Genomic DNA, 113,467 nt, shown 5'->3' on the forward strand with positions numbered 1-113,467 from the left:
CTGGTTGTTGAGCTGTTTGTGCCCAGCTGGGGGATACTTGGCATTCTAGGCAGCGCCTCGCTAATTGCCGGGGTGTTGACTGCCGCATCCAGTCCGCTTACGGCATTTATCTCGCTTGTTATCGCTTTGGCGGTTGCAACGATTATCCTGTACTTCGTGGTGAAGAAATACAAGGACAGAGGCGTCTGGAATAAATTTATTTTGCGGGAAAAGCTGACAACCGATAAAGGCTACCTGTCCGCGGAAACAAAGGATGAGCTTCTGGGCCAGGAAGGGGTAGCGATTACGCCGCTTCGCCCGGCAGGAACAATCCAGATTGGCGACAATCGGATAGACGTTGTCACATCGGGGGAATTCATTGCCTCCGGAAAAACCGTAAAAGTAATAAAAACCGAAGGAACATGGGTTGTCGTAAGAGAAGTCCTGTAAGATAATGAGAAAAAATGACATGGAGGGTTATACCAAATGGATCCGATTGTATCCGTATTAATTATTGTAGTGGTAGCGATCATTGTACTATCCGTATTCTTAAGCTTCTTCCCGATTATGCTATGGATCTCCGCTCTGGCATCGGGCGTAAGAATCGGCATTATTACACTGGTTGCGATGCGTCTCCGCCGCGTAACGCCTAGCCGGATCGTTAACCCGTTGATTAAAGCAACGAAGGCTGGACTAGGACTTACGATTAATCAGCTGGAGAGTCACTTCCTCGCCGGCGGTAACGTTGACCGCGTTGTTAACGCCTTGATTGCCGCGCAACGCGCAAACATTCCGCTCGTCTTCGAGCGCGCGGCAGCGATTGACCTTGCCGGCCGTGATGTACTGCAAGCGGTGCAAATGAGCGTTAACCCGCGTGTCATCGAGACGCCTATCGTAGCTGCGGTTGCGAAGGACGGCATTGAGGTAAAAGTTAAAGCCCGCGTAACCGTACGCGCCAACATTGAACGCCTGGTCGGCGGCGCAGGCGAAGAAACCATTATCGCCCGCGTAGGCGAAGGCATTGTTACAACGGTTGGTTCCTCGAATTCGCATAAAGACGTGCTCGAGAATCCGGATATGATCTCCCGTACCGTGCTTGGCAAAGGTCTTGATGCCGGTACTGCCTTCGAAATCCTGTCCATTGATATTGCGGACGTTGACGTAGGCAAAAACATCGGTGCTCACTTGCAAACCGAGCAAGCCGAGGCCGACAAACGGATCGCGCAGGCGAAAGCCGAAGAGCGGCGTGCCATGGCGGTAGCGCAGGAGCAAGAGATGAAAGCCCGCGTCGTAGAGATGCGCGCGAAAGTCGTGGAATCCGAGTCCCAGGTTCCGCTTGCAATGGCGGATGCCTTGAAATCCGGTAAAATCGGCGTAATGGATTATATGAACCTGAAGAATATCGAGGCCGATACTCAAATGCGCAATACGATTGGCAAGCCGGACACACCTGCCGATAAAGACAACTAAGGCGCCCCGCTGCGTCGCGTGAGGGAGGTGCAGGCGTGAAATTAATAAGTTTTCTGCTCGAAAATATATACTGGGTCATCGTAATTGGCGGTGTTCTCTTCTCGATGTTTGGCCGCTCCGGTTCCAAGCGCCGTTCGAACCGAATGCCGAGCTTTGGCGGCGGGAACGATCCGCATAAGCCCGGAAACCGTCAAGATCCGGCATGGGAAGAGGAGGATGAAGAAGAATATCAGCCTCAGAAGCCCGTAATGACCAGCTCCTCCTCTCAAGGGGAGGGAATGGGCTCTGACGAGGGTACCGGGTCGCAGGCTTTGGAACGGGCCGTTCAGGCCGCTACCGGCCGTCCTTCGGAGCCGCCTCGTGCACGTTTGGGTGCAGCCAAACCCAAACCTCAGGCAGCCGTTCCTTCCGTTGAGAGCAGAACCGAGATAACGACTCCAAAAGCCGACGAGCTGCGTAAAGCGATCGTATGGGCCGAAATATTGGGGCCTCCGCGTTCCAAGCGCCCTTTTGGCAAATAATTTAAAGAACAGCCGTGTAACGATGCGTCTACGCATCGTTGCCCGGCTGTTCTTTTTTATCACCAAAGAGCATCCATATATCTCATAAATCGTTCCGTCGCCGCATATTTTGGTACAGTACAATAATGTGCACTCGCGCGGCGGAGGGGGACAATGGATCAGCTATGGGCCGTTTAAATCGTAAATTACGCAAATTGACTGCCGATATATTGGATTTGCCGCAGGATGTAGTCTATGATCTGCCCCGCATGACGATGATCGGAGACCGTCAGCTTTATATCGAGAACCATCGCGGCGTACTTCATTTCTCCAGCGAGAAGCTGAGACTGGCATTAAGCAGGGGCGAGCTGGAAGTGACAGGTACCTCGCTTGTCATAAGAACGATCTGGACGGAAGAGGTTTTCATAGAGGGTCAAATCAAAAGTATCGAAGTAAGGGATCAGGAGGGATAAGCATGGCTGGTCAATGGCTGCAGTGGATTCGCGGTGTTGTTACGGTGCATATCAGGGGCGGACAACCTGAACGGCTCGTGAACCGGGCTCTCGAAGGGGGGCTCGAACTGTCTTCCATCCGGTGGACAAGCGATAAGCTGCTGGAATTCGAGCTGTCAGTAGGGGATTTTTTCCGTCTTCGTCCGTTCTTGAAGGAGACAGGCTGCAGGGCGCATGTCACCAAGAGAGAAGGCATGCCTTTTTGGCTTGTCCGGATTGAGAAAAGAAAGTTTTTCGCGATTGGAATCGGTTTGTTTTTTATCGGCATTTATCTGTTATCCTCGCTTGTATGGTCCGTTGAAGTGAAAGGGAACGTCAAGCTGACGGAGGAGCAGGTTCTTAAGGCGGCTAAGAGCGAAGGGATCTTCCCGATGCAATGGTCATTCCGATTAAAGGACAAGGATCAGCTGGCCAAGGAGCTGGTGACGGATCTTCCGGGCGCTACCTGGGTTGGCGTGGAGAAAAAAGGGACAAGGATCGTCATTGAGATTGTTGAAGCAACAGAGCCCGAGAAGGTGGATCTGCAAAACCCCCGTCATCTGATTGCCTCCAATGATGCGGTTATTACGGAGATCTACACAGAGAAGGGCCGACCGGTCGTCAAGAAAAATATGAAGGTAAAGAAAGGCCAGACCCTGATCTCGGGAACCATTGGAGGCGGCGCTTATACGAAGTCCGTTGTGGCGAAGGGCAGTGTTCGGGGCCTCGTATGGTACGAATTTAATGTGGTGTCCCCTCTTGCGCAGGAGGTCAAGGTATATACGGGAGAGAAAAAGACAAAATGGTATGCCGTCTTTGGCAGCCGAGCTCTTCAGGTTAGCGGGTACGGCAAAAATCCGTTTGATTCTTCCGAGGATGTCGTCGTTGAGGAAAAGGCGGTGTGGCGCAGCTGGAAGCTGCCGTTCGGGCGGCTGAAAAAGACCATAATGGAGGTCCGGACCGACGTAAGGGAGCTTACGGACGAAGAAGCGAAAAATAACGGAATGCTCCAGGCGAAATCCGACGTCATGCTGAAAGCAGGCAATGACGCTGTTATATTAAAGGAAATTGTTTTGCATGAAAAGACGGACAATGGTAAAGTTTATATGAAAGTTCTTTTTGAAGTGGAGCAATCAATCGTAGAAGAGATGCCACTAGTCCAGATGCAAGGAGAATGAGGTTGTTGCAGAGTGAAGCAAAAGTAGTCAAAATTCCGCTCCAGAATGCCGTAGAGGGACTGGCCGTGTTTGGCCCCCAAGATAAGTATCTAAAGATTGTGCAGCAGCAGATGGAGGCAACTCTATCTTCCCGGGAAGCGGAGATTGTCATTTCCGGCCCTGCACAAGAAGTGGAATCGCTAGAGCAGTTCTATAATGTCCTGCTGCAGCTTGTCCGCGGCGGTTACACACCATCGGAGAGAGACATCACTTATGCGCTTGATCTTGCGCGCAGCATGCAAGCGGAAGAACTGCTCGATTTGCTTAAAGCTGAAATTACGACGACATACAGAGGCAAGCCGATTCGCGTGAAGACAATCGGTCAGCGTCACTATGTGAAGACAATCAAGAAGCAGGATATTGTGTTCGGGATTGGACCTGCCGGTACAGGCAAAACGTATCTTGCGGTTGTTCTAGCAGTTGCGGCGCTAAAAGAAGGCTCTGTTAAAAAAATAATGCTGACTCGTCCTGCCGTAGAAGCGGGTGAGAACCTGGGCTTCCTGCCCGGCGATCTGCAAGAGAAGGTAGACCCTTATTTGAGGCCGCTCTATGACGCGCTTCACGATGTGCTTGGTCCGGATCAAACGGCGAAGGCGTTCGAGCGCGGAACGATCGAGATCGCTCCGCTTGCTTATATGCGCGGACGTACGCTGGATGATTCGTTTATTATTTTGGACGAAGCGCAAAACACGACTCCGGAACAAATGAAGATGTTTCTGACAAGGCTTGGCTTTGGTTCGAAAATGGTGATTACAGGCGACGTGACGCAGATTGATTTGCCGCGGGGCAAAAACTCCGGGCTCATCGAGGCGCAGCGCATTTTACGAGATATTGACGAAATTGGTTTTATTCATTTCTCCGAGCAAGACGTCGTTCGCCATTCCTTGGTTCAAAAAATAATCGTGGCATACAACTGGGACGCTGAAAACAAAGCATAGAGAGGAATGTCCGCTCGATGAATCAGACTCAGGCCGGAAAACAAACAAATCTGCAGCAGGCCAAACCGGCTGGCTGGAAACAGAGCTCGGCAGTGCGCTACTTGCTCTTATTTATGTTTGTGCTGCTGTTCTATTTCAGCCTGGCGCCTCATCTGGTGCCGGAAACCTATGACATCCAGGTGGATGCCCCGAGCGATAAGGATATTGCGGCACCGCATCAAATCTTTGACAGCAAGGCAACGCTGGAAGCGCAGGAAGAAGCGGCAAACAAAATCGATTCCATTTACACCAATGTCGCTTTTCGCAATGAACAGCTGATCGATCAGATCTTTATCCGGATCGAGCAGTTGAACCTGGATGACCAGGTGACCGTTCAGAACAAGGTGGAAATCTACCGGAACGAGATTCCCGGCAAATACAATGCTTTTGTCGATAATTTCGTCAAGATGAACATGGGCTCCGACAAGTACAGCGATACCTTGCTGGACGAGATGTCTAAGGTTATCAAGGAGCAAGTCTATACGATACCGGAAGAGACGTTCTACAAGCTGCCCAATCTGACGCTGGACCAGCTGGAAGAGATGCGCACGGTCGGGCAGGAAGTCGTTCGCAAGCTGATGAGCGAACAGCTCCGAGATGCGGAGACGGCGCGCACGAAGGTAGCGGAGCTGGTGAATGCCAGCTCGCTGACCAACCGCACAAGCCGCGAGATCGTGCAGGAGCTGGCACGCTTTACGATAATGCCGAACCGGTTCCTCGATCAACAGGCTACTGACGAAGCCAAGATTCTGGCAAAGCAGAATACTCCGCAGGTTGTCATTAAAGAGGGCGATCTTATCGTGAAGCGCGGCGAGATCATTACCCCGGAAATGTACGAACTCCTGAAAGAGTCCGAGCTGCTGCAGGACAAACGCAATTATTGGCCTCAACTGGGACTGCTGCTCATGTCCGTCATAATGGTGGTCGGCTTGTACACGTATCTTCACCAATACGGCAGCATGGACAGTACCAAGCCGAGCTACAGCAATACTCATCTGCTGATGCTTTGGCTCATTTATCTGATCAATATTATTACGATGCAGGTTATTTCCCTAACGCAGACGGATTCCGCGCCATATGCCGGTTATTTGGCGCCGGCCGCGCTCGGAACGATGTTGATTACGCTGCTGCTCGACGTGCATCTGGCGCTGATCAGCTCCGTTTTGTTTGCGATTAGCGGAAGTATTATACTAAATACACAGACCGGGCAAATTTTCGATTTCCAGTACGGTTTTGTTATCATCGTTGTATCCCTGGCGGCGATTTTCTCGATTCACAGGGCAAGCCAGCGGTCTACGATTCTGAAAGCGGGCATTATGGTCAGCTTGTTTGGTTCGCTGGCCGTATTGTCGCTTATGTTCCTGACCGAACAGCTCGAGCAGGGTCCGCTAGTGTACTCTCTCGCTTTCGCATTCGCCAGCGGACTATTGACGGCGATTCTGGTTATCGGGCTTATGCCATTCTTCGAAATCACATTTGGTATACTATCAGCCTTGAAGCTGGTAGAGCTCTCTAACCCGAATCATCCGCTTCTTCGCAAGCTGCTCACCGAGACGCCGGGTACCTATCATCACAGCGTTATGGTTGGCAATCTCGCGGAAGCGGCAGCCGAGTCCATTGGTGCGGACGGGCTTCTCTGCCGCGTAGGTTCGTATTACCACGATATTGGGAAGACGAAGCGGCCGAGCTATTTTATCGAGAACCAGACCAATATGGAAAATCCGCATGATACGATTGAGCCTAAATTGAGTAAATCAATCATTGTGGCCCATGCCCGCGACGGGGTAGACATGCTGAAGGCACAAAACATTCCGAAGCCGATCCGGGATATCGCGGAGCAGCATCACGGTACAACGTCCTTGAAGTTCTTCTACTTCAAAGCTCTTAAACAAGCCGAGGAGCAGGGCATTCAAGTGAATTTCACCGAAGATGACTACCGTTATCCGGGGCCAAAAGCGCAATCGAAGGAAGCGGCCATCGTTGGTCTTGCCGATTGCGTAGAAGCGGCGGTCCGCAGTCTGCGGGGGCCAACCGTCGAGCAGGTCGAGGCGATGATTCAGAAGATTATTAAAAGCCGCGTAGATGACAATCAATATAATGAGTGCGATCTGACGATGAAGGAGCTCGACAAGATTGCTCACTCGCTCAAGGAAAGCGTGATTGGCATATTCCACTCGCGGATTGAATATCCGGAAGATGTAAAACCAAAGGAGCGTTAACTTAGCATGAGCTTGCAATTAGACTGGAGCAATGAACAAGAGAAAATCGAAATTCCGGAGCAATGGATCGAGAGGCTGGAGCAGCTTCTGCAGATTGCCGGCGAGATGGAAGGGCTGGCCGACGGCGAAGTCACCCTGACGTTTACCGACAACGAGCAGATTCACCAGCTTAACCGCGAATACCGCGATATCGACCGTCCTACGGACGTATTATCGTTCGCGATGCAGGATGATGGAACGGAAGAGCTCGACATTATCTTCGAGGTGGAGAGCGAGGATGAAGTTGACCCGATCTCCGGCATGCTGGGCGATATCGTCATCTCGGTTGAGAAGGCGCAGGAGCAAAGCGAGGATTACGGCCACTCCCTGGAACGGGAGATTGGGTTCTTGTTCGTACACGGTTTCCTTCATTTGCTGGGTTATGACCATATGGACGATGCAGGTGAAGCGGAGATGACTTCCAAACAGGAAGCCGTATTGCAAAAGGCAGGTTTGTCGCGTTAATGCCGAAGTTTATCCGCAGCCTTTCCTTTGCTTGTTCAGGAATTGTCTTGGCTGTTAGGTCCCAGCGGCATATGAAGATCCATGCTATAGCTGCTGTTATCGTATGCATAATCGGGGCTATGCTGCCCCTGACCCGTCTGGAATGGGCGGTGCTGCTGTTAACGATGGCGCTTGTTATTTCACTAGAAATGGTTAACACGGCAATTGAGAAAACCGTTGACTTGGCCAGCCCGGATATCCACCCGCTTGCGAAAGCGGCCAAGGACGTGGCTGCCGGCGCTGTGCTGGTCTCGGCATGTATGGCTGTCATCATTGGGCTGCTCATTCTTGGGCCGCCCTTATGGCATTTTATCGTGAATGAATAGGAATAATAGGAGTTGAGGATCATGGCATCATTCGAGGGATTATCGGAAGAATATTCGAAATTGCTAAATGCAGCGAAAGAGGCCATGTTGCGGGCTTATGTGCCATACTCCAATTTTCGCGTTGGTGCAGCGCTTCTGGACGACAGCGGCCATATCCATTATGGCTGCAATGTCGAGAACGCCGCATACAGCCCGTGCAATTGCGCCGAGAGAACCGCTTTATTCCGCGCAATTGCAGATGGCAAGCGGCCTGGACAATTCCAGGTCATCGCCGTCATGGGGGATACGGATGATCCGATTACGCCATGCGGAGTTTGCCGCCAGGTATTGGTTGAGCTTTGCAAACCGGACATGCCGGTTGTTATGGGCAATCTGGAAGGCAAATGGAACGTCATGACGGTTGCCGAGCTGCTTCCTGGCGCGTTTACACCGTCTTCATTAGAGAAAGGAAGTTAACCATTCAAATGAGTCAAACGAAATTCAGATCCGGCTTTGTGGCTATAATCGGCCGTCCTAATGTCGGCAAATCCACGCTTATGAACCATTTAATCGGGCAAAAAATCGCCATTATGTCGGATAAGCCCCAAACGACGCGCAATAAAATTCATGGCGTGTATACGACGGATACTACCCAGATCGTATTCCTGGATACACCGGGTATTCATAAACCGCAGTCCAAGCTTGGCGATTATATGATGAAGACGGCAGAAGGCGCCTTGAAAGAGGTCGAGGCTGTACTCTTCTTAATCGACGTTGCAGACGGATTGGGCGGCGGCGACCGTTTTATTATCGAGCAGCTTAAGAAAGTGGATACGCCCGTATTCCTTGTCATGAACAAGATCGACAAGGTTCAGCCTGAACAGCTTCTGTCGACCATTACGCAGTACAAGGATCTGTATCCTTTCGCGGAGATCGTACCTATCTCGGCACTTCAGGGCAATAACGTCGAAACGCTGCTAACGCAGATTCAGAAGTATTTGCCGGAAGGACCTCAATACTACCCGGCTGACCAGGTTACGGACCATCCGGAGCAATTTGTCTGCGCCGAGCTTATCCGCGAGAAAATCCTGCATATGACCCGCGAGGAGATTCCCCATTCCATTGCCGTCGGTATTGAAGATATGCGCGTTCAGGAGAATGGCGTAGTCTATATTGGCGCCGTTATTTTCGTCGAGCGGGATTCGCAGAAGGGGATTATTATCGGCAAGAAGGGCGCCTTGCTGAAGGAAGTGGGCAAGCAAGCCCGCCGCGATATTGAAGCGCTGCTTGGATCACGCACATTCCTGGAGCTTTGGGTCAAGGTGAAGAAGGATTGGCGCAACCAGGAGCGCGTTTTGAAAGATTTCGGCTTCCGGAACGATTAAGCCGGATTGACGAAATTTGTTAAGGATAGCATTCGTGGTTTTACCGCATCCTAATTACCGTCTAGGGCTTCATTTCCAAGGCGGAAAGGGATGAATACGAATGCGGAATTTTTCGTGGAAGTATTTTACATTGACCGGTGACGTAGAGTCTTACATGCTCTACAAGGAAATGGATCAGCTTGGTCCAGAGAATCATCCTCAACATTTGCCGGGAGACAATGAGGAGCTTGCTGCTGAGTTCGAGGATTCGTCTGCCCTTTAATTAGTTATCCTGCAGGCTGCCTTGAAGTAAGCATGGGGGAGAAGGGTGTATGCTGTATCGTGTGGAAGGCATTGTCATCCGCAGCATGGATTATGGGGAAGGCAATAAAATTATTACGCTTCTGACGAAAACAAACGGCAAGCTAGGCGTTATGGTGCGCGGCGCGAAGAAGGTGAAGAGCAGACATGCTTCTCTCGCGCAGCCATTTACATACGGCGAGTTCGTTTTTTTCCGGAATAAAGGATTAGGCACACTTAATGCTGGTGAGATTCTTGAATCTCACCATCTTTTGCGTGAACAGCTGGATCTGGCTGCTTACGCCTCTTATATGGCGGAGCTGACGGACAGAACGCTTCAAGAGGACGAGTCAGGCGCCTTATTGTTTGAACAGCTTAAGGCCGGCCTGATGGCGATGCAGGAGGGAAAGGATCCCCAAATTATTTCGCATCTCTATGAGATGCGGATACTGGATGCTGCAGGCTATTCGCCTGAGCTTGAAAACTGCGTAAACTGCGGAAGCGAGGAAGGACCCTTCCGGTTAAGTCCTCACGCGGGAGGCGTGTTATGTCCGCGCTGCGCAAGGAATGACGCGCAGGCCGTTCCGATGGGCGAGGGTGCTTATAAATTGCTCAGATTGTTCAGCCGCATGGATCTTAGGCGTCTCGGAGCCATCCAAGTGAAGCCGGAGACCAAAAAAGAGCTGAAGAAGATTATGAGAGAACTTATGGATGTTCATATCGGCATTCCGCTGAAGTCCAGAACGTTTCTGGATCAGATGGATAAGTATTCTTTTGATTAAGCCCACGCCGGCGGGAAATGAACGAATAAAATGTCTACGGGAACAACTTCAAGAAGCGGTCCGGCTGAAACGAAGAGTGTGGGCATTAGTGCCTAATAACTGGTTTGACAACGGCATTAAAAATGTTTAATATATTGGAATACGAATATGGACAGTGATGGAGAAAGTAGCAGTTGATGCCTTGTGATAGCGATTCGGGGACAGTGGAAGCCCGGGCAGGCCAAACTTGCGAAAGGGCACTCCGGAGTCAGTTAACCAAAAGAGGATTTTCGCGCGTTGCTTGGCATATGCAGCCGCAAGCGGAAATCAAGTAGGGTGGAACCGCGGGAGTCAGCTCTCGTCCCTACGTCTGGCAGCAGGCGTAGAGACGGGAGCTTTTTGTGTCCCCGGATCCGCCTTACTAAATGATAAAGGAGCGAAATGGTCATGAATTTTCAAGGCATGATATTGACACTGCAGCAGTTCTGGGCAGAGCAAAACTGTATTCTCGTACAGCCGTACGATGTAGAGAAGGGCGCGGGCACGATGAACCCGATGACCTTCCTCCGCACGATTGGCCCGGAGCCATGGAACGTGGCTTATGTGGAGCCGTCGCGCCGTCCTGCTGACGGCCGTTACGGCGAGAACCCGAACCGGTTATACCAGCATCATCAATTCCAGGTTATTTTGAAGCCGTCCCCGGATAACATCCAGGAGCTTTACTTGGAAAGCTTGAAGCGCCTTGGCATCGATCCGAAGCATCATGATATCCGCTTTGTTGAAGATAACTGGGAATCGCCTACGCTTGGTGCTTGGGGACTTGGATGGGAAGTATGGCTGAACGGCATGGAGATTACGCAGTTCACTTACTTCCAGCAGGTCGGCGGTATCGACGCTAACCCGGTTGCGGTGGAAATTACGTATGGTATGGAGCGTCTGGCTTCGTACATTCAGGAAAAAGAGAACGTGTTTGATCTGGAATGGGTAGACGGCGTAACTTACGGCGACGTTTTCCTGCAGCCGGAATTCGAGCACTCGAAATATACGTTTGAGACATCGGATTCCGCGATGTTGTTCCAATTGTTCAACATGTACGAGGAAGAAGCGAAGAAAACGATGGAGCATAAGCTGGTGTTCCCGGCTTACGACTACGTTCTGAAATGCTCCCATACGTTTAACTTGCTGGACGCACGGGGGGCGATCAGCGTAACGGAGCGTACGGGCTACATTATGCGCGTCCGCAACCTCGCGCGTGCCTGCGCAGCGACTTATCTGGAGGAGCGGGAACGTCTCGGCTTCCCTCTGTTGAAGAAAGGAGTGGAGAACAATGGCTAAGGATTTATTGCTGGAGCTTGGACTTGAGGAAGTACCGGCGCGATTCGTGCGCGGTGCCATGAACCAATTGAAGGAGAAGGCGGTCAAATGGTTTGACGACTCGCGTATTCCTTACGAAGCGGTAGAAGTATTCGCTACGCCGCGCCGTCTTGCGTTGTACGTTAAAGGCGTGGTCGAGAAGCAAGAGGACGTAAACGAGCAGGTTAAAGGTCCTTCCCGCAAAATCGCCTTGGATGACCAAGGCAACTGGAGCAAAGCGGCGCTTGGCTTCGCTCGCAGCCAAGGCGTTGAGCCGGATCAATTCTTTTTCCAAGAGCTTGCCGGAGTTGAGTATGTCTATGCAAACAAAAGCAGCGTAGGCACGGATACGGCATCCGTATTGCCCGAAGGACTGACGAACCTCATTACGTCGATGTCCTTCCCGAAAAACATGCGTTGGGGCAGCTATGAGCTGAAGTTCGTCCGCCCAATTAAATGGATCATTGCATTGTTCGGTCAAGATATTATTCCTATCGAGATTACGAATGTGAAGAGCGGCAACGTATCCCGCGGTCATCGCTTCCTTGGCGAAGAGACGGTTGTAGCTTCTCCCGCGGAATACAAAGAGCGTCTGCGCGAGCAGCACGTGATCGTTGACGTTGAAGAACGCGAGCAGATTATCGTGGCTCAAATCCAAGAGCTCGCCAAGGAAAAAAGCTGGGAGATCGCCATTAAAGAAGATTTGCTCGAAGAGGTCTTATTCCTGGTCGAGTATCCGAACGTATTATATGGGACGTTTGATCCTGCATTCCTCCGTATCCCGCAGGAGGTTCTCATTACGTCGATGCGCGAGCATCAGCGCTACTTCCCGGTATTAAATGCGGAAGGCCAGCTCCAGCCGTACTTCGTAACCGTGCGCAACGGTGACCGGACTTCGATCGACAATGTGGCGAAAGGCAACGAGAAAGTGCTTCGCGCGCGTCTGTCCGACGCGAAATTCTTCTACGAGGAAGATCAGAAGCTTGCTATTAACGATGCGCTTGCGAAGCTGGAGAATATCGTTTACCACGAAGAGCTGGGTTCGGTGGCGGACAAAGTAAGAAGAATTCGCGCAACGGCGGATCTGCTTGCAGCGAAGCTTGGTGTGGAAGCCGATACGGCTGCGGCAGCAAGCCGTGCAGCGGATATTTGCAAATTCGACCTTGTTACCCAGATGGTATACGAATTCCCTGAGCTGCAAGGCATTATGGGTGAGGATTACGCCCGCAAAGCCGGTGAAAGCGCAGCGGTAGCAAAAGCAATCAACGAGCATTACCAGCCTCGCTTTGCAGGCGACCGTGCTCCGGCATCCGTTGTAGGCGCGATTGTCAGCCTTGCTGACAAAATGGATACCATCGCGGGGTGCTTCTCCATCGGCATTATCCCGACAGGCTCTCAGGATCCTTATGCCCTGCGCCGTCAGGCATCGGGTATCGTTCAGATCATTCTGGCTCAAGGACTTGACCTGAAGCTGACGGATCTGTTTGACGCCGCTCTGGAAGTGCATGCAGCACGCGGGATGAAACGCTCAAGCGACGAGATTCGTAAAGACCTGAACGACTTCTTTGCGCTTCGCGTGAAGAATGTTTTGTCGGAGCAAGCTAACCGGTATGACGTCGTTGATGCCGTAATGGCAACCGGATTCAATGATCTGCGTATTACCGTTGAACGCGCCGCGCTTATTAACGAACTGTCTTCCGGCAGCGAACGCAGTGAATTCAAGCTGACTATTGATGCCTTTAACCGGGTATGCAATTTGGCTTCCAAAGCGGAATCGCGTTCGGTAGATCCGGCTCTGTTTGAAGAAGCGGCGGAAGGTGCTCTGTACGAGCAATGGCAAAAAGCCCACCCGGCAGTCGCAAGCGCAATTGCCGAGGGAGATATTGCTTCCGCACTCGCTAATTTGTCATCGCTTAAACAAGCTATTAACGCTTATTTCGATTCGGTTATGGTTATGGCTAAAGATGACGCTGTACGCAGCAACCGTCTTGCCTCGCTTGCGCTGATTGCGGATGACATTACAGCAATAGCCGACTTCTCGAAGCTGGTCTGGTAATTACTCTTCATTCGTCATTGCATCATTGTCGTCAATCCATAGAAGGAAGGGATGATGATTATGGCAGGCTCAGCCGAAGTAATTATCTATGTTGTATCTGATGCTGCAGGGGATACGGGAGAGCTTGTGGTCCGTGCCGCGGTCGCGCAATTTCATCCCGTTCAGACGGACATCCGCCGCGCACCGTTTGTGATGGATGTCCCGACCCTGGAAAGGTTTGTTCTGCAAGCCAAGCTGTCCGGCGCTATCGTGCTGTATACGCTTGTTATTCCGCATCTGCGGGAGGCGATGAAGAACCTGGCCAAGGAGCATGAAGTCGAAGCGATTGATCTTCTTGGCTCGCTGATTGAAAGTCTGGAGCGGCAGACGGGCCGTCATTCCCGTCAAGAGCCTGGTCTTAACCATGTGCTTGACGCGGATTATTTCCGCAAGGTGGATGCTGTCGAGTTTGCCGTGCGCTATGATGATGCCAAAGACCCTTCAGGGGTACTAAAAGCCGATATCGTCCTGATCGGCGTATCGCGGACGTCGAAGACTCCGCTGTCCATGTATCTGGCGCATCAGAAATACAAGGTAGCCAACATCCCGCTCGTCCCGGAAATCAAGGCACCGAAGGAGCTGTTCAATGTCCCGGTTGAACGGATCATCGGCCTTACGATTGGCGTTCCGTATTTGAACATCATCCGCAAGGAACGGCTGAAGGCGCTGGGGCTGCCAGACAATGCGTCGTACGCGGCGGAGGACCGGATCTTTAAGGAGCTTGAATACGCGGAAGGCATAATGAAACAAATCGGCTGCGTCGTGATCGATGTGTCGCATCGAGCGGTAGAAGAAACGGCAAGTCTGATTATGGAGCATTTTCGCGGCGTGTAAGCCAAAATGCAGGATTTTTTTGAAGACTTGCCGTATATAATAGTACGGTAATTGAAATATACAAAAAAATGAGCGGTGATGCGTGATTGGAGCATAAACAACCGACGATCGTCGTTGACGGCGACGCTTGTCCCGTTAAGACCGAAATTGCTTTGGCCGCGCGCAGCTTCCGTGTTCCGGTAGTCATGGTATCCTCCTATGACCATCGGCTTGAGCCTCAAGAAGGTGTTTCGGTTGTGCAAGTCGACCGGAGCAGCCAATCGGTCGATTTGTATATCGTAAATCATATATCCAAAGGCGATATCGTGATTACGCAGGATTTTGGTCTAGCATGCATTGCGATCGGGAAGGGAGCGGTCGTCTTGTCTACACGCGGCGAAGAGTATTCGGACGAGAACATCGATTATTTGATGGAACGGCGTCACGAAGCGGCGAAACGAAGGCGTGCGGGCGGCAAGACGAAGGGCCCAAAAGCAATGAACAGCGACGATCGGGAGCGTTTTCAACAAAAGTTGACAAAAGTTTTATCAAACTTGCAGGAGAAACATGACATATAGCGAATATTATTTACGTGTCATTAGGATGAAGGTGATGGACCATGACCTACGGTAAAATACCGGATGACGTTATTGAGGCGGTACGCCGTCATCATGACATCGTAGATACGGTGAGCAAATACGTTCATCTCTCGAAGAACGGCAAGTACATGAAAGGGCTTTGTCCCTTCCATTCCGAGAAGACGCCATCCTTTACCGTCACACCGGAACTGCAGATTTTTCATTGTTACGGCTGCGGCAAGACAGGCAATGTCATAAGGTTCGTGGAAGAGATTGAAAGCTATACCTTTCCGGAAGCGGTCCGAGTGCTTGCCGAACAAGCAGGCATCCCTGTAACCTGGGCGAACCCGGACGGCGCTAAGCCAACAGCCGCCGATACGGATCGGAGCTCGATTCTGGAAGCGCATGAGCTGACTGCGAAGCTGTACAACTATTTACTGAACAACACGCAGCATGGCCGGGCAGCCAAGGATTATTTACGGGACCGCGGGCTTGGCGACAAGCTGATCAATCATTTTATGATCGGCTACGCACCGGAACAGTGGGATACGCTAAGCCGGTTTTTATCGGCAAGAAATTTCGATCCCTCCTTAATGGAGAAAGGCGGGCTGCTATCTGCGAAGTCAGACGGAAGTGGATATGTAGACCGGTTTCGGGGACGAATTATGTTTCCGATATGGGATCGGGACGGCAAGGTAACCGCGTTTGCGGGGCGAATAATCGGCGAAGGCCAGCCGAAATATTTGAACTCTCCGGAAACCATGATTTTTACCAAAAGCCGTATGTTATACAATCTGCATCATGCGCGACCTGCCATCCGCAAGAGCAAGCAAGTCGTCTTATTCGAAGGGTATATGGATGTTATTAAATCTTGGAGCGCGGGCGTGAAGAATGGGATCGCCACGATGGGAACGGCTTTGACGGAGGAGCATTGCACGATACTTGCCCGCCAGGCCGAAGAAATTGTGGTCTGTTACGATGGTGACGACGCTGGACAAGCAGCCGCCATGAAATCCATTCCTATGCTAGAAGGAGCAGGGCTTAGAGTGATGGTATCCATGCTTCCGAAAGGAAAAGATCCGGATGAATATATAACCGAGTACGGTCCGGATACTTATCTGCGAGAAGTGATTGATCAGCCTGTCACAACTACAAAATTTAAGCTTATATATTCAAGAAAAAACCATATACTGCTAAAAGAAGAAGGTCGGAAAAATTACTTGCTTGAAGCCGCTGGAATTGTGGCAGAGCTTGATTCCGCTATCGAACGCGAGGTTTATCTGCAGGAGCTTTCACGCGAATTTAATTTCCCATTAGAGGTATTGAAGCAGGATTGTCATATTAAGCATCAAGAATTGCAAAAAAAGAAACCCGGAAGGGATAATAACGACAATTCGTGGAATAATGGTAGGAATGAAAATCGCCGAAGATCGGGGCCTCCTGCGCTGCTGCCTGCTTATACCTATGTAGAGCGGCGGCTGCTTCATGTGATGATGCGCGACAGAGATGTAGCGCTGACCGTACATGAGAAGCTGGGGGACGCGTTCAATATTGAGGATCACGCAGCGCTTGCTGCTTATTTATACGCATTTTATGCGCAGGGCTATGATCCGGATGCCGGGCGGTTTATTGCCTCACTCCAAGACGAACGTCTGGAGAGAACGGCTGCAGCCATTCTGATGATGGACGGAGATTTTCCTTTTGACGATGCAATTTTGGAAGCCGATATTCAGGACATTATCAAGGTTCCTAGGTTCCGGGAAGTCGACCGAAAAAAAGAGGAAATGATGCAGGCGGAACGCGCCGGAGATCATCTGCTCGCTGCGCAAATGTTAAGTGAGATTATAACCCTAGAGAGACAGCTAAAAGGAACGACTTGACTATCGGTTCTAGGGAGGAGGGAGTCGGAATATGGCGAATGATCAGCATACTGAACTAGATGCCGAACAAAAATTGGATTTAGTGAAGGAACAATTGATTGAACAGGGGAAGAAAAGAGCCTCCTTAACTTATAAAGAGATTATGGAGAAATTATCGCCGTTTGATCAAGATCCGGAGCAAATCGACGAGTTTTTCGAACAGCTTGATGATTTAGGAATTGAGGTATTAAACGAAAGAGATGAGGATCGCGATCCGCTTAACCGCGGCGAGGATTCTGATCGTGAGCAGGATGATTTCAACTTCGACGATGACCTGGCCTTACCTCCAGGGATCAAGATTAATGACCCTGTACGGATGTACTTAAAGGAAATTGGTCGTGTTCCGCTCCTGTCGGCGGATGATGAAATCGAACTCGCAAGACGGATTGAGAACGGGGATGAGGAAGCAAAGCGGAGACTTGCTGAAGCGAACCTTCGTCTCGTTGTCAGTATCGCAAAACGCTACGTCGGCCGTGGCATGCTGTTCCTTGATTTGATTCAAGAAGGCAACATGGGCTTGATTAAAGCGGTTGAGAAGTTTGATCATCAAAAAGGCTTTAAATTCAGTACGTATGCAACATGGTGGATTCGCCAAGCGATTACCCGCGCAATTGCGGACCAAGCGCGTACCATTCGGATTCCGGTTCATATGGTCGAAACGATCAACAAGCTGATTCGGGTATCGAGACAGCTCCTTCAAGAGCTTGGACGCGAACCGACCCCGGAAGAAATTGCGGCTGAGATGGAACTTAGCACGGATAAAGTCAGAGAAATCATGAAGATTGCACAAGAGCCTGTATCGCTCGAAACACCGATTGGTGAAGAAGACGATTCGCATCTGGGCGACTTCATTGAAGATCAGGAAGCATTGGCACCAGCTGATGCAGCGGCTTACGAGCTGCTCAAGGAACAGCTTGAGGATGTTCTTGATACGCTGACCGAACGTGAAGAGAATGTTCTCCGCCTGCGCTTTGGACTCGACGATGGCCGTACTCGCACCCTCGAAGAGGTTGGTAAAGTATTCGGCGTAACCCGTGAACGGATTCGTCAGATCGAAGCAAAAGCATTGCGGAAGCTTCGTCACCCTAGCCGCAGCAAACGGCTTAAAGATTTCCTAGAATAAGATAGCCTTAACCGATAACGACCTTTCTGCTCTTGCAGCAAGGTCTTTTTTTCCGATTGACCTAATCGTCATTCTACCCGAGAGGACAACATAAGGCATATGAATGAAGAGCGACGTCAGATAATCGTCAGGGAGATTGAGCACTGGAGCAGAAGCAAGCTGCTGCCGGATCAATATTGTGATTTTCTGCTTAACTTGTACATGGATCATAGTAAGGAAACCAAACGTGAATCCAGTCATTCGATAGCCAAAGCCGTAATGGCCGTTCAGCATGCTTCCGGCAAGCATTGGCTCCTTACATTTGGATTTTTTACCTTTATTTCCTTTGTTGTGCTTTATTTTAACGTTTTTCACCCGCTATTGCAAATTGGGGTTTCGGTTGTTGGCGTCATTGGTCTGCTATGGTTTGGCGCCCGTTTGAGGCGTCGACACGAGGCAGCGGGACTAGCTGTTACCGGGGCAGGCATGCTGCTTATGCTTGGCTCCGGCTTATACATATTAGACCAGCACGATATGACGGATTGGGGCTGGAAGGCAGGCATGCTTGGATTATGTGCGTTATTCTGGGTCATATACGGAATTGCGGCTCGGATCCAGCTGCTGCATCTATGCGGGTGGCTTGCGGGAATAATGGTATACGCGTGGATGCTGGCCAAATTTACGAGCGTGCCGGAGTGGTATGAATCGCAGCTTTATTGGATGCCGCTCTCTATATTGTTCGGCTGGGGAAGCTGGTTTGTTCATCGTTGGTCCAAGCCTGCGGCAATGGTCTTATTCGCAGCTTGTGCGATATTGTGGTTTATGCCGGAGTTATATGAAATGATTGTATGGAAAGAACCGGTCATGCTGCAGCTGCAGCTTCAATTGCTGCTCAAAATTGCTGCCGGCGGCGGACTGTTGTTCTTTATGCGAAAACAATGGATGGTGTGGGTTGCTTAATGTTGAAACTTTCGAATCGCCTGCAGACAATTGCAGACTTTGTATCACCGGGCTCGCGCGTAGCGGATATTGGCTCCGATCACGCGCTGCTTCCGGTTTATTTGATTCAATCGGGACGCATACCGTCCGCTATTGCAGGGGAGTTAAATCCCGGTCCGTTCGAGGCGGCGCGCAAACAGACAGCGGATGCGGGTCTCACCAGCAAGCTTCAGGTCCGCCGGGGTGACGGCTTGTCTGTCCTGCAGCCTGGGGAAGCCGATACGGTAACGATTGCCGGAATGGGCGGAAGTCTGATGAGCAGTATCCTGGAAGAGGGCTTTACGGCAGGGAAGCTGGATGGGGTGAAGGAGCTTGTTCTTCAGCCCAATGTCGGCGAAGAGTTTGTGCGCAGCTGGCTGCTGAAGCATGGATGGTTCCTCGCGGAAGAAGCCATTCTGGAAGAGGACGATAAAATATATGAAGTGCTGCATGCCTTCAAATATGATGAGGCAGAAGCGAAGAAACGCAATGCCGAAGTATACGACTCGTCCTTCCTGTCACTGCCTGCCTATCAGGATAAGGGGCCGGCCATTCTGGAGAAAATGGGGCCTCATTTGCTTCGTTCTCCGCAAGAAGTCTTTTTCAAGAAGTGGCGGTTAGAGCTTGAGAAGCTTGGCAGGATTGTTACTCAGATGTCGCAATCTGACCTCGAGCAGGCTGAGCATAAGAAACAGCAATTCCGCAAGGAAATGAATGTGATTGAGGAGGTGCTTCAATGTTTGCAAACGGGCAGACCGTCATCCAAATAATGGAGCAGCTAGCGCCAAAGCATTATGCAGTCGAGAACGATAAGATCGGACTGCAGCTTGGCACTTTAAATAAGGAAATCCGGAAAATCATCGTAGCGTTGGATGTGACGGATGAAGTTGTGGATGAAGCGATTGCGGCTGGCGCCGAGCTCATTATTGCGCATCATGCCATCATCTATCGTCCTCTGTCCAAGCTGGATACTTCAACACCTGCTGGAAAATTGTATGAGAAATTGATCAAGAACGATATTGCGGTCTATATATCGCATACGAATCTGGATGTTGCTGACGGCGGCATTAATGATTGGATGGCCGATCTGGTTGGAATCAAGACTGACGGAAGGCAATGCCTGGAGGAAGTTCATACCGATAAACTGTACAAGCTTGTTGTCTTTGTACCGGAGGAACATCACGAGAAGGTGCTTCAGGCGATGTTTCAGGCAGGCGCCGGCCATATCGGCGATTACAGCCATTGCAGCTTTAACATTGAGGGAACGGGTACTTTCTTGCCAGGGGAAGGAACGAATCCTTTTATCGGCAAGCCCGGGCAATTGGAAAAAGCGAAAGAGGTCCGTATCGAAACGATTGTTCCGCATAGCGTTCACCGTAAAGTAGTGCAGGCTATGCTTAAGGCGCATCCCTATGAAGAGGTTGCGTATGACCTGTATTCGGTTGACCTGAAAGGACGTTCCTTTGGACTTGGCCGGAGCGGGAAGCTGGAGACACCGATTACGCTTGGCGAGTTGGCGGAGAAGGTAAAGGTAGTGTTCGAGGTGCCTTATGTACGTCTCGTTGGTGATCCGAACCGGGTGATTAAGAAAGCTGCCGTATTAGGCGGATCCGGCGGACGTTACGCAAGACATGCCCAATTTGCCGGCGCTGATGTTCTGATCACAGGGGATGTAGACTATCATACGGCTCATGATGCGCTTGCCGATGGTTTGTCGATCATTGATCCCGGCCATAATGTGGAGAAGATCATGAAGCAGCGCGTGGCGGATTGGCTGAATCAGCAGCTGTCGGAACGGAAGTATGAGACAAAAGCTGTTCATTCCTCCATTAATACGGAGCCTTTCCTGTTCGTGTAGCATTTGGATCGATAAAACAGGTTGAGGTTTTGTAAAATACCCTGTATACTTATTCGTGCATCGGAAAGTTTGACAGACAATCGCTGGCGGCCTTGTTGCCGCGAGAGGAAAGTCCGGGCTCCACAGGGCAGGGTGCTGGATAACGTCCAGTCAGCGCGAGCTGAAGGATAGTGCCACAGAAATGGACCGCCGATGGCCGGCTAACGCCGTGCACAGGCAAGGGTGGAACCGTGGTGTAAGAGACCACGAGGAGTATGGGTGACTATATTCCTGGTAAACCCCACTTGGAGCAAGACCGAGAGAACGTAGCAGCCTAGAGCTGCAGCCTTAGCCCGAGGCTCGTTCGGGTTGGTTGCTTGAGCTGTTCAGCAATGAATGGCCTAGATAGATGATTGTCGCTTCGTCGTGGGAGGGTCGTTCCCGCTATTACCACTTGGAAGTACAGAACCCGGCTTACGGCAAACTTTCCGCAACGGACAACAAATTACGCCTCCTGGCATTCGCCGGGAGGCTTTTTTGTTGGTTGTTGCGGGTTGGTTGGCTATTGGGTCGTCATGGACGGAGGATCACATTCCAGCCGCTGTTGTCGTGCCGACAAAGGCGTCTGGAATGTGATCCTCCTTTCCTCTCCTCCTAACTCGCCAACTTCTTTCCTGCACAACAACAAATAAGCATCCTTGGCTTCTGCCAAGGATGCTTATTTGATGTTCCTCTAAACGAGAGGAACCTCGCGCGTGCTATGACGCTCGGTACAACATCTAAGTACAAGATATTGAAGCATCTCATTCCAGCCGCTGCTATCATGCCGACAAAGGCGATTGGAACGAGTCTTCTTTATGGTAAGTTAGAAATTCAAAAGAAAAAGCATCCTCCGGCCATTGCCAGAGGATGCTTGCATATTGTTTAACCTGCGTTGTACTTCCGGCTGATAGCTTCCAGACGGCGCTCGGTTTGGCCTGGGAAGTTCTGAAGGGCGCTAGTGTAGTTGGATGCTGCCTTCAAAGCTTTGTCGACATCGATAAGGCCATAGCCGAAATAATTGTCTTTGCCTTTGTTGCCAAGATCAATGGCGGACTTCCGCATGATCTCCATAACTTCCTCATTGTTGAGGTCGGGATTAATCGAGCGGATCAAGCCGGCCAACGCCGCGACATGAGGACTGGCCATTGAAGTGCCTGACAAGGCCGCATATTGGCCGCCAGGGTAAGTGCTCGCGATACTGTCGCCAGGCGCCGCCACGTCAATATAATCCCCATAGTTCGAGAATGAAGCTTTGTTATTGCTTGAATCTGTTGCCGCAACAGCGAATACTTCCGGATAAGCGGCAGGGTAGCCCGGGCGGTCCGTATTATCATTCCCGCTCGCTGCAACCAACACCACATCATGTTCGTATGCATACTTAATAGCATCGTGAAGGAATTCCGCCTGCGCGTAGTTGCCAAGGCTCATATTAATCACTTTGGCGCCATGATCTGTCGCCCAGATGATCCCTTGGGCAACCGAATAGGTGGAACCTGCACCGCTGCTATCGAGCACTTTCACCGGCAATAGCTTGTTGTACCAGGAGATGCCTGCTACACCTTCGCCATTATTTACGGAAGCTCCGATAATGCCGGCGACATGGGTACCATGACCAACATCATCGTTAGGAGCGGCATTGGAATCCACGATATTCGTGCCATCCATCAGCTTGCCCTTAAGATCCGGATGATCCGCTTGCACGCCCGTATCCAGAATAGCTACGATCACTTTGTCGTTGCCTTTCGATAAGCCCCAGCCTTTCTCGGTTTCAATCGAAGGCAGGTTCCATTGGTACTGGGAATAAAGGGCATCGTTAGGCTTGATGATGTCAGCATCATCATCTGCCTTATCGTTCGTCAGATACAGATAATGCGGTTCAACGTATTCGGTTTTCCAGGACTTCTGGAAATAATGGACCATTTTATCGGCATCCATGTCCTTGGAACGGAAGACGTAAGTGTCGCCGATTCGTTGAATGTTCTGGGCATTGATTTTTTGCTTGATTTGTTCTAATTGGTTGGCTGTCAGTTTATCCTGAAAATGTACAACCACATCTTTGACGTGATAATGGCTGGCATTACCGTTGTCTTCACCATCATGCACGGTTGTTTCGCGATTGGAATTCGGTTCAACCGATTCAATCCGGTAATTGCCTTCCGCCGGGTAAGGTACAAGCCGCAGATTCCGCTTCTGATGCCGCTCGACCTGCATGACAATATCCTGATTGATGACGCCAACAACACCAATTCCGTTCTTTTTGCCGCTCGGAACGCCAAGCACCACGTACCGGCTGCCGGTTTCGCTCATGAACGGCCTGGATTGATAAGACTGGCCGGCCTTCACCTTTGCTTTGGCATCGGCAACGTAGCGTGCGGCTGTCTTATCCGGTAGAGCGCCGCGATCCACGCTCCGGTTCCCATTAATCCAGCTGATGTAGGCCATATGTTTATGCATACCCATCATATGGGCAACCTTATCGCTTTGAGCCTTAAAGGTACCGGCTTTCGCTCCATTGTTCATGAGCTTATGGAATTCTTTGCTGCATTCGGTTGTACAGAGAAGGGAAGTGGCATCCATATCTTTATTTAAGGTTTTCACTTTAAGTGTTTTTTCCTGTTCAGCCGAGAAGTTCCTGACATTGGAATCAGGCGCCTTTCGGTCATTGAAGATATAACGTGTGCCCGGTACGACAATGGCTACCAGTGCTATAATGGCACAAAGACCAATCCATTTTTTTGCATTCATTGTTCCTCAAGTCCCTCCATTGCTATGCGAGCGTAATTGTCAGACTAATGGATAGGTTGCACATCGTTAGGCTGAAAATATGCGCAGAACAATGTCGGAAACGCCAGTACCAATGCTATGTAATTTGTGGTATCATATTGTCGGTGCCTTAGTTTTTTTTGTTGTAGTAGAAGAAAGGGGAACTACCTTATGCCATCGACCAATGCGAAGTCGCTTAGTGAAACATCGCGTACAAAGTTAAAAGATGCAATTAATCAATTGGAATCGTTTCTTAACCAGTATTCGCTGAACCAATTAATCGGCGAAGAAACTGGAGATGAAGCACAAACGTTTTACAGAGGCCTTTTGTCTGATTTGAGACATTTGTTGGTCTTCTCTGAAGTCTCGGTTGAGAAATTGGGAGTACTTCTCAGACGGCCAAATTTCGATAACGATTTTGCTGAACGCGCCTTGTACGATGTATATCATCAGTGCGTGAACGCCTTCTTCTATCCGAAGAATGAATGTTATTCGGAAGACGGCCGTTATGCTTACACCGGACAAGACGCTATCCGCTTCCGCTTTAAGCCTGTCCGCGAAGCACGTGACATCGTCCTCAGCGTATCCAAGATCTATGAAGAGCTGCGCGATGAGCTGGCTTATTATGAGAATGACTACATGACCCAGCGCCGCATGCAGGGGCAAAAATAGGACGGAATGAATCACTTTCGATCAGGGAAACTTGATATCGGAGGTGATTTTTTTATGCCGAAAGGCGTAACCTGCAGCGTATCAAACTGTACCTTCTGGAAAGAGGGCAACAACTGCAATGCTGATGCCATTACTGTTGATATTGATCAGCATGGGAACTTTAGCGAAGAGTTTGCCAATGACGAACTTGGACTTTACCATGAAGATCAAGCGACGGAATCGTCCGCTACCTGCTGCCACACTTTTAAACCGAAGGAGTGACGGGGAATGGATCAAAGAGGCTTAAATGTCACGGATCGTCATAAAAACGATTACCCAGAATACGAAGTATCGGCTCCAAACGCCATGCCGGATCTGAATGGCGGTAAAGTGGAGGAATGGGCGAATGAGAATAAAGTTGGCAACGTCCACGAAGAAATGGCGGCGGATTTCGCTGTAGGCAGTCCTGTCTCTTATGTGCCTAGGGAACAGAAGATTGAAGAAGCCGCAGATGCGGTTGAAGCCGGAGGTACCGCACTAGGCTGGGTAGCGCTTGTGTTCGCCGCTGCATCCTGGTTCTTATGGCCGGTTGTTCTGGGCATCACCTCAGCCGTACTAGGCTTTATTGCTTATCGTCAGGGAGCAAGAGCGCTTGGCGGATGGGCAATGGCAGTTGGTCTTATCGCGGTATTGCTTTCATTAGTTATCGTACCTTTTTATTATGCGGTCACCTGAAGTCAAAGCCTTGGCGGCAATCTGCTGCCTAGGCTTTTTTTGTTACATATGGAGACTTACAAAAGGAATGTCAATAACTTTGGATTGCCGCTCTGCCCGATTTTACCTATAATTTATAGATGTATGGGAGGGGAACAACCGATGATTATTGATATTCTGCAGGCGAGCTGGGAACGTGGGGACAAGCAGGTCCTTCACGAGATCAATTGGCAGGTTCAGCCTAATGAGCACTGGTGCTTGCTTGGCTTGAACGGATCCGGGAAAACGACGCTTCTTAATATGATTAATGGCTATATCTGGCCAACTAGCGGACAAATTTCGGTTCTGGGGAAAAAATTCGGCGAATACGATCTGCGGGAGCTTCGCAAAAGCATCGGCTGGGTCAGCACTTCGCTTCAACAGAAGCTGTATGGAAGCGAGACGGCGATTAATATCGTGTTAAGCGGCAAGTTTGCGACCATTGGTCTTTATGACCATACCGATGAAGAGGACCGTGAGCAAGCACTGGAATTGCTTGTCAGTCTGGGCTGTGCTTATCTGGCCAACCGTACTTACGATACGATGTCCCAAGGCGAGCGGCAGCGCGTTTTGATCGCCAGAGCGCTCATGGCTAAGCCAAAGCTGCTCATACTGGACGAGCCTTGTACAGGACTTGACATTTTCGCAAGGGAACAATTGCTATCGATGATTCATAAGGTTGCAGCGGATGGACCTACTATCATATATGTCACGCATCACGTGGAAGAAATTTTGCCATGCTTCAGCCACACTCTTCTTATCAAACAAGGCGAGGTGTTTGCTGCAGGAGAAACCAATGAAGTATTAACCTCGGACCGTATGAGCCGATTCTTCGATGTTCCGGTTGAGATTGAGCGCCGCGAGGGACGGAATTGGCTGTTCGTCAAGGATTCGGAGTCGCTATGGATCTCGAACTAATCCAGCCGCAGCTTCAGCCGGAACCGGAATCGCGAGGTAAAAGGCTTCTTGGATGGATTCGTTACCGATTGGCAAGCCGGCTTGAGTACGATGGACCGCTCTCGCGTGCCGGTGCTGCCGGCTTGCTGCTGTTTGGTTCAGCCGCAATTACGACTGCGGCTTTAGGGATGCCAACCGGATTCGGAACGGCTGTCGACATTGGCGCATTTGTGCTGGCTAACGCGCTGGCGCTCTTGCTCGCATCTCAGCTTGTTGCGGTTCTATTGTCGCTGATGCTTGTTCCTGTTCCGCGTTTATTTGCCGGCTTTCTGCTTTATGTCGGGTTTGAGTGCTATTATATTCTGTACTATTCCGATTTCGAAATCTTGAATTCCGTAATTTGCGCTACGATATTTACAGTCATAGGGGCGATAGCCGGCGTTCTGACGGGCTGGTTCAGCCGAAGCCGCATACGCATTCTGTCAGGCATTATTCTTGCCGCAATGGCGGTATCCGGTACTTCCGTTTGGCTCATGGAGCCGTTTGGCGGAGGAGAAGCGGCAGCCGCTTTCGCGGATGCGGAGGATGCAGGAGCCGCAGCTATAATCGATGCAGATAATCCAGGTAAGCCTGGCGAGTACAGCTACAATTTCTTCACCTATGGCAGCGGTACAGATAAACAGCGCAGCGGTTATGGGGAGGATGCTGAGCTTATCTCCAAAACGGTGGATGCATCCGACTATATAAAGCACTGGTATTGGATGAAAGAGAAGTTCTGGGGGTTTGATGAAGTCAGCCTTCCGGTAAACGGGCGGGTATGGATGCCCGAAGGCGACGGACCTTTCCCGTTGGTATTAATGGTGCATGGCAATCACTTGATGGAGGACTTTTCGGATGCCGGTTATGATTATTTGGGCAAGCTGCTGGCAAGCCGCGGATATATTGCGATCTCCGTGGATGAGAATTTCTTGAACTACTCCACATGGTCCGGCATTCCGGATAATGATTTCAAGGTTCGAGCATGGCTGCTGCTCAAGCATATTCAGCAGATTCAAGCTTTCAGCCAAACGCCGGACACGGCCTTCTATAACCGGGTGGATTTCTCTAATGTCGCGTTAATTGGGCATTCCAGAGGCGGACAGGCGGTTGCGATGGCAGCGGACCGTGATGCTTGGTTTGCCGGCGACCGTATGCTTGACAGCTTGAACAATGATCAGGTTAAGATTCAAACGGTCATCGCCCTTGCTCCTACAGACAAGTCCATCGATAACAAGACAGCAAAGCTGAAGGATGTCAATTATTTGGTTTTGCAGGGAGCTCGGGATGGAGATGTGAATGATTTTTACGGGGACCGGCAGTATATCCGGACGAGCCTCACGCCCGATTCCGGTTATAGGAAGGCATCCGTCTACTTGTCCGAGGCGAACCACAGCCGGTTTAACACCGAATGGGGAACGATGGATGAACGCCCTCCGGGAGGACTGTTCCTAAGTCAACGCGGGATGATGTCAGCTGCGGATCAGCGGCAAGCTGCTGAAGTATACGTCTCGGCCTTCCTTGAAACGACGCTGCATCGCCAAACGGACTATATTCCGCTGCTGCAGGATTACCGCGCCGGACTTGACTGGCTGCCTGGTTCTACGGCTTATGTAACGCGGTATGAGGATTCGTCCTTTGATACGATTGCCCGCTATGACGAGGACCGTAACAAGACGACGCTGCCGCAAGGCGGGAAGCTTGAAGCGGACAATCTGAAGTCGTGGGAAGAGATGGATGTGAAAGACCGCGACAATAATAACAAAGGAACCGTTGGCGTGCAGATTGAATGGAAGGATGAAAGCTCGTATTCGTTGAATTTGGGACAACCGTTCTCCCTGGCAGCAGAGGCAGATGCGAATCGGATGTTAGCCTTTTCTCTTGCGAATTTATCGTCGAAGCTTGATCCCGGCCATCAAGAGACATCGCCGCAAATCCAAATCGAATTAACGACAACAGACGGAGACCATCTGGTGCTTCCCCTGGATCAATATATGTCGGTTCAGAAGCCTTACCGGACGACATATACCATTATCCCGTGGCTTGAAAAAACGATAAAAAGCGGGAAATACAAGCATGACACGGAGCCGGTATTCCAGACCTTCCGGGTGCCGCTTCATGATTTTGCCCAGGCGGTCAGCAAGAAGGAGTTAGCCATCAGCCAGATTACTTTCCGCTTTATTGGCGGACCGGGGAAAATTATGCTGGATGATATCGGATTATCCAATTGAATGCAACAAAAAGGGCACCCTTGCCGGGACAATGTCATTAAGTTAAGGCGCACGAACAAAAATCATGAACAAGAGCTGGTTATCGAAAAGATAGCCTGCTCTTTTTTTGTGTGCAAATAAGAAAATAGAACTTGACGAGCAGTTGAATTTGTGACGCGAAGCCCCTTGGAAAAACGAGGAGGTTTTCACCCATGAATGCGTACGCGAATTCACTAAAACAAAAGCTGCCATCTCTCATACGAGAAATGGCAGCGGAACCAGCACCTTATGTCAAAAACCATGAAAAAGATTTTACCCGAAAGAAAAAGCTCCCCTTTGAAGCGGTTATGCAGCTCCTGATCTCTATGGGTGGCAACAGCTTATACAAGGAACTCCTTGAGTCGCAGGGCTATGACGCAAACACCGCAACCACATCTGCTTTTGTCCAACAAAGGAATAAGATTCTGCCGTCTGCTGTGGAAGTTCTTGTTTCATAAATTTACGCAATCGCATACGGACATCAAGCTCTACCGAGGGTATCGGTTACTTGCCATTGACGGTTCGGATTTGCATTTCGCCACTGACCCTGCCGATACAGACACTTATTTTCAAAGTCAACCGGATGCAAGAGGCTACAAGCTTCTGCATTTGAACGCAGTCTACGACCCTTGCAACAGACTTTACGTGGATGCCATTGTTCAGCCACGGAGGGAAGTTCATCTGGTACTCACTAAAAAACAAAAATAACTGCTCCTTCAAATCCAAAAAATCAAAGGTAGATGTGGAAGGAACGAACTTGTGAATTTCCGGATGAGCCTTGATCGATTTAGTTGCGAATCTTTCCAGCGACGATTTTCCGCCTGATGAACTCGCACGTCGTCATTTCCCAAAAAGCTGAACAGCACCAATACCAAGTCAACTTCACGGTTGCCGTTCACGTTTGTGGACATTTCCTGCGCTCCAGAGATGATGAACCCCCGCCTGATGTTGAAGCACTGATTCGAAGAAACGTTTTGCCGATTCGACCCCTTCGACCAGGTCAGCAGAATACGCGCAAAACTCGTTATAAATCAGCCGTTAGCTTCGTCTACAGAGTAGCATAATTCGGTTCTGAAGAACATTTTTTAAGCGGATCGTCTATCCGCGTGTTTGCTGTACCCATTTTTCTTGCTTGTGTAAAAACACAAACGGCATAGGATTTTTTCCCATGCCGTTTCGGATTCATTTTCTATTCACGATCTTGTCTCTGAGTTTACTTAATGACATTGCCCTTGCCGGGAGCCCTTTTGTTGTATCTATTAGGCTTCTTCTTTAAACGTAAACCGTCTTGCGGCGTACAGGAACGGTGTGGAGCAGATGGAGACGATAAACTTGATGACATACGTCGAGAGGAACACGGAAAGCCATACGCTACCTTCCAGTGTGCCGGCGAAAGCAATGGTGCAGAATATAAGCGTATCAACAAACTGGCTTACAACCGTACTGCCGTTATTGCGGATCCACAGCTGTCCCGGTGCAGGGAATATCCGTTTGAGAATCGAGTAAATCCGCACGTCCAGGAACTGGCTGACGAAGTAGGCGCACAAGCTGCCAAGCGCGATTTGAGGCATTAATCCGAAGATCATATGCAAGGCATCATTCGTATCATGAGCAAGCTCCGAGCCGTCCGGACGGAAGACAAGCGCCATCTGCATGATAACGGTTGAAGCGATGAGGGTAAAGAAACCGAACCAGACCGCTTTTCTGGCTGCGCGTTCCCCGTACTTCTCATTCAGCAGATCGGATGCGAGATAGATGGTGCCATACATCGTATTGCCTAGCGTAATGACGATGTCAAAGGGCATTTCGACGGTTTTGACAACTTGTACATTGGCCAGAACGGTTGCCATGCCGATCCAGGCGTAAACCCCTACCCGGCCAAACAGCCGGTAGGAGATCAAAAATAACGTAAAATGGACGAGCATAAATAGCGCGCCAAACCACAAATTAAACATATTGCCTCCTGTTAGTCTCCTGCCGGAGCATGCGATTCGCGAACTTGCGGCGCGCGAGCGCAAGGTGTATGATAGATTTTCTGCCTTTGACATTATAATCGCTCGCAATCCGGCGATCAATACGATTTTATGTTCTTTTCTTTTCATTTGACAGGCAGATTTTGCTACAATGGGAAAACGACCTTCTTAAAGGAGAGGATAAATCATGCAGGACGAACAGCACATAGAGGAGCAGAAGCGGGTAGACCGCGTCATGCGGCTTATTCGTGAACAGCTGGGCAAGCTGCTGCAAACCTCAAGCGGTATGAGGGAAGATATCGTGGATATTCGGAAAAACTTCTGGGACGATGTCACGCTGAATTTCGAGGATGCGGCGGAGTCCGCGGAGTCTGCGGCAAGCTTGAAGCAGCAGGCGGAAGTTCTTGCCGAGCGAGAGCATAGCCACCGCCATGCCGTGCAGCAGGTAAAGCTGCTGAGAAAGCTGGAGCAAACCCCTTACTTCGGGCGCGTTGATTTTATAGAAGAGGGCAGCTCCGAGGTGGAACAGATTTACCTTGGAATCGGCTCCATGCTCGATGAGAGCGGTTCAAACTATTTGATCTATGACTGGAGGGCCCCTGTCTCAAGTCTTTATTATGATTACTCACCGGGACCAGCCAGCTATGTCACGCCAACAGGCTCCATAACCGGAGATATGATATTGAAACGCCAATATGTCATTCGCCGGGGCCAGATCATCGGTATGTTCGACACGGGGGTTACCATCGGCGACGAGCTGCTGCAGGAGGTGCTGGGCAAGCAGTCGGATGCGCAAATGAAGAGTATTGTCGCAACGATCCAGCGGGAGCAGAACCAGATTATCCGCAATGAGCGGGCTAGACTGCTCATTGTGCAAGGTGCGGCGGGCAGCGGCAAAACATCCGCAGCGCTGCAGCGCGTGGCTTACCTGTTATACCGTTACCGTGGTTCGCTGCAAGCCGATCAAATCGTCTTGTTCTCGCCGAATCCAATGTTCAACAGCTATGTCGCAACCGTTCTTCCCGAGCTTGGCGAGCAGAATATGCAGCAGACAACCTACCAGCAATATCTGGAGCATCGCATCGGGCAATCGTTTGCGCTGGAGGATCCGTTCGCACAGATGGAATATGCGCTTGGCGGCATGGATGATCCCGACTATGAGACGCGCATCGCGTCGATTCGACATAAATCGGGCGCTTCCTTCATGAATGTCATTGAACGTTATGCAGAAACGCTTGGCGAAGCGGGTTTATTGTTTAAAGCCATTAAGTTCAGAGGCCGCAAGCTTATTTCGGCGGAAGCCATTTCCCAGCAGTTCTACAGCCTGGATAAAAGCAATACGATTCCGAATCGGCTTAAGATGACCGCGGAGTGGATGCTTAAAGAGCTGACGCGTTTAAGCAAGCAGGAGCGCAAGAAAGCGTGGGTGGAAGAGGAGATGGAGCTGCTTGACAAAGAAGCCTACATCCACGCCTTTAATGAATTGAGTCGCAAGGAACGATATACTTCGGACTCCTTTGATGATTTCGACCGCGAGAAGGATATCCTGTCCGCCATGATTGTGCAGGAGCGGTTCAAACGTTTGCGGAGCCGGGTGAAGAAATTAAGATTTGTCGACACGCAGACCTTATACCTCCGCTTATACGAGAAGGAAGAGGCTCCATGGATTGTCGAAGACCGCCGTGCGGAGTGGGAAGCCATCCGCAGGCTGACGGTGGAACAGCTTAACCGCGGAGTGCTTACTTATGAAGACGCTACGCCGTACTTATATATGAAGGATTTAATTGAGGGTTTCCAGACTAATACTTCGGTTAAGTATTTGTTTATTGATGAGGCGCAGGATTATTCGCCGTTCCAGTTCTATTATATGAAGCGAATTTTTCCGATGGCGAAGATGACAGCCTTGGGCGACCTGAACCAGTCGATATTTGCGCATGCCGCATTGGGGAACGGATTTGACCCGCTTGGGGAGCTGTACACGAAGGATGAGACCGAGACGATTGTCCTGACTCGCAGCTACCGTTCGACAAAGCAAATTGTCGAATTTACTAGCGAGATGATTGAGGGCGGAAGTCGAATCGTGCCGTTTAATCGCAATGGCGATGAACCGACTTTAACGGCTGCCGCAGGGGAAGAAGAGCTGCGTATTATGATCGCGGGGCGTATTCGCCGGCTTCAAGAGGAAGGAGCTCAGTCCATTGCGGTCATCTGCAAGACGGCAGAAGAAAGCCGTACGGCCTTTGAGGCGTTGGCGCCGGAATGTCCGGGGATGCGGCTGATCCAGAAGGAGACGGTAACCTTTGAGAACGGCACCGTCGTTGTTCCTTCCTATCTGGCTAAAGGCGTGGAGTTTGATGCGGTGATCCTGTACAACGCTTCTAGCGGCGTATACGGGAAAGAAAGCGAACGCAAGCTGTTCTATACCGCATGCACGCGTGCCATGCACGAGCTGCATTTGTACTACACCGGAGAGCCTACACCATTCTTATCCCATGCTCTGGTCAAAAAATAAGTCAGCGATTACCGGCCGTTGCGTACTTCCTGCCAGATATCGCTGACCGCGACCTGAAGCTCGGCAGCAATGAGCTCAGCCGTTAAGCGGCTGGGCTTTTTTATGTGTCCATTACGAAGCTTTGAAATCGTTTGCAGTGAGATGTTGGTGGCGGTTGCCATCTGATTGGCGCTGATATCCCGTTTGGCCATCCACATTTTTAACCGTTTAGCAGAATCATGAACTTGGTTTATTGCCGTATACGGCTCTTCCAAGGCGTATTCGCTCTTATCCTCGAAAATAATAAGGGCATAACTCGCATCATCATGATCGTCCACCGTCAGCGTCCTGAATTCCACGTGCACGGCAATCTCCTGCTGCTTGGCGTTAGTCAGAACGGTCATCTGCGTGAAATGCTGGCCGCAGTCACAAGGCAAATGACTGTTGATCAGCAGGTCAAGCGAAGAAGACTTGAGCTGTTCTTGCTTATATCCGGAAAGCCTGCAGAAGGCTTCATTGGTTTCGTGTATGGTCGTTGCATCTCTTGCGACTCTAACTAGCACCATCGGTTGGTCCAGTATTTGAAAGATATGATAGAACGCTGGCAATAAACGTTTCCTCCCTTAATTCCAAGCACGCCAATGTATAAAATCGAGTATAATCCTTAAGCCTGTCACTATACAATAGTTTTACTGTATTTAACAAAATCGTCAAGAATAAATGAAATCCAGTTTAATAAATTAAACTTGCTGGCATGAAACGGTTCTATCATGCGGAAGATGCCATATCTCCCGAGAAATGATAGTTTGTTCAGCCGATAGAGGGCTTTATCAAAACCTTTCATCTCAGGTAATATAAGAAAACGCAGGTTTGAAGCTTCGAGGGGGATCTAGACATCATGAAGACATGCGAGATCGATAATTGCTCCAAACCGGTAAAGGCAAGAGACCTGTGCTCTATGCATCATCAGCGCCTGATGAGACATGGCGATCCAAACACCGTCATGCCTCGCAGAACCAAGACATTGGTCGCTTGCAGCTGGATCAACTGTACAAGTCATGCCGTATCGAAGGGACTTTGTGTTAAGCATTATTACATCAATCGCGTCTTGAAGCGAAATGACCAAGTTGATGTCAGATAATGTAACATCCATTTTCTGAAAATGGGGTGTTTATTTTCATGAAAATATGTATAATGAAGGTAACTCCCTATTCACCAGAGAATAACTCCTTTACGTTATGGTACCATTCCAACCAAATGGAGGCGATTGTCGGAAATGATTCAAACGGCACCGTATGGCCTTCTGATGAGCGATCTGTATTTGTTCAACAAGGGCTGCTCTCACCACAGTTACCGGTTCATGGGCGCACACGTTATGGACTGGGATGGTGAATTTGGCGTCAGGTTTGCAGTATGGGCTCCGAATGCCAGGGAGGTTCGGCTTGTTGGCCAGCATAACGACTGGGATGGCTCCGGTTCGTTGATGGAGCGCGTTAGTTCGACCGGCGTCTGGGTCGTCTTTATACCCGGACTTGGCGAAGGCGCTGTCTACAAGTACGAGATTATTACCTCAACGGGCGAACGGCTGCTTAAAGCAGATCCTTACGCTTTCCTCGCCGAAAGACGTCCTCAAACCGCCTCCGTTGTGTCTGATTTGAACGGGTTCCCTTGGCGGGATAAGAAATGGATGGGCTCACGGCACAAAAAGCCGGGATACTCCAATCCGCTCATGATGTACGAAGTTCATGCCGGCTCCTGGAAGCTTAAGGGGAAGGAGATTTTTCTCACCTACGATGAGCTTGCCGAGCAGCTGGTACCCTATGTCGCCGAGATGGGATATACCCATATCGAGCTGCTGCCGCTGAACGAACATCCTTTTGACCAATCCTGGGGCTATCAAATTACCGGCTATTACGCACCGTCCAGCCGATACGGCAGACCAAAGCAGCTTATGCATTTTGTTGATCGCTGCCACGCGCATGGAATCGGCGTTATCCTGGATTGGGTCCCCGGACATTTTTGCAAGGACGATCATGGACTGAGACGCTTTGACGGAACCCCGATCTATGAGGGAAATGACGAGCGGATCGCCGAAAAACCTTTATGGGGAACACTGGCCTTTGACTTCAAGCGAAATGAAGTTGTCAGTTTCCTAATCTCCAATGCCATCTACTGGATGGAAATGTTCCATTTCGACGGGCTTCGGATCGATGCCGTCGCCAGCATGATTAACCTCCACATGGATAAGCCGCCGGAACTCTTCACCTGGAACGAGTATGGCGGCACTGACAATCTAGACGCTCTCCGCTTTATGAAACGGCTTAACGAAACCGTATTTCACTACTACCCAGACGCACTTATGATCGCAGAAGATTCTTCCTCTTGGCCTGCAGTCACCTCACCTACATACTTAGGCGGGCTGGGCTTTAATTTTAAATGGAATATGGGCTGGATGAACGATGTATTACGCTATATGTCGAAGGATCCTGCCGACCGCTCACACCACCACCACTTACTAACTTTCTCACTTTTGTATGCCTTTTCTGAAAATTTTGTTTTACCTTTCTCGCATGACGAGGTCGTACACGGCAAGCGTTCCCTGCTGAACAAGATGCCGGGCACCTATGAGGAGAAATTCGCTCAATTACGGCTGCTTTATGGTTATTGGATTGCGCACCCCGGCAAGAAGCTGCTCTTCATGGGCGGGGAATGGGGGCAGTTCGACGAATGGAAAGACCGCGACCCTCTTGATTGGATGCTGCTAGATTATGAGCTTCACGGCAAGATGAAGCATTACGTAAAAGCTTTGAATCATGTCTATACCAAAGAACCCTCGCTGTGGGAAAGAGATCAGGACGCAACCGCATTCCAATGGATTGATGTGAATAATGCTGAACAATCGATCATATCTTTCATTCGTTATGGCAAGCATGGCTTTACCGTTACGGTCGCCAACTTCTCCAAAAACGGTTATACCCATTATCGATTAGGCGTGCCGCAGCCGGGCTGTTATCGCATGATCCTAAGCAGCAATGAGGGACAGTTCGGAGGTACCGATTCACGGTCTAAAAGGAAACATATCAGCGAGAAAGTGGGCTGGCACGGCTATAACCAAAGCATTTCCATCTATCTCCCCCCTCTATCCTTCCAGTTATTCAGCTTTGTGGGCGGGGACACACATTAAGAAGGGGTTGGTGTCATGGGTCGAAAAAAGGAAATGATTGCAATGCTGCTTGCTGGAGGAGAAGGCAAACGACTTGGCGTTCTCACGAAGGATTTGGCAAAACCGGCTGTTTATTTCGGGGGGAAATACCGCATTATCGACTTTACTTTAAGTAATTGCGCGCATTCTGGCATTGACACGGTTGGCGTTCTCACGCAATACCAGCCGCTCGAATTGAACCGGTATTTGGGCATCGGAAGCCCATGGGGGCTTGATCGCAAGGATGGCGGCATGGCCATTCTGCCTCCATACGTCAAACAAAAAGGCGGTGTTTGGTATAAAGGCACGGCCAATGCGATTTATCAAAATATTGCGTTTATTGAACGCTACGACCCTAACTACGTTCTGGTCATCTCGGGTGACCATATTTATAAAATGGATTACGATCTCATGCTGCAGCATCATAAAAAAACAGGCGCGGATATAACGATAGCGGGCATTGAGGTTCCATGGAAAGAAGCGAGCCGCTTTGGCGTCATGCATGTCGACGACGAGGACCGGATTACAGCATTCGAGGAAAAACCCAAAGCGCCAACCAGCAATATCGCGTCAATGGGCGTTTATATTTTCTCTTGGTCCGTTCTGCAAAAATACTTGGTTTATGACGAGGGCAGCCGAAATTCCAGCCATGACTTCGGCAAGGATATTATCCCTGCAATGATGAGAGACGGTCTTCATCTGAGCGCGTATTCGTTCCGCGGATATTGGAAGGATGTCGGCACGATCGACAGCTTGTGGGAAGCCAATATGGATCTGCTCGACGATAAGCCTGCGCTTGATCTGGCCGACAAGGATTGGCGCATCTATTCGGTAAGCCCGAACCGGCCGGCCCAATATATTGCTTCAGGCGCGAGCGTGTCCTCATCAATGGTGACGGAAGGCTGCATAGTTGAAGGCAAGGTTGAACGTTCCGTTTTATTTTTCGGCGTAAATACAGGCAAGAACAGTATCGTAAACGAATCGGTCATTATGCCGAATGTACAAATCGGCGAAGGTGCCCGCATCTACCGGGCGATTATAGGCGAGGGTGCGGTAATTGAAGACGGCGTATGCATTGGCAGTCCCAATGATGACGCCATAACCGTTGTTGCCGTAGGCGAAGTTGTAACCAATGAACCTGTATTGCTGGAGGTGGAGCCGTCATGAAGCATCAAGTAATGGGCGTTATCAATCTTATTCACGAAACAGATGATATGGAGCGGCTGACCCAGAACCGCTGCCTCGCTACCGTGCCGTTTGGCGCAAGATACCGGCTTATTGATTTCATCTTGTCGAGCATGGTGAACTCCGGAATCAATAAAGTGGCCGTATTCGCACACACGAAATTTCGTTCTCTAATGGATCATGTCGGTTCAGGCGACCATTGGGACTTAAATAACCGTCAAAGCGGCTTGTTCCTGCTTCCTCCGGCAACGGACGACATTCAGGAAGTCAGCCGCGGAGACTTATATCATTTCTATCAGCACCGTGACTATTTCAACCGTTCCACGCTTGAATACGTCGTGATTGCCCGCAGCCATATGGTCTGCAATATTGACTTCGAGCCTATTATTGAGGCCCATAAGGCGCGTGAGGCCGATATTACGGTTGTGTGCAAGGAGGATGCCGATCTGATGGGCGGCAAAGCGCGCAAGATGAAGATGGATGCGGATGGCCGGATCACGGCTATGCAGGACCATTATGGCAGAATGCACAGCAGCGTCTCCTCCATGGAGATGTACATCATGCGCAAAGACCTTTTGATGGAGCTTGTGGAGACTTCGTTGGCACAGGGGCAGGACCATCTGGTCCGGCACGCGATTTTCTCAAGAATCGATAAGCTTCGGGTCTTCGGTTATCTCCACGAAGGCTACCTGGCCGTAGTTAATACGTTGTCCAGCTTTTACCAAAGCAATATGAGCCTGCTTCGTCCAGAGGTATGGCGCGAGCTGTTCTTCCAGCCTGGCACCGTGTTTACGAAGGGCAAGGATGAACCGCCAGCTCGTTATTTGTGCACGTCCAAGGTGTCGGATTCGCTTATCGCGAATGGCTGCCGCATAGAAGGCACGGTAGAAAACAGTATTTTGTTCCGTGGTGTTCATGTCCGTAAAGGAGCCGTTGTGCGCAACAGCATTATTATGCAAAATGGCGACATCGGCGAGAACAGTCTGGTTCAGCACTGCATCCTGGATAAGGATGTGCGCGTGCAGTATGACCGCGATATCCGCGGTTCCTCCGATAATCCGTTTCTGGCAGGCAAACGCAAAATTATATAAAAGCAATAAAATTTGGATAGGGTATGAGGTGATCAGGCGTGAATATATTAATGGCCGCATCCGAAGCAAATCCGCTCGCCAAGTCGGGCGGGCTGGCTGATGTTGCAGGTGCTCTTCCCAAGGCGCTTAAGCAGCGGGGAGCCGATGCTAGAATTATTATGCCAAAGTATGAAGAGATCCCAGACTATTATATTCAGCAATTTGAGCGAATTGCGGAGTTTCAGGTGAATTTCGGATGGCGGAGCCAATATTGCGGCCTTATGAAGGCAGAAATCGACGGCATTATCTTTTATTTAATCGATAATGAGTTTTACTTCAGGCGAAAAGGGCTGTACGGGTATGGCGATGATGCCGAACGTTTTGTCTTCTACAGCGTTGCCGTCATGGAAGCGGTCAGGTACATGGATTTCAAACCGGATATTGTTCATTGTCATGACTGGCAGGCCGGACTAATTCCATTCCTGCTCCGTACCCGTTATTCGAGCGACCCTGCCTGGGATGGCGTTAAGTCTGTGTTTACCATCCACAACCTGATGTATCAAGGCTTGTTTGGCATTGAACTGCTGAAGGAGCTGCTGGGTTCGGGAGACGAGATGTTCACGGCCGACAAGCTGGAGTTTCATGGCGCGGCAAGCTGCCTGAAGGGCGGGCTTGTCTACGCGGACAAACTCACGACGGTCAGCGAAACCTACGCGAGCGAAATCCAGAGCTGGGAGTACGGCGAACGGCTCGACGGCATGCTTCGCAGCCGCTCCCATGATCTGATCGGGATCGTTAATGGCATTGACACCGAGTTATATGACCCGATGAATGATGATGCCCTACATACGCCTTACCGTTCCTCTATTGCCCGCAAGCGGAAAAACAAGCTGAGTTTGCAGGCAGAGCTTGGACTTCCCGAATCGGAAGAAGTTCCGCTGCTTGGCATCGTCAGCCGCCTTGTGGAATCCAAGGGGATGGATTTGATCGCCTGGAAGCTTGAGGAGCTCATGCAGGAAGATGTGCAGCTTGTTGTGCTTGGAGCGGGAGACTGGCATTACGAGAACGTCATGAATCATTTGGTTGCCCGTTATCCGGATAAAGCTGCCGTATGGCTTGGCTATAATGACCGTCTTGCAAGAAGGATCTATGCGGGCTCGGATATTTTTCTCATGCCGTCCCGGTTTGAGCCTTGCGGTTTAAGTCAGCTTCTTGCACTCCGTTACCGGTCTATTCCTCTAGTTCGGGAAACAGGGGGTCTAAAGGATACCGTGCAGTCCTATAATGAATTTACCGGGGAAGGCAACGGCTTCAGCTTTGCGAACTATAATGCGGACGATTACTGGCACACGCTCAAACGGGCACTGCACTTCTACCGTGACGAAACGGTATGGCGCAGTATTGTAGACAATGCCGGGAAAGAAGATTACAGCTGGAGCCGCTCGGCAAAAGCTTATATGGCCTTGTATGACCAACTTCTTGTTTCTCGAAAGGGGACTGAAAGATGGCCCGTCACCTTGTAATCGGCAATGGCAAACTGCTGCTCAATTTGGATCAACATTGTTTTATTCGGGATATTTACTTTCCGTATGTCGGACAGCTAAACCATGTGGGCGGTCACTATTGTCGGTTCGGGATCTGGATCGGAGGCGCGTTTTCTTGGCTGGACGAGAAGGAGTGGACATTCGAGCTGAATTATATCGAGGATTCCCTCGTGACGAATATTATTGCCAAGCATGAGGGGCTAGGCGTCGAATTGCAGATGAATGACGGTATTCATCAGCGCGAATGCATCTACATCAAACGGGTTGTTGTGCGCAACAGGAGGAACGAAAGCCGGGAAGCCCGGCTGTTCTTCCATCAGGATCTAATGATTGAAGGCTCGGAGGTAGGGGACACTGCTGCTTATTACCCGGAAAATAATACGATGTTTCATTACAAGCGCTCGAACTACTTCATGTTCAGCGGCTGCACGGATGAAGGCGGTATTATGCAATATTCCACCGGGATCAAAAGATTCCATTCGGCGGAAGGAACTTGGCGGGATGCGGAAGACGGCGTGCTGATGGGCAATACCATTGCCCAGGGCTCGGTTGACAGTACGATCGGATTGCGCACCACGGTTCCGGCGAATGGCGAGAAGACGCTGTATTACTGGATGTCGGTCGGCAAAAATCTGGAGGAAGTGAAGACTCTTCACAAATACGTGATGGATAATCATCCCGAGAAGCTGCTCAGCCGGATCGTGATCTATTGGAAGCACTGGCTTCAGCGCTCCGAGACCGATCTGGGAGATCTGCCAAAAGAGGTTATTCGGATGTTCAAGCATAGCTTGCTGCTTGTCCGGACTCAGGTCGATGAGCGAGGTGCCATATTGGCTGCCAATGATACCGATATTTTGCAATATAACCGGGATCATTACAGCTATATGTGGCCGCGTGACGGAGCGCTTATTGCCGAGGCGATGTCGCTCGCCGGCTATCAAAGCGTTATAGCGCCATTCTTCCATTTTTGCGCAAACGCTCTGTCGCCGGATGGCTATTTGTATCACAAGTACAATCCGGACGGCACGGTTGGATCCAGTTGGCATCCGTACATTGTGAAGGGGAGCCGGAGGATTCCCATCCAGGAGGATGAGACCGCGCTTGTCCTGTTTGCCTTGTGGCAGGATTACTCGCGCAATCAGGTTATCGAGCTGCCGCAGTCGCTATACAGCAATCTGATCCGCAAAGCGGCGTCCTTCCTCAGCGAATACATTGAGCCGGAGCTGTCGCTTCCCAAGCCAAGCTATGATCTTTGGGAGGAGCGCTACGGCATCTGGACGTACACGGCTGCATCCGTGTATGCCGGGCTGATGGCCGGCGCCTTCTTCACCGAGTTATTCGGGGATTACGAGCGGAGCGATCATTACCGCAATACCGCATACACGATTAAGAATGGCATACTAACCCATCTGTGGGATGAGGAATCCGGCCGGTTCGCCCGCGGGCTTGTTCAGCGGGATAACCGCTGGGTCAAGGATATGACGCTGGAGAGCAGCGTATTTGGCTTATGGGAATTTGGCGTCTTGTCCGTTCATGACGAGCGGGTGCAGAAGACGATGAAGGCCATTAAGGAAGGCCTGCAAATCCGGACTCATATCGGCGGTATCGCCAGGTATACGAACGATTATTATTTCCAGCAGTCCGGCGAGATTGATCAAGTGCCGGGCAATCCGTGGATTATTTGTACGTTATGGGTAGCCAATTACGAGATTGATTCCGCAGAGACGCTTGCCGATCTGGAAGGACCGCTGCAGACCTTGGAGTGGGTCGTAGACCACGCCTTGTCGAGCGGTCTTCTTCCGGAGCAGCTCAACCCGTTCGACGGTTCACCGCTCTCTGTCGCTCCGTTAACCTGGTCGCATGCGACCTTTGTGCATAGCGTAAGCAAATATGCCGCGAAGTATAAAGAACTCCATGGGACCGCAAAGTCTTAGTGAAGGAACGAAAGCCGCTTAGCGTCAGCTAAGCGGCTGTTTTATGCCCCAAGCGATAATTAGTAAAAGTTGCAGGTACGGATAATGATTACCAGCAATACAAATAGAACAAGGACGTAGGCAGCACTATTGTTCCAGACTCCTTGAACCGGTCCATAGCCTGTATTCGCTCCTGCTACAGGGTATCCCATTGTTCATTCCTCCCGAGTCATTGTTATTGTCGTGATTCCAAATCACAAGACCAATATATGAAGGGGGCACTCCGGGAAATTGGACATTTGTACCTGTGCGATTGGTTTTGGTGAATTCGCCTAGGTGACGTTTATCAGTGATTTCTCATATTGCCTGATATGCTTGATCCGCGACTCTGCGGTTGTCCGCATCGCATTGCCGGCAAGCAGGCTGGAGGTAGAGCCAACCGCCGTTACAAATACGCAGCCCACATTAATGCGCGGGCAGTGGTTTATCCGCCGGATAGAGACATCCTGGCCGGCTTCCGCTACCGGGTCAATAAGCTTCTGACGAGGACGGTTGAATATTTGATAGGATTCGAAGTACACGCTCCCTGCCTTGGTATGGTCAATGGCGCGTTGTACGGCGAGAGCGTTTAGTCTTGGTGTAGCTTCAGCCCGGTCACCGAATTGAATAATAGCTCCCAGGGAGACATCTACAACCGATACCAGGCCAATCTGGGAGAGGCGTATGGGATAAGACGGCTGCATTTCGAAAGATCTCCTCCTAACCGGCCATCGGGGCTTCGCCAACCGCATCCTCTTCGCCCTCGGGAACGGGAAGAGGGGCTATCGGACCAGCAATAATAGATTCAGGCGGTGTGTCAAACATCGAATATAAGGTGACATAATCAGAGTCGCCAATCTGGAGCATGGAGGCTGCCGATACCCCCAATATTTCAATGTTTCCCACGGTTAAACCGCAATTATGAACGGTGAAATTCACCATTATCCAACATCCCCCATCAGCTGCCGCCGCCATTTTTCAATAACTGAATATATCTTTGCATGGCAGCATCCGCATCTCGCACCGTTTTTGATATAATGACTTCTTTTTTCTGCTGCTCGGTTTGCGTCTCCTGCGCATGGCCATTAGGGCCTGATTCTGATTCACCGGGCTTAAGCTGCATATAGAAATGAATGCGGGTTGGCATCTGCTTGCGTATATCCTCAAGAACCATCTTGCGATGATAAGGATCAAGCTCTACCCCGTATTCCGACTCAAGCGCCACAAGCTTTTGCATCCCTTGAAGGCTCAAATACCGGTCCACCTCCGCCCGAACATCCGCATAAGGTTCAGAAGGCGGAATAAAGCCGGAAGGCGCTGCCGGATAAGTGTTAGGCGGCTTTGGGGGAACCGACAGCTGTTCGATGTCCCCGTCTCCGTTAGGTACGCCTGGCGGCGTCATGCCGATATTTAACGTGCCTTCCAGCTTCTCCACCTTTAATTGGTCAAAATGGTATTCCAGCTTCTCGATATGATAAGTGGGCTTGCTCTCCAGTTGCTTCAGCTGCGCGCTAATGGCCGCGAGCTGTTGCTCCAGCGAAAAGATTTGGGACTGCTGCGTTCTTAGCTTCGTCTGAAGCTCGAGCGACCAGGCTTGCCATGGAGACAGCCCATTGCCGGGCGGTTGCTGCTGCATCGTGACAGCCTCCTCTCATTAAGCGGGATCTGGAAGCGGAACAAGAGAGAGCGGGCTTTCTTCCCCAAGCTGGGGCGCAGGACCCGTGAACCCTCCCGAATTGTACATTTGCGATAAGGACCGGATCGATCCCGCACTTCCGACTTGCAGGACAGAGCTGTTCGATACGCTGTTTACTCTGAGCTGCTGTATAGTGATGGTCTGATAAATGGTCCAGTTCATGCGTTACACCACGGTTTCCAAATTGTTCTGCGAGTTGTCTTGAACATCCGGATCAAGCGTGTTAGTGGCACTGACGGCGTTGTTCGAGTTTGCCAGACTTCCCGTGAGGAACGAGCCGGAGCCAGCATAGGTTTTGGTCTGGCTGGATGGCGATACTTGAACGGCGTCACCGAATTGAACGACGGCACTTGAGCCGACGCTGACGACTTTGACAAATCCAACGATAGATGGCATGCGTACTCACCCTTTTCCCTTTAAGCATCTTGTATATTATCGTATGCGGCATTCGCCCAGAGGTTCCGCTGCCCGCGTGTGCGGGTGTCTCTGTTCTCGAAAAGTAGCGGCTCCGCCCAGCTTCGCATATATTGTAATGGAATGGCTGGAGGTGAACGGATCGTGGACAATAAATGGGATGAGCTTGAGAGATGGCTGGACGGCCAGCGTTTGCCAAAGGGCTTTGATGTCATGAAGGAACCGGATTGGGTAGAGAAATTTGTCAGGAAAATGATGACCAAGTCGCTGCCGGCAGCAGCTAATTCCATACTCGATCAGACGGAGGGAGATGAGGGGATATCGTTTTTCGAGACCCATCATTTCTTGCTCGTGAAGTTCCATCTCCCGCGTGAAGTAAACCGGGAAACGCTTCGCCTCTACGTTCGGGACGATCGGTTGCGGATTGAAGGCCTTCCCAACCAGCAGAAGGAAATCATCAAGCTGCCAAAGCTTGTTAAGCCGACCATATGCCAAGCGGTTGTGAAAAACTACATTTTACAAGTGAAGCTGCGTAAAAGGCCCAGGGCCGGCGCTTATCACGAAGCAGACATACGATGGTTGAAAGGCCGCTAGTTCCGGGCCTTGCGGCTGTCGTTTTTTTAATAGGACTTGTCACCGAATCTTACGGTTTGCGGCTGGCGAACGGATGGACAATCCCTTATAATGCTAATAGTGTGTACTTGCATTAATACATAGGGGAGTGTATGCAGTGACTTTAGTCGATGTCAGTGACATCTCTGCTTCATTATTTATTATCGGGGTCGTCTTTCTATTGCTCATTTTCGGGTTATTAAGTCTTGGCATTCTTCGTATGTTCCAGCAGCGCTTCCGTTACGGATGGGTTTGTTTTGCGGGGGCGGTTATCAGCTTTGTCGCCTTAATGATTATTTTGAACAAATGGTATTTATAGCGGGTATCTGCAGATGAGTAGGGGGTGCCCGTTATGATGTGGACGGCAATCTGGTTTGTTATTAATATGTTCTTCGTAGCATCGGTCATTACGCTGCTGTTCATGCACCGCTCCGTGACGGAGGCGGTACAGGATCCCGCAGGCGCAGCGCGCCTGGCAGCGGCAAAGAAGAGACGTAAGGTCGTATCGATCTTAAGTCTGGTGTTATTTCTGGCTATGTGTGCAAGTTTTCTGATAAACATGCGCCTGAACGGTTGATCAGGCTGCATCTGAGAAGAGGCTCTCATTGACGAGAGTCTTTTTTTTCGGCATTATGAATAGAAAGAGACTTTTTTGTCGGAGGTTCTTACCTTGCATACAATAGAAGAAATTATACAACGAATGACCGGACAAGGACTTCGCATCACGGATCAGCGCAAATCGCTGGCCAAATTATTCGCGGAGACCCCGGGGTACCTGGCACCTAAGGAAGTTTATGAATATATGGGCAAATCCTACACGGGCTTAAGCTTTGATACCGTGTACCGCAATCTGCGCGTGATGGAGGAGCTTGGCGTTATCGAGCAGGTCATCTTTGAGGATGGCGTAAAGTTTAAGCTGCATTGCAGGGAAAACGAACATCACCACCATATGATCTGTCTGCAATGCGGCCGGACGTATCCGATTATATTCTGCCCCATGGAGCAGACTGCAGTGCCGGATGATTTCCGAGTGGTGAAGCATAAATTTGAAGTGTTCGGTTATTGTAAAGACTGCATTCAAGAAGAAGCCGCGGCGGCGGGAGAAAACTGATGGCGGGAGGCCGAACAGCTGTAAGAGTGCTGAAGGCGCCGGTTATCTTCTATCGGAAGGTTATTTCGCCTCTCACTCCGCCGACCTGCCGGTATTATCCTACCTGCTCCGCATACGCTTTGGAGGCATTGGAGAAGCATGGCGCGGTCAAAGGCTCGTGGCTGGCCGCAAAGCGGATTGCACGCTGCCATCCCTTTCATCCGGGAGGCTATGACCCGGTACCGCCTGCGGCGGGAGAGCGGGAGGAAGAAGCGGGAAGCAAGGCTGCTCCTTGACAATAGAGCGCCCAATTGGTTATATTTTGTCATATAAGCATATTTGGTATATTCGATGAACGGATAAGTACGATGAAGACGCCATAACAGAGAGCCGGGCAACACGCTGGAAGCCGGTATGGATAAGCATCCGAAGATGGTCCTGGAGAATCCGTTTCCGAGCCTGAAAGGTTGGGTAAGGAGATGGCGCATGGCTGGCGTTAACAGCTTTGCCGCCCTACGCAGGCGGCACACGAAGCTGCTGTGCTGATGTTATTTTGCTCTAGCGCAGCGGGAATTTGGGTGGTACCGCGTGAGTGAATGTACTCTCGTCCCATGTTGGACGGGAGTTTTTTGCGTTCAAATATAAGAAAGGATAGGTTGTTGTTCCATACCTTGCTTATATTTCGCCGCGAAAAGCAGGCTGCTCCTCCTAGGAATGGCGCAGCCGCTTACGCTTGTCAGGCTTAAATACGTAAATAAATGGAGGAATAAGAGATGGGTAAAGATAACAAAACCTTTTATATTACGACACCGATTTATTATCCGAGCGATAAGCTTCATATCGGGCATGCGTATACAACGGTAGCAGGCGATGCAATGGCCCGCTACAAACGTCTTCGCGGGTATGATGTCTGGTATTTGACGGGCACGGACGAGCATGGCCAGAAGATTGAGCGCAATGCGAAAGACAAAAATAAGTCGCCGCAGCAGTTTGTTGACGATATTGTAGTTGGCATCAAGGAGCTATGGTCAAAGCTTGAGATTTCGAACAATGATTTCATCCGTACGACGGAGCCCCGTCATAAAGAAGCGGTTGAGAAAATTTTTGCCCAATTGCTGAAGCAAGACGACATCTACAAAGGCGAATACGAAGGGTGGTACTGTACGCCTTGCGAATCGTTCTTCCTTGAGCGTCAGCTTGTGAACGGCAACTGTCCGGATTGCGGCCGTCCGGTTGAGCTGGTGAAGGAAGAGAGCTACTTCTTCCGGATGAGCAAATATGCAGACCGTCTTCTGAAGCATTACGAGGACAATCCGGAATTCATTCAGCCGGAATCGCGCAAGAACGAGATGATCAACAACTTCATTAAGCCGGGTCTGGAAGACCTCGCGGTATCGCGCACGACATTCGACTGGGGCGTTAAAGTTCCGGGAGATCCGAAGCATGTCATCTACGTGTGGATTGACGCGCTGTCGAACTATATTACGGCCCTCGGTTATGGTGCGGAAGGCAATAGCAGCGATCTGTATGACCGCTTCTGGCCGGCGGATGTTCATCTTGTCGGCAAGGAAATCGTCCGCTTCCACACGATCTATTGGCCAATCATGCTGATGGCGCTTGATCTGCCGCTTCCGAAGAAGGTATTTGCCCATGGCTGGCTGCTGATGAAGGACGGCAAAATGTCGAAATCGAAGGGGAACGTGGTTGACCCGGTAACCCTGATTGACCGTTATGGCCTGGATGCGGTCCGCTATTATCTGCTTCGCGAAGTACCGTTTGGATCAGACGGCACTTTCACGCCAGAGAACTTTGTTGACCGGATTAACTTCGATCTGGCCAATGACCTGGGCAACCTTCTGAACCGTACGGTTGCGATGATCGACAAATATTTCGGCGGCGAGATCCCTGCTTACGGCGGCAATGTTACGGAATTTGATGAGTCTCTTCAAGTGCTTGCCTCCGAAACCGTCCGTCAAGTCGAAGCGTCAATGGAGACGATGGAGTTCTCGGTTGCACTCGCTGCCATCTGGCAGTTCGTGAGCCGTACGAACAAATATATTGATGAGACTTCTCCTTGGGCACTTGCAAAGGATGAAGCGAAGAACGCCGAGCTGGCTTCCGTCATGTATCATCTGGCTGAATCGCTCCGCATCATCTCGATTCTGCTTCAACCGTTCCTGACGCATGCTCCTCGCGAGCTGTGGCGTCAGCTTGGTCTCGAGGAAGGCGAATTGACCACTTGGAACAGCACAAAGGGCTTTGGCCAGCTGCCGGGCGGCACGCGCGTAAGCAAGGGAGCTCCGGTCTTCCCTCGTCTGGACGCAGCCGAAGAAGTGGCTTACATTGCTGCCGCAATGGGCGGCGGAGCTGCCGCTAAGCCAGAACCGGCTGCACCCGCAGCGGACACTGCCGCGCAAGCAGCAGCGCCGGTTGTCGAAACGAAAGAAGAAATCGGCATCGAAGATTTCGCCAAGGTGGAGCTTCGCGTTGCTCAGGTAATTGCAGCCGAGCCGGTACAAAAAGCCGACAAGCTGCTGAAGCTGCAGCTGGATCTTGGTTACGAGCAGCGCCAGGTCGTGTCGGGCATTGCGAAGTTTTACACGCCGGAGCAAATGGTTGGCCGCAAAGTTATTTGCGTGACGAACCTGAAGCCGGTCAAGCTGCGCGGTGAGCTGTCGCAAGGGATGATTCTTGCGGCATCGCACGGAGATCAGCTGACGCTTGCAACAGTGCCGGATGACATGCCAAACGGTGCAATTGTGAAGTAAGGATGTGTGCTTTAGGGGACCGCCCGGATCTGGAATCCGCGGCGGTTCTCTTGCGTACGGACGTATGGCCGGATATAAGCGCGTTAATAGTAGATAATAGTTTATAGTTGACAGGGGTTAACACCACTCGTATAATCTTAAACGTAATAGTAACGATTACTAACAAGAGTGATGGAAATGGAGATTATACGAATGCGTTATATGAAATCTATCAGCCTGCTGCTGCTGGCGGTAACTTTATTGCTGTCGGCCTGCGGGAATAACACGAATAAAACGCTTGTTGAGGGCAAGACCAATGTTGTGACCAGCTTTTATCCCCTCTATTATTTGGCTTCGCAGATCGGGGGCGACAATGTCAATGTCGTTAACCTCATCCCTGCCGGCGTCGAGCCGCATGACTGGACGCCCAAGAGCAAGGATCTGACCATCGCATCGAAAGCGCAGCTTTTTCTATACAACGGGGCCGGCCTGGAAGGCTGGACGGATGATTTCCTTAAAGGCTTGCCGAAGAACAACGGGCTTATCGCTGCAGAGATGAGCAAGGGGATCGAGCTGATTCACGGCAATCCCGAGGAAGAGGAAGAGCATGCCGGTGAAGACCATGATCATGAAAATGATCTCGATGTTGATCCTCATACCTGGGTAAGTCCAAAGTCTGCTATAATTATGGCGGCGAATGTAAAAGACAGCCTGATTCAGGCGGATGCTGCCCACAAAGATCAATTTGAAGCCAATTATAAGGAACTGGTGGGTAAGCTCGAAGCGCTGAACGATGAGTTTGAGAGCAAGCTGGCTGCCGCTCCGCATAAGTCGATTGTTGTATCCCATCAAGCCTTTGGTTATTTGGCCAGAGATTACGGACTGAAGCAGATCGCCATAACGGGGTTGTCTCCCGACGCGGAGCCTCGTGCGCAGGATCTCCTGGACGTAGCGAAGCTGGTAAAGTCGGAAGGCATTAAGTATATTTACTTCGAAGAGCTTGTCTCTCCCGACCTGGCAAAGACTATCGCCAGCGAGACCGACACCAAGCTATTGGTCCTTAACCCGATTGAAGGACTTACTCCGAAACAGGAAAAGGCCGGAGAAGATTACGTAAGCCTTATGGAACAAAATCTGCAAAATTTATTGACCGGACTGCAGGAAAAATAACCTGGTATTGGCGAGAGAGAGGAGGGCAACGATGCAAAATAACAGTTGCCACCAAGATATAATAACGCTTGAGAACGTATCCTTTTCCTATCAGAATCAAGCGGTTCACAGAGGGCTTAATTTCTCGGTGAAGGAGCGGGACTTTATTGGCCTGATCGGCTCCAACGGCGCGGGCAAAACCACTTTGCTGCGCATGATCGTTGGGCTCCTTAAGCCGGAGAGCGGAAACATCCGCCTGTTTGGCAAGCCGGTATCCCAATTCAAGGATTGGGACCGAATCGGTTATGTTCCGCAAAAAAACTCCTTCAATCCCTTGTTCCCGGCGACGGTTCGGGAGGTTGTATTGTCTGGCCTGTACAGCCGCAACAAGCTGTTCCGCAAAATCACGAAGGCTGACCAGAAGAAATGCGATGACGCGCTGCACGCGATGAACATCGAGGATTTGGCAATGAAGCGGATTGGCGAGCTGTCCGGCGGACAGCAGCAGCGCGTGTTTTTGGCGAGAGCGCTGATTAATAATCCCTCGCTGCTTATATTGGATGAACCTACGGTCGGAATTGATTCGGAGACGCAGGAAGGCTTCTTCCATATGATCAAGCATATGCATCAACATCACAACATTACGTTTTTGATGGTATCGCATGACATGGAGATGATCCGCTCTTATCTGGGTCAGCAGCCTGCAGCCGAGAGCGGCAAGCTGAAGTTCTATAAGAAGCATTCGCATGATCTGCAGGATTGCGTAGAGAATGATTTGACGCATAGCTTGAAGGAGCTTCGTCAACAAATGGAGAGCAGGAGAGAGGTCGTTACGGTTGGAGATCTTGGCTAGTGAGTTTTTTCAGCGGGCATTGATCGGAGGCATACTGATCGGGATAACCGCCCCCCTTATGGGCATCTTTCTGGTGCTGCGCCGTTTATCGATGATTGGGGATACCTTGTCCCATGTTTCGATTGCGGGAGTAGCTCTCGGGTTCCTGATAGGCGTCTATCCGGTTGCTGTTGGCTTAATATTCGCGATTATTGCTTCGTTCTTTATCGAGAAGCTGAGGAAGACCTATAAATCCTATGCCGAATTGTCCATAGCCATTATTATGTCGGGCGGCGTTGCGCTGGCCTCGATTATGTTTACAATGGGCAGAGGCTACAACGTGAACGTCAATGGCTATTTATTCGGCAGCATTCTTACCCTTGACAATGTGGATTTGATTACGATTGCCGTCGTAACCATTGTCGTGCTCGTTGCGATCATATCCCAGCAGAAGGAACTGTTTTTGCTCACGTTTGACGAGGATGCGGCAGCTGTAAGCGGCTTGCCCGTTCGGTTCTATAATGTTATGATTAGCGTGCTTACTGCACTTGTCATTAGCGCATCTATTAAAATCGTAGGAGCGTTGCTTGTTTCGGCACTGCTTACCATCCCTGCAGCCTGCAGCCTCATTATTGCGCGCAGCTTCCGTCAAAGCGTCATTACGGTCGTTATCATCGGCGAGCTGGCCGTTGTTCTTGGACTGATGCTGGCAGGAGTGTGGAACCTGGCGCCGGGCGGTACAATCGTGTTGTTATTGATTGCGATTATGCTTGTTCTTCTTCTGCTGAAGCGCGGTATGAAGATGGGCAGTTAACTTCGACTGAGGTGTTTAACTTTGGATAACATTAACGTATGGCTGGCGTTTGGCGCCGGCTTTGCTTCATTTATCTCGCCTTGCTGCCTGCCTTTATATCCCTCGTACTTATCTTACATAACCGGCATTTCCGTCAGTGATCTGAAGCAAAATAACCATACTTCCCATATGAGAATGAGAACGATGTCTCATACGCTATTTTTCATTCTCGGGTTTTGTACCGTTTATTACACGCTGGGCTACGGCTCCAACGTGTTCGCAGAGTTCTTCAGCCAATACGAAGATCTTATCCGTAAACTCTCCGCCATATTGATCGTATTAATGGGATTATTCCTCGCCGGAATCTTCCAGCCTCAAGTGCTTATGAAGGAACGCCGCTTCAACTTCGATCCGTCGAAGAAAACGGGTTATCTCGGTTCCTTTATATTTGGCGTAGGCTTCTCGGCAGGTTGGACGCCATGTATCGGTCCTGCATTAACCGCGATTTTAGCGCTCGCGGCATCGAAGCCGGGAACTTGGTTCCAGCTTACCACTGCGTACGCTTTGGGATTTGCGATTCCATTCTTTTTGCTGGCCTTCTTCCTTGGCTCGGCACGCTGGCTGCTGAAATATTCGTCGGTTGTCATGCGCATTGGCGGAGGTGTCATGGTGCTTATGGGGATTCTTCTGTTTACCGATCAGATGACCAAAATCACGATTTGGCTGAACCAGGTGACACCTGCTTTTATGAAGTTTTAATGACATGGCGTAAGCAAATCGGCTTGCAGACGCATCAAAAATCGTTGTATGATACTAAGAGTAACGCCATGAGACAAGGTGTAGAATGCAGGGTTAGGGGGTTCTTCATTGCCGACTCCGAGCATGGAAGACTACTTGGAACGTATTTATAAGCTTATTGACGAGAAAGGCTATGCGCGCGTATCGGATATAGCCGAAGGGCTTGAGGTGCATCCTTCATCTGTCACCAAGATGATTCAGAAGCTGGACAAAGACAATTACTTGATCTACGAGAAATACCGCGGGCTTGTTCTGACGAGCAAAGGGAAGAAGATGGGCAAACGGCTTGTTGACCGACATCATTTGCTTGAGTCGTTCCTGACGATTATCGGCGTTCAGGAGGAGAATATTTACCGCGATGTGGAAGGCATCGAGCATCATTTAAGCTGGGATTCAATCACTTGCATTGAGACGTTGGTTGAATTCTTTAACCGTGAGCCATCTCGCTTGGACGAGCTGAGAGGGATCCGGACCGAACTGGATACGGAATGAAAGCTCGCCGCTTGCGGCGGGCTTTTTTAGTTGTCTGATGTGGGAGGGCAGCGCAAAAAGCCCACCGCGAAAACTTGCATTCTAGATTTCGCTGTTCTTTATACCAAGCACATCCCAAACCATCTCTCTTATCTCCGGTACCCTTGTTTCTTCAAATGACGGGTGGGTCTTGAACCACCTCACATTTAGAGGAGAAGGGTGGGGAAGAACGATGGCAGGTTTGCCGTTAAGCGGGTTGTTCTTGAAAACCAAATCTTCGAAGCTCTCTTTCGGGAACAAGTATTTTGCTGCGCGGGCGCCAATTATGATATAGAGCTCGTTATCGACCATTTCGATTTCTTTTGCCAGCCATTTATTCGCACAAGCAAGAGGAGGAGGATTGTCGCCGCCTTTCGGATGCTTGCCCGGGAAACAATGCGCCATTCCGGACATATAAAAGTTATCTTCATTGTAGAAAATCTCATCTGTGATTTGGTACCACTGATACTTCAATTTAGCTCCGGAAGGGTCGTTAAAAGGCCGGCCGGTTTCATGTACCCGCTTGGACGGAGCTTGGCCGATCTGCATGATTTTTGAATGCTCTTTCCCATGAAAGACGGGTTTTGGCATGAATCCGAACTTTTGCTTACAGTCCTGGCACATCAAAATTTGTTCTTTTATGTCATAAAAACTCATTGTCTGATCTCCGTTGCTTGCCTATTTTCCTCGTTGCCGAGAGAATTGCGTATATTCCGTTACCTATTTTCTCACAAACACTAACATGTAGACAATTCTCCCTTGCATATATACTTCTGATGGAAGCCGAATCCACGCTGCTTCCGTTGTCCGGAGGAGGATGCGGAAGTGAAGATTAACGCGGTGTTTGAAGGCGGAGGGGTGAAGGGCATATCCCTGGCTGGAGCAGTTAGAGCGGCGGAGATGCAGGGAATTGGCTTTGAGCGGGTAGCGGGGACGTCAAGCGGAGCAATTATCGCAGCGTTGATAGCGGCCAATTACAGCGGTCTTGATATTAAAAGGATAGTAGAGACTACTCCGTTCTCGTCATTTCTGAAACGGTCTTTTATTTTTAATATGAAGGTGATAAGTCCCGCATTGCGGCTGCTCGTTAAAAAGGGGCTGTACAGCGGAGAAGCGTTGGAGTATTGGATTTCGTGCTTGATGGAGGCAAAGGGAGTTCGGACGTTTGGGGATTTGCCGGACTGCAAGCTTCGCATTGTTGCTTCCGACATTACGAACGGCCGGCTTCTCGTGTTACCGGAAGATATTAGGATCTACGGCATGGATCCGAAAAAATTGAGCATAGCCCGCGCGGTCAGGATGAGCGCCAGTATTCCTTATTTTTTCGACCCGGTCATCGTCCGCTATTCGAAGCTCCAGTCGTCCTTAAACCATAAAGGAAAAGAGAAGCCTCAGCTTCAACAGGCCTATATTGTAGATGGGGGGCTGCTGAGCAACTTTCCGCTCTGGCTGTTCGATAAGGAGCAGGCAGGGAGGACCAATCCGGTTCCGACGGTAGGCTTCCAAATGGTCGGTAAAAACGACAACGAACCGCATGAAGTACGCGGTCCGTTGTCTATGCTTGAAGCAATATTCGAGACAATGATGCAGGCTCATGATGAGCGTTACATTAAAAAATACGCCCGGGACCGGACTGTGAAGATTCCCACCTTGGGTATAAGAACAACCCAATTTCATCTGCCCGAGGGCATGGCGGAAAAGCTGTTTCAGTCCGGCTTCCGGGCGGCCAATCAGTTCTTTGAAGGATTTCGTCAGTGATACTTCGGCAAATCATCGTCATCTTTGCCGCCATCAATAACGCGGAACGGTGCCCGGCGGGACTTCGGTTTCTGCCGCGGAGTCGTTCTGGTCTGTCTTACATGAGGCTGCTGTCTGACCCGGACACGGGTACCCCATGTGTTAGGCGGATATTTATACAGCAGGAAAATCCCGCCCAGTACAAGGATGGGAATAAGAAACGAAGCAAGATGCTGTCCGATTCCGTATAAAATCCCGATTGCCAGTAGGGTCAGCACGATAATAGACGATGCGTTCCATCTCCGCGGCATAATATCACCTGTCCTTTATATTGGAATAAATTAAGCTTTGATGCTCATTTGCTTGTCGAGCTCGCGCATCCGGTTGAAGGAAGCGATCGATACGGCTACTTGATCATCCTTAGGCTCTTTAGTCGTAAGAAGCTGAAGCCACAGCCCAGGATAGCCCAGATAGCGCAATACCGGTACGTCACGCAGGGCGTTTGTCCAGCGGAGTACTTCGTAAGAGATGCCGAGGGTTACCGGCAGAAGCAGAATCCGGATATAGACGCGTTCCCAGATCGTATCCCAATCAAAGACGGGAAGGGAATAAATGATAACCCCTACGATCACGGTAAAAATGATAAAGCTGCTGCCGCAGCGGTAATGCAGCCTGCTGTACTTTTGCACGTTTGATACGGTTAATTCCTCGCCCGCTTCGTAAGCGCTGATGACCTTATGCTCTGCGCCATGGTATTGGAACAGCCTTTTAATTATGGGCGTCATCGACATGAGATACAAGTAAACAAGCAGGATAATCAATTTAATAAGTCCCTCTAACAGGTTATGACCGATTTTGTTCTCGAATACATTCTCGAACAGCAAACTTTCAAGCGCTGCCGGGGCAGCGGTCAAGAGCAGCTTGCCGAATATAAATGAGATAACGCCGGCAGCGGCAACCCCTACGATCATCCCGAGGCTCCAGCCGGATTTTTCTTTCTTCTGAGCGGCAACCTTCTCTGCCTCTGACATATCCGCAGTCTCGTCCTCCGCGTAGGCTTCCATAGAGAAGTTCAAATGCTGCGAGCCCTTGGCGCTGGAATCAATAATCCCGACAACACCACGGACGAGAGGAATCCTCTTAAGCGATTGTATCCACCGCTGCGTCGTGCGGGGCACCTCGTAAAATACGATCTCATCGTTCTTTCTGCGAACAGCGGTTACATTTACGTGCTTGCCTGCGAACATGACGCCTTCGATCACAGCTTGTCCGCCGTAAATGCTTGTAGTGTTTTGAGACAAGAGCTTGTCACCTTCCTTAATAGTATCGTCCCGATCAGGTGACGAAAGGTATAGATCCATTGTACTTGATCGCCTGTGTTTTTGCCAACGCCATCATCTTGGTTATCCGCGGTGCTATCGTTGCATACTAGGAAAAGGTTTGAAGCGGATAATGAATGGAGGAAAAATGATGGCAGTTTCAACCGTAAAAGGCAACGCGAAAGGCGATAAGCAGGCAGGGGACAATCACAAGAGCAGGCAGTATGAAGGAGCCCACCTCACGAATCCATGGCTGTTCAGCGGCATGATCGGCTTTTTTGCCGGATTGATCTGGGGTGTTATGCGTTGGTTGTTTTACGAAATGAAATTTACTACGGAGCTTCCGGGATTTCTGGCGGATCCCTTTTTTAAGTCTGCCTATTTGAAGACAGGCTGGGGGATTGTCGTTGGGATTGCAAGCTATATCGTGTTTTCTGTTCTGGCCGCCCTTCTTTATCAAGCATTGTTAAGCAAATTGAAGGGACCTTGGCCGGGTGTCCTGTACGGACTTGCGTGGTGGGTAATTCTCTTTGTTCTGCTTGGCCCGGTGACCGGAATGTCCCAAAGGATTACCGCGGCAGGCTGGAACACGCTGTTCTCTGAATTATGTCTCTTCCTCTTATGGGGGATCTTTATCGGGTACTCGATTGCCTTCGAATTTACGGATGAAGCGTCGCGGGAACCTCTTGGCGCGCATTGAAGCAGGTTGCGGCTTCTCAAGAAGCGGTCACTTGTGGTAAAATGGCTAATGATCTTTGGCTAGATGCTGACTTTCGCTGATTGGGAGGTGCGAAATTGCTTAGAATTGTTGTTTTAAACGGGCCTAACTTAAATATGCTTGGCGTACGTGAGCCAGGCGTGTACGGCACAGAGACGCTGGCCCAGATTGAAGCGAAATTGCTCGAACAAGCATTGCAGCTCGGCGTGGAGCTGGATTTTTTCCAATCCAATCACGAGGGAGCTCTCATTGACCGGATACATAGCGCATTTGGGCAAGCGGATGGCATTCTTATTAATCCGGGTGCATTGACGCATTACAGCTACGCGCTGAGAGATGCGTTAAGCACGGTAGCTCTGCCGGTCGTTGAGGTGCATCTGTCCAATATACATAAACGCGAAACATTCCGTCATGTATCGGTCATAGCGCCGGTGGCAATTGGTCAAATCGCCGGATTTGGCGGCATGAGCTATGAGCTAGGACTTGCAGCGCTTGTTGCAAAGCTTCAAAACGGTGTTGCGTGAAAGGGGAACTAAACATGACGCTCGAAAGAGTTAATCGGCTTAGACAAGTAATGGCCAAGCAAAGCCTTGAGGCGATCATTATCGGAAGCGAGCACAATCGGCGTTATCTCAGCGGGTTCACGGGATCATCCGGAACAGTCGTCATTACTTTGCAGGAGCAATTTTTGTTTACGGATTTCCGCTATATGACGCAGGCGCCGCAGCAGGCCGCTTCTTTCCAGGTGATCGAACACGGGCCGAAAGTAATCGCGGACATCCGCGACTTGCTTGCGGGTAAAGGAATTCGCGCGGCAGCCTTCGAGCAGGATCAGGTGGTTTACAGCCAATATGCGGCCTGGAGTGAAGCTCTAGGCGATATCAAGCTGACGCCGGTAGCCGGTCTTGTTGAGGATCTGCGGATGATCAAGGACGATGCGGAGCTGCAAATTATGCAGGAAGCGGCCGACTTGGCCGATGCAACCTTCCGGCATGTGCAGCAGTTCATCAAGCCCGGCGTGAAGGAAAGCGAAATCGCGCTTGAGATGGAAATGTACATGAGAAGCCATGGCGCAACTTCCTCCTCTTTTGACACGATTGTAGCTTCGGGAGAACGCTCTGCTCTGCCGCATGGCGTGGCTAGCGAACGGGTAATTGGCAATAATGAATTTGTAAAGCTTGATTTTGGCGCTTACTACAAAGGATACTGCTCCGACCTTACACGTACGGTTGTGGTGGGAACTCCAACGGATAAGCATCGTGAAATTTACGATATCGTGCTCGAAGCACAGCTTCATGCTCTTGAACATATTCGTCCGGGCATGACCGGCCATGAGGCCGATGCGCTTACCCGCGATATCATTACCAAGTACGGCTACGGCGACAAGTTTGGTCATAGCACGGGCCATGGACTCGGCATGGAGATTCACGAGTATCCGCGTCTTGCAAGAAACAGCGATACGATTTTAACCCCCGGCATGACTGTGACGGTTGAACCCGGCATCTACCTCCCCGGCTTTGGCGGAGTGCGGATCGAAGACGACATCGTCATCACGGAATCCGGTATTAAAATATTAACCTCATCCCCGAAACAATTGATTACTCTGGGCTAAGGACTATTAAAAGCAGCTATTTCAGGAGGGAATTTGAAGTGACAGTTTCAGTTAACGATTTCAAAACAGGCTTGACCGTCGAAGTGGACGGCGATATTTTCTCGGTTACCGAGTTCCAGCACGTAAAACCAGGTAAAGGCGCGGCATTTGTTCGCTCCAAGCTGAGAAACCTCCGCAACGGCAACGTTGTAGAGAAAACGTTCCGTGCAGGCGAAACAATCGGCCGCGCAATCATCGAGAACCGTGCAGTACAATACCTGTACAACTCCGGCGAAGAGTACACTTTCATGGATAACGAAACGTACGACCAATTTGGTCTCGACAAAAAACAACTCGAGTGGGAACTGAACTTCCTGAAAGAGAACATGACGGTTAACATTTCGAGTTACCAAGGCGAAATCATCGGTATCCAAATGCCGAACAGCGTTGACTTGAAAGTCGTTGAGACGGATGCTGCCGTTAAAGGCAATACGGCGCAAGGCGCGACTAAGAATGCTAAGGTCGAAACGGGCCTGAACGTTCAAGTTCCTCTGTTCATCAACGAAGGCGATGTTCTTCTGATCGATACTCGCGAAGGCAAATACATCTCCCGTGCATAGAGCATAAAGACAAGCCGTTCGAATCGCCGATTCGACGGCTTTTTCTTTTTCGACAAAAAGCGTGGGCGGATATACCCAGACAAGCCAGGGTTGTGGTATACTATTGACTTGTATGTTATATGTCAAGGTTGGGAGTGAATCAGCTTTGTCGTTGATTGTGATGAAGTTTGGCGGAAGCTCGGTAGGAACACCGGAGCGGATGCAGCGTGTTGCGAAGCGGATTGTAGACAGCCAATTGGCGGGTAACCGCGTAGTTGTTGTCGTATCCGCAATGGGAGATACAACGGATGATTTAATCGATCAGTCGAAGCAGCTTAACCCGAACCCGCCGGCGCGGGAGATGGATATGCTGCTCACGACGGGTGAACAAATATCGGTTGCATTATTGTCGATGACGATTCATCAGCTAGGCCATCAGGCAGTATCGCTGACTGGCTGGCAGGCTGGCATTCGGACGGAAGCAGTACACAGCAAGGCGAAGATTACGGATATTCGTCCTGATCGTTTGTTCAAGGAATTGGATGCGGGCCATGTTGTTATTGTTGCGGGCTTCCAAGGCATGACGGAAGACGGCGACATCACAACGCTTGGACGCGGCGGTTCGGATACAACGGCCGTAGCGCTGGCTGCAGCGATTAAAGCGGACGTGTGCGAAATCTACACCGACGTAGACGGCGTTTATTCGACGGATCCGCGGGTCGTTAAGGTTGCGCGCAAATTGAATGAAATTTCGTACGACGAAATGCTGGAGCTTGCCCATCTTGGTGCAGCGGTTCTTCACCCGCGTGCGGTGGAATACGCCAAGCATAACAACGTGAAGCTTGTTGTACGTTCCAGCTTTACGCAAAACGAAGGTACAAGTGTGAAGGAGGAAGCGGTCATGGAGCAAGGCGTAGTCGTACGCGGAATCGCTTTTGACAAAAATGTAGCAAGAATCAGCATTCTCGGCGTTGAGGATGAGCCAGGTGTACTCGCCAAAGTATTTGGCGCATTGGCGAATAACGGCATCGACGTAGACGTTATTGTGCAAAGCGGAGTGAAAAGCGGCAAAGCGGATTTCTCCTTCACGGTTTCGGGAGATGACGAAGCGCGCGCGGTTGACGTGATTAACAGCATCCGCGGCGAAGTTCCGTTTAACGAAGTAACTTCGGAAGATAACCTGGTTAAGGTATCGATCGTTGGCGCGGGCATGGTCAGCAACCCTGGCGTTGCGGCTACGATGTTTGCAGCGATTTCGGGCCTTGGCGTCAGCATCAAGATGGTCAGCACATCCGAGATCAAAGTTTCCTGCATCATTGCCGCAGAGCCGCTGCAAGAAGTGGTACGCGCTCTTCATACGGCATATGACCTGGACACGGCTGAGCAAGTCTTTGTCGGCGGACCACAAGATCGCCGCTAATAGGAAATAATAGTAAGAGGCCGTGCGGTTTTAATCTGCACGGCCTTTTTTTTCGGTCACATTTAGATAGTTTTAAGTTAATTCCATGCGAAGCAGTTTGAATGATTCCGGAGAAGCGTCAGCGCTCGCTTTTGTGAGGGAGTTCCTACCACTTTGACAATATTCAAAGGAATTCCCGAGCAATGGCGATCGGAGGTACATTCAAATGCGGAGTATGCTGCTTAACTTAAAACTATCCTCCGCTTATTAGCTTAAACAGCTTGTACAAAATCGCGGTAATACCGGCTGCCATTAATGGACCTACGGGAATGCCCCGCAGAAAAATAATGCCGAAGATCGAACCAATCACCAGCCCGACGACCATCTGGGGATCAAGCTTGAGCAAATCCAGCCCTTTGGCATTCATATAAGCCGCAGCGGCTCCTCCGAGAAGGGCAAGCCAGCCCGGCCAGGTATTAAAGGCTGCAATCAATTCCTTCATTTGTACTTTGCCTGAGGCAAACGGAACAAGCACGCTAAGCGTGAGGAATAATAAGCCCAGCTCCAGCCCCCGACGCTCGATCGAAGGCAGGAACCGGCTGAGATGAAGCAATTTGACAGCAAGCAGTACGCAAGCCGCTGTCGCTATGATGGGGGAGCGCCCTATTAAACCTATCACAATTAAACCTACTAATATCAATTCACCTGTCATCGTTCGAACTCCAGTCATGAAGCGGATAAACTGCTTGCTCCATTATATGGACATCCTCCGATGAATATGTCAGCAGCACAAGCAGAGCAGCTGATCTCCGTTTGCGTGCAGACGGGGAACCCCTGAATAGGTATCAATCTCCGAGCATAGATCAATGTCTCTGGACATGCCGAGCTTAATTAAACGTTTGCCGGTCGCACCGGAGCGGATGGCTTCTTTTATATCAGTAGCGCGGTCATGATAGAGTGATAACATAGCGAGTCCGAAGTCGTCTATCTCGAGCGGGGCAGAACAGATCGCCTGCATTCTGGAAAGCAGCAGTCCGGCGCATATCCCATCCTCAATGGCAAATTCATCTTGGCTTCCCGCGCATAAGATAACAACGTCGCGGCGAAGCTCAACGGCAGCCTTGGAGCAAGCGGAGGCATTCAGTAACGCGGCAACCAGTACGGTATCTGCCTTCGTTGATTTATGAATGGCTCTTGTGCCGTTTGTTGTGGTCAAGATGACCCTGCGGTCCTTAATGGCATTCATCAGAAACTCATCCGGCGAATTTCCAAGATCGAAACCGGGGATTTTTTTGCAGAAACGTTCTCCGCACAGCAAATCGCCTTCCTGCTGAGCCGAACGGGCTTCCATTACGGTCTCCACAGGTACTACGCCAGAGGAGCCGGCAGCCAGCGCGGTAATAATGGAGCTTGTGGCTCTAAGCACGTCGATGATAATAGCCGTTTTGTGGACGAATTGCGCGGAGCTGGCTTCATTCACGCTTGAAATGACTTGCACTTGCATAGCAATCGCTCTTCCTTTCTGGTTGTTGCTTAGATCATATAATGAGCAGGCTCCTCCCGCATTCCGAATTCGAAGGTATCGGAGCGGAGACCGCGGCGCATCGCTTCGAGCGCCAAGGCATCGCTAGGCTGAATGTTGCCCAGATGGACGTTTGGACCAAATTGCTGGAGCAAATACGCCTGCTGCTGCTTCAGCGGTGCTTCCCACATCAAGCAGTCCTGGCTCGTCATTTCGGCCAAAATCTGTTCAATGGTCTGCTCGCGGCAGTTGCCTTTCTCGTCAAACAGACCTACGTCGATACCGGATTCCCTCGCTTCCACCGTAATCCATGCGGCACCTGCCGCAAGATCATAATCGGCCGTAACGGCTAATTCCTCCGGATCAATAAGTGAACCTGCTGTTTTTTTGCCGTATTCGGTAAGAACAAACAGCCCTCTTTTTTTGCCCTCTTTAATTAACTCGGTCCGCTGTTTCCTGCTAATTTCGATTGTACCGTCCGATACTTCGATTCCGTTAAATCCGAGCTCGCAGATCGTATCGAAGAATGATCCGGTTAAACGCTGCTGAACGGCCGTTTCCAGCAAGGTGCCCCCTGGCATGATGATGAGCCCATGGTTTCTTGCAAGCTCGATTTTGCGCTGCAGCAGCTCCGGTCCGTAAAGTACGGCCGTTCCGAATCCAAGCTTGATGACATCCATGTAAGGGCCTGCCACTTGAAGAAGATCGACAAATCCATGAAGTCCGATTCCTTTGTCGATCACCATTGTTTTTCCTTTATGGCTTGCAGGGCCGTAATCGCGGTATCCGCTCGGATCATGCAGAGTGCGGTGCCAAAAGCCTGCTTTTGTCATGGGAGTTGACTCCTAACATTTAATGATTCCCGCATGAGGGCGGGGCATGGAGCAATATATGCAGAAGCTGCTGGGCGTGTGCCCGATCGACAAGCATGAACCGCAGACGAGCCTGCATAGAATGTAAGGATGAAGTTGGATCATAACTGCTGAAATACGGCCTGTTTAACTGGTATTGGACAAGGAGGTGAACGGTTATGTTGAATAAAATCGTGCTCACCATGGCGTCTTTGCGCCTGACATCAGGAACGATTGAAATCTGTGCGGCGCTGCTCATGCTCAGATTGAATCAGATAGACAAAGCTCTCGTTGTGAATTCCTCTTTGGCTTTAGTAGGGCCCTTTATATTAATTGCTACCACGACGATTGGCCTCATCGGGATGACAGACAAGCTGTCCTTCGGAAAGATGGCATGGGTAACGGCCGGGGTGGTCTGTTTGTTAATAGGCATTCTGAAAAAATAGTAATCTATTAATCTTCAAGAAGTTGGACATATTCGGACTGGCCAAGCATACAAATTAAAGTACGAAGGACAATCATCCGGGAGTGATGACTCATGCTGGACCGTGTCATGCATTTGCTTCCGCCGGAGCTTAAGGCGGTGCTGGAGCGGCTGCCAGATTCGGCAATGGAGCAGCTGGAAGAAATACGGATCCGCGAAGGCCGGCCGCTGGAGCTTGGAATGCGGGGACAGTCCCGTTTTGCCGCATCCGACGGAACTCTTCGTGCAGGCAGTGACGGAGCGTACAAGCCAACTGCTGATATTTGCCGGAAGCTGCTGGAGAAAATAACGAACCATTCGCTATACGCTATGGAAGAGGAGTTAAAGAGGGGATTTATTACTGTAGCAGGCGGGCATCGGATCGGTCTGGCCGGCCGGACGATACTGGATGGCGGCTCTGTGCGGGGGATTCGCGATATTGGCGGATTTAATATCCGGATCGCCAGGGAAGTTGTCGGATCGGCCAGAAATCTGCTCCCCAAGCTGCTGGACAAGAACCGTAAGACCGTTCATTCCACGTTAATACTCGCTCCGCCGCAGCAAGGAAAAACAACCATCGTCCGCGATATAGCGCGTTCCATCAGCTACGGACATTGGGGGCTGTTCGAGAATGCGGCAGGCTGGTCCGGCCGCAAGGTAGGCATCGTGGATGAACGGTCGGAGATCGCCGCTTGCGTCCGTGGGATTCCTACCTTTGATGTTGGACCGCGGACGGATATTATGGACGCTTGCCCGAAGGCAGAAGGCATGATGATGCTGCTCCGCTCGATGTCTCCCGAAGTGGTCATCGCCGATGAGATCGGCAGGCCGGAGGACGGAGAAGCGATACGCGAAGCCAGTCATGCAGGGGTCAGCGTCATTGCAACCGCCCATGCTTATGATCTGCAGGATGCCAGAGGAAGGCCTGTGCTACGACAGCTGCTCGAGGACGGCACCTTTACTTACGTAGTCGAATTGAAGCGAACTCCGGAAGGGTTCATGCACAGGGTGGTGGCTGCGGACATGAAAGACAAGCTGCCCGCAGCCGCCAGAGAACCTACTGCCCCAGCCGCCAAAGGCGAGCAGGTTGCCGGGATGCAGAGGGGTGATGCCTCTTGATCAAGCTGCTGGGCGCTGTACTCATCCTCTTCGCAGGAACAATGATCGGCTTTCAGCAGGCAGCCAGACTGGCGGCCAGACCGCGGCAGCTGCGCCAGCTGGCGCACGCTCTGCAGAGGCTGGAGACGGAGATCGGCTACGGCCATACTCCGCTGCCGGAAGCGCTCGATCGAACCGCCGAAGCGGTGCCGGAGCCTTTGGCAGAGTTGTTCCGGGATGCATCTGACAGGGTACGAGGGCCGGAGGGGTTAACCTTCCGCGAGAGCTGGGAGCAGGCCATGACAAGCGGCTGGGGCGCTACGGCGCTTCGGCAGACCGAGCAGTCCGTCATGCTGAGGCTGGGTTCAACCCTTGGCATCAGCGACAAGGAGGATCAGATGAAGCATATCCACCTTGCGCTGCTGCAACTGAAGGCAGAGGAAGATGCAGCAAGAGATGATCAAACACGCTATGAGAAAATGTGGAAAAGCCTAGGCGTCTTGATCGCCGTGCTCGTCGTGATATTGATGGTTTAGTGGGGTGCCGCACAAATGAACATGGATGTGAGCGCTATTTTCCAAATTGCGGGTATCGGAATTATTATTGGCATGATTCATACGGTACTGAAGCAAATGGGGAAAGAGGATATGGCGCAATGGGTAACCTTAATCGGCTTTGTCGTTGTACTATTTATGGTCATTCGGCTGCTGAACGATTTGTTTCAAGAAATCAAGACGATCTTCCTGTTCCAGTGAGACGTCTAGAGAGCCGCAAGTAGGTGAATAGAGTTGGAAATTATTCAGATCGTCGGCGTCGGGCTGATCGCCACTATCCTCATCATTGTCGTCCGGGAGCAGAAGCCGTTATTCGCCTTCCTGCTTGCGGCTTTTACCGGGCTTTTTATCTTCATCTTTCTCATCGGTAAAATCGATTCGGTCATCAAGGTTCTTGAGGATTTGGCGAACCGCTCGGGCATTCCTTCCATTTACCTGAAGACGATTCTGAAAATTATCGGCATCGCCTACATCGTCGAATTTGGAGCGCAGATCGTGCGGGATGCCGGTCAGGAAAGCATCGCGTCAAGAATCGAATTTGCCGGAAAGGTGCTCATTCTTGTTATGGCCGTTCCGATTATAAGCGTTATCGTCGAGACCGTAATCGGACTGCTGCCGGGGAGCTGAACGGATGAAAAAGCTACCGAAGTATACCGTCCGTTTGATTGCTTTTCTGCTAATCGCATGGCTCGTCAGCATGTTTATGGTTACGCCGGTTACCGCAGCAGAGAATGCTCCGGCAACCGAATCCGAGCCGCAGCCAGGTCAATCCGTGATGACCGATCAGCTCACCGAAAGTCAGCTTAAGGGACTGGATACGGAGACGGTGGAGAATTACTGGAGCAAGTTGAAAGAAGAGTACGGCGGATATTTTCCCGATCAGAAAATGCCCAGCTTCTTCGAAATGCTGAAGCCGGGCGGCGAAGGCCTCAAGCTGTCAACCGTATTCAAGGGACTGCTCGGTTACTTCTTCCACGAAGTGCTGTACAACAGCAAGCTCCTGGTCACGATCGTGATGCTCACCGTATTCAGCATGGTGCTGGAGACGCTGCAGAACGCATTCGAGCGGAATGCCGTCAGCAAAGTTGCATATTCCATCACCTACATGGTTCTCATCATTATCGCGGTCAACAGCTTTCACGTAGCTATCGGTTACGCAAAGGACGCAATCGGCACCATGATCCAGTTCATGCTCGCCATGATGCCGCTGCTTCTGACCCTGCTCGCCGCGATGGGCAATGTACTTACGGTTTCGATTCTGCATCCGCTGATCATCTTTATGATCCACACGGTAGGAACGGTTATCTACACCATCGTTTTCCCGCTGCTGTTCTTCTCGGCCGTGCTTCATATCGTAAGTGCCCTGACAGACAAGTTTAAAGTGACCCAGCTTGCGAATCTGCTACGGAATATCGGGGTAGGGATCATGGGTGTGCTGGTCACCGTATTTCTCGGCGTACTTTCGGTGCAGGGGGCAAAAGGCGCGGTAACGGACGGAATTACGATGAGGACCGCCAAGTTCGTCACCGGCAACTTTGTACCGGTCGTGGGACGCATGTTCACGGATGCGGCAGACACGGTGATCTCGGCATCCTTGCTTGCGAAGAACGCAATAGGCCTCGCGGGTGTCATTATTCTGCTGTTCCTCTGCGCGTTTCCGGCAATCAAAATCCTGACGCTGGCGCTGATCTACAACGTCTCCGCCGCTGCCATGCAGCCGCTTGGCGACTCGCCGATCGTTGCTTGTCTGCAAACGATAGGCAAAACGATGATCTACGTTTTTGCCGCTCTTGCGGCCGTCAGCCTGATGTTTTTCCTGGCTGTTACCATCGTGCTGACCGCAGGCAATGCCGCTCTTATGGTCCGATGAATTCACAGCATTGCAGCGATTCAAAGGAGGCTACCATCCGTGATTGCTTGGCTCAGCGACTGGCTGAAGGATATTATCGCGGTCATCATGCTGGCTGCATTCGTAGAGCTGCTGCTTCCGAACAAGGCGATGCTTCGGTACGCAAGGCTTGTGATCGGGCTTCTTATTCTGCTAACCATCATGTCGCCGATCCTTCGGCTGCTGCAGGGAGATTTTACGGCCAAGCTGAAAGACGGAATCACGCACTGGGATCAGCTGGAGTCGCAGCATGAGGTGAAGATGCCAACCCTTAGTGACATTCAGAAAAAAGCGGAGGATCTGGGTAAGCAGCAAGACAATGAAGCGGCGGCATTGATGGAGCAGGCGCTCGAGTCGGCTATGAAGGATGCGGTGGTCAAGCAGACGGAGCAGCCGGTTGAGGCGGTGGACGCAACGCTTGGCTGGGAGAAGCAGGGGCAGAAGATGACGCCGTACGTGAAAGGCGTTCTTGTCACCTTGCCAGCCGAGAGGAAGGATCCGGCCGCTTCTGCGGCGCCTGACGAGGAAGCGGTCAAGGAGGTTGCCGCCATCGGCATTGACGTTGAGGTCAAGACGGATACAAGCGGAACGGGCGAGCGTCAGGCGGATCCGGGCAATAAGGAACCGGAGGCTGGCTGGATGCAGGCAAGTCCTGCGAACAGCAAGGAGATACGGAATTTGCTGGCGGAAGGCTGGGGGATCAGTCCCGGCAGCATACAGGTACGGCAGCGGGCTGGCAGCAGCGAATAAGGAAAAGGAGAGATTACAAAGGTGGCCAAATGGCTGAGTGGTCTGGAATCGATGGTGGGCGGCGGTCCTAGCGGTCCGAAGCGGGTTAAGACATTAAGGCTGCTTCTCGTTATCGGTTGTATTGGAGCGGCCCTCATGCTGCTGAACTCCTTTCTCAAGTTTGACAAGGTGGATACGTTGACCCAGGGGCCGAACCCGCCTCCGGAAGAAACTGCAGCAATAGCAGGCATAGGGTCATCGGATGCATCGCCGTTTGCGGCAATTGAGAGGCCGCTCGAGAACCGCCTGAAAGAGATATTGGAGAAAATCGTTGGTGTCGGCTCGGTGGATGTGCTGGTGACGATCGATTCTACGGAAGAGATTGAAATTGCCAGGCACAATCAGGAGTCGCAGACCATCACGGACGAGACGGACCGTAACGGGGGCAAACGGCATATCACGGCGATCAACAAGGATGGCCAGGTAGTCATTGCCGAAGTGTCGGGCGATCAGAAGCCTATCGTGACCAAAACGATTAATCCGAGCATTCGCGGTGTGCTGATCGTCGCCAAAGGCGCCGAGAACCTTACCGTGAGACGCCTTATCATAGACGCGGTGGAGAAGGGCGTTAACGTGCCCGCCACCCGCATATCTGTTGCGCCAAGCAAGCAATAATAATAAACCATTATTAGGAGGGTGTTCTATGAACACGAAAAGACAAACAATTTGGCTCGTATCGATGCTCAGTTTGATGGTCGTATTGTCCGCGTATTACCTGTTTACCCAAGACACCAAATCACCTGACCTGCTCTCGGACGGCACGCAGACCGAACAGAAAGCGGGAGCAACGGAAGCAACGGCCGGCAATGATCAGATCGTAGTGGATCAAGTGGATCCGGCAGGCAACGCAACGGGTAACGCAACGGGTAACGCAACAGGTAACGCAACAGGCGACGAAAGCCTCTCTGAAGCAGATAAGGATGTCCTCGAGCAAATTGAAGCGCAGGGCGGAGTGGACAGCAGCGTATTCTCCCAGGTTGAAGAGAAGCGGAGCGAGCTGAACAGCGAGCAGCAGGATAAACTGCTCGCCGACATGACAAATCTGGAAAACCCGGACGAAGCCAAAGAAGCGGCAACGCAGCTTGATCAGCTGGAAGAGAAGAACTCCAAATTAACAAACATCGAGAACGAGCTGATGAAGACGTTCCAGCAGGCCATCGTAAATGAAGAAGGCAATGGCTACAAGGTTCTGGTGGAAAGCGAAAAGCTGGATAAGACGCAGGCGGCTAGCATTATCGATCTCGTTATGAAAACGTTGGGTGTGGACGCCGATCAGGTTTCCGTACAGTTTATCCAGTAAGGACAGAGAGGCCGGCAGGGTTCCAAACCCTGACCGGCTTCTTTTTATTAGGAGCACGAACGTTGAGAATTAAGGCGTGTTAAAAAATTGATTCGTGTTCGGCCGCGTTTATGATATAATGTTAGACGTTATGTAAAGGATAACTAAGATTATCCATATGAAATTTAATAATGCTATTCCATCTGAGAAAACGCGCATGAAGCAAAAGGCATCGGAAACTTTTAAGGAGTGAAAACTATTCATGTTCAAATTGAGCGAGATTAAGGAATTGATCAAACTGGTTGATCAGACTTCCGTTCATGAGCTGGAGATCGAAAACGAAGGAGCACGCTTATTCATTCGCAAGCCTGGCAAAACCGAAGTGGTGAATGTACAAGCAGCAGCCCCAATTACGCATACATATACGCAGGCGCCTGTTCTTGTACCTCAGCCGGCAGCGGAAGCTCCCGCAGCAGCTGTACAAGCAAGCACGCCTGCAGCACGTCCGAATACGGACAATCTGCACCAGATTGTATCGCCGATGGTTGGCACATTCTACAGCTCTCCTACACCGGACGCTGCGCCATTTGTTAAAGAGGGCGACCGCGTGTCCGAGAAGAGCGTTGTATGTATCCTTGAAGCAATGAAGCTGATGAACGAACTGGAAGCGGAAGTTCGCGGCGAAATCGTTGAAGTTCTGGTATCAAACGGCCAATTGGTTGAATACGGCCAGCCGTTGTTCCTTGTTAAGCCGGAATAATACAAGCTCCGAATTTGGAGAAATTGTTGCCTGAGAGGAGTACAAAAGTGAAATTCCAAAAAGTATTAATTGCTAACCGCGGTGAGATTGCGGTCCGCATCATTCGTGCTTGCCGCGAGCTCGGTATTTCGACTGTTGCCGTCTATTCGGAAGCTGACCGTGATTCCCTGCATGTGCGCCTTGCAGACGAGGCGTATTGCATCGGTCCAACCGCTTCCAAGGACAGCTACTTAAACCTGACGAACCTGATGAGCGTAGCTACGATTACAGGCTGCGACGCTGTGCATCCGGGCTATGGCTTCCTGGCGGAAAATGCCGATTTCGCCGAGATTTGCGAATCCTGCAACATTACCTTTATCGGTCCTTCGCCTGAAGCGATCAGCAAGATGGGTGACAAGGCGGTAGCCAAGCAAACGATGAAGGAAGCGGATGTTCCGGTGATTCCGGGCTCTGACGGCCTGATCGAAAATATGGACGAAGCGATCCGCGTGGCGCGCAAAATTGGTTATCCGGTTATTATTAAGGCAACCGCCGGCGGCGGAGGCAAAGGGATCCGTATTGCTGAAGACGAAGAAACGCTCATTCAGCAGATTACGACTGCCCAGCAGGAAGCTCAGAAGGCTTTCGGCAACGCTGGTGTGTATCTGGAGAAATATTTGACGGGCATGAAGCACGTCGAGATTCAGATTATGGCTGACAAGCACGGCAATGCCGTTCATCTGTTCGAGCGCGACTGCTCCGTGCAGCGCCGCCGCCAGAAGCTTGTTGAAGAAGCGCCATGTCCGATCCTGTCGCCAGCCCTTCGCGAGCGCATGGGACGCGCTGCCGTGCGCGCGGCGCTTGCAGTTCAATACTCTGGCGCCGGTACGCTCGAATTCCTGCTTGGTCCGGACGGCAACTTCTACTTCATGGAGATGAACACCCGTATTCAGGTTGAACATCCGGTAACGGAAATGATTACGAACGTTGACCTGATCAAAGAGATGATCTCCGTGGCAGAAGGCAATCCGCTGTCGTTCAAGCAAGAAGATCTGCAGATCAATGGCTGGGCGATTGAATGCCGGATTAACGCGGAAGACTCGGAGCGCAATTTTATGCCGTCTCCAGGTCCGATACCGTTTTATCTGCCGCCGGGCGGTACGGGCGTTCGGGTGGACAGCGCGGTATATCCGGGCTACACGATCTCCCCGCATTATGATTCGATGATCGCGAAGCTGATTGTATGGGGCAGAACAAGGGAAGAAGCGATCGCGCGGATGAAGCGCGCGCTGTCCGAATTTGCGATTGAAGGGATTAAGACAACGATTCCTTTCCATCAGAAGCTCCTGAATCACCCGGTCTTCGTGAACGGCAGCTTTGATATCAAGTTCCTTGAGGAATATGACGTGAATCAGCCGGAGTAGGCCGAATAGTACAATCTGCTCCAGGTTTGTCATATTTCACGTCGAATGCTATAGTATAGAAATAAGATGCGAAGGTAACACTTCGGTATTTGCCATCAAATAACCGGAGCGCGCAACTTTAAGGAGGTGTACAACCATCATGAGTACGATTGCTGCAGATTATGAGAGAACGGACATTGGCACAATTCAAATTGCCCCTGAAGTCATTGAAGTCATTGCAGGACTAGCTGCTGTCGAAGTGAATGGCGTTGCAGGTATGAGCGGCGGATTCGCCGGAGGTATTGCCGAGCTTCTAGGCCGCAAAAATTTATCTAAGGGCGTAAAAGTTGAGGTCGGCCAGCGGGAAGCTGCTGTCGATGTGTCGATTATCGTGGAGTACGGCAACCGGATTCCGGAAATCGCCTCGGAAATTCAACGTAATGTTAAACGCTCCATTGAAATGATGACGGGATTGAACGTTATTGAAGTTAACGTACATATCCATGACGTTCATTTCAAAACAGAGAGCAAGCCGGAAGAAGAAGAATCAAATTTCCGCGTGAAATAATACACGCAGATGAATTGAATTAATATAACCCCCTCGTGATGGTTATGCCGCTTCGCGCAAGGGGGTTTTCATTCGCTCTGATGCGGGGAGGCGTTACGTTGATCAGAATTATAGACAAGCTTTTCTTGTTTATTTACAGTATTGCCATCGGCGTTATATCCGTCTTTATCGCTTGTATCGGGTTTCAGTGGATACAGGAAGACGATTTGAATGATATGGTCAGTGAGTTATATGGAACGGATTCTTTCCTTATTACAACAATTGTAGTTGGGCTGGTTCTGCTCGTGCTCAGCTTGCGTTTCTTTATCGTGTCCCTGAAACGTTCTTCCTCTTCAGCGCCATCGATTGACCAGCGCACGGATTTTGGCGATATCCGCATCTCGATTGAGACCATTGAGAACCTGGCGCTTAAGGCTGCTGGCAAGCAGCGCGGCGTCAAGGATCTGAAGGCACGGATCCAGGCGACCGACTCGGGTCTGAACATTATTTTGCGCGCGGTAGTAGATGGGGAAAGCTCGATACCAAGTCTGACGGAGGAGATCCAGAAGGCCGTAAAAGAGCATGTTGAAGAGATCGCCGGAATTCCGGTGACGAACGTGGCGGTCTATGTCGCTAACGTCATTCAAACCGCACCGAATAAAAGTCGCGTCGAGTAAAGGGGAGAATGCCGATGTGGAGGGAGTACTGGGCATCCTATGGGAAACGGACGGTCGGCGCTGCCGCTGGTCTGTTTTTCGGTTTTGTGTATTTGTTTGCCGGGTTTTGGGACATGCTGTTTTTCATACTGCTCGTCTCGGTCGGTTATTGGGTTGGTAAGCAAAAGGACTTGCAAAACGGTTCAATCTTGCCATGGCAGCGGCTTTGGTCATGGCTCATGGAAAGATATCGGCCGTTTAGATAATCCTGTGGTCTCCTCCGTACGCCGGAAGATGGATTGCCGCCAGTTCCGGGCAGGGAGGAGATCATAGGTTTTTTTAAAATACAAGAGTAAATCGGCAGAGAAGCTGCCGAGGAGGAACGAATGAAACGTAGACTAGCACGCGAGATAGCAGTATCCAGCTTATATCAGCTGGAAATGAACGAAGTAACCCCCATGGAAGCTGTTGATATGCTGATGGAGGAAGCGCGTTCCGAGAATGAGATTGAAGCCGAATTCGTGGAAAATGATCAAACGGACAGTTATATTCGCGAGCTTGTTAATGGCGTAGCGGACAATAAAGCTGCGATTGACGATATGCTCCAGCAATATTTGACGGGCTGGCAGGTAGATCGTTTGTCCCGCGTTGACCGTCAAATTTTGCGATTAGCCTGTTTTGAAATTTCATACCGCAATGATGTTCCGCCAAAAGCTGCGATCAACGAAGCGATTGAACTGGCCAAGCATTTCGGCACAGAAGAATCCGGTAAATTCGTTAACGGTGTTTTGGGCAAATTGCTCAAAGAACGCGAAGGCGAGCAAGCAAATTCGGAATCGACAAATTAGTTGAACGGCCTCTCGGCCGTGTACATAGGGGAGAGATGATGATGAGCGCACAAATTATTGCAGGGAAAAAGATTTCTGATATGATCCGGGAAGAAATCCAGAAGGAAGCAGCCGAGCTGAGAGAAAAGGGTATCGTTCCAGGCCTGGCTGTCGTTCTTGTTGGCGAGGATCCGGCTTCGAAGGTATATGTCGGCTCGAAAGAGAAAGCCTGTCAGCAGCTTGGATTCCATTCCGAGGTTCATCGTTTGGAAGAATCGACTTCAGAAGAGCAATTGCTGGCGCTTATCGATCAATTGAATAACGATGACAAAATCAACGGTATTCTTGTACAGCTTCCATTACCTAAACATATCAATGAAAAAGCGGTAATCGATGCGATTCGCGTCGATAAGGATGTAGACGGCTTCCATCCTGAAAGCGTCGGCAATCTCGTAATCGGCGATGACAGTCTGCTGCCTTGTACACCTGCCGGCTGCATTGAGTTGATCAAGCGCAGCGGCGTTGACATTTCAGGCAAGCATGCCGTCGTAATTGGCCGCAGCAACATTGTCGGGAAGCCGGTTGCTATGCTGCTTCTCCGCGAAAATGCTACGGTTACGATCTGCCACTCCCGTACAGCCAATATGGAAGAGCTTGCTAAGCAGGCAGATATTCTCGTTGTGGCAATCGGCAAAGCCAAAGCGATTGACAGCAAGTATGTAAAACCGGGCGCGGTTGTCATCGACGTAGGCATTAACCGTCTGCCGGACGGCAAGCTTTGCGGTGATGTGGATTACGATGACTGTCTGGAGACGGCCGGCTTTATTACTCCGGTACCGGGCGGCGTTGGACCGATGACCATTACCATGCTTATGAGCAATACGATCACAGCTGCGAAGCGGGCACATCAATTCGGGGAGTGATTGTCTTATGGCAGATCAACCTCGTATTTATTCGATAAAAGATATTAACCGGTACATCCGAATGAAGCTCGAATCGGATGCTTTGCTAGGGGATGTCTGGCTGAGAGGCGAGATTTCCAATTTCACTCATCACTCCAGCGGCCATATGTATTTTACGCTGAAGGATAAAGACAGCAGGCTGAAATGCATTATGTTTGCCTCCCATAATCAGCGGCTGCCTTTTATCCCGCGCGAAGGCGCAAAGGTAATGGCGCGCGGCAACGTGTCGGTCTACGAGCGGGACGGCAATTATCAGTTCTACGTGACGGCCATGCAGCCGGACGGAATTGGGAGCTTGTATTTGGCTTACGAACAGCTGAAATCAAAGCTGGGGACGGAAGGGTTGTTTGCCGAGTCGCGCAAACGGCCCATTCCGCGTTTTCCCCGAGCTATTGGAGTCATTACTTCTCCGACGGGCGCGGCCGTACGGGATATCATAACTACTTTGCAGCGAAGGCATCCTTCCATCCCTATTTATGTGTTTCCGGTACTTGTCCAAGGAACGCAGGCTGCACCTTCTATCGTGAAAGCGATTGAATCGATGAACCGATTTGGCGAAGTCGACGTATTAATTGTAGGCAGGGGCGGCGGTTCGCTCGAAGAGCTATGGGCATTTAACGAGGAGCCTGTCGCAAGAAGCATTGCCGCATCGCAAATTCCGGTCATTAGCGCGGTAGGGCATGAGACGGATTTTACGATTGCGGATTTTGTAGCCGATCTGCGGGCCGCAACGCCTACAGCCGCCGCAGAGCTTGCCGTACCGCATATAGCGGAGCTGCAGCAGCAGCTGGCAAGACAGCGCCAGCGGTTAGAGCAATCGCTCCGGATGATGGTTCAGGGCAGGAAAGAGCAGCTTCAGCGCGTACGGCGTTCACCGTTCTTCGTGCATCCGCGCAAATATTTGCTGGATCAGGCACAACGTCTGGATCGTTTGCAGGAGCGTCTGCAGCATCGGACGCAGCGGTTAACAGAGCGCGGGAAAGCCAAGCTTGATCGGCTTCATAGTCAATTAGCCGGGCATCATCCGGGAGAGCAGGCTGTATTTGCAGCAAAACGTCTGCAAGGCGACGTGAAGCGGTTAGAGCAGGCGATGGTATCCACGCTCAAGGAGCGGAGGCTTCAGCTCCATAGTGCAATCAGGCAGCTGGATGCGCTTAGTCCTCTCAAAGTAATGGCCAGAGGCTACAGCCTGGTCTACGACGAACAGGAGAAGCGACTGATTAAATCCATTGCAGATGTTCAGCCGGGTGATCTTGTAAGGGTTAAGGTAGCCGATGGGCAGTTAGACTGTCATGTGTGGTCAATGAAAGGAGAAGATGGCGTTGAAAGCAGCAGCGAATAGTGAATTGAGTTTTGAAGAAGCAATGGAGCAGCTTGAGAGAATTGTTGAGCGTCTGGAAAATGGCGATGTTCCGCTGGAAACGGCGATCGATCTGTTCCAGGAAGGCATGAAGCTGTCGCAGCTGTGCGGCGGCAAGCTTGAGCAGGTAGAACGCAAGATTGAATTGCTGATTGAAACAGAGCAGGGTTTTCAGAAGAAGGCATTCGCTCCAATGAACGAGGAAAAAGGGGAATAACGTTGATTACAGATATCAAGACCTACTTGCAAGAATGCGCTGCGCTTGTTGAGAAGTCACTTCCCGAAGCGCTGCCTGCTGACTGGAATATCCCTCAGCAGCTTAAAGAGTCGATGCTGTATTCCCTGCAGGCTGGAGGAAAACGGTTACGTCCGGCTCTCGTCTTGGCTGCAGCCGAAGCAATCCACGGATCAGCAACGGCTGCCCGCCATGCGCTGCCTGTGGCATGCGCTATCGAATATATCCATACCTATTCATTAATCCATGACGATCTGCCGGCCATGGATAATGACGATTACCGCCGCGGGAAGCTGACGAATCATAAAGTGTTCGGAGAAGCGATGGCCATTCTTGCAGGCGATGCCCTGCTCACACATGCTTTCCATCTTATTCCTAGAGTGGCTCGTCATGGCGGGGTAAGCGCCGAAGTTGCGCTTGATATCGTAGAGGACCTGGCCATGCTCGCAGGGGCAAGAGGCATGGTTGGCGGTCAGGCGGCTGACATGCAGGGCGAACAAGGAACGACCTCGATTGAGGAACTCGAATATATTCATCTTCATAAAACGAGTGACCTGATTGTTTTCTCGGTTACATCCGGCGGCCGTGTAGGAGGCGCATCAGCAGATCAGTTGGAGGCGCTTCGCCATTACGGACGCAATATCGGTCTGGCCTTCCAGATTCAAGACGATGTTCTGGATCTGATTGGCGACGAGAAAAAGCTTGGCAAAAAAACCAACAGCGATGTGGAGCAGCAAAAGGTTACGTATCCATATCTGATCGGCATCGAGGAAAGCAAAGCACAGGTCAAAAGGTTAACTCGCGAGGCGAAGGCAGCGGTTCTGGAAGCACAGCTGGCCGCGCCGGATAAATTGCTGCTCATTGCCGATTACCTCGTACAACGCGACTATTAATTAGGATTGTGCAAGTGGGTATATTGGGAAAAGATCGGCGATTATGCTATAATGATTGAAATATTTTGACGTTTATTGTGGAATACGACGGGAAGCAAGAAAGTTAGTGAAGTCATATTCCAGAAAGCGAGGAAGTTACGTGCTGCTTGATCAAATTAACGGACCTCAAGATCTGAAAGATTTGTCAATGGGAGAGCTGGAGCAGTTATCCGAGGAGATTCGTCAGTTTCTCATTGAGAAGCTTTCCGTTACGGGTGGTCATCTCGCACCTAACCTGGGGGTTGTGGAGCTGACCCTTGTCCTCCATTATCTGTTTGATAGTCCGAAGGATAAGTTTCTCTTTGACGTAGGTCATCAATCGTATGTTCACAAAATTCTGACCGGACGCAAAGACCGGTTCGATACACTGCGTAAATATAAAGGGCTGTGCGGCTTTGTAAAACGTGCGGAAAGCGAGCATGATGTCTGGGAAGCCGGGCATAGCAGCACTTCTCTGTCGGCCGCAATGGGCATGGCTCTGGCCCGGGACCTGAAGGGCGAGAATAATCGAGTTGTCGCCATCATTGGCGACGGTGCGCTAACCGGCGGTATGGCGCTTGAAGCTCTTAACCATATCGGGGACGAGAAGAAGAACCTGATCGTTGTTCTTAATGACAATGAAATGTCTATTGCGCCTAATGTTGGTGCCATGCACCATTATTTGAGCAAAATCCGCACAGACCGCCATTATCAGAAGGCAAAGGATGAATTGCAGCATCTGCTCAATAAAATTCCGGCCATCGGCGGCAAGCTGGCGAAGACAGCGGAGCGGTTCAAGGACAGCTTGAAATATCTGCTTGTCAGCGGTATTTTGTTTGAGCAATTTGGCTTCACTTATCTTGGGCCGGTAGACGGGCATGACATGGAGCAAATGCTTGAACTGTTCAAACAAGCGGATTCCATTCCCGGGCCGGTGCTTGTTCACGTCATTACGGTGAAAGGCAAAGGTTATTCGCCTGCAGAATCCGATTCCTTCAAGTGGCACGGCATTTCGCCGTATAAGATTGAGTCTGGTCAAGTCGTGAAAGCGGTTGGTCCGCCAATGTATACGGACGTATTCGGCAATACCCTTATTGAAATGGCCGAGAAGGATGAACGGATTGTTGCCGTTACTCCGGCGATGCCTGGCGGATCGGGCCTCTTGAAATTCGCGGAACGGTTCCCGAACCGAATGATCGACGTCGGCATTGCCGAGCAGCATGCCGCGACCATGTCGGCAGCTCTGGCAATGGAAGGCATGAAGCCGGTATATGCGGTATATTCAACCTTCCTGCAGCGCGCGTATGATCAGGTTGTCCATGATATTTGCCGGCATAATGCCAATGTGGTATTTGCCATAGACCGTGCCGGTTTTGTAGGTCCGGATGGCGAGACGCATCAAGGTGTCTATGACATTGCTTTCCTGCGCCATATTCCGAACCTTGCTATTATGATGCCCAAGGATGAGAACGAGCTTCGCCGCATGATGAAGACGGCGATTGACTATAACGAAGGTCCGATTGCCGTTCGTTATCCTCGGATCAACGGCCTTGGCGTGAAGATGGATGAAGAGCTGCTGCCGCTGCCGATCGGCAAATGGGAAACGCTTCGCGACGGCGATTCGGCTGTGATTTTGGCAATGGGACCTATGATTCAGGTTGCTGAGGATGCTGCAGACCTTCTGAAACGGGACGGACTTAACGTACGGATCGTGAACGCGAGATTTATCAAACCGCTGGATGAAGAAATGCTCCTCTCGTTTGCTGCGGAAGGGATGCATATTCTTGTCATCGAAGAAACCTCGGAGCTTGGCGGCTTTGGCAGCGCGGTAATGGAGTTCTATTCCCTGCGGGGGATTTACGGCATGCCTGTCCGCATTATGGGTGTTCCGGACATTTTCGTGGAGCATGGTTCCATCCAAGAGCAGCGCGTGGAAGTAGGCTTGACGGGAGAACGGGCGGCAATGGAGCTGAAAAATATGCTGCCTGCCCGCCAGAAACGTGCAACCGGACAGTAATGAAGGAGAACCATGACAACAACACCTAAGGAAAGAATAGACGTATTGCTTGTAGAACGCGGGTTCTACGAGAGCAGGGAAAAAGCTAAAGCCGCCGTCATGGCGGGCCTAGTCTTGGTGAATAACGAGCCCGTGGACAAAGGCGGCATGAAAGTGCCCCGTGAAGCCGAGATCAAGGTGAAAGGCGCCGTTCATCCTTATGTCAGCCGCGGCGGGCTGAAGCTGGAGAAGGCCATTCGTTCCTTTGATATTGATTTGACCGGAAGGGTCATGCTCGATATCGGGGCTTCAACCGGCGGTTTTACCGACTGTGCTTTGCAGAACGGAGCATCGTTTGTATATGCCATTGATGTCGGATACAACCAGCTGGACTGGTCGCTTCGTCAGGATGAACGAGTCCGCGTGATGGAGCGTACCAATTTCCGTTATACGCAGCCTGCTGATTTGGACGGACCGCCGCCTACCTTTGCCTCGATTGACGTATCCTTTATATCGCTCAAGCTTATTTTGCCCGCACTTAGCGGATTGCTAAGTGTCGGATCGGGAATTGTAGCACTTATCAAGCCGCAATTCGAAGCAGGGCGGGAGAAGGTGGGTAAATCAGGTGTTGTCCGCGAGCCAAGCGTTCACAAGGAAGTGCTTGAGACCGTTCTTGGAGCTGCAGCCGGTCTAGGCTATAAACTGCAAAACCTGACATTCTCGCCTATTACAGGCGGAGAAGGCAACATCGAGTTCCTTGCTTACTGGACTTGGGAGAATGAGCCAAATGAGCTTTCTTCCGGAGAAGCGGCAATTGCAGATGTCGTTCGTCAGGCGAGCGAGACCTTTACCGTTAACAAAAAACATTAGCCGATGCAGAAGCGTTTCGCACCAAACGTTATCGACTGCGCAGCTGCGAAACATGGGAGGGGAATGCTACGACCGCATTTTATGCGGCCAGCGTTCCCTTTTGTTTTTCCTCTTTACAAACATGTGTTCGATTTGCTAAACTGAAAGCAACCAAACATGCGTTCGTCCATTTGTTTGATAGAGGAAAATGCTCCCTTCATCACGAACCAATTAAGATAGGTTCTAATGGAATGGAGGGCTGCGTATGGGAATGTACGGTGACTGGTTTATCATGCTGGTCGCTGGCGCATTTTTGTTATTCTGGGCATACCGGGGCGTCTACCGCTGGCTTCATCAGCCTGTCAGTGTTAATCGGTTAACACTGGGGAAAGGCGGTGAGCTTGCTGAAGACGATGAGAATATCCTGTTTCTTGAAAGGAAGGGATACGAGGTTATTTCCGGTAAGCACAGGATTCCGGTCGGAATCGAATTGGACGGACAATCACTTAACAGCCGATTATACATTGATTATATTGCCGAGCAAGATGGCAAAATGTATATTGTAAAAACTGCTCGCGAACGAATGCCGATGGATTGGACAGGCAGCGGTGTTAGAGACCGACTGCTCGTATATTCCCTCCTCCTGCCGGAATGCACAGGAGTACTATTCGTGGACGTGAAGGAGCAGATCATCCGGCAAATTATTTTTCATATAAGCGACTAGCATGCTTGGGAGGAACGGTAATGAAAGGCATTAGACAATATAAAATCAAGGAATTAATTACAAAGAATACGATCGAGACGCAAGAAGAACTGGTAGATGCCCTTAGGGATGCCGGTCTTCAGGTCACTCAGGCGACCGTATCCAGAGATATGAAGGAGCTTATGCTCATTAAAGTACCCGCTGGCGATGGACGTTATAAATATTCGCTGCCTCAGGATCAGCAGCGTCAGAATCCGGTTAATAAGCTGAAGCGGGCGCTTATTGATCACTTCACTCACATCGATTTTACCGAGAATCTGGTTGTTATGAAATGTTTGCCGGGCACAGCCAATGCTATTGGTGCGCTGATCGATAACATGGAATGGCCGGAGGTTATGGGAACGATATGCGGTGATGATACGATCCTTATTATTTGCCGGACGAAGGAGAAGAGCGGCGAGCTTGTAGAGAAGCTGCTCGACCTTCTGAACTAAACATTGTTGGAGGTCATTGGCCATGCTGCGCGAGCTATCCATTCGGAATTTAGCGGTTATTGAGGAAGTCAACGTTTCGTTTCATCATGGATTTCATGTATTAACAGGTGAGACGGGTGCGGGGAAATCCATTATTATTGATGCACTTAGCTTAATTGTTGGTGGACGGGGCTCCGCGGATATGGTCAGGTATGGCTGTGATAAGGCCGAGATGGAGGCAATGTTTGATTTGCCTTCGTCCCATCCGGTATGGACGGTACTGGAACGGCTTGGCGTTCAAGCTTCAAGAGAAGAGATGCTTGTCATCAGACGGGAGCTGACTTCCCATGGCAAGAGCAGCAGCCGCGTTAACGGACAGCTTGTCACGATGACGATGCTGCGGGAAATTGGCGAATGCCTTGTTAATATTCATGGTCAGCATGAGCATCAATCGCTACTGCGTACCGAACAGCACTTGGAATGGCTGGATTTGTTCGCCGGCGACTTGTTAATTGAGCGGAAGACCGCCTATCGCGCCGTGTATCAGCAGCTGCAGCAAGCAAGAGCGTCTGTCCGCGAGTTGGAGGAGACAACCCGGCATAACGTTCAAATGCTGGACTTGTACCGGTATCAGATCGAAGAGATCACCAATGCGAATCTGAAGGAAGGCGAAGATGAGCATTTGGCGGAAGAGAAGCGCAAGCTGCAATATGCAGGCAAGCGCATGGACAGCGTGTCCGAGGCTTATTCGTTATTGTATAACGGCAAAGGCCTTGATGCGATCAGCAAAGCGATCGCCAAGCTTACGGATATCCAAGCTTATGATCCAACAGTGCTGTCACCGATGCTCGAGCAGCTTCAGTCTGCCTTTTATCAAGCCGAGGATGCCGTATTCCAGCTTCGCGATTACCGTGACGGCATTGATTCTGATCCGGAGCAGTTGTCCATCATTGAGGACAGGCTGGATTTGATTAACGGTCTGAAACGCAAATATGGCGAGACGATTCCGGATATTATTCAATATTTGGAGCGGATTAACGAAGAACGCGACAAGATCGAGAACCGTGATGAGTATTTGGATAAGCTGCGCAAGGATGAATTACGACTGTATTTGCAGGCGCATGAATTGGCACAGGAGCTGTCCGAGCTACGTGCCCATGCTTCGGAACGTCTCGCGGCCGCAATCGAGCTCGAGCTGAAGCAGCTGCAGATGGGCAATACCATATTCCGCGTACAGCTGGATCATCCGGCAGCAAGTGAAGCCTCTGAGATGGCTTCATTAAATGCTAACGGTATTGATGAAGCGATCTTTATGCTCTCGACCAACCCGGGCGAGCCGTTGAAGCCGCTCAATAAGATCGCCTCAGGCGGTGAGATGTCGCGTATCATGCTTGCGCTGAAGGCGATATTTGCGGAGATCGACCAGGTTCCAGTGCTTATTTTTGACGAGGTGGATACCGGTGTCAGCGGCAGAGCGGCACAAGCCATCGCGGAGAAAATGTCGCAGCTGTCAGCGAAGTGCCAAATCTTCTCGATCACGCATCTTCCTCAGGTTGCGTGTATGGCGGATCATCATTATGAAATCCGCAAGCATATTATCGAGCAGCGCACTTCAACGAATGTGACGAAGCTTGCGGAGCTTTCGCGGATTGAGGAGCTTGCCCGTATGCTCGGCGGGGTGGAAGTTACGGAAAAAACCCGTCATCATGCACAAGAAATGCTTGTTTTGGCGGATCGGCAGAAGGGAGCCTAATGGAAGGCATTCAGGGAATGTTTTTGCGGTCATAAAAGAATCTGTGCAGGGTAACTTAAAGGTACGCCAATGGCGAAACGACCTTTCTCGTCATGCGATGGAATAACAGGGAGCGTGAAATCATTGAACTCCAGCCCAAGGAAGAAATGGTTTGGCCTAGTTCTCGTTATCTGCGTCTGCATGATCGGACTCTCCGCGCCGTTTCAACATTTTGCCGCATTCCCGAATGAACTACGTTTATTCTCCGGCCAACTGAAACGATTACAATATGGAGTACCCGTACATGCAGAAGTTACCGTGGATCCACGAATGCTTCAGATTAATGGCTCAACCCATCAGTCATTATCAGTCAATTTGAACGACCCGATTTCGTTACAGCCGCATCAAAGCGGTCAAACGAGCATGAAAGTGAAATTATTTGGTAAAATTCCGTTCAAGACTGTCAAGGTTAATGTCGTTCCTGATTTGAGGGTAATTCCGGGCGGCCAGACAATTGGCGTGAAGGTGAAATCCGCCGGCATACTTGTTGTTGGTCATCATCAGGTCCGTGCGAGTAACGGAACAAAGGAGTCCCCGGGCGAAAAAGCGGGTCTCCGGTTAGGCGATCTTATTATTAGGATCGATGGGCACAATATTAATGAAGTCCGCAAGGTCGCTGATTTGGTGGAACTGGCAGGCAAGGAGCAGCGTCCACTCGTTATTACTTATAAGCGCAACGGTACCATTGGGGAAACAAAGCTGTATCCAATCCGCGATGCAGAAGAGCGTAATTGGAAGCTTGGTCTTTACATTCGCGATTCCGCGGCAGGTGTTGGTACTCTAACGTTCTATGCTCCTGATCAAGGTGTCTACGGTGCTCTTGGCCATGTGATTACGGATATGGACACTCAAACGCCAATTGAGGTTGGCGAAGGGCAGATTTTGCAGTCCAGCGTGACGTCCATTAACAAAAGCCAAACGGGAGAGCCGGGAGAGAAACGGGCCCATTTCGTAAAAGAAGGCAAGATTCTAGGCAATATTGAACGCAATACGCCATTCGGAATTTTTGGCAAGATGAACGAAAATCCGAATCATAGTTACAGCGAAAAATCTATGCCTGTAACATTTGCCGAAGAGGTCAAGGAAGGTCCGGCTCAAATTTTGACTGTTGTTAACGGGCAGAAGGTCGAACGATTTGATATTGAGATCGCACACGTAACGAAGCAGCCTGCCCCTGCTACAAAGGGTATGGTTATCAAAATAACCGATAAACGCCTTCTTGATAAAACAGGAGGTATCGTTCAAGGGATGTCGGGCTCACCGATCATTCAGAACGGGAAGCTTGTTGGAGCGGTAACGCATGTGTTTGTTAACGATCCGGCTTCCGGTTATGGCTGCTTTATCGAATGGATGCTGCAGGATGCCGGTATCTTGATGAGAGAGCAATCTACGCGTGGTACAGCCGCACAAGGTACAGCTGCATAAGAAAATAACAAAAACCGCTGACTGGGCTAAGCATTGGACCTGTCAGCGGTTATTTCATTTCAGCGTCTAGAAATGGTTAGATTTGTCGAAAATTTACGAACGTCATCAAAAATTGTAATAAATTATTTATTATAACGAAAAAGATTAAAAAATCAAAGGAAAAAAATTTTCGACAGAAGGAATTTAAACCGCCATGTCGAAAACTTTATTCCAAGACAACTAGGGAAGGTAATCGCGAGTGAATACCATTTAAGGGAGGACCAGACATTGCACAAGATCGAAGTATTGTTGGCAGATGACAATCGTGAATTCACCAATTTATTATCCGAATACATATCGGAACAAAATGATATGAACGTAAGCGGAGTGGCTTATAACGGTGAAGAGGTATTGTCTTATTTCGAAGAAGGCAGAAAAATCCCCGATGTTCTAATCCTTGATATTATAATGCCGCATTTGGATGGCCTGGGCGTGCTCGAGCGAATTAAAGAGATGAACATTTCTCCAATGCCTAAGATCATCATGCTGACTGCATTTGGTCAAGAGAACATCACCCAAAAAGCCGTACAGCTTGGCGCTTCGTATTATATTTTGAAACCGTTCGATATGGAGATTCTTGCGAACCGGATTCGCCAATTGGTGGGAAATAATACGTTTGCCTCTTCAGCATCGTTTAGTTCTGCCACAACAACGACGGTCAAATCAAACGTCGTCCCGCTTGCTAAAGGCAAAAACCTTGATGCAAACATTACAAGCATTATCCATGAGATTGGTGTTCCAGCCCATATTAAAGGGTATCAGTACTTGCGCGAAGCGATTACGATGGTATATAACAATATCGAAATTCTTGGCGCGATTACAAAAACGCTGTATCCGGCAATCGCTGAGAAGTTCAAAACAACGCCATCCCGCGTTGAACGTGCCATCCGCCACGCTATTGAAGTAGCATGGACCCGCGGCAACATTGATAGCATTTCGCACCTGTTCGGCTACACCATTAACATCAGCAAGTCGAAGCCTACAAACTCCGAATTTATCGCAATGGTTGCTGATAAGCTCCGGATCGAACACAAAGTAAGCTAAAGATGAAAACCGCTATTTATTATTGGTTTCTCCAATATGAAGGCGGTTTTTCTTTTCAAGGCAAAAAGGCAAAAAAACACCCCGCAGTACTCCTGGAGTAGCAGCGGGGTGTTCTATGTCGGTTGCGAGTTTAAGCTTGCGGTTTAGGCGGTCTAGGACGCTTCGGACGAAATCTGGGAGCTACGTAATTGCGCTTGCGGTCGCGGAAGAAGATCCAGCCGCCAATAAAGCCAACGCCAATAGTGAATAGGACAAGACCAAATAAAAAGCTGAGCCATGCGAAATCCGGTTTAATGGCATCATTGCCAAAATCGGAGAAGAAATTAAATAAGGCATTTTTCATTTTGAGAAAGCCGATACAGGCAGCAATGCCGGGAATGACGAGCAGCAGTACGGCAATTAGACGGGCAGCAACTAATCTCATATGTATAATGATCTCCTTGTAACCGATATAAACATTCCTTCCTATGATACCTTTTTCTAGTGGCAGTGTCTATTTCGGAAATTTAACGATGTAAATCGATTTGAAAAAAGGTACAATAGGACGAGTGGTATCATGCTTACGAAGCAAGAATTGTCACAAATCACCTACACATAATAGGCTTACTAGGGAACAATTCTTTTAGCTGATGCTTACGAAGCAAGAATTGCTTCGCAATTCTTTTTAGGAGGGAATACATAATGACAATCCAAGTGGATGTAGCTGTGCTTGGCGGAGGCCCTGGCGGATATACGGCGGCAATTCGAGCTGCCCAGCTGGGGAAAAGCGTAGCCATCGTCGAGCTTGATAAGCTGGGCGGCACTTGCTTACATAGAGGCTGCATACCAAGTAAATCGCTGCTTCGCAGCGCGGAAGTATACGCGATTTTGCTGGAATCGGACAAATACGGAATCTCGGTAACAGAGGGTGCCTTGTCACTCGATTTCGATAAAGTTCAAACTCGCAAGGAACAGACGGTTGAACAATTGCATCGGGGCCTGAAAGGCCTGATGAAAAAATACGATATTCAAATTATAAACGGTAAAGGCCGGATTATTGGTCCGTCTATCTTTTCTCCGCGCAGCGGCTCTTTGGCAGTAGAACTGGCTGATGGAGAGATGGAATCCGTCGTATCGACGAATCTTATTATCGCAACGGGCTCACGCCCTCGTCATCTGCCGGGACTAAAACCCGACGGCGTGCATATCTTGTCCAGCGACGATGCTCTTCAACTCGAGAAGCTTCCGGAGTCGATGCTTATTGTCGGCGGAGGCGTGATCGGCGTGGAATGGGCATCGATGCTGCAGGATTTTGGCGCACAAGTAACGTTGGTTGAGGTTGGCGCAAGGCTGCTGCCGGGTGAAGATGCAGAAGTATCTGCCGAGCTTACCAGATTGCTTCGCCGCCGCGGTGTCCGCGTATTAACGAATATTCAGCTCAAAACCGAAGAGCTGTCTATTAATGCGGATGAAGTATCAATTACAGCCGAAACTTCTGAGGGCAATATTCTGCTTACAGCAAACAAGCTGCTGCTGTCTGTTGGCCGTCAGGCGAACATTGAGAACATTGGTCTTGAGAACACGGATATTCAAACGAAAAACGGCGTCATTTATGTCAATGAATTCGGTCAAACGACGGAGCCTCATATTTACGCAATCGGAGACGTCATCGGAGGCGTGCAGCTCGCCCATGCCGCTTCCCACGAAGGAGTAGCGGCAGCCGAGCATATTGCCGGTCATAAGAAAGCGGCGGTTGATCCTAATCTTATTCCACGTTGTATTTACTCCCGTCCGGAGGTTGCCTCTTACGGGCTTACGGAAGATAGCGCACGGACGAAGGGACATGATATCAAGACCGGGAAAATTCCGTTCGCAGCGATTGGCAAAGCGCTTGTGCTTGGCGAAGCAGACGGCTTTGTGAAGGTTATTGCCGACCGTAAAACGAATGATATTCTTGGTGTTCATATGATTGGCCCGCATGCGACCGATCTGATTTCGGAGGCGTCGCTTGCCGGCTTGTTAAATGCAACGCCATGGGAAGTAGGCCAGCTTATTCATCCGCATCCTACCTTATCGGAGGCGCTCGGTGAAGCGATGCTCGCCATCGACGGGAAATCGCTGGCTTTCTAGAGATACGAGCATGAAGGAGTCTTCCCCAAGCTTGCGATGCGTTTATTTCATCGCGAAACGAATGCTGCTCCTCCTAAGGGCGGTGCAGCCGTTTGCGCTTGCGGGATTTTCTTTTTCGCCCGAATGCGGTTATAATAGGTAATATCAAGTCTTAGTACCTGGTTTTAAAATCAGGTTAAAGGAGGCACAACCTCATGAGTCAATCAACCGAACAAACCTTTCGTCATAATGAATTAGGCTTAAGCAATGAGAAAGCTCTTGAAATGTATGCGACGATGATGCTCGCACGTAAATTCGATGAGCGAAACATGCTCCTGCAAAGAGCGGGCAAAATTAATTTCCACGTATCCGGGATCGGCCAGGAGGTAGCACAGGTTGCCGCTGCTTTCGCATTAGACCGGGACAATGATTATTTCCTGCCTTATTATCGTGATTATGGATTCGTTCTTGCCGTTGGCATGACGGTTAAGGAACTGATGCTGTCCGTCTTCGCGAAAGCGGAGGATCCAAACAGCGGCGGCCGTCAAATGCCGGGCCACTTTGGCAGCAAGCGCCTTCGGATTGTAACGGGCTCAAGTCCCGTTACTACGCAAGTACCTCATGCTGTTGGCATTGCGTTGGCCGCAAAGATGAAGAACAAACCCTTTGTCAGCTTTGTAACGTTTGGAGAAGGCTCGAGCAATCAGGGCGACTTCCACGAAGGCTGTAACTTTGCCGGAGTTCATAAGCTTCCGGTCATTTTGATGTGCGAGAACAACCAATATGCCATTTCGGTGCCGGTGCACAAGCAGCTCGGCGGCCGTGTCGCAGACCGTGCCCTTGGCTACGGCTTCCCGGGATATCAGGTGGACGGCAATGATGCGCTTGAAGTGTTCCGCGTCGTGAAGGAAGCGCGCGAGCGTGCTGTTGCGGGTGAAGGCCCGACACTTATCGAAGCGATGATGTACCGGATTTCGCCTCACTCTACCTCTGATAATGATCTTGCTTACCGCACGAAGGAAGAAGTAGATGAGAACAAGGCCAAGGACGGTATTCCTAAATATAAACAGTATCTCGAAGAATGCGGCCTTTGGAATGAAGAGCTCGAGGCTGAGCTTCAAGCGCGCATCCGCAAGATGGTGGATGAGGCAACGGAATACGGCGACAACGCTCCGTTCCCGGCGCCGGAATCCGTACTGTTGCATGTGTATGCGGAGGAGGGACGCTAAGATGGCAAACATGGATTATATCGATGCCATTCGATTGGCAATGAAGGAAGAGATGGAACGCGACGAGGACGTATTTGTGCTGGGTGAAGACGTAGGCTTAAAAGGCGGCGTATTCACAACAACAAAGGGTCTGCAGGAGCAATTCGGCGAAATGCGTGCCCTTGATACGCCGCTCGCGGAATCCGCTATCGCAGGTGTTGCGATTGGCGCGGCAATGTACGGCATGAAGCCGATCGCCGAGATGCAATATTCGGACTTTATGTTCCCGGCTACTAACCAAATCATCAGCGAAGCGGCGAAAATCCGTTACCGTTCCAATAATGACTGGAGCTGTCCGGTTGTTATCCGCGCGCCAATCGGCGGCGGCATTTTCGGAGGCTTATATCACTCGCAGTGTCCGGAATCCGTATTCTTCGGAACGCCGGGCCTCAAGATTGTAGCTCCATATACGGCTTACGATGCGAAAGGTCTGCTAAAAGCGGCTGTACGCGATCCGGATCCGGTTATTTATTTCGAAAATAAAAAATGCTATAAGCTTATTAACGGCGATGTGCCAGAGGGCGATTACACGGTTGAGATCGGCAAAGCGAATGTTCTTCGCGAAGGCGACGATATCACCGTAATCGGCTACAGCATGCCGCTTATGTTTGTTGAGCAGGCGGCAGCCGAGCTTGAGCAGGAAGGCATCAGCACTCATATTCTTGACCTTAGAACGCTGCAGCCGCTGGATAAGGAAGCTATTCTTGCCGCTGTCCGGAAGACTGGCAAAGTATTGATTATTCACGAAGACAATAAGACGGGCGGCGTAGGCGCGGAAGTATCGGCTATTATTGCGGAAGAACTGTTATATGAGCTGGATGCTCCTATCCAAAGACTTTGCGGTCCGGATGTACCGGCTATGCCGATCAACCCGCCGGGCGAGAAGTTCTTTATGCTCAATAAAGATAAAGTAAAAGATGCTATGCGCAATTTGGCGCTATACTAAGCGGCAATCAGGTAGGGAGATGGATAATTAATGAAATCGGTGAAGGAGATCGTCATTCCTCAGCTGGCGGAATCACTGGTCTCGGCGACTATTGATAAATGGCTGAAGCAGCCTGGGGACCGGATTGAGATGTATGAACCGATCTGTGAGCTTATTACGGATAAAGTAAGTGCGGAGCTTCCGTCAACGATTGCAGGCACTTTGGTTGAGATTTTGGTTGGTAACGGCGAAACGGTACCGGTGGGTACTCCTGTATGCCGCGTAGAGACAGAAGTGGCTTCCTCCGAAGCTGCGCAAGCCTCCAACGCGCCGATAGGGCCAAGCACAAGCGTGAATGCGGATGCGGCGGATGATGGAGACAAGTCCATGCGCAATCGCTTCTCTCCTGCGGTTCAGCAGCTTGCTGCCGAGCATGGCATCCGTCTTGCGGATGTGCCGGGAACCGGACTTGGCGGAAGGATTACGCGCAAGGACATCCTTGCTTATGTAGCTTCGGGAGCGGGACAAGCGCCTGCACCGGCCGCAAAGCCGGTTGCTCCTCCACCAAGCGCTACGGTATCGGAAGTGCGTTCGTCGGGTCTGCACTTGACCGAATCGCCTCGTACGCCAACCGTTCCAAGCCAAAGCGCTTCGATTTCGGGCCGCGGAGAGGATTTCATCGACGTATCGCCGATTCGCAGCGCGATTGCCCGTAATACGATGCTTAGCGTGAACGAAATTCCACACGGCTGGATGATGATTGAAGTGGATGTCACAAATCTCGTTCAGCTCCGCAATAAAGTGAAGGATGAATTCATGAAGCGCGAAGGCATCAATCTGACGTACTTGGCCTTTGTTTTGAAGGCTGTCGTTAACGCGCTGAAGGATTTCCCGATTATGAACTCGATGTGGGCTGTCGATAAAATTATCGTGAAGCGCGACATCAACATCTCGCTTGCTGTCGGAACGGAAGAATCCGTCGCTACTCCGGTTATCAAGAATGCCGATCATAAGACGATTGCGGGCCTTGCCCGCGAGATTGATGATTTGGCTCGCCGCGGACGCGAAGGAAAGCTGACTCTAAGCGATATGCAAGGCGGTACTTTTACGGTCAACAATACAGGCTCATTTGGTTCGATTATTACGAATCCGATCATTAACTATCCGCAAGCCGCTATCCTGACGTTCGAATCCATTGTGAAACGCCCAGTCGTCATCAATGATATGATCGCGATCCGTTCGATGGCCAATATGTGCTTGTCGCTGGATCACCGCGTGCTGGACGGCGTTATCTGCGGCCGCTTCCTGCAGCGCGTGAAGGATAATTTGGAAAGCTTTAACCAAGAGACGAAATTGTATTAAGAAACGGGGTAGTCCAACATGACTGACACGGAAATGAAACAAAACGTGGAGCGGCATTTGGAGGCCCGATATATACCGATGATCGGTTATGCCGAAGCTTGGGAGCTTCAGAAATCGATCGTGCGGCAAATCAGCCAGGAGGAGCGTCAGGAGACGCTTCTCCTTCTTCAGCATCCGCCTACCTATACACTAGGCACGGATCGCCATCATGAGCATCTGCTGCTGAGCGAGGATGAGCTGAAGGAGCGCGGGATATCGGTCTTTGAAATCGATCGCGGAGGAGATATTACGTATCATGGGCCGGGACAATTGGTCGGCTATCCGCTGCTGTTCCTGCCCATGGAAGGGCTGGACCTGCATGCGTATCTGCGAAATGTCGAGCAGGCCATAATCAATTGGCTGGCGGAATATGGTATAGAAGCGGGAAGAAAGCCGGAATATACAGGGGTATGGGTAGGCAACGAGAAAGTCGCCGCAATCGGTGTGAAGTTTAATCGGGCCCGCGATCGCGGCGGTTTTGTAACAAGTCACGGCTTTGCCTTAAACATCGAGGAAGGAATAGGCAATCAAGGCTTTAGCGGGATTGTTCCATGCGGCATTCAGGAGTATGGCGTTACCTCGTTTAATGATTTGACCGGACTTAACCTTACCGTGGAAGAGGCAGGGCGGCAGCTGCTGCCGCATTTCTGCCGTGTATTTGGGTTCGAGACTCCCGCTCTGTTAGAGCAAAGAGCTGAGTGAAGCAACGAGTGTCGTAATAACCAAAGCGGCAACAACAAGAATAGCAACTAGACGAATAAGCTTTTGCGTTTTCAAAGGTAAATCTCCTTTCTTTTTAAAAAACTTCGTGGATAGAGGTTTTTTGGAAGTAAATAAAACAAGCTCCCGTCTATTGTAATCGAAAACCGAGAGTGGAGGAAATAGCTATGGTGAATCAGGAACGGATTGTCAGCGAGTTTATCGAGCTCGTAAAGGTAGACAGCGAGACGAGACATGAACAGGAAATCAGCAAAGTGCTGAAAGCGAAATTTACGGGGCTTGGTCTTTCAATCGAGGAAGATGACGCGCAGGCCAAAACAGGGCATGGAGCGAACAATTTGTTTGCTTACCTGGAAGGCACGGAGGAAGGCGATGCGCCTACCATTCTTTTTACCTCCCATATGGATACCGTAGCTCCGGGCAACGGAATCAAGCCGCAAATTGACAGTGACGGTTACATACGCAGTGACGGTACAACGATACTTGGCAGCGATGACAAGGCAGGGCTGGCTGCCATGCTGGAGGCCATTCGCGTGTTGAAGGAGAATAACATTCCTCATGGACCTATCCAGTTCGTCATTACGGTAGGAGAGGAATCGGGGCTGCTTGGCGCGCGGAATATGGATGCTTCCAAGCTGAAGGCTTCGTTTGGTTATGCGATTGATTCCAACGGCTCGATCGGTGATATGGCCGTTGCCGCTCCGACTCAGGCGAAAATCATTATGAAGCTCCATGGCAAATCCGCTCATGCCGGCGTGAATCCGGAGGATGGCATCAGTGCGATTCAGGTTGCCGCGAAGGCGATTTCCCGTATGCCGCTAGGACGTATCGACAAGGAGACTACAGCCAATATCGGCAGCTTCGAGGGTGGAGGTGCTACCAATGTCGTCTGTGATTTCGTGAAGCTGATCGCCGAAGCGCGCAGTATCGTGCAGGAAAAGCTGGACCGTCAGGTGGATGCGATGCGAGAGGCGCTGGAGAGTGCTGCAGAGGAATTTGGTGCAAGAGCAGAATTCGAGAGCCAGTTGATTTATCCGGCTTATGTCCATGACGATCAATCTCCGGTTGTCCAGCTGGCCAAATCGGCAGCAACGGCAATTGGACTTACGCCGCGTGCCTTCCACTCCGGTGGCGGCAGTGACGCCAATATTTTCAATGGATTAGGCGTTCCTACCGTAAACCTGGCGGTTGGTTACGAGCATATTCATACGACTAAGGAACAAATCAAGGTTGTTGACCTCGTAAAGATAACAGAGCTGGTCATTGAGATCATTAAGCAAGCAGCTAAAGGTTAAGCAAGCAAAAGCCAAAACGGCTTGTCCCAAGCCGGATGTGCCGTTTATTTCGACTTTTGCGGGGAGAGCAGCTTCTGAAGCGGGATATTCATGCCGGATAGCTTGCGCAGCTGGCTTTGAATCTCCCATGCTTTACCGACCAGTCTCAGCTCATTATTCGTCATATATTGTTTCATCCTTTACACGCTCCTTTGTTTATCCTTATAAGCAATGGATATGTAAAGACGGGACAAGTTATTCAAGAAATCGAGATTTCCGGACAGGGGAGAATTAGGATGAGTCAGAACAACGAGCTGTGGCGCGAAGAAACAATCGGCACAGAACCTATCTTCGAGGGGAAAATGATTACGCTGCAAGTGGATACGGTCGCCATGCCTGACGGCCGAACTGCGACACGCGAGATTGTGAAGCATCCCGGTGCGTCTGCCGTAATGGCGCTTCTGGATGGCAAGCTGCTTGTCGTTGAGCAGTTCCGCAAGCCGCTGGAGAAGTTCCAGATCGAAATTCCCGCAGGCAAGCTCGACGCCGGCGAGGATCCGATGGAAGCCGCAGCACGGGAGCTGGAGGAAGAAACGGGTTACCGGGCGGATGATTTAAAGCTGGTCAGCGCCTTTTTCACCTCACCGGGGTTTGCCGACGAGAAGCTGTTCCTGTATTTCGCGGAGAACGTTACGGCGGGCACGCAGCATACGGATGAAGACGAGTATCTGCAGGTAGAAGCGATTACTCTGGAGCAGGCGGAAGCCTATATCGCAGAGGGACGCATAAGCGATGCGAAGACCATTCTGGCCGTATATGCGTGGAAGCTGTATCAATTAACGGGCAAGATATAAAACTTGTCCTGGCCGCTCCTTGCAAGCGTCATACGATGAGTAAAGGGTTCATACACTTTATCATCGGGACAAGGGGGGAAGTGTGCCATGCGTTCGCCAGCTTTTCAAGACGCGGTGAAAAACCAGCTGACTTTATATGTCTTTGTAGCGGTGTTGTTTGTTGTAGGAGCTATATTCGGCGGGCTGATGGTCAACGCTTTGACGCTGGAGCAGCAGCAGGATTTGGCCACGGACGTGAGTCAATATATCAGGCTCGTAAGCACCGGCGCGACGCCCGATGCGGCGCAGTCGTTCTGGGACAGCTTTATTTTCCATGGCAAATGGCTGTTTCTGTTATGGTTCCTTGGCATAACCGTAGTAGGAATACCGTTTGTGCTTGCCCTTGATTTTCTTAAAGGAGCGCTGGTCGGCTTCGCGGTAGGCTCGCTGATCTCCCAGCATGCCTGGAAGGGCGTGCTGTTCTCGCTAGCTTCCGTCGCGCCGCCGAATCTGATCGTAGTGCCTGCTATTATGATCACTAGCGTTGCTGCGATTACCTTCTCGACATTTGTCATCAAGAACCGTCTGTTGCAGCAAAAAGGTGCTTTGGCGCCACAAATCGCCACCTTCACGTCAACAGCACTGCTGATGCTGCTGCTTCTCGCAGGGGCGTCCCTGCTCGAGGCGTATCTGTCGCCCTACTTCATACAGTGGGCTGCACCATATCTGAATTCTAATCAAATATAGATATTTTCTTATGAACTCGGCTTGGAATTCTATGGATATAAACGCGCTTATCAGTCCGAAGAATGGCGAAGCAGGCCTATTTCGACAGGGGCTGGAACAGGCGTCTGACGGCAAAATGTTTGACTTTAGGAATGGTTAACCCCTATAATGAAAGCAAACGTTTCCTGATGTTGGCGCAGACATGTGGTAGGGGGGAAATCATGGAAGCCCGGATTGAGAAGATAAAACAACAGTTGCAGTCGCAGGGCTACAAATTAACCCCGCAGCGTGAAGCAACGGTTCGTGTACTGCTTGAGAATGAAGAAGATCACTTAAGCGCCGAAGATGTGTTCATGCTCGTAAAGGACAAGGCCCCGGAAATTGGCCTCGCTACTGTATATCGCACGCTCGAATTGCTGAGCGAGATGCATGTGGTTGAGAAACTTAACTTTGGTGACGGGGTTGCCCGCTATGATCTACGTACGGATAGCAGCAAGCACCATCATCATCATCTGATTTGCGTACAGTGCGGCGCAATGGACGAGATTAAGGAAGACTGGCTTCTTCCTCTGGAAGAACGGCTGGAGCAGGAATATGGCTTTACCGTTATCGACCATCGTCTTGACTTCCAAGGCGTTTGTCACCGCTGTAATGCAAATAACGACAAATCAAATGAATAAACGGCTTTGCTGCCCAGCGTAACTGGACGGCAAAGCCGTTTTGGCGTTTAATAACCGATTGCCTTATTATACGCGGTCGAGCTGCAGCAGACCGGCCCCTTGCTCATCCTCCGTCTCGGACGGAAGAGGAAGCGCCCAGCCTTTCAATTGCTCCGCGACTTGCGCGGGGGTCAGACCGGATTGCCTCGACAGGAGCAATGCGACTCCGCCTGCCGCATGCGGGGCAGACATGCTGGTGCCCGACAGCGTCATATATCCTCCGTTAAGCCACGTTGACTTGATCTGCTCCCCGGGAGCAGCCAGATCAATGCCTGTGCCCCGGCTGCTAAAGCCCGTCACTTTATTCGAAAGGTTGGTGGCGGCAATCGCTATCGTCTCCGGAAAAGACGCTGGAACGTCGATCATGCCATTGTCCTCCGTACCCGAATTGCCGGCAGAGGCAACAATTACGATGCCTTGATTGTAAGCTTTTGTAATGACCTCGCGCAGCGCCCGGCTGACGGCCGTGCCAACAAGACCAAAGCTCATGTTGATTACGTCCATCTTATTGCGGATACACCAGTCAACACCGGCAATAATGCTGGATACATATCCGCCTCCGCGACTGTCCAAGGCTTTTACCGCGTAAAGCTCCACATCCGGAGCTACCCCTTTTATCCCATCGAGTCCTTTGGCAGCGGTAATGCCGGCCACATGGGTGCCGTGGCCGTTATCGTCGGCGTAGCTGCCGCCCCGCATGGTATTGACTCCTCCGGCAATCTGCAGGTTTGGATGCGCTGCAATTCCCGTATCAATAATCGCGACTTTAATCTTGCCGCCGGTTGTCCGCGGCCAAGCTTCATTGGCTTTTACCCGACAAATGTTCCAGGTCAAATCGGGAGGGCATGTCGACAGAGTATGAGCCTTCTTTCGATTGGCCGATTGCTTATGCTTCCTGAACAGGTGAACCCGGATCCGCACGTCGCTCTCAACCCGTTTCACTTCAGGGTGTTTGGAAATGGATTTCCATGAACGGCGTTTGTCAAAATGGCAGCCGATCGTCCGGAGAGAAGGCATCCTTTTATAGGGCTTTAAACCTTTTATCCGGAGCTTTCTAAGGCATTTTTTATAAGATAGACCCGTTTTGAAGGTAATCAGTTTACGAACCGTATGTTTGGATGGGGCCCGCTTGGAGCTTGTGAACAGCAGCTTTTCCAGCTTTGGCATATACATTCTCCTATTCGTTCTATATGAAGATCGAGAGTAGCCAGTAAAAGAAAATGTGCTTGTTCAGTGTATGGGAACCCCGCTAAGTTCGTTATGGTCAACCGTACAAAATAACAGCACATATTTTTTGTTCCAGCTGGAAAAGGTACGCTTAAGGACTAACATTTGTCCCTCAAGTTTCATACAACATAGTAGATAGTGCGCCACATCCAAGGAGGGGGAAGCTTATGATTATCGGCGTTCCGAAGGAAATTAAAGCGAGCGAATACCGTGTTGCTCTTACCCCGGCAGGCGTAACCATGCTGAAGGCGGCAGGCCATAAGGTGATTGTGGAGACGAAAGCCGGCGAAGGAAGCGGATTTGAAGATTGGGATTATGAACGGGAAGGCGCAGAGATTCGGCACGCGGCAGCGGAGGTGTGGAGCGAAGCGGACATGATCATGAAGGTCAAGGAGCCGTTGAAGGAAGAGTTCTCCTACTTTCGTGAAGGGCTGATCCTATTTACGTATTTGCATTTGGCGGCAGCTCCCGAGCTTGCCAAAGCGTTAATGGACAGCGGAGTTACGGGAATTGCGTATGAGACCATACAGCTTGCGAACGGCAGCTTGCCGTTGTTGACGCCGATGAGCGAAGTTGCAGGTCGTATGTCCGTACAGGTTGGATCGCAATTTCTTGAAGCGTTCCACGGCGGCCGCGGCGTACTGCTTGGCGGCGTTCCTGGCGTGCCGCCGGCAGAGGTTGTTATTATCGGTGGAGGAATTGTAGGGACTAATGCTGCCAAGATCGCACTAGGAATGGGCGCCAACGTCGTTATTTTGGAAAAAAGCACGGATCGAATGAGATACCTGGATGATGTCTTCGGCGGACGTATCCATACGGTTATGTCGAGTCCTTATAATATTGCGGAGGCGGTCGGCAAAGCAGACCTCCTCATTGGCGCGGTCTTGATTCCGGGAGCCAAGGCCCCTCACCTGGTCACGGAAATGATGGTTCAGTCCATGAAAAAAGGCTCCGTAATCGTAGATGTAGCCGTAGATCAAGGCGGCTCAATTGCCACGGTTGACCGGCCAACGACGCATAAGGATCCGATCTACATCAAGCATGGGGTCATTCATTATGCGGTAGCAAACATTCCGGGGGCGGTTCCGCGCACATCGACCTTTGCCCTGACGAATGTAACAATGCCTTATGCCCTTGATCTGGCGAGCCGAGGCTGGGAGGCCGTTAAAGGCAGTAAACCTCTGCAAAAAGGTGTTAATACCCATCGCGGGACGGTTACCTATGAGCCGGTTGCTGCTGCTTCAGGACTGCCCTATACACCTGTGGAGCGCTGGCTGGACAGCATCGCATTTGATCAGCTGGAGCCTTGAGCTAGCGGCATAGGCGATAGCCCTGGTCTAACCGCCTTGCTTCCCTCATAGATTGTTACGGATGGACAACCGTAATGATGATAATAAAGGGGGAAGGCAGAATGGTCCTCTCGCTGCGCAAATGGTTGAGCCGCATTTTGTTTGTGGTAATATTCACCTTACTTTTACTGATCGTGACGGGCAGCTACCGCTGGCTGGTTGACGTAATAGCGCCCGTCCACCCTTATAAGACGCCTAAGGGCGAAGCGCTGAAAGTCTTTCAGGCTGACCCTGCGGCAGCCGAGAAGGGCAGCCTCACAGACCGTCTGCGGTGGTTTTATTGGTACGGAGAATAGTTAAACCCATTAAGAAATAAAGTGCAAAAAGCAGGATTTGCTCTGCCGGTTGTGGAATAGTTGTATAGCAGGATAACTTGCTCGCAGACAATGGCTAAAGTCCTATGTTATAGCCTTGATCATCTTTCTGTAACGAAAGGAACCGGCATGAAAGCTCAAGTACAATCCTTTATACAATATCTAATGAATGAGCGCGCCTTATCGAGCAGTACGCTGGAATCGTACGGCCGCGACTTGCAAGGCTTGCTCGACTATCTGGAACAGCAATCGGTTGCGAATGTGGCTGACGTTCAGCGTCACCATTTGTCGCATTATTTACTGCGTCTAAAAGAGAGCGGGCGCAAGACCTCTACCATTTCCCGGCATATTGCATCCATACGCGCCTTTTTTCATTATTTGGCGGTAAACGGATATATTCAGCTTAATCCCGCCATCTACATAGAGTCGCCTAAGCAGGAAAAGAAAGAACCCAATGTCCTGTCGGTCGAGAACGCCGGCCTCTTGCTAGAAACTCCGCAGCCTGTAACGGCTGCCGGGAAGAGAGACAAAGCGATGCTGGAGCTGCTGTACGCAACCGGAATCCGCGTGTCCGAGCTTATTTCTCTGGATGTCGACAGCGTAAATTCGCAATTAAACATTATCCGGTGCGTCGGCAGCGGCATGAAGGAACGGATTATTCCGTTTGGACGGATGGCCGCGGCCGCATTGGAAGATTATTTGCATAATGGCAGACAGGAGCTTTTGAGACAATCGGAGGACGAGCCTGCCTTGTTCCTTAATCAGCTGGGTACCCGCATGACCCGGCAGGGCTTCTGGAAGATGGTCAAGAAGTATGCGAAGGAAGCGGGAATCGCGGAAGAGATCACCCCGCATACGCTGCGCCATTCCTTTGCGGCGCATTTGCTGGAGAACGGAGCCGATCTACGCGCGGTCCAGGAGCTGCTTGGGCATGCGGATATTTCGACCACGCAGCGTTACACCAGGTTGTCTAAGGTAAGAATGAAGGATGTATACTCGAATTCGCATCCAAGAGCATGAAGTAAGAATTGCGACAAAAAGCATGTCGCAATTCTTAGGTTTACGCTTACGAAGTAAGAATTGCAACAAAAACCATGTCGCAATTCTTTTGGGAGGTAATAATCATGAAATTTGAACGTATTGCAGTTATCGTACTGGACAGTGTAGGAATCGGAGAACTGCCGGACGCACCGTCATTCGGAGACAGCGGATCCCATACGCTTGGCCATATTATCGAGCGCGTGCCTACGATAGAGCTGCCTAATATGCGCCGCTGGGGTCTTGACCGAATCGCGGCATTGTCCGACTGGAAGCCGGAAGGAGAGGCTGCTGCTTATTATGGCAAAATGGCCGAAGTATCGGTTGGCAAAGATACGATGACCGGGCATTGGGAGCTGATGGGACTCAACATTACCGTGCCGTTCCAAACTTTCCCCGAAGGCTTTCCGGCTGAGCTGATTGATGCGTTCGAAGAGCGTACCGGCCGCAAAGTCATCGGCAATAAGCCGGCAAGCGGAACCGAAATACTGGACGAGCTTGGGGCAGAGCAAATGGAGACAGGTGCCTGGATCGTCTACACATCTGCGGACAGCGTGTTCCAGATTGCCGCCCACGAAGAGATTATCCCGCTCGAAGAGCTGTACCGCGGCTGCGAGATCGCCCGTGAGCTTACGATGGATGAACGCTTTGCGGTGGGAAGAGTGATAGCAAGGCCGTACGAAGGTACGCCCGGAGCATTCAAGCGGACGCCTAATCGCCATGATTATGCCGTCAAGCCGCCTGAAGCAACGGTGCTGGATCTGCTGAAGGATAACGGATACGACACCATCGCAATCGGCAAAATCAATGACATCTTTGACGGAGAAGGTATAACGGCCACAACGTCGACAAAAAGCAATGCCGACGGGATTGCCCAAACCATTGAGGCGCTGAAGAAGCCATTCAAAGGCCTGCTGTTCACGAATCTTGTTGATTTCGATTCCTTGTACGGCCATCGGCGCGATCCGGAAGGTTACGCGAAGGCTCTGGAGGAATTTGACCGGGCTATTCCAGAACTGGAGAGCACGCTTGGGCCAAGAGATCTGCTGATCGTTACCGCCGACCATGGCAATGATCCGGTCCATCCCGGAACGGACCATACCCGCGAATACGTGCCCGTCCTGCTGTACAGTCCGGCGTTTGCCAAGCCGGAGCAGCTGGAGACGAGAACAACCTTCTCGGATCTGGGCGCAACCATCGCCGACAATTTCGGTGTGCCGACACCGCCGAACGGCATCAGCTTCTTGAAGCTTCTTCATGCAAAAGAATAGATAAGGATAAGAGGAGGAACTTACGATGAGTTCTACAACGATGACGGCAGCACAAATTAAAGAGGCTGCTTCCTATATTGCCGGCCGTGTGCAGGTGAAGCCGGAGATTGGCCTGATTATGGGCTCCGGTCTTGGCGTGCTTGGCGATCATATTGAGAATGCGGTAACTATCGATTACAGCGACATTCCGCATTTTCCGGTATCGACGGTTGAAGGCCATGCAGGCGAGCTGTTGGTAGGCACATTGTCGGGAAGAGCGGTAGTTCTTATGCGCGGCAGATTCCATATGTACGAAGGCTACGGCCCGCAGCTTACGGCATTCCCCGTCCGAGTCATGAAGGCGCTAGGCGTTGCGTCGCTGCTTGTAACAAACGCAGCGGGCGGCGTTAACCTGAATTATGAAGCCGGCAATCTCATGCTGATCTCGGATCATTTGAATATGACGGGCAAGAGCCCTCTGATCGGACCTAACGACAATGAGCTTGGCGTAAGGTTCCCGGATATGTCCGAGGCATACAGCAAGCGTCTCCGCGCAATTGCGCGGGAAATAGCAGCCCAACAAGGCTTGAAGCTCCAGGAAGGCGTCTATGCGGGACTGCTTGGACCTTCTTACGAGACGCCTGCCGAAATTCGCATGCTGCGCGTGTTGGGTGCAGATGCTGTCGGCATGTCGACCGTTGCGGAAGTTATCGCGGCCCGTCATTCGGGTATTGAAGTGCTTGGCATTTCCTGTATCAGCAACATGGCGGCGGGGGTGCTTGACCAGCCATTGTCTCATGAAGAGGTTATGGAGACAACCGAGCGGGTAAAAGGCGAATTCCTGGCGCTGGTTAAAGAATTAATCCGACAATTCTAATGGGTGATTGTAATAAAATTGTAATAATTAGCTCGACGGAATATGACAGTATTTGATGGCGGTGTCGTCGTATAATGTCCATGATTATGGGATGATGGAGTGGAGAGACATGGACAAGCAATTACTCATCGAAATTGAGCAGTTGCGAGGGAAAATGGTTGAAAAAGCAATGAAAAAGAAAACCTTTGTACATCGTGAAGTGCTCCAGCTAAGCCAAATGCTGGACGAGCTTATCGTTCGGGAGCAAGTGCTGCGGGCGCGTGCAGTGAAATGATTGCGCAGCAGAAACGGAGTGGATAACATGCGTGCAGTAGATCTTATACAAAAGAAGCGGGACAGCGGGGAGCTGACTGCAAAAGAATTGACGTTTCTGGTGGATGGCTATTGCGATGGAGGCATTCCGGATTACCAGATGTCGGCTTGGGCGATGGCGGTTCTCTTTCGGGGAATGACGCCGGCTGAGACGGCAGCTCTGACATTGGCAATGGCGAATTCGGGAGATCAGGTAGACCTGGCTCCAATCGCCGGCGTGAAGGTGGACAAACACAGTACTGGCGGTGTAGGCGACAAGACTACGCTTATTATCGCCCCGCTTGTAGCCTCGGTTGGCGTACCGGTTGCCAAGATGTCGGGAAGAGGCCTTGGTCATACAGGGGGAACGATCGACAAATTGGAATCGATTGCAGGTTTTCAGACGGAGCTATCGAGGGAGAAATTCCTCGAACAGGTCAATGAGATTGGCCTTTCCGTTATCGGACAAAGCGGAAATCTGGCGCCTGCTGACAAAAAACTGTATGCGCTGCGGGATGTGACGGCTACCGTCGAATCCATTCCGTTGATCGCAAGCTCCGTAATGAGCAAGAAGATCGCAGCCGGTGCCGATGCCATTGTGCTTGACGTAAAGACGGGCAGCGGCGCATTCATGAAGACGGTGGAGGATTCCGAGAAGCTGGCGCAGGCTATGGTTGAGATCGGTACGCAGGTAGGCCGCCAAACGGCTGCCGTTATCAGCGATATGGACCAGCCGCTTGGCTTTGCGATTGGCAACGCGCTTGAAGTGCGCGAGGCGATCGAGACGCTGCAGGGCAATGGCCCGGCTGATCTTACGGAGCTGTGCCTGACGCTTGGCGCGCATATGGTCGTGCTCGGCAAGAAGGCCGCAACGGTTGCCGAAGCGAAGGAGCTGCTGCAGCGCAAGCTGGATAACGGCGAGGCATTAGCCAAGTTCAAACAGTTTATTGCCGCGCAAGGCGGAGAAGCTGCCGTAGCAGATGATGTTACGTTATTGCCGCAGGCTGCGGAGCTGGTTGAAGTTAAGGCTGCTGCTGCAGGTTATGTGTCCGCAATCGAAGCGGAACAGCTTGGCATTGCCGCGATGCTGCTGGGAGCCGGACGGGCAACCAAGGAAGCGGCTATTGATTATTCGGTTGGGATCACGATCCGCAAAAAGGTTGGAGATCCGGTCAGCGAAGGGGATACGCTTGCAGTGCTGCATACCCGAGCTAACGATGCCGCGGTAGAAGAGGTAACGGTTAAAGTCCGCGAAGCCTATACCCTGTCAGCGGAGAAGCCTGAAGAACGTCCGTTGCTGTTATCCGTCGTTACGGCGGAGGGAACTAAACGTTATTAGATCTTAATATTCCAAAACGCCTTGCTCCTTGATTGGAGTAAGGCGTTTTTTTTCGCGCAAGCGAGATTCGACATCAATCGCGTGGAATATTTTTCATGAAAGAGGTCAAGACTGGAGAAGACAATATAGCCCAAATGCGGTGTTAAGTCTCAAAGCGACAAAGAACCGCATCATCTTTGGAGGAGACCTGCTCATGAAAAAAGTTTGTACGAAGCTGTTCATTCTATTCGCCGCATTTGCCCTTACCGCGATGCCGGCTGCTGCTAGCGCTAATGCTGTTACGAATGCAAAGGAGCCCGTTCCTGGCGCTCCGGGACAGCAGCTGCAAGCCTCATCGCTCGATCTAGCGCCTTCTGCACGCTCGGCGGTCTTAATGGACGCTGACAGCGGAACGGTTATTTTTGAGAAGGACAGCAACGTCAAGCTCCCTCCGGCGAGCATTACGAAAGTCATGACGATGCTGCTGATTATGGAAGCATTGGACGACGGGAAAATCAAGCTGACCGACAAAGTTCCGACAAGCGAATATGCCGCGTCTATGGGCGGTTCGCAGATCTTCCTCGAGCCTGGTGAAGAAATGTCTGTTGACGAAATGCTGAGAGGGATCGCGCTTGCTTCCGGCAATGATGCTTCTGTAGCCATGGCCGAGAAGCTTGCTGGAACGGAGCAGCAATTTGTTGCCATGATGAATGAGAAGGCACAGCAGCTTGGTTTGCAGAACACGCATTTTGCCAACTGCAATGGCTTGCCCGCTGCCGATCACTACACCTCCGCGCATGATATTGCGGTTATGTCCCGCGAGCTGCTCAAGCATTCCGAGATTACGAAGTATACCGGAATGTATCAGGATTATTTGCGCAAATCGTCCGAGAAACCGTTCTGGCTCGTGAATACGAACAAGCTGGTTCGATTCTACAGCGGGGCGGACGGTCTCAAAACAGGCTTCACGAATGAAGCGAAATTCTGTTTGACGGCAACAGCCAAGCGTGACAATCTGCGCGTTATCGCTGTCGTTATGGGTGAGCCAAACACCAAGACGCGCAATGCCGAAGTATCGCAAATGCTCGACTATACGTTTGCGCAATATACGACCCATCCTATCTTCAAAGAAGGAGACACGATGGGAACGGTCAAAATCGAGAAGGGCGCCGTGCGGGAACTGCCGCTTGTTGCGAAGCATCCGTACAGCATTCTGCTGAAGAAAGGCGCAGCTACGCAGGATATTCGTTACGAGCTGCAAATCAATCAGCCGCTGAAAGCGCCGGTGGCAATTGGTCAGTCAATCGGTAAGCTGGTCGTCTATCAAGGCGATCAAATCGTGAAGGAATTCCCGGTGGATGCGCCGCAGTCCATTGATAAAGCAGGCTGGTGGAAATTGCTGAAAAGGTCGTTTAGCGGACTTTTCTAATAGCGTATTTTGTCAGCTTCTAGCGCTCTGCTTCTAGTTTTGTCGCCGTGCAGGAAACCTCGGGCTATATGGAGAATTCGTAGTTCGATCCAAAAGCGAAGCCTAAAGGAGTTGAACGGCGACAATGAGTTTGCAAGCAGAACTGGAGCATTACCGAAACGTATTGATCGTGCGTCTCCGCGGAGAGCTCGACCATCATACAGCGGACATTGTCCGCAACAAGATGGAAGCGGAGATCATTAGAGGCGAAAGCCACCACATTATTCTCAGCCTGAAGGATCTGCAGTTTATGGACAGCTCCGGATTAGGCGTCATTTTGGGCAGATACAAGCAGATTCGCAGCAAAGGCGGCAAAATGGTCGTATGTGATGTGAACCCTAGTGTCTACCGCCTCTTTGAAATGTCGGGGTTGTTTAAAATAATGAACATTTACGACAATGAAAGAATGGCGATTTCTAGTCTGGAGGTGGTCTCGTAATGGGACGCAACGAAATGACGTTAACCTTTAGCGCCCGGTCGGAGAATGAGGCGTTTGCGCGTATCGCGGTGGCCTCGTTCGTGTCGCAGCTGGATCCGACGCTGGAGGAGCTGAACGATCTGAAGACAGCCGTGTCCGAAGCGGTCACCAATTCTATTATTCATGGCTATGACAGCGATCCTGTTGGCAAAGTGACGATTGAAGCCTCCATTGACGGCGACGTGGTGTCCATTGAGATTTATGACAATGGCCGCGGCATTGAAGATTTGGAGCTGGCTCGCCAGCCGCTCTTTACCTCCAAGCCGGAAATGGAACGTTCGGGTATGGGCTTTACGATTATGGAAAATTTCATGGACCGTTTTGAAGTGACCAGTGAGCTGGGCCAAGGTACGCGCGTAGCTATGCTTAAGCGTATTGAATCGAAAAAAGCGCTGTATAACTAGCGTATAGGGGTTGAACCTCATGGATGTCGATTTGAAGCAAACGGCTCAGCCGTATTTGGATGATGCGGAAGTCAAACGCTTGATAGCGTTAAGTCAATCCGGCGATACGCTCGCCCGGGATACGCTTGTACAATGTAACATAAGGTTAGTTTGGTCAGTCGTCCAGCGGTTCATCAACCGCGGATACGAGCCGGAGGATCTGTTCCAAATCGGGTGTATCGGGTTGCTGAAGTCTGTCGACAAGTTCGATCTGTCCTATGATGTGAAGTTCTCTACCTATGCGGTGCCGATGATTATCGGCGAGATTCAGCGCTTTTTGCGTGATGACGGTACGCTTAAGGTCAGTCGTTCACTGAAAGAGACGGCGAATAAGGTTCGGAAAATGAAGGATGAGCTCTCCAAGACGCTTGGCCGGCTGCCAACCGTCAGTGAAGTAGCCGACCGGCTTGGCATTACGCCGGAGGATGTTGTCTTCGCGCAGGAGGCTAACAAGCCGCCTACATCTATTCACGAAACCGTATTCGAGAATGACGGAGACCCGATTACGCTGATGGATCAGATCGCGGATGATTCGCAGGAGCGTTGGTTCGATAAGCTCGCATTACTCGAGGCGATCGAAGGCCTCAGCGAACGTGAGCGCCTGATCGTATACTTACGTTATTACCGTGACAAGACCCAATCCGAAGTCGCCAGCCGCCTCGGGATATCCCAGGTTCAGGTGTCGAGGTTGGAGAAGAAAATTTTGCAGTCTATACGAGAACAAATTGCCCAATGAGACAGCAATTTGTTCTTCGTAGAAAAAAGACCAAATGGCGAACCCGTCAGCTTAGATGCTGCGAGGCCATTTGGTCTTTCTTTTTCATCTCACTGTATCGAATTACTTTATCCCCATGCAGCCGCAGCTTGTCCTCGAACGCCGGTCTGTTCCGCTCGAAATCCCGGGTCCATGTAAACATCATTCTGAGCATGCGAAGATCGGGGTTATAGTGACATTGCTCCATGCCAAGCTTCTGTTTCGCGAAGCGAGACAGGATCCTCCATTTGCGTACCCATACAGAGGTGTCCATATAGATGATTGTATCAGCCATCCGGTAGAGGCATTGATACGAATCCCTGTCCGTCCCTTCGAATATCCAGGAGCCGGCTTTGTCGATTTCCTTGATCACTTCAAGCTGCTCTTCGGCGGTTCGCTTTGTTCGCCCGGAAGGTGTCCGGTGATGGACGATGGCATCCAGCTCGCACCAAGAAATATGAAGCTCCTCGGATAATCGCCTGGCTAGAGTGGTTTTGCCGCTGGCCACAATACCCGCAATAAATATTTTTCTCATCCGATCTCTTTATCCTTGCCTAAGCGCTTCAAAAACCTATCGGCCTCTCCGGGCGACTTTAGAATAATAACCTGCTTTTCGCCGGACAATTGTTGAATCTTACTTAATATTTCGGGTTTTCTTGTTTTCGGATATTCCCAAATCCATTTCAGAAACGGCAGATCGACTTTTTCCCTGCAGTCCGGCCCCATGTCCGGTCTCGCTCTATTCCGGTATTGAATGGCTCTTTTGACCGCGCGATACATACATAAAAGTCTGGGGAAATCCAGGTAAACAATCGTATCGGCGGCATGCAGCCGGATATCCATGGTCCCTCCGTAATTACCGTCGATTATCCATTTATCTTGTTGGACCAACTCGCTTTGGACCCTTATCTGTTCTTCCTTCGGCACGCTTACCCAGTTAGCCTTCCAGAACATGGCATCCAGATGAGATACCTCCTGGTCAAGCAGCTTTCCAAGCTTTCTGGCCAAGGTGGATTTACCCGCCCCGCCCGAGCCTATGATTGCTATCTTTTTCATCTGTATCCTCCTGTAGTTATGCAATGGTTCTTTAGTAATTCCATCCAATGAGTGCTATTCCTTGTCAGCATGCAAAAGTTCTTGAAAGCCTTATTTCTTTATTTTACCTCTATAAGCATGACTATCCGGTATCTCCTTTTCTCATACTAACAGGGAACTAAACCCTATGCGGGAACAAAGGAATGATGACAGATGGACGCAATCCAGCCATCCGCCCTCTATCTTCGTCTTAAGAGAAAAGTAAACATCCGGCCGGAGCGGAGCGTTACGCTGGGACAAGTGTCGAGGCTGCTCGCGCCGACAGAGGAACTGGAGGAGCAGTTGAACGAACTGGTGCTGTACCGCCATCACAAAGGGGACGGCAACCGCGTTGTCATTGATCTGCTTCAGATCGTGCGCGTCGTCAGGGAAGCGGCTCCCGGGCTGTCCGTGGAAGCTTATGGCGATCCTCAAGTGCTGATTATGATATCGCCTAAGCCTCAGAAGCCGCGTATTGTCGTCCTTATATTCGCTTGGCTGCTGCTCTTTTTCGGAGCGGGACTTGCGATTATGAATTTTCATACCGACGTCAGCATGAAAGAGGTTCATATCCGGATTGTCGAGCTGCTGACCGGTGAGCGTACCGATCATCCTCTATGGTTTCAGGTTCCTTATTCGCTTGGAATTGGTCTTGGGATGATCCTTTTCTTTAACCATCTTTTCAAGAAAAGGTTCAATGAAGAGCCTAACCCGCTGGAGGTGGAGCTGTACACGTATCAGGAAAATGTGAACGCGTATGTCATTGCCGACGAGATGCGCAAAAAAAACAATCAGCACGGCGAGCGGGGCGGGGACGATGGGTGAATGGTTAATGCATCTGTTTGTTATGCTGCTTGGCCTGTCGGGAGGCCTAGCTGTCGGAAGCGGGCTGGTAGCATTCCTGATCGTACTGGATCTGATCCCAAGGCTTGCTCAAATCGCTTATGCTTACCGCTTGTCTATCTGGTTCGAGTCCGCGGTTATTTGCGGCTCCATGTATTGGACGTTTGCTGATTTTATGGACTGGCGCTTGTCGCTGCCCAAGGTTGCCGTGTTAACCGTATCCGGATTAATGGCCGGCGTCTTTGTCGGCATGCTGGCAGGGGCTCTGACGGAGGTCATGAATGTATTGCCGATTCTGGCGAAGCGAATGAATCTGTCCGATTATCTGGTTGGACTGGTCATGGCGATGGTGCTCGGCAAGACGCTGGGCTCTTTGTTTGACTGGCTGTTTTTCCAGTGGTAGCAAGTATAACAGGCATGGAGGTTGATGACGATGACGGACCGGGAAAAAGACAGGGAGCACTCCAATGGAGAGCCCCCGTACATGTACATACCGGAAGAACAAAGGAACGAAGAGCAGGGGATGGCCATTCCGACTCCTCCTTTTGAGTTAACGAAAAACACGGATAAACCAGGCAAGACTCAAGTCAGGAAAGAGTCTGCCAAGGATGATGTCATCCCCGACAGCCTGGACGAGGTCTTCGAACGGCTAGAGAATGAGGTCGGCTATAAAGTAAGCTTTGATATCGTCGTGCGCGAAATGACGTTTGGAGACAGACGGGTTGCTTTTTTCTATATGAACGGTTTGGCCAAGGATACGATTCTGACGGAAGTCCTGAAACGGCTTACGTACTTGCAGCCCGATGAGGTTACCGGCGATGCCTTTCACGAGTTCATGAACCTGTACGTGCCTGCCGCACAAGTCGAGAAGAAGGAAAAATGGAACGAGATGCTGACCTTCGTCCTGTCGGGCGCAACGGCAATGTTCATAGATAAAGAACCTAACGTCATTATCATAGACGCGAAAGCCTTCCCGGCGCGGAACCCGGAGGAGCCGTCACTCGAGAGGGTTGTCCGCGGCAGCCGCGACGGCTTTGTAGAGACGATGATGATGAACGTCTCGCTCGTCCGCAGACGTCTGCGTGACCCGCAGCTCAGATACGAGCTTGTCCGGGTCGGAGAGCGCACGCAATCCGATATTTGTATTGCCTACATCAATGATCTGGCCGATCCGGAGCTGGTCAAATCGATTAAGGATAAAATCGAGCTTGTGCATATTGACGGCCTGCCGCTGGCTGACAAGCAGCTGGAGGAAGCGACTGTGCAGCGGGGATGGAATCCTTTCCCTCTGGTCCGATATTCAGAGCGCCCGGATGTTGTGGCAGCCCATTTGCTTGAAGGCTCCGTCGTTGTCTTTGTGGATACGTCGCCAAGCGCAATGATCCTGCCCACCACCTTCTTTGATCTGATCCAGCACGCCGAGGAGAACCGGCAGACTCCGTTTATCGGTACCTATCTGCGTTGGGTCCGGTTTCTCGGGATATTTTCCTCCCTGTTCCTGCTGCCGCTGTGGCTCCTGTTTGTCATTCATCCCGAGCTTAAGCCGCAGGCACTTGGATTTCTTGGACCGGAGAAGATCGGGAAGCTGCCGCTTATCGTACAGTTCCTCATCGTAGAAGTCGGCGTTGATCTCATGAGGCTTGCCTCCGTCCATACGCCTTCTACGCTGGCCACAGCTGTATCGCTCGTTGCAGCCATCATGGTTGGCGATATCGCGGTCAAGACCGGGCTGTTTATCAATGAAGTCATTCTCTACATGGCCATTGCGGCTGTGGGAATGTTCGCCACGCCAAGCTATGAGCTTGGACTTGCCAACCGGATCGTGCGGCTGATCCTCATTCTCGCGGTGTCGATATTCCATGTGCCCGGTTTTATCGTCGCAACAACCGCGATACTCATGCTGCTGTGCATGCAGCGTTCGTTTAACCGTCCGTATATGTGGCCGTTTATTCCGTTCGATTACCGGGCCATGTGGAATATCATTGTAAGGAAGCCGGTGCTCAAAAACCGCACCCGGCCTAATCTGCTCCGCCCGCAGCAAAGCGATAAAATGCCGCGTTCCGAGTAGAAGCTAAGAAATACAAATGAAATGTGAATTTATCCATTTCTCTCATGGTTAAGTTACGATATACTGTGGCTATTGGTGTAAATCGTAACTAACTTCTATTACGTTCTTGTAGTAGATATCCAAGGGGGAAATGACTCATGTACTTACATGGCACAAGCAAAATTAATGCCCAAGGGCATTTGGAAATTGGCGGCGTCGACACGGCTGATCTGGCGAAGGAGTACGGCACGCCGCTGTACATCGTAGACGAGGCGCTTGTTCGTCAGCGCGCGAACGAATACGTATCGGCTTTTAAAGCTTCGGGACTGAAATTCCAGGTTGCCTATGCGAGCAAAGCGTTTTCCGTAATGGCAATGTGCGCGATCGCCGAACAAGAAGGTTTGTCGCTTGACGTTGTATCCGACGGCGAGCTGTACACTGCTCTGCAAGCCGGCTTCCCTGCGGGCCGCATTCACTTCCATGGCAACAACAAAACGCCGGACGAAATCAACATGGCGCTGGACGCTAACATCGGCTGTTTCGTTGTAGACAACTTCGTGGAGCTGCATCTGCTGAATGCTCTTGCCGCCGACAAAGGCAAAACGGTAAAAATTCTGTTCCGCATCACTCCGGGCGTTGAAGCACATACGCATGAATACATCTCGACCGGCCAGCAAGATTCGAAGTTTGGCTTTGACCTTGGCAACGGCGCAGCGAAGCAAGCGATTAAGGAAGCGCTTGAGCTTTCGAACATCGAAATTCTTGGCGTTCATTCCCATATCGGCTCCCAAATCTTCGAAGTAGACGGCTTCCGCATGGCGGTTGACAAGGTAGCGGCGTTTGCTGTTCAAATCCGTGAAGAGCTTGGCCATACGTTCCAGGTCATCAACCTTGGCGGCGGCTTTGGCATCCGTTACGTGGAAGGCGACACGCCGCTTCCGGTATCCCAATACGTTGCCGCAATTACGGATGCGATTATCTCGAACTTCACGGCTGCAAACTTCCCATTGCCTGAGATCTGGGTTGAGCCGGGCCGCAGCATTGTGGGCGACGCGGGTACTACCCTGTACACGGTTGGCACAATGAAAGAAATTCCGGGCGTGCGCAAATATATCGCTGTAGACGGCGGCATGATGGATAATCCTCGTCCGGCTCTGTATCAATCCCGTTACGAGGCGGTTCTGGCGAACCGTGCAGGCGAAGCGAATACAGAGACGGTTACCGTTGCAGGTAAAGCATGCGAGAGCGGCGACAAGCTGATTATCGACCTTGAGCTGCCAAAAGCGGAGACAGGCGACCTGCTTGCCGTATTCTGTACGGGTGCTTACAACTACGCTATGGCGAGCAACTACAACCGTTTCCGCCGCCCTGCAGTCGTATTCGTAAAAGACGGCCAATCCGACCTTGTCGTACAACGCGAATCGCTTGAAAACATCGTTGGAAACGACGTTATTCCGGCAAGACTTCGCAAATCGCTTGCTAAGTAAGGGCGATTTTTGGTAACGTAGTCTTATTCGGAAAAGAAAGGTAGATGTTACAAATGGCTAAACAAGCAAAAATCACACTTGAGAACGGCGCAGAGGTTATTCTCGATCTGTTCGACCAAGATGCTCCAAATACGGTAGCAAACTTCGAAAAGCTTGTAAACGAAGGTTTCTATAACGGTCTGGTATTCCACCGCGTTATCCCTGGCTTCGTTGCACAAGGCGGCTGCCCTAACGGCACGGGCACTGGTGGCCCTGGCTACACAATCAACTGCGAGATCAACCCGAACAAGCATGAGCGCGGTACGCTCGCTATGGCTCACGCAGGCCGTAACACTGGCGGAAGCCAGTTCTACATCTGCTATCAGCCGCAGCCGCATCTCGACGGCCAACATACTGTTTTCGGTAAAGTAACTAAAGGCATGGAGCATGTCGACGCGTTCAAAGGACGCGACAAAATGCAAAAGGTTGAAGTTTACGAAGTTTAATGTTAAGATACTAACAAAATTATAGTTTGTGGCTTACCTTCGGGGCAGGGTGAAAATCCCAACCGGCGGTGATCGAGCAGCGTTCGCACAACTGGGTTTACCGGCGTGCGGCGCTTTCTCGTCAGTCCGTGACCCGGGCCATCTCCGGCAAGAGCGAATCATCGCATTGCCGGAGAAGGAACGGTGGACCTGGTGAAAATCCGGGACCGACAGTATAGTCTGGATGGGAGAAGGAGACACATTCGACGCATATGCGTATGAGCTTTCATGCTTATTTTTCTTGTGCTAATTTTCACAAGGATAATAGGTTTGTTTGAAATATAAAAAAAGTATATTTTATTTATACGGCACTTATATTTCATCCGCTAAACGTTTATTTCCGTTCCTTTTGAGGATGGTTTAGCCGTTTGCGCTTGAATAGCTTATTTTTGTGAGCATCGAATGGTTTTTTTCCCACCCCCGTTGGCTAAGCTGGCTAATGGGGGTGTTTTTGCATTTATGGAAGTTTTAAATGATTCGTATTATATGAGTCTTGCGCTTGAGCTGGCAGCCAAAGCCTCAGGGCAGACCGGTATCAATCCGGTTGTGGGCTGCGTCGTTGTGAAGGATGGCCGAATTATTGGCGTTGGCACCCACTTAAAGCGGGGAACGGGCCATGCGGAAGTACACGCGCTTCAGATGGCCGGGGAAGAAGCAGAAGGAGCAACCGTGTATGTGACACTTGAGCCATGCAGTCATTTCGGGAAAACGCCGCCTTGCTGCGAACGCATTATCAACGCCAAAGCAGCCCGGGTCGTAGTTGCTACGACCGATCCGAATCCGCAGGTTGCCGGCAGAGGTATTGCCCGCCTGAAGGAGGAAGGCATCGAGGTTGAAGTTGGACTTCTCGAGGAGCAATCCCGGAGCATGAACGAAAAGTTCAACAAATACATCACGACACGGCTGCCATTCGTTACCCTTAAGACCGCCAGCACGCTGGACGGCAAGATTGCTTCCCATACGGGAGACAGCCGCTGGATTACCGGTTCGGCAGCACGCGAGCAGGTACATACGCTCCGTCATCAGCATGAGGCTATCATGGTTGGCATCGGTACTTTGCTGGCAGATGACCCTCAACTGACGACACGTGCGGCTGTACCCGCCATTCATCCGGTTCGCATCATTGTGGACAGTCAGCTTCGCCTGCCGCTGGATGCAAGAGTGGTAACGGACGGCTTATCCCGGACAATCGTCCTGACTTCGGATCAGGCAGAGATAAACCGCGAGGAGCAATTAGTTCAAGCAGGCGTTGAAGTCATTCGCTGCGGCAGCGGCGCTCAGGTGGATCTGGCCGAAGCGATGCGGAAGCTTGGTGAGCTTGAGATCGGATCGATTCTGCTGGAGGGCGGCGGCAAGCTGAACGGCGCTATGCTGGAAGCCGGACTAATCGATAAGATTATGATTTATATGGCAGCAAAGATCATTGGCGGCTATGACTCCCCTGGTACCTTCACGTTTGCCGGGTTCGAGAAAATGTCGCAGGCCATTGAACTGGAGCAAGTAAAGGTTGAAATGGCAGGAGAAGATATTTGTATATCGGGATATCCCGCATACGGCAATGAATAGATTGGGGGAGTGCCCGTGTTTACCGGCCTGGTTGAGGAAATTGGCACATTAAGACGGGTTAAAAAGCAAGGCGAAGCGATGGTTCTTACGCTGGAAGCTTCAAAGGTAACGGAGGGCGTCGCGCTTGGCGACAGTATTTCCGTAAACGGAGTTTGTCTTACCGTTATTGCCTTTGACCGAACCTCGTTTGACGCGGATGTGATGCCGGAAACGTACCGGAAGTCCAATCTGCATCAGCTTCGTCCGGGTCAGGAAGTGAATCTGGAGCGGGCGATGCTCGCGGGCGGCCGGTTCGGCGGCCATATCGTCCAGGGGCATGTAGACGGCGTTGGGATCATCACCGGCCGAGAGACGGACGCGAACGCGGTCGTGTTCGCCATAAGGCTTGCTGACGATGAGATGATGCGGTATGTCATACCGAAAGGCTCAATCACCATCGACGGGATAAGCTTAACGGTGATCAGCACCAATGCCACCGGCTTCTCGGTATCGGTTATCCCGCATACGCTTGCCGAAACCGCGCTGATGAACAAGAAAGCCGGTGATTCGATCAATATCGAATGCGATGTGATCGGCAAATATGTGGATCACTTGCTTCATTACAAGCCAGCTGGCAGACAAGGTTCCGGCAGCCGGACAGAATCGAAGCTCAGTACCGCTTTTTTAAGCGAAAATGGCTTTCTATAACAGATAGGGAAAATCGGATAGCAGGGAGGGAAATTGATGAGCAGACAAGAACTGGAGTTGAAAGAAGATATATTTGACACAATGGAAGCCGCGCTTGAGGATTTGAAGGCAGGCAAGCCCATTATTGTGGTAGATGACGAAGACCGCGAGAATGAAGGGGATCTGATTGCCCTGGCGGAATTAGCGTCGCCCGAGGTCATTAATTTCATGATCACGGAGGCGCGCGGATTGGTCTGCGTGCCAATTACGCAAGAACGCGCCGAGCAGCTTGATCTGCCTCCGATGGTTCAGCATAATACGGACTACCATGGCACGGCCTTTACGGTGTCTGTGGATCACGTATCGACAACAACGGGAATCTCCGCCTTTGAACGCTCCCAGACCGTCAAATCCTTAATTGACCCGGCGACCAAAGCAACGGACTTCCGCAAACCGGGACATATATTCCCGCTAGTAGCGA

General features: G+C 50.7%; 126 protein-coding genes, 1 other RNA gene and 1 riboswitch (2 of these 128 only partly in view). Of the genes, 107 read left to right on the top strand and 20 right to left on the bottom strand.

The annotated features are described in order from the left end of the window. The 23 genes from M3194_RS07840 to rnpB form a co-directional block, all read left to right on the top strand. A protein-coding gene (locus tag M3194_RS07840) for an NfeD family protein (RefSeq protein ID WP_251652864.1) crosses the window boundary here: on the top strand, positions 1-429 show its 3' portion. Its footprint begins 948 nt before the window's first position; the window shows 429 of its 1,377 coding nt (coding positions 949-1,377); the start codon falls outside the window, past its left edge; its stop codon occupies positions 427-429. Positions 430-465: 36 nt separating this feature from the next. Further along, positions 466-1,449 carry a flotillin-like protein FloA gene (gene floA, locus M3194_RS07845; protein ID WP_251652865.1) on the top strand — a complete coding sequence of 328 codons (984 nt, stop codon included), beginning with the start codon at positions 466-468 and terminating at the stop codon, positions 1,447-1,449. A gap of 35 nt (positions 1,450-1,484) precedes the next feature. Further along, positions 1,485-1,970: a hypothetical protein gene (locus tag M3194_RS07850; RefSeq protein ID WP_251652866.1), complete on the top strand. Its 486-nt coding sequence runs from the start codon at positions 1,485-1,487 to the stop codon at positions 1,968-1,970. A gap of 164 nt (positions 1,971-2,134) precedes the next feature. Next, entirely contained in the window at positions 2,135-2,422 is a 288-nt protein-coding gene (gene yqfC, locus M3194_RS07855; RefSeq protein WP_251652867.1) for a sporulation protein YqfC, read from the top strand. 2 nt (positions 2,423-2,424) lie between these two features. Continuing rightward, positions 2,425-3,618, top strand: coding sequence for a sporulation protein YqfD (yqfD, locus tag M3194_RS07860; protein ID WP_251652868.1), 1,194 nt, complete (start codon positions 2,425-2,427; stop codon positions 3,616-3,618). After that, positions 3,615-4,595 (top strand): PhoH family protein, encoded by a 981-nt coding sequence (locus tag M3194_RS07865; protein WP_251652869.1) that lies wholly within the window; start codon positions 3,615-3,617, stop codon positions 4,593-4,595. The genes yqfD and M3194_RS07865 overlap by 4 nt, the downstream gene beginning before the upstream one ends. A 17-nt stretch (positions 4,596-4,612) precedes the next feature. Continuing rightward, positions 4,613-6,853 carry an HD family phosphohydrolase gene (locus M3194_RS07870; protein ID WP_251652870.1) on the top strand — a complete coding sequence of 747 codons (2,241 nt, stop codon included), beginning with the start codon at positions 4,613-4,615 and terminating at the stop codon, positions 6,851-6,853. 6 nt (positions 6,854-6,859) lie between these two features. Continuing rightward, positions 6,860-7,357, top strand: a complete 498-nt coding sequence (gene ybeY, locus M3194_RS07875) for an rRNA maturation RNase YbeY (protein ID WP_251652871.1) — start codon at positions 6,860-6,862, stop codon at positions 7,355-7,357. Next, positions 7,357-7,722, top strand: coding sequence for a diacylglycerol kinase family protein (locus tag M3194_RS07880; RefSeq protein ID WP_251652872.1), 366 nt, complete (start codon positions 7,357-7,359; stop codon positions 7,720-7,722). Before ybeY ends, M3194_RS07880 begins: the two co-directional genes overlap by 1 nt. Before the next feature lie 21 nt (positions 7,723-7,743). Next, positions 7,744-8,178: a cytidine deaminase gene (gene cdd, locus M3194_RS07885; RefSeq protein WP_251652873.1), complete on the top strand. Its 435-nt coding sequence runs from the start codon at positions 7,744-7,746 to the stop codon at positions 8,176-8,178. A gap of 8 nt (positions 8,179-8,186) precedes the next feature. Then, positions 8,187-9,086 carry a GTPase Era gene (gene era, locus M3194_RS07890; protein ID WP_251652874.1) on the top strand — a complete coding sequence of 300 codons (900 nt, stop codon included), beginning with the start codon at positions 8,187-8,189 and terminating at the stop codon, positions 9,084-9,086. 100 nt (positions 9,087-9,186) lie between these two features. Beyond that, positions 9,187-9,348: a YqzL family protein gene (locus M3194_RS07895; RefSeq protein ID WP_091188858.1), complete on the top strand. Its 162-nt coding sequence runs from the start codon at positions 9,187-9,189 to the stop codon at positions 9,346-9,348. Between the two features lie 49 nt (positions 9,349-9,397). Then, positions 9,398-10,147, top strand: coding sequence for a DNA repair protein RecO (recO, locus tag M3194_RS07900; protein ID WP_251652875.1), 750 nt, complete (start codon positions 9,398-9,400; stop codon positions 10,145-10,147). Between the two features lie 426 nt (positions 10,148-10,573). After that, a complete protein-coding gene (gene glyQ, locus M3194_RS07905) occupies positions 10,574-11,461 on the top strand; it encodes a glycine--tRNA ligase subunit alpha (protein WP_251652876.1) in 888 nt (295 codons plus the stop codon). Beyond that, a complete protein-coding gene (glyS, locus tag M3194_RS07910) occupies positions 11,454-13,535 on the top strand; it encodes a glycine--tRNA ligase subunit beta (RefSeq protein WP_251652877.1) in 2,082 nt (693 codons plus the stop codon). Before glyQ ends, glyS begins: the two co-directional genes overlap by 8 nt. A gap of 60 nt (positions 13,536-13,595) precedes the next feature. Then, positions 13,596-14,408 carry a pyruvate, water dikinase regulatory protein gene (locus M3194_RS07915; RefSeq protein ID WP_251653203.1) on the top strand — a complete coding sequence of 271 codons (813 nt, stop codon included), beginning with the start codon at positions 13,596-13,598 and terminating at the stop codon, positions 14,406-14,408. Between the two features lie 86 nt (positions 14,409-14,494). Next, on the top strand, positions 14,495-14,965 hold the full coding sequence (locus tag M3194_RS07920) for a YaiI/YqxD family protein (protein WP_251652878.1): 471 nt from the start codon (positions 14,495-14,497) through the stop codon (positions 14,963-14,965). Positions 14,966-15,006: 41 nt separating this feature from the next. After that, positions 15,007-16,845, top strand: a complete 1,839-nt coding sequence (gene dnaG, locus M3194_RS07925; protein ID WP_251652879.1) for a DNA primase — start codon at positions 15,007-15,009, stop codon at positions 16,843-16,845. A gap of 31 nt (positions 16,846-16,876) precedes the next feature. After that, on the top strand, positions 16,877-18,007 hold the full coding sequence (gene rpoD / locus M3194_RS07930; protein ID WP_127496383.1) for an RNA polymerase sigma factor RpoD: 1,131 nt from the start codon (positions 16,877-16,879) through the stop codon (positions 18,005-18,007). A 99-nt stretch (positions 18,008-18,106) separates the two neighbouring features. Beyond that, complete coding sequence (locus tag M3194_RS07935; protein WP_251652880.1) at positions 18,107-18,946, top strand: hypothetical protein; 840 nt, start codon at positions 18,107-18,109, stop codon at positions 18,944-18,946. After that, positions 18,946-19,734: a tRNA (adenine(22)-N(1))-methyltransferase gene (locus M3194_RS07940; protein WP_251652881.1), complete on the top strand. Its 789-nt coding sequence runs from the start codon at positions 18,946-18,948 to the stop codon at positions 19,732-19,734. Before M3194_RS07935 ends, M3194_RS07940 begins: the two co-directional genes overlap by 1 nt. Further along, on the top strand, positions 19,701-20,822 hold the full coding sequence (locus M3194_RS07945) for a Nif3-like dinuclear metal center hexameric protein (protein ID WP_251652882.1): 1,122 nt from the start codon (positions 19,701-19,703) through the stop codon (positions 20,820-20,822). The genes M3194_RS07940 and M3194_RS07945 overlap by 34 nt, the downstream gene beginning before the upstream one ends. A gap of 64 nt (positions 20,823-20,886) precedes the next feature. Next, positions 20,887-21,293, top strand: an RNA gene (gene rnpB, locus M3194_RS07950) — RNase P RNA component class A. Between the two features lie 432 nt (positions 21,294-21,725). Here the strand turns inward: rnpB and M3194_RS07955 are convergent. After that, complete coding sequence (locus M3194_RS07955; protein WP_251652883.1) at positions 21,726-23,588, bottom strand: S8 family peptidase; 1,863 nt, start codon at positions 23,586-23,588, stop codon at positions 21,726-21,728. Positions 23,589-23,777: 189 nt separating this feature from the next. Here M3194_RS07955 and M3194_RS07960 point away from each other — a divergent pair, with 189 nt between their 5' ends. From M3194_RS07960 to M3194_RS07985, 6 genes are all read left to right on the top strand, one after another. Then, positions 23,778-24,278 (top strand): YpuI family protein, encoded by a 501-nt coding sequence (locus M3194_RS07960; RefSeq protein ID WP_251652884.1) that lies wholly within the window; start codon positions 23,778-23,780, stop codon positions 24,276-24,278. 54 nt (positions 24,279-24,332) lie between these two features. Further along, entirely contained in the window at positions 24,333-24,539 is a 207-nt protein-coding gene (locus tag M3194_RS07965; protein ID WP_251652885.1) for a DUF1540 domain-containing protein, read from the top strand. Positions 24,540-24,545: 6 nt separating this feature from the next. After that, positions 24,546-24,992 carry a DUF4190 domain-containing protein gene (locus M3194_RS07970; protein WP_251652886.1) on the top strand — a complete coding sequence of 149 codons (447 nt, stop codon included), beginning with the start codon at positions 24,546-24,548 and terminating at the stop codon, positions 24,990-24,992. Between the two features lie 141 nt (positions 24,993-25,133). Then, complete coding sequence (locus M3194_RS07975; protein WP_251652887.1) at positions 25,134-25,928, top strand: ABC transporter ATP-binding protein; 795 nt, start codon at positions 25,134-25,136, stop codon at positions 25,926-25,928. After that, positions 25,883-28,174 carry an alpha/beta hydrolase family protein gene (locus M3194_RS07980; RefSeq protein WP_251652888.1) on the top strand — a complete coding sequence of 764 codons (2,292 nt, stop codon included), beginning with the start codon at positions 25,883-25,885 and terminating at the stop codon, positions 28,172-28,174. The genes M3194_RS07975 and M3194_RS07980 overlap by 46 nt, the downstream gene beginning before the upstream one ends. A 191-nt stretch (positions 28,175-28,365) precedes the next feature. Beyond that, the gene (locus M3194_RS07985; RefSeq protein WP_251652889.1) at positions 28,366-28,650 is read left to right on the top strand and encodes a hypothetical protein; all 285 of its coding nucleotides are present in this window, start codon (positions 28,366-28,368) and stop codon (positions 28,648-28,650) included. A gap of 801 nt (positions 28,651-29,451) precedes the next feature. Here the strand turns inward: M3194_RS07985 and M3194_RS07990 are convergent. Next, positions 29,452-30,147 (bottom strand): queuosine precursor transporter, encoded by a 696-nt coding sequence (locus M3194_RS07990; RefSeq protein ID WP_251652890.1) that lies wholly within the window; start codon positions 30,145-30,147, stop codon positions 29,452-29,454. A gap of 205 nt (positions 30,148-30,352) precedes the next feature. Between M3194_RS07990 and helD the strand changes: the two genes are divergently transcribed. After that, positions 30,353-32,677 carry an RNA polymerase recycling motor HelD gene (gene helD / locus M3194_RS07995; RefSeq protein ID WP_251652891.1) on the top strand — a complete coding sequence of 775 codons (2,325 nt, stop codon included), beginning with the start codon at positions 30,353-30,355 and terminating at the stop codon, positions 32,675-32,677. An 8-nt stretch (positions 32,678-32,685) separates the two neighbouring features. Here the strand turns inward: helD and M3194_RS08000 are convergent, their stop codons facing one another. Next, complete coding sequence (locus M3194_RS08000; RefSeq protein ID WP_251652892.1) at positions 32,686-33,264, bottom strand: helix-turn-helix domain-containing protein; 579 nt, start codon at positions 33,262-33,264, stop codon at positions 32,686-32,688. 290 nt (positions 33,265-33,554) lie between these two features. Here M3194_RS08000 and M3194_RS08005 point away from each other — a divergent pair, with 290 nt between their 5' ends. The 6 genes from M3194_RS08005 to M3194_RS08030 all read left to right on the top strand — a co-directional run bounded on the left by M3194_RS08005 (position 33,555) and on the right by M3194_RS08030 (position 41,591). After that, positions 33,555-33,797, top strand: coding sequence for a hypothetical protein (locus M3194_RS08005; protein ID WP_251652893.1), 243 nt, complete (start codon positions 33,555-33,557; stop codon positions 33,795-33,797). A 135-nt stretch (positions 33,798-33,932) separates the two neighbouring features. Beyond that, the gene (gene glgB, locus M3194_RS08010; RefSeq protein ID WP_251652894.1) at positions 33,933-35,840 is read left to right on the top strand and encodes a 1,4-alpha-glucan branching protein GlgB; all 1,908 of its coding nucleotides are present in this window, start codon (positions 33,933-33,935) and stop codon (positions 35,838-35,840) included. Positions 35,841-35,855: 15 nt separating this feature from the next. Then, positions 35,856-37,025 carry a glucose-1-phosphate adenylyltransferase gene (locus tag M3194_RS08015; protein WP_251652895.1) on the top strand — a complete coding sequence of 390 codons (1,170 nt, stop codon included), beginning with the start codon at positions 35,856-35,858 and terminating at the stop codon, positions 37,023-37,025. Next, positions 37,022-38,134, top strand: coding sequence for a glucose-1-phosphate adenylyltransferase subunit GlgD (glgD, locus tag M3194_RS08020; protein WP_251652896.1), 1,113 nt, complete (start codon positions 37,022-37,024; stop codon positions 38,132-38,134). The genes M3194_RS08015 and glgD overlap by 4 nt, the downstream gene beginning before the upstream one ends. Positions 38,135-38,172: 38 nt before the next feature. Further along, on the top strand, positions 38,173-39,636 hold the full coding sequence (glgA, locus tag M3194_RS08025; RefSeq protein WP_251652897.1) for a glycogen synthase GlgA: 1,464 nt from the start codon (positions 38,173-38,175) through the stop codon (positions 39,634-39,636). Then, positions 39,618-41,591, top strand: coding sequence for a glycoside hydrolase family 15 protein (locus tag M3194_RS08030; RefSeq protein ID WP_251652898.1), 1,974 nt, complete (start codon positions 39,618-39,620; stop codon positions 41,589-41,591). Before glgA ends, M3194_RS08030 begins: the two co-directional genes overlap by 19 nt. Before the next feature lie 59 nt (positions 41,592-41,650). Here M3194_RS08030 and M3194_RS08035 read toward each other — a convergent pair whose 3' ends face one another. The 6 genes from M3194_RS08035 to M3194_RS08060 all read right to left on the bottom strand — a co-directional run bounded on the left by M3194_RS08035 (position 41,651) and on the right by M3194_RS08060 (position 43,701). Then, positions 41,651-41,782, bottom strand: coding sequence for a sporulation protein YjcZ (locus tag M3194_RS08035; protein ID WP_251652899.1), 132 nt, complete (start codon positions 41,780-41,782; stop codon positions 41,651-41,653). 120 nt (positions 41,783-41,902) lie between these two features. Further along, a complete protein-coding gene (locus M3194_RS08040; RefSeq protein WP_251652900.1) occupies positions 41,903-42,313 on the bottom strand; it encodes a spore germination protein GerPE in 411 nt (136 codons plus the stop codon). 16 nt (positions 42,314-42,329) lie between these two features. Further along, on the bottom strand, positions 42,330-42,551 hold the full coding sequence (locus M3194_RS08045; protein ID WP_285889164.1) for a hypothetical protein: 222 nt from the start codon (positions 42,549-42,551) through the stop codon (positions 42,330-42,332). Positions 42,552-42,567: 16 nt separating this feature from the next. Continuing rightward, positions 42,568-43,245, bottom strand: a complete 678-nt coding sequence (gerPC, locus tag M3194_RS08050) for a spore germination protein GerPC (RefSeq protein WP_251652901.1) — start codon at positions 43,243-43,245, stop codon at positions 42,568-42,570. Positions 43,246-43,263: 18 nt separating this feature from the next. Beyond that, positions 43,264-43,467, bottom strand: coding sequence for a spore germination protein GerPB (locus M3194_RS08055; protein ID WP_132304456.1), 204 nt, complete (start codon positions 43,465-43,467; stop codon positions 43,264-43,266). A 3-nt stretch (positions 43,468-43,470) separates the two neighbouring features. Continuing rightward, the gene (locus M3194_RS08060) at positions 43,471-43,701 is read right to left on the bottom strand and encodes a spore germination protein (RefSeq protein ID WP_015843867.1); all 231 of its coding nucleotides are present in this window, start codon (positions 43,699-43,701) and stop codon (positions 43,471-43,473) included. A 162-nt stretch (positions 43,702-43,863) separates the two neighbouring features. On the opposite strand from M3194_RS08060, the gene M3194_RS08065 reads away from it, so the two are divergent. From M3194_RS08065 to mntR, 11 genes are all read left to right on the top strand, one after another. Further along, positions 43,864-44,313 carry an Hsp20/alpha crystallin family protein gene (locus M3194_RS08065; RefSeq protein WP_251652902.1) on the top strand — a complete coding sequence of 150 codons (450 nt, stop codon included), beginning with the start codon at positions 43,864-43,866 and terminating at the stop codon, positions 44,311-44,313. A 136-nt stretch (positions 44,314-44,449) separates the two neighbouring features. Next, positions 44,450-44,650: a hypothetical protein gene (locus M3194_RS08070; protein WP_251652903.1), complete on the top strand. Its 201-nt coding sequence runs from the start codon at positions 44,450-44,452 to the stop codon at positions 44,648-44,650. A 33-nt stretch (positions 44,651-44,683) separates the two neighbouring features. Further along, entirely contained in the window at positions 44,684-44,908 is a 225-nt protein-coding gene (locus tag M3194_RS08075; RefSeq protein WP_251652904.1) for a hypothetical protein, read from the top strand. Positions 44,909-45,001: 93 nt separating this feature from the next. Beyond that, entirely contained in the window at positions 45,002-45,442 is a 441-nt protein-coding gene (locus M3194_RS08080) for a Fur family transcriptional regulator (RefSeq protein ID WP_251652905.1), read from the top strand. Continuing rightward, complete coding sequence (gene yidD, locus M3194_RS08085) at positions 45,442-45,717, top strand: membrane protein insertion efficiency factor YidD (protein ID WP_251652906.1); 276 nt, start codon at positions 45,442-45,444, stop codon at positions 45,715-45,717. Before M3194_RS08080 ends, yidD begins: the two co-directional genes overlap by 1 nt. A gap of 477 nt (positions 45,718-46,194) precedes the next feature. Then, positions 46,195-48,189: a methionine--tRNA ligase gene (gene metG / locus M3194_RS08090; protein WP_251652907.1), complete on the top strand. Its 1,995-nt coding sequence runs from the start codon at positions 46,195-46,197 to the stop codon at positions 48,187-48,189. A 192-nt stretch (positions 48,190-48,381) separates the two neighbouring features. Next, positions 48,382-49,338, top strand: a complete 957-nt coding sequence (locus M3194_RS08095; protein ID WP_251652908.1) for a metal ABC transporter substrate-binding protein — start codon at positions 48,382-48,384, stop codon at positions 49,336-49,338. Positions 49,339-49,369: 31 nt separating this feature from the next. Continuing rightward, positions 49,370-50,170: a metal ABC transporter ATP-binding protein gene (locus M3194_RS08100; RefSeq protein ID WP_251652909.1), complete on the top strand. Its 801-nt coding sequence runs from the start codon at positions 49,370-49,372 to the stop codon at positions 50,168-50,170. Then, positions 50,154-50,963: a metal ABC transporter permease gene (locus M3194_RS08105; protein ID WP_251652910.1), complete on the top strand. Its 810-nt coding sequence runs from the start codon at positions 50,154-50,156 to the stop codon at positions 50,961-50,963. The genes M3194_RS08100 and M3194_RS08105 overlap by 17 nt, the downstream gene beginning before the upstream one ends. Before the next feature lie 21 nt (positions 50,964-50,984). Continuing rightward, positions 50,985-51,701: a cytochrome c biogenesis CcdA family protein gene (locus tag M3194_RS08110; RefSeq protein WP_251652911.1), complete on the top strand. Its 717-nt coding sequence runs from the start codon at positions 50,985-50,987 to the stop codon at positions 51,699-51,701. A gap of 108 nt (positions 51,702-51,809) precedes the next feature. Then, the gene (gene mntR, locus M3194_RS08115) at positions 51,810-52,232 is read left to right on the top strand and encodes a transcriptional regulator MntR (RefSeq protein ID WP_132304478.1); all 423 of its coding nucleotides are present in this window, start codon (positions 51,810-51,812) and stop codon (positions 52,230-52,232) included. An 81-nt stretch (positions 52,233-52,313) separates the two neighbouring features. Here mntR and M3194_RS08120 read toward each other — a convergent pair whose 3' ends face one another. Beyond that, positions 52,314-52,907 carry a uracil-DNA glycosylase family protein gene (locus M3194_RS08120; RefSeq protein ID WP_251652912.1) on the bottom strand — a complete coding sequence of 198 codons (594 nt, stop codon included), beginning with the start codon at positions 52,905-52,907 and terminating at the stop codon, positions 52,314-52,316. A gap of 168 nt (positions 52,908-53,075) precedes the next feature. On the opposite strand from M3194_RS08120, the gene M3194_RS08125 reads away from it, so the two are divergent. Further along, positions 53,076-54,008, top strand: coding sequence for a patatin-like phospholipase family protein (locus M3194_RS08125; protein ID WP_251652913.1), 933 nt, complete (start codon positions 53,076-53,078; stop codon positions 54,006-54,008). Here the strand turns inward: M3194_RS08125 and M3194_RS08130 are convergent. Both M3194_RS08130 and M3194_RS08135 read right to left on the bottom strand, forming a co-directional pair. Beyond that, positions 54,002-54,298 carry a hypothetical protein gene (locus M3194_RS08130; RefSeq protein WP_251652914.1) on the bottom strand — a complete coding sequence of 99 codons (297 nt, stop codon included), beginning with the start codon at positions 54,296-54,298 and terminating at the stop codon, positions 54,002-54,004. The two genes, M3194_RS08125 and M3194_RS08130, sit on opposite strands and share 7 nt — an antisense overlap. Before the next feature lie 30 nt (positions 54,299-54,328). After that, positions 54,329-55,288, bottom strand: a complete 960-nt coding sequence (locus tag M3194_RS08135; protein ID WP_251652915.1) for a DUF1385 domain-containing protein — start codon at positions 55,286-55,288, stop codon at positions 54,329-54,331. 166 nt (positions 55,289-55,454) lie between these two features. On the opposite strand from M3194_RS08135, the gene M3194_RS08140 reads away from it, so the two are divergent. The 5 genes from M3194_RS08140 to M3194_RS08160 all read left to right on the top strand — a co-directional run bounded on the left by M3194_RS08140 (position 55,455) and on the right by M3194_RS08160 (position 59,634). Further along, positions 55,455-56,006 carry a YqhR family membrane protein gene (locus M3194_RS08140; protein ID WP_251652916.1) on the top strand — a complete coding sequence of 184 codons (552 nt, stop codon included), beginning with the start codon at positions 55,455-55,457 and terminating at the stop codon, positions 56,004-56,006. Positions 56,007-56,101: 95 nt separating this feature from the next. Continuing rightward, positions 56,102-56,548 carry a type II 3-dehydroquinate dehydratase gene (gene aroQ, locus M3194_RS08145; RefSeq protein WP_251652917.1) on the top strand — a complete coding sequence of 149 codons (447 nt, stop codon included), beginning with the start codon at positions 56,102-56,104 and terminating at the stop codon, positions 56,546-56,548. Between the two features lie 14 nt (positions 56,549-56,562). After that, positions 56,563-57,636 carry a M24 family metallopeptidase gene (locus M3194_RS08150; protein ID WP_251652918.1) on the top strand — a complete coding sequence of 358 codons (1,074 nt, stop codon included), beginning with the start codon at positions 56,563-56,565 and terminating at the stop codon, positions 57,634-57,636. A gap of 38 nt (positions 57,637-57,674) precedes the next feature. After that, on the top strand, positions 57,675-58,235 hold the full coding sequence (efp, locus tag M3194_RS08155; protein ID WP_015843888.1) for an elongation factor P: 561 nt from the start codon (positions 57,675-57,677) through the stop codon (positions 58,233-58,235). A gap of 145 nt (positions 58,236-58,380) precedes the next feature. After that, on the top strand, positions 58,381-59,634 hold the full coding sequence (locus M3194_RS08160) for an aspartate kinase (RefSeq protein WP_251652919.1): 1,254 nt from the start codon (positions 58,381-58,383) through the stop codon (positions 59,632-59,634). 232 nt (positions 59,635-59,866) lie between these two features. Here M3194_RS08160 and M3194_RS08165 read toward each other — a convergent pair whose 3' ends face one another. The 3 genes from M3194_RS08165 to comA form a co-directional block, all read right to left on the bottom strand. Then, entirely contained in the window at positions 59,867-60,325 is a 459-nt protein-coding gene (locus tag M3194_RS08165; protein WP_251652920.1) for a DUF441 domain-containing protein, read from the bottom strand. A gap of 69 nt (positions 60,326-60,394) precedes the next feature. Further along, on the bottom strand, positions 60,395-61,117 hold the full coding sequence (locus tag M3194_RS08170) for a 2-phosphosulfolactate phosphatase (protein WP_251652921.1): 723 nt from the start codon (positions 61,115-61,117) through the stop codon (positions 60,395-60,397). Between the two features lie 29 nt (positions 61,118-61,146). Beyond that, positions 61,147-61,968, bottom strand: coding sequence for a phosphosulfolactate synthase (gene comA / locus M3194_RS08175; RefSeq protein WP_251652922.1), 822 nt, complete (start codon positions 61,966-61,968; stop codon positions 61,147-61,149). A 197-nt stretch (positions 61,969-62,165) separates the two neighbouring features. On the opposite strand from comA, the gene M3194_RS08180 reads away from it, so the two are divergent. From M3194_RS08180 to spo0A, 26 genes are all read left to right on the top strand, one after another. After that, positions 62,166-62,432, top strand: a complete 267-nt coding sequence (locus M3194_RS08180) for a YqhV family protein (RefSeq protein ID WP_251652923.1) — start codon at positions 62,166-62,168, stop codon at positions 62,430-62,432. Between the two features lie 92 nt (positions 62,433-62,524). After that, a complete protein-coding gene (gene spoIIIAA / locus M3194_RS08185; RefSeq protein WP_251652924.1) occupies positions 62,525-63,568 on the top strand; it encodes a stage III sporulation protein AA in 1,044 nt (347 codons plus the stop codon). Further along, complete coding sequence (spoIIIAB, locus tag M3194_RS08190) at positions 63,565-64,083, top strand: stage III sporulation protein SpoIIIAB (RefSeq protein WP_251652925.1); 519 nt, start codon at positions 63,565-63,567, stop codon at positions 64,081-64,083. Before spoIIIAA ends, spoIIIAB begins: the two co-directional genes overlap by 4 nt. A 15-nt stretch (positions 64,084-64,098) precedes the next feature. After that, a complete protein-coding gene (spoIIIAC, locus tag M3194_RS08195; RefSeq protein ID WP_015843896.1) occupies positions 64,099-64,302 on the top strand; it encodes a stage III sporulation protein AC in 204 nt (67 codons plus the stop codon). A gap of 33 nt (positions 64,303-64,335) precedes the next feature. Next, positions 64,336-64,728 (top strand): stage III sporulation protein AD, encoded by a 393-nt coding sequence (gene spoIIIAD, locus M3194_RS08200; protein WP_251652926.1) that lies wholly within the window; start codon positions 64,336-64,338, stop codon positions 64,726-64,728. Between the two features lie 4 nt (positions 64,729-64,732). Continuing rightward, positions 64,733-65,971: a stage III sporulation protein AE gene (spoIIIAE, locus tag M3194_RS08205; protein ID WP_251652927.1), complete on the top strand. Its 1,239-nt coding sequence runs from the start codon at positions 64,733-64,735 to the stop codon at positions 65,969-65,971. A gap of 39 nt (positions 65,972-66,010) precedes the next feature. Continuing rightward, complete coding sequence (gene spoIIIAF, locus M3194_RS08210; RefSeq protein WP_251652928.1) at positions 66,011-66,739, top strand: stage III sporulation protein AF; 729 nt, start codon at positions 66,011-66,013, stop codon at positions 66,737-66,739. A gap of 21 nt (positions 66,740-66,760) precedes the next feature. After that, positions 66,761-67,393 carry a stage III sporulation protein AG gene (gene spoIIIAG / locus M3194_RS08215; RefSeq protein WP_251652929.1) on the top strand — a complete coding sequence of 211 codons (633 nt, stop codon included), beginning with the start codon at positions 66,761-66,763 and terminating at the stop codon, positions 67,391-67,393. A 28-nt stretch (positions 67,394-67,421) separates the two neighbouring features. Continuing rightward, positions 67,422-68,078 carry a SpoIIIAH-like family protein gene (locus tag M3194_RS08220; protein ID WP_251652930.1) on the top strand — a complete coding sequence of 219 codons (657 nt, stop codon included), beginning with the start codon at positions 67,422-67,424 and terminating at the stop codon, positions 68,076-68,078. Between the two features lie 241 nt (positions 68,079-68,319). Beyond that, a complete protein-coding gene (gene accB, locus M3194_RS08225) occupies positions 68,320-68,817 on the top strand; it encodes an acetyl-CoA carboxylase biotin carboxyl carrier protein (RefSeq protein ID WP_251652931.1) in 498 nt (165 codons plus the stop codon). Positions 68,818-68,864: 47 nt separating this feature from the next. Next, positions 68,865-70,220, top strand: a complete 1,356-nt coding sequence (gene accC, locus M3194_RS08230) for an acetyl-CoA carboxylase biotin carboxylase subunit (protein WP_251652932.1) — start codon at positions 68,865-68,867, stop codon at positions 70,218-70,220. 139 nt (positions 70,221-70,359) lie between these two features. Then, complete coding sequence (locus M3194_RS08235) at positions 70,360-70,767, top strand: Asp23/Gls24 family envelope stress response protein (RefSeq protein WP_091188919.1); 408 nt, start codon at positions 70,360-70,362, stop codon at positions 70,765-70,767. A gap of 98 nt (positions 70,768-70,865) precedes the next feature. Beyond that, complete coding sequence (gene amaP / locus M3194_RS08240) at positions 70,866-71,423, top strand: alkaline shock response membrane anchor protein AmaP (RefSeq protein WP_251652933.1); 558 nt, start codon at positions 70,866-70,868, stop codon at positions 71,421-71,423. A gap of 14 nt (positions 71,424-71,437) precedes the next feature. Then, positions 71,438-71,668 (top strand): DUF2273 domain-containing protein, encoded by a 231-nt coding sequence (locus tag M3194_RS08245; RefSeq protein WP_397334290.1) that lies wholly within the window; start codon positions 71,438-71,440, stop codon positions 71,666-71,668. 120 nt (positions 71,669-71,788) lie between these two features. After that, positions 71,789-72,250: a transcription antitermination factor NusB gene (gene nusB, locus M3194_RS08250; RefSeq protein WP_251652935.1), complete on the top strand. Its 462-nt coding sequence runs from the start codon at positions 71,789-71,791 to the stop codon at positions 72,248-72,250. Positions 72,251-72,291: 41 nt separating this feature from the next. Further along, the gene (gene folD / locus M3194_RS08255; protein ID WP_251652936.1) at positions 72,292-73,152 is read left to right on the top strand and encodes a bifunctional methylenetetrahydrofolate dehydrogenase/methenyltetrahydrofolate cyclohydrolase FolD; all 861 of its coding nucleotides are present in this window, start codon (positions 72,292-72,294) and stop codon (positions 73,150-73,152) included. A gap of 7 nt (positions 73,153-73,159) precedes the next feature. Continuing rightward, on the top strand, positions 73,160-74,533 hold the full coding sequence (gene xseA / locus M3194_RS08260) for an exodeoxyribonuclease VII large subunit (RefSeq protein WP_251652937.1): 1,374 nt from the start codon (positions 73,160-73,162) through the stop codon (positions 74,531-74,533). Next, on the top strand, positions 74,508-74,768 hold the full coding sequence (gene xseB, locus M3194_RS08265) for an exodeoxyribonuclease VII small subunit (RefSeq protein WP_251652938.1): 261 nt from the start codon (positions 74,508-74,510) through the stop codon (positions 74,766-74,768). Before xseA ends, xseB begins: the two co-directional genes overlap by 26 nt. Before the next feature lie 2 nt (positions 74,769-74,770). Further along, on the top strand, positions 74,771-75,679 hold the full coding sequence (locus tag M3194_RS08270) for a polyprenyl synthetase family protein (protein ID WP_251652939.1): 909 nt from the start codon (positions 74,771-74,773) through the stop codon (positions 75,677-75,679). A gap of 139 nt (positions 75,680-75,818) precedes the next feature. Continuing rightward, a complete protein-coding gene (gene dxs, locus M3194_RS08275; protein WP_251652940.1) occupies positions 75,819-77,714 on the top strand; it encodes a 1-deoxy-D-xylulose-5-phosphate synthase in 1,896 nt (631 codons plus the stop codon). A 12-nt stretch (positions 77,715-77,726) separates the two neighbouring features. Beyond that, complete coding sequence (locus tag M3194_RS08280) at positions 77,727-78,563, top strand: TlyA family RNA methyltransferase (RefSeq protein WP_251652941.1); 837 nt, start codon at positions 77,727-77,729, stop codon at positions 78,561-78,563. A 244-nt stretch (positions 78,564-78,807) separates the two neighbouring features. After that, complete coding sequence (locus M3194_RS08285) at positions 78,808-79,266, top strand: hypothetical protein (protein WP_251652942.1); 459 nt, start codon at positions 78,808-78,810, stop codon at positions 79,264-79,266. Between the two features lie 20 nt (positions 79,267-79,286). Continuing rightward, complete coding sequence (ahrC, locus tag M3194_RS08290) at positions 79,287-79,739, top strand: transcriptional regulator AhrC/ArgR (RefSeq protein ID WP_251652943.1); 453 nt, start codon at positions 79,287-79,289, stop codon at positions 79,737-79,739. 22 nt (positions 79,740-79,761) lie between these two features. Then, complete coding sequence (gene recN, locus M3194_RS08295; RefSeq protein WP_251652944.1) at positions 79,762-81,471, top strand: DNA repair protein RecN; 1,710 nt, start codon at positions 79,762-79,764, stop codon at positions 81,469-81,471. Positions 81,472-81,594: 123 nt separating this feature from the next. Further along, the gene (gene spoIVB, locus M3194_RS08300) at positions 81,595-82,935 is read left to right on the top strand and encodes a SpoIVB peptidase (RefSeq protein WP_251653205.1); all 1,341 of its coding nucleotides are present in this window, start codon (positions 81,595-81,597) and stop codon (positions 82,933-82,935) included. 267 nt (positions 82,936-83,202) lie between these two features. Next, a complete protein-coding gene (gene spo0A / locus M3194_RS08305) occupies positions 83,203-84,018 on the top strand; it encodes a sporulation transcription factor Spo0A (protein ID WP_251652945.1) in 816 nt (271 codons plus the stop codon). A gap of 130 nt (positions 84,019-84,148) precedes the next feature. Here spo0A and M3194_RS08310 read toward each other — a convergent pair whose 3' ends face one another. Then, entirely contained in the window at positions 84,149-84,442 is a 294-nt protein-coding gene (locus M3194_RS08310; protein ID WP_251652946.1) for a DUF2627 domain-containing protein, read from the bottom strand. Positions 84,443-84,699: 257 nt separating this feature from the next. Between M3194_RS08310 and lpdA the strand changes: the two genes are divergently transcribed. From lpdA to M3194_RS08340, 6 genes are all read left to right on the top strand, one after another. Next, positions 84,700-86,127, top strand: a complete 1,428-nt coding sequence (lpdA, locus tag M3194_RS08315; RefSeq protein WP_251652947.1) for a dihydrolipoyl dehydrogenase — start codon at positions 84,700-84,702, stop codon at positions 86,125-86,127. A 194-nt stretch (positions 86,128-86,321) separates the two neighbouring features. Further along, complete coding sequence (locus M3194_RS08320; RefSeq protein ID WP_251652948.1) at positions 86,322-87,335, top strand: thiamine pyrophosphate-dependent dehydrogenase E1 component subunit alpha; 1,014 nt, start codon at positions 86,322-86,324, stop codon at positions 87,333-87,335. A gap of 1 nt (position 87,336) precedes the next feature. Next, positions 87,337-88,320: an alpha-ketoacid dehydrogenase subunit beta gene (locus M3194_RS08325; protein ID WP_251652949.1), complete on the top strand. Its 984-nt coding sequence runs from the start codon at positions 87,337-87,339 to the stop codon at positions 88,318-88,320. Between the two features lie 30 nt (positions 88,321-88,350). Further along, on the top strand, positions 88,351-89,661 hold the full coding sequence (locus tag M3194_RS08330; RefSeq protein WP_251652950.1) for a dihydrolipoamide acetyltransferase family protein: 1,311 nt from the start codon (positions 88,351-88,353) through the stop codon (positions 89,659-89,661). A gap of 18 nt (positions 89,662-89,679) precedes the next feature. Next, positions 89,680-90,402, top strand: a complete 723-nt coding sequence (lipB, locus tag M3194_RS08335) for a lipoyl(octanoyl) transferase LipB (RefSeq protein WP_251652951.1) — start codon at positions 89,680-89,682, stop codon at positions 90,400-90,402. A gap of 185 nt (positions 90,403-90,587) precedes the next feature. Further along, entirely contained in the window at positions 90,588-91,715 is a 1,128-nt protein-coding gene (locus M3194_RS08340; RefSeq protein WP_251652952.1) for a M20/M25/M40 family metallo-hydrolase, read from the top strand. 44 nt (positions 91,716-91,759) lie between these two features. Here M3194_RS08340 and mciZ read toward each other — a convergent pair whose 3' ends face one another. Further along, positions 91,760-91,891, bottom strand: coding sequence for a Z-ring formation inhibitor MciZ (mciZ, locus tag M3194_RS08345; RefSeq protein WP_251652953.1), 132 nt, complete (start codon positions 91,889-91,891; stop codon positions 91,760-91,762). 99 nt (positions 91,892-91,990) lie between these two features. Here mciZ and M3194_RS08350 point away from each other — a divergent pair, with 99 nt between their 5' ends. The 3 genes from M3194_RS08350 to fur all read left to right on the top strand — a co-directional run bounded on the left by M3194_RS08350 (position 91,991) and on the right by fur (position 93,933). Then, positions 91,991-92,548 carry an NUDIX domain-containing protein gene (locus M3194_RS08350; RefSeq protein WP_251652954.1) on the top strand — a complete coding sequence of 186 codons (558 nt, stop codon included), beginning with the start codon at positions 91,991-91,993 and terminating at the stop codon, positions 92,546-92,548. An 87-nt stretch (positions 92,549-92,635) separates the two neighbouring features. Beyond that, a complete protein-coding gene (spoIIM, locus tag M3194_RS08355) occupies positions 92,636-93,274 on the top strand; it encodes a stage II sporulation protein M (protein WP_251652955.1) in 639 nt (212 codons plus the stop codon). A 200-nt stretch (positions 93,275-93,474) separates the two neighbouring features. Continuing rightward, entirely contained in the window at positions 93,475-93,933 is a 459-nt protein-coding gene (fur, locus tag M3194_RS08360; RefSeq protein WP_015843928.1) for a ferric iron uptake transcriptional regulator, read from the top strand. 66 nt (positions 93,934-93,999) lie between these two features. On the opposite strand, the gene M3194_RS08365 is transcribed toward fur, so the two are convergent. After that, positions 94,000-95,139 carry a S8 family peptidase gene (locus M3194_RS08365; protein ID WP_251652956.1) on the bottom strand — a complete coding sequence of 380 codons (1,140 nt, stop codon included), beginning with the start codon at positions 95,137-95,139 and terminating at the stop codon, positions 94,000-94,002. A gap of 227 nt (positions 95,140-95,366) precedes the next feature. Between M3194_RS08365 and ald the strand changes: the two genes are divergently transcribed. The 11 genes from ald to sigF all read left to right on the top strand — a co-directional run bounded on the left by ald (position 95,367) and on the right by sigF (position 104,761). After that, entirely contained in the window at positions 95,367-96,509 is a 1,143-nt protein-coding gene (ald, locus tag M3194_RS08370; protein WP_251652957.1) for an alanine dehydrogenase, read from the top strand. 74 nt (positions 96,510-96,583) lie between these two features. Continuing rightward, positions 96,584-96,844, top strand: coding sequence for a YqzK family protein (locus tag M3194_RS08375; RefSeq protein WP_251652958.1), 261 nt, complete (start codon positions 96,584-96,586; stop codon positions 96,842-96,844). A 147-nt stretch (positions 96,845-96,991) separates the two neighbouring features. Then, the gene (xerD, locus tag M3194_RS08380; RefSeq protein WP_251652959.1) at positions 96,992-97,882 is read left to right on the top strand and encodes a site-specific tyrosine recombinase XerD; all 891 of its coding nucleotides are present in this window, start codon (positions 96,992-96,994) and stop codon (positions 97,880-97,882) included. A 104-nt stretch (positions 97,883-97,986) separates the two neighbouring features. Beyond that, entirely contained in the window at positions 97,987-99,171 is a 1,185-nt protein-coding gene (deoB, locus tag M3194_RS08385) for a phosphopentomutase (RefSeq protein WP_251652960.1), read from the top strand. A gap of 25 nt (positions 99,172-99,196) precedes the next feature. After that, a complete protein-coding gene (locus M3194_RS08390; RefSeq protein ID WP_251652961.1) occupies positions 99,197-100,027 on the top strand; it encodes a purine-nucleoside phosphorylase in 831 nt (276 codons plus the stop codon). 109 nt (positions 100,028-100,136) lie between these two features. Then, positions 100,137-100,301, top strand: coding sequence for an aspartyl-phosphate phosphatase Spo0E family protein (locus tag M3194_RS08395; protein ID WP_251652962.1), 165 nt, complete (start codon positions 100,137-100,139; stop codon positions 100,299-100,301). Positions 100,302-100,328: 27 nt separating this feature from the next. Continuing rightward, positions 100,329-101,657: a pyrimidine-nucleoside phosphorylase gene (locus tag M3194_RS08400; protein WP_251652963.1), complete on the top strand. Its 1,329-nt coding sequence runs from the start codon at positions 100,329-100,331 to the stop codon at positions 101,655-101,657. Positions 101,658-101,850: 193 nt separating this feature from the next. Further along, entirely contained in the window at positions 101,851-103,065 is a 1,215-nt protein-coding gene (locus M3194_RS08405) for a D-alanyl-D-alanine carboxypeptidase family protein (protein WP_251652964.1), read from the top strand. Between the two features lie 124 nt (positions 103,066-103,189). After that, positions 103,190-103,543 carry an anti-sigma F factor antagonist gene (gene spoIIAA, locus M3194_RS08410; protein ID WP_251652965.1) on the top strand — a complete coding sequence of 118 codons (354 nt, stop codon included), beginning with the start codon at positions 103,190-103,192 and terminating at the stop codon, positions 103,541-103,543. After that, positions 103,543-103,986 (top strand): anti-sigma F factor, encoded by a 444-nt coding sequence (gene spoIIAB / locus M3194_RS08415; protein WP_251652966.1) that lies wholly within the window; start codon positions 103,543-103,545, stop codon positions 103,984-103,986. Before spoIIAA ends, spoIIAB begins: the two co-directional genes overlap by 1 nt. Positions 103,987-104,005: 19 nt before the next feature. After that, a complete protein-coding gene (gene sigF / locus M3194_RS08420) occupies positions 104,006-104,761 on the top strand; it encodes an RNA polymerase sporulation sigma factor SigF (RefSeq protein WP_251652967.1) in 756 nt (251 codons plus the stop codon). Between the two features lie 46 nt (positions 104,762-104,807). Here sigF and M3194_RS08425 read toward each other — a convergent pair whose 3' ends face one another. Then, entirely contained in the window at positions 104,808-105,314 is a 507-nt protein-coding gene (locus M3194_RS08425) for an AAA family ATPase (RefSeq protein WP_251652968.1), read from the bottom strand. Beyond that, positions 105,311-105,835 carry a DNA topology modulation protein gene (locus tag M3194_RS08430; RefSeq protein WP_251652969.1) on the bottom strand — a complete coding sequence of 175 codons (525 nt, stop codon included), beginning with the start codon at positions 105,833-105,835 and terminating at the stop codon, positions 105,311-105,313. Before M3194_RS08430 ends, M3194_RS08425 begins: the two co-directional genes overlap by 4 nt. Before the next feature lie 192 nt (positions 105,836-106,027). Here M3194_RS08430 and M3194_RS08435 point away from each other — a divergent pair, with 192 nt between their 5' ends. From M3194_RS08435 to ribB, 8 genes are all read left to right on the top strand, one after another. Next, on the top strand, positions 106,028-106,678 hold the full coding sequence (locus tag M3194_RS08435) for a stage V sporulation protein AA (RefSeq protein ID WP_251652970.1): 651 nt from the start codon (positions 106,028-106,030) through the stop codon (positions 106,676-106,678). Then, positions 106,671-107,099, top strand: a complete 429-nt coding sequence (locus M3194_RS08440) for a stage V sporulation protein AB (RefSeq protein WP_251652971.1) — start codon at positions 106,671-106,673, stop codon at positions 107,097-107,099. The genes M3194_RS08435 and M3194_RS08440 overlap by 8 nt, the downstream gene beginning before the upstream one ends. 30 nt (positions 107,100-107,129) lie before the next feature. Next, positions 107,130-108,764, top strand: coding sequence for a spore germination protein (locus M3194_RS08445; protein WP_251652972.1), 1,635 nt, complete (start codon positions 107,130-107,132; stop codon positions 108,762-108,764). A gap of 137 nt (positions 108,765-108,901) precedes the next feature. Next, positions 108,902-110,230: a diaminopimelate decarboxylase gene (gene lysA / locus M3194_RS08450; RefSeq protein WP_251652973.1), complete on the top strand. Its 1,329-nt coding sequence runs from the start codon at positions 108,902-108,904 to the stop codon at positions 110,228-110,230. 53 nt (positions 110,231-110,283) lie between these two features. Then, entirely contained in the window at positions 110,284-110,715 is a 432-nt protein-coding gene (locus tag M3194_RS08455) for a peptidylprolyl isomerase (RefSeq protein ID WP_251652974.1), read from the top strand. Positions 110,716-110,746: 31 nt separating this feature from the next. Next, positions 110,747-110,954: riboswitch (FMN riboswitch) on the top strand. Between the two features lie 259 nt (positions 110,955-111,213). Further along, positions 111,214-112,320 (top strand): bifunctional diaminohydroxyphosphoribosylaminopyrimidine deaminase/5-amino-6-(5-phosphoribosylamino)uracil reductase RibD, encoded by a 1,107-nt coding sequence (gene ribD / locus M3194_RS08460; RefSeq protein WP_251652975.1) that lies wholly within the window; start codon positions 111,214-111,216, stop codon positions 112,318-112,320. Between the two features lie 15 nt (positions 112,321-112,335). Beyond that, positions 112,336-113,007 (top strand): riboflavin synthase, encoded by a 672-nt coding sequence (gene ribE / locus M3194_RS08465; protein WP_251652976.1) that lies wholly within the window; start codon positions 112,336-112,338, stop codon positions 113,005-113,007. A 36-nt stretch (positions 113,008-113,043) separates the two neighbouring features. Then, positions 113,044-113,467: the beginning of a 3,4-dihydroxy-2-butanone-4-phosphate synthase gene (ribB, locus tag M3194_RS08470; RefSeq protein WP_285889166.1), read on the top strand. Its footprint extends 731 nt past the window's final position; 424 of the gene's 1,155 nt are visible here — the first part of the coding sequence; the start codon lies at positions 113,044-113,046; the stop codon falls past the right edge of the window.

It is taken from the genome of Paenibacillus glycanilyticus (genome assembly GCF_023715145.1).
Classification (GTDB): Bacteria; Bacillota; Bacilli; order Paenibacillales; family Paenibacillaceae; genus Pristimantibacillus; species Pristimantibacillus glycanilyticus_A.

Coding starts and splice junctions, on each gene's coding strand:
- M3194_RS08180 (WP_251652923.1), top strand. CDS start 62,166: ATGTTGAATAAAATCGTGCTCACCATGGCGTCTTTGCGCCTGACATCA.
- xseB (WP_251652938.1), top strand. CDS start 74,508: ATGGCGTTGAAAGCAGCAGCGAATAGTGAATTGAGTTTTGAAGAAGCA.
- cdd (WP_251652873.1), top strand. CDS start 7,744: ATGGCATCATTCGAGGGATTATCGGAAGAATATTCGAAATTGCTAAAT.
- metG (WP_251652907.1), top strand. CDS start 46,195: ATGGGTAAAGATAACAAAACCTTTTATATTACGACACCGATTTATTAT.
- spoIIAB (WP_251652966.1), top strand. CDS start 103,543: ATGGGACGCAACGAAATGACGTTAACCTTTAGCGCCCGGTCGGAGAAT.
- M3194_RS08095 (WP_251652908.1), top strand. CDS start 48,382: ATGCGTTATATGAAATCTATCAGCCTGCTGCTGCTGGCGGTAACTTTA.
- glgD (WP_251652896.1), top strand. CDS start 37,022: ATGAAGCATCAAGTAATGGGCGTTATCAATCTTATTCACGAAACAGAT.
- M3194_RS08455 (WP_251652974.1), top strand. CDS start 110,284: ATGGCTAAACAAGCAAAAATCACACTTGAGAACGGCGCAGAGGTTATT.
- M3194_RS08030 (WP_251652898.1), top strand. CDS start 39,618: ATGGCCCGTCACCTTGTAATCGGCAATGGCAAACTGCTGCTCAATTTG.
- M3194_RS07960 (WP_251652884.1), top strand. CDS start 23,778: ATGCCATCGACCAATGCGAAGTCGCTTAGTGAAACATCGCGTACAAAG.
- glgB (WP_251652894.1), top strand. CDS start 33,933: ATGATTCAAACGGCACCGTATGGCCTTCTGATGAGCGATCTGTATTTG.
- M3194_RS08170 (WP_251652921.1), bottom strand. CDS start 61,117: ATGCAAGTGCAAGTCATTTCAAGCGTGAATGAAGCCAGCTCCGCGCAA.
- folD (WP_251652936.1), top strand. CDS start 72,292: ATGAGCGCACAAATTATTGCAGGGAAAAAGATTTCTGATATGATCCGG.
- M3194_RS07865 (WP_251652869.1), top strand. CDS start 3,615: ATGAGGTTGTTGCAGAGTGAAGCAAAAGTAGTCAAAATTCCGCTCCAG.
- M3194_RS08375 (WP_251652958.1), top strand. CDS start 96,584: ATGATGATAATAAAGGGGGAAGGCAGAATGGTCCTCTCGCTGCGCAAA.
- M3194_RS08425 (WP_251652968.1), bottom strand. CDS start 105,314: ATGAGAAAAATATTTATTGCGGGTATTGTGGCCAGCGGCAAAACCACT.
- M3194_RS08430 (WP_251652969.1), bottom strand. CDS start 105,835: ATGAAAAAGATAGCAATCATAGGCTCGGGCGGGGCGGGTAAATCCACC.
- M3194_RS07945 (WP_251652882.1), top strand. CDS start 19,701: ATGTTTGCAAACGGGCAGACCGTCATCCAAATAATGGAGCAGCTAGCG.
- M3194_RS08220 (WP_251652930.1), top strand. CDS start 67,422: ATGAACACGAAAAGACAAACAATTTGGCTCGTATCGATGCTCAGTTTG.
- M3194_RS08130 (WP_251652914.1), bottom strand. CDS start 54,298: ATGCCGCGGAGATGGAACGCATCGTCTATTATCGTGCTGACCCTACTG.
- glyS (WP_251652877.1), top strand. CDS start 11,454: ATGGCTAAGGATTTATTGCTGGAGCTTGGACTTGAGGAAGTACCGGCG.
- M3194_RS08405 (WP_251652964.1), top strand. CDS start 101,851: ATGAAAAAAGTTTGTACGAAGCTGTTCATTCTATTCGCCGCATTTGCC.
- M3194_RS08340 (WP_251652952.1), top strand. CDS start 90,588: ATGGTGAATCAGGAACGGATTGTCAGCGAGTTTATCGAGCTCGTAAAG.
- M3194_RS07970 (WP_251652886.1), top strand. CDS start 24,546: ATGGATCAAAGAGGCTTAAATGTCACGGATCGTCATAAAAACGATTAC.
- M3194_RS08035 (WP_251652899.1), bottom strand. CDS start 41,782: ATGGGATACCCTGTAGCAGGAGCGAATACAGGCTATGGACCGGTTCAA.
- yqfC (WP_251652867.1), top strand. CDS start 2,135: ATGGGCCGTTTAAATCGTAAATTACGCAAATTGACTGCCGATATATTG.
- lipB (WP_251652951.1), top strand. CDS start 89,680: ATGACTGACACGGAAATGAAACAAAACGTGGAGCGGCATTTGGAGGCC.
- deoB (WP_251652960.1), top strand. CDS start 97,987: ATGAAATTTGAACGTATTGCAGTTATCGTACTGGACAGTGTAGGAATC.
- M3194_RS08045 (WP_285889164.1), bottom strand. CDS start 42,551: ATGGTGAATTTCACCGTTCATAATTGCGGTTTAACCGTGGGAAACATT.
- M3194_RS07940 (WP_251652881.1), top strand. CDS start 18,946: ATGTTGAAACTTTCGAATCGCCTGCAGACAATTGCAGACTTTGTATCA.
- M3194_RS08280 (WP_251652941.1), top strand. CDS start 77,727: ATGACAACAACACCTAAGGAAAGAATAGACGTATTGCTTGTAGAACGC.
- spoIIIAE (WP_251652927.1), top strand. CDS start 64,733: ATGAAAAAGCTACCGAAGTATACCGTCCGTTTGATTGCTTTTCTGCTA.
- xerD (WP_251652959.1), top strand. CDS start 96,992: ATGAAAGCTCAAGTACAATCCTTTATACAATATCTAATGAATGAGCGC.
- M3194_RS08055 (WP_132304456.1), bottom strand. CDS start 43,467: ATGAACTGGACCATTTATCAGACCATCACTATACAGCAGCTCAGAGTA.
- M3194_RS07955 (WP_251652883.1), bottom strand. CDS start 23,588: ATGAATGCAAAAAAATGGATTGGTCTTTGTGCCATTATAGCACTGGTA.
- M3194_RS08285 (WP_251652942.1), top strand. CDS start 78,808: ATGGGAATGTACGGTGACTGGTTTATCATGCTGGTCGCTGGCGCATTT.
- accB (WP_251652931.1), top strand. CDS start 68,320: ATGTTCAAATTGAGCGAGATTAAGGAATTGATCAAACTGGTTGATCAG.
- M3194_RS08245 (WP_397334290.1), top strand. CDS start 71,438: ATGTGGAGGGAGTACTGGGCATCCTATGGGAAACGGACGGTCGGCGCT.
- spoIIIAA (WP_251652924.1), top strand. CDS start 62,525: ATGCTGGACCGTGTCATGCATTTGCTTCCGCCGGAGCTTAAGGCGGTG.
- comA (WP_251652922.1), bottom strand. CDS start 61,968: ATGACAAAAGCAGGCTTTTGGCACCGCACTCTGCATGATCCGAGCGGA.
- M3194_RS08445 (WP_251652972.1), top strand. CDS start 107,130: ATGACGGACCGGGAAAAAGACAGGGAGCACTCCAATGGAGAGCCCCCG.
- M3194_RS08100 (WP_251652909.1), top strand. CDS start 49,370: ATGCAAAATAACAGTTGCCACCAAGATATAATAACGCTTGAGAACGTA.
- M3194_RS08005 (WP_251652893.1), top strand. CDS start 33,555: ATGAAGACATGCGAGATCGATAATTGCTCCAAACCGGTAAAGGCAAGA.
- M3194_RS08120 (WP_251652912.1), bottom strand. CDS start 52,907: ATGAGTTTTTATGACATAAAAGAACAAATTTTGATGTGCCAGGACTGT.
- M3194_RS07990 (WP_251652890.1), bottom strand. CDS start 30,147: ATGTTTAATTTGTGGTTTGGCGCGCTATTTATGCTCGTCCATTTTACG.
- M3194_RS07915 (WP_251653203.1), top strand. CDS start 13,596: ATGGCAGGCTCAGCCGAAGTAATTATCTATGTTGTATCTGATGCTGCA.
- ahrC (WP_251652943.1), top strand. CDS start 79,287: ATGAAAGGCATTAGACAATATAAAATCAAGGAATTAATTACAAAGAAT.
- M3194_RS07975 (WP_251652887.1), top strand. CDS start 25,134: ATGATTATTGATATTCTGCAGGCGAGCTGGGAACGTGGGGACAAGCAG.
- M3194_RS08390 (WP_251652961.1), top strand. CDS start 99,197: ATGAGTTCTACAACGATGACGGCAGCACAAATTAAAGAGGCTGCTTCC.
- M3194_RS08435 (WP_251652970.1), top strand. CDS start 106,028: ATGGACGCAATCCAGCCATCCGCCCTCTATCTTCGTCTTAAGAGAAAA.
- M3194_RS08015 (WP_251652895.1), top strand. CDS start 35,856: ATGGGTCGAAAAAAGGAAATGATTGCAATGCTGCTTGCTGGAGGAGAA.
- M3194_RS08330 (WP_251652950.1), top strand. CDS start 88,351: ATGAAATCGGTGAAGGAGATCGTCATTCCTCAGCTGGCGGAATCACTG.
- spoIIM (WP_251652955.1), top strand. CDS start 92,636: ATGCGTTCGCCAGCTTTTCAAGACGCGGTGAAAAACCAGCTGACTTTA.
- floA (WP_251652865.1), top strand. CDS start 466: ATGGATCCGATTGTATCCGTATTAATTATTGTAGTGGTAGCGATCATT.
- M3194_RS07985 (WP_251652889.1), top strand. CDS start 28,366: ATGAATGCGTACGCGAATTCACTAAAACAAAAGCTGCCATCTCTCATA.
- gerPC (WP_251652901.1), bottom strand. CDS start 43,245: ATGCAGCAGCAACCGCCCGGCAATGGGCTGTCTCCATGGCAAGCCTGG.
- rpoD (WP_127496383.1), top strand. CDS start 16,877: ATGGCGAATGATCAGCATACTGAACTAGATGCCGAACAAAAATTGGAT.
- ybeY (WP_251652871.1), top strand. CDS start 6,860: ATGAGCTTGCAATTAGACTGGAGCAATGAACAAGAGAAAATCGAAATT.
- M3194_RS08400 (WP_251652963.1), top strand. CDS start 100,329: ATGCGTGCAGTAGATCTTATACAAAAGAAGCGGGACAGCGGGGAGCTG.
- recN (WP_251652944.1), top strand. CDS start 79,762: ATGCTGCGCGAGCTATCCATTCGGAATTTAGCGGTTATTGAGGAAGTC.
- glyQ (WP_251652876.1), top strand. CDS start 10,574: ATGAATTTTCAAGGCATGATATTGACACTGCAGCAGTTCTGGGCAGAG.
- M3194_RS08235 (WP_091188919.1), top strand. CDS start 70,360: ATGAGTACGATTGCTGCAGATTATGAGAGAACGGACATTGGCACAATT.
- yqfD (WP_251652868.1), top strand. CDS start 2,425: ATGGCTGGTCAATGGCTGCAGTGGATTCGCGGTGTTGTTACGGTGCAT.
- M3194_RS08440 (WP_251652971.1), top strand. CDS start 106,671: ATGGGTGAATGGTTAATGCATCTGTTTGTTATGCTGCTTGGCCTGTCG.
- M3194_RS07880 (WP_251652872.1), top strand. CDS start 7,357: ATGCCGAAGTTTATCCGCAGCCTTTCCTTTGCTTGTTCAGGAATTGTC.
- spoIIIAC (WP_015843896.1), top strand. CDS start 64,099: ATGAACATGGATGTGAGCGCTATTTTCCAAATTGCGGGTATCGGAATT.
- M3194_RS08350 (WP_251652954.1), top strand. CDS start 91,991: ATGAGTCAGAACAACGAGCTGTGGCGCGAAGAAACAATCGGCACAGAA.
- nusB (WP_251652935.1), top strand. CDS start 71,789: ATGAAACGTAGACTAGCACGCGAGATAGCAGTATCCAGCTTATATCAG.
- M3194_RS08325 (WP_251652949.1), top strand. CDS start 87,337: ATGGCAAACATGGATTATATCGATGCCATTCGATTGGCAATGAAGGAA.
- helD (WP_251652891.1), top strand. CDS start 30,353: ATGCAGGACGAACAGCACATAGAGGAGCAGAAGCGGGTAGACCGCGTC.
- M3194_RS08150 (WP_251652918.1), top strand. CDS start 56,563: ATGACGCTCGAAAGAGTTAATCGGCTTAGACAAGTAATGGCCAAGCAA.
- lysA (WP_251652973.1), top strand. CDS start 108,902: ATGTACTTACATGGCACAAGCAAAATTAATGCCCAAGGGCATTTGGAA.
- xseA (WP_251652937.1), top strand. CDS start 73,160: ATGGCAGATCAACCTCGTATTTATTCGATAAAAGATATTAACCGGTAC.
- M3194_RS07935 (WP_251652880.1), top strand. CDS start 18,107: ATGAATGAAGAGCGACGTCAGATAATCGTCAGGGAGATTGAGCACTGG.
- M3194_RS08060 (WP_015843867.1), bottom strand. CDS start 43,701: ATGCCATCTATCGTTGGATTTGTCAAAGTCGTCAGCGTCGGCTCAAGT.
- M3194_RS08365 (WP_251652956.1), bottom strand. CDS start 95,139: ATGCCAAAGCTGGAAAAGCTGCTGTTCACAAGCTCCAAGCGGGCCCCA.
- yidD (WP_251652906.1), top strand. CDS start 45,442: ATGGCGGGAGGCCGAACAGCTGTAAGAGTGCTGAAGGCGCCGGTTATC.
- M3194_RS08320 (WP_251652948.1), top strand. CDS start 86,322: ATGAGTCAATCAACCGAACAAACCTTTCGTCATAATGAATTAGGCTTA.
- spoIIAA (WP_251652965.1), top strand. CDS start 103,190: ATGAGTTTGCAAGCAGAACTGGAGCATTACCGAAACGTATTGATCGTG.
- dnaG (WP_251652879.1), top strand. CDS start 15,007: ATGACCTACGGTAAAATACCGGATGACGTTATTGAGGCGGTACGCCGT.
- M3194_RS07895 (WP_091188858.1), top strand. CDS start 9,187: ATGCGGAATTTTTCGTGGAAGTATTTTACATTGACCGGTGACGTAGAG.
- ribD (WP_251652975.1), top strand. CDS start 111,214: ATGGAAGTTTTAAATGATTCGTATTATATGAGTCTTGCGCTTGAGCTG.
- M3194_RS08310 (WP_251652946.1), bottom strand. CDS start 84,442: ATGAGATTAGTTGCTGCCCGTCTAATTGCCGTACTGCTGCTCGTCATT.
- M3194_RS07870 (WP_251652870.1), top strand. CDS start 4,613: ATGAATCAGACTCAGGCCGGAAAACAAACAAATCTGCAGCAGGCCAAA.
- sigF (WP_251652967.1), top strand. CDS start 104,006: ATGGATGTCGATTTGAAGCAAACGGCTCAGCCGTATTTGGATGATGCG.
- M3194_RS08075 (WP_251652904.1), top strand. CDS start 44,684: ATGATGTGGACGGCAATCTGGTTTGTTATTAATATGTTCTTCGTAGCA.
- M3194_RS08395 (WP_251652962.1), top strand. CDS start 100,137: ATGGACAAGCAATTACTCATCGAAATTGAGCAGTTGCGAGGGAAAATG.
- recO (WP_251652875.1), top strand. CDS start 9,398: ATGCTGTATCGTGTGGAAGGCATTGTCATCCGCAGCATGGATTATGGG.
- M3194_RS08040 (WP_251652900.1), bottom strand. CDS start 42,313: ATGCAGCCGTCTTATCCCATACGCCTCTCCCAGATTGGCCTGGTATCG.
- M3194_RS08140 (WP_251652916.1), top strand. CDS start 55,455: ATGATGGCAGTTTCAACCGTAAAAGGCAACGCGAAAGGCGATAAGCAG.
- M3194_RS08165 (WP_251652920.1), bottom strand. CDS start 60,325: ATGACAGGTGAATTGATATTAGTAGGTTTAATTGTGATAGGTTTAATA.
- lpdA (WP_251652947.1), top strand. CDS start 84,700: ATGACAATCCAAGTGGATGTAGCTGTGCTTGGCGGAGGCCCTGGCGGA.
- mciZ (WP_251652953.1), bottom strand. CDS start 91,891: ATGAAACAATATATGACGAATAATGAGCTGAGACTGGTCGGTAAAGCA.
- ald (WP_251652957.1), top strand. CDS start 95,367: ATGATTATCGGCGTTCCGAAGGAAATTAAAGCGAGCGAATACCGTGTT.
- M3194_RS07965 (WP_251652885.1), top strand. CDS start 24,333: ATGCCGAAAGGCGTAACCTGCAGCGTATCAAACTGTACCTTCTGGAAA.
- fur (WP_015843928.1), top strand. CDS start 93,475: ATGGAAGCCCGGATTGAGAAGATAAAACAACAGTTGCAGTCGCAGGGC.
- era (WP_251652874.1), top strand. CDS start 8,187: ATGAGTCAAACGAAATTCAGATCCGGCTTTGTGGCTATAATCGGCCGT.